Here is an 88,171-nt window from a genome sequence, read left to right as displayed (position 1 = left end):
GACAAAGACCGTGAGACGGGGTATCAACATATTCTGGCGTTGACTTTTGGCACGCTGTTGAGTTCTCAAGGAACGGACGCTTCCTTTGGACCGTCTCCGGCCCTCCGGGCTTTTCCCTTCGGTGTCTCCGACCTTACCAAACCGTTTGCCGTGATCCGAAATCGGCCAACTGGCAGGAACGGGAGCCGAGTTGGAAGCTCGGCCTGGTTCGTCGGGGACTGCCCTTTGCCTCTCGGCGGTGGGCAGGTCGTAGACAGTACAGGGGTGCTGAGAGGCGAGGCAAATCGGCGGCGGGGAAGGGGCGTTCCGGCGCGCCCGCACGCTCGTGCGGAAGGGATCGTTTCTATGTCTTACGCTTCTGAGCGGCGCGCCGTCCGGGACAGGCAGTGACGGCGGCTGATCGTTTTCCCGCCCTTCGGAGGCTTCCCCATGACCACCGTGACCTCGCCACTGGCTGGACGTGCCATTGGCCTTGCGGCCGTTCCCGACCCGGTGTTCTCCGGCGCGATGGTGGGTCCGGGTACCGCCGTCGACCCGGTGCGTGAGCGGACCGAGGCGGTCGCTCCCGTCGACGGCATCATCGTGTCGCTGCATCCGCACGCCTTCGTGGTGGTCGATGCGGACGGGCACGGCGTGCTCACCCACCTCGGCATCGACACGGTGCAGATGAACGGCGAGGGCTTCGAGCTGCTCGCGGCCAAGGGCGACAGCGTGACGCGCGGGCAGTCCATCGTGCGCTGGGACCCCGCGGCGGTCGAGGAGGCGGGCAAGTCCCCGATCTCGCCGGTGATCGCTCTGGAGGCGGGCGCCGAGGCGCTGGCCGATCTCGCCGAGGACGGCGAAGTCGAGGCCGGCGGGGCGCTGTTCACCTGGGAGTGATGGTCTCGGCCCCGTCCCGTGGAACGCGGGGCGGGGCTTGTACGTACGGACGAGGGAGACGTCCGTGCGTCGCGGGCCGGATGCGGCCGTTTAAGAGAACTACCGCGGAGGCCCGGTGCCTCCGTGCAGACCGGAGACGGGTGAGATGGACACAACCCTTCGAGGCGTCGGCGTGAGCCACGGTGTGGCGATCGGCGAGGTGCGGCACATGGGCACCGCGGTGCTCGAGCCGCCGGCCAAGCAGATCGCGGAGGACGACGCTCCGCGGGAGCAGCAGCGGGCGCGGCAGGCCGTGGAGGCCGTGGCCAACGACCTGATGGCGCGCGGCAACCTGGCAGGGGGCGAGGCGCAGGCCGTGCTCGAGGCCCAGGCGATGATGGCCCAGGACCCCGAGCTGATGGCCGACGTGGAGCGCCGGATCGCGGTGGGGAGCACGGCGGAGCGCGGGGTGTACGACGCCTTCGCGGCGTACCGGGCGCTGCTGGCGAATGCCGGGGAGTACCTGGCGGGCCGGGTGGCCGACCTGGACGACGTGCGGAACCGGATCGTGGCGCGGCTGCTGGGCGTGCCGATGCCGGGTGTGCCGGACAGCGACGAGCCGTATGTGCTGATCGCCCGTGATCTGGCGCCCGCCGACACCGCGCTGCTCGACCCGGCGCTGGTCCTCGGCTTCGTGACCGAGGAGGGCGGGCCCACCAGCCACAGCGCGATCCTGGCGCGGGCGCTCGGGGTTCCCGCCGTCGTGGCGCTGCCCGGTGCCGGTGAGCTGGCCGAGGGCACCGTGATCGCGGTGGACGGCAGCACCGGGGACGTCATCGTGGACCCGGGCGAGGAGAAGCGGGACGAGCTGCGGAAGGCGGCGGCCGAGCGGAAGGCCGCGCTGGAGGCGGCGAAGGGTCCCGGGGCGACTTCGGACGGGCACAAGGTGCCGCTGCTGGCGAACGTGGGCGGTCCCGGCGACGTGCCCGCTGCTGTGGAGGCGGGCGCCGAGGGCGTGGGGCTGTTCCGTACGGAGTTCCTGTTCCTGGACGACAGCACCAAGGCGCCGTCGGAGGAGAAGCAGGTCGCGGCCTACCGGGAGGTGCTGGAGGCCTTCCCCGAGGGGCGGGTCGTCGTGCGCGTGCTGGACGCGGGCGCCGACAAGCCGCTGGACTTCCTGACGCCGGGCGACGAGCCGAACCCGGCGCTGGGCGTCCGTGGTCTGCGCACGCTCCTCGACCACCCCGACGTGCTGCGCGGGCAGCTCGCCGCGCTGGCGAAGGCGGCCGAGGGGCTGCCGGTGTACCTCGAGGTCATGGCGCCGATGGTGGCGGACCGGGCGGACGCGAAGGCGTTCGCCGACGCGTGCCGTGAGGCGGGGCTGCAGGCCAAGTTCGGCGCCATGGTGGAGATTCCGGCCGCGGCTCTGCGGGCGCGGTCGGTACTGCAGGAGGTGGAATTCCTGTCGCTGGGGACGAACGACCTCGCGCAGTACACCTTCGCGGCGGACCGGCAGGTCGGGGCCGTGTCCCGGCTTCAGGACCCGTGGCAGCCCGCTCTGCTCGACCTCGTGTCGCTGTCCGCCGAGGCGGCGAAGGCCGAGGGCAAGAGCTGCGGCGTGTGCGGCGAGGCGGCGGCCGATCCGCTGCTGGCCTGTGTGCTGACGGGTCTGGGGGTCACCAGCCTTTCCATGGGTGCGGCCTCGATTCCGTACGTGCGGGCGACGCTGGCCAAGCACACGCTGGCGCAGTGCGAGCGTGCCGCCGCTGCCGCGCGGGCGGCGGAGAGCGCCGAGGAGGCGCGTGCCGCGGCGCAGGGTGTCCTCTCCGGGGAGTGACGCCGCAGGCGTAGGAGTCCGGTGACGGTGCCGGTCGTGCCGCCCCTCGGGGCGGGGCGGCCGGCACCGTTCTTCGTGTGCGGGGGCGGGACGTCAGGGCAGTGGGCCTCCCGGGCGGCCGTCGCAGTGCAAGTCCTCGCCCGGGTGCGGGAGTTGGTAACCGGGGAGGTGCTCCACACCTGGCTCGGGCGGCACGGGGTCGCCGGTGCCGGGGTCGGTGCAATACGCCGCGAAGACCTGCGCGGCGGTCAGCGGGTGGAGCCAGCAGGGCCCGGGGTCGAGGGTCCAGCCGCGCACCGTCTCGGTGCCGTCCTCGGCGCGGGTGCGCAGCACCAGGCCGCCGGGGCTGCCGGTGGCGAGGCCCGCGGCGAGCACGGCGGTGAGGGCGAGGGCCGCGTCCTCGCTGATGCGCAGGGGGACGCCGTCCGATCCCGCGCGGGCCTCGGCCGCCGCGAGGAGCGGGGTGCCGGGCACGGCGATGCTGCACACCAGGTGGTGGCCGCCGGGTCCTGCTGCCGAGAACAGCTCGGCGAGGGCGCGCGCCGCGCGGGCCATCGCGGCGTGTGCGAGGTCGGTGCCGCAGTCGGGGCACGGCGCGACGCGGTCAAGCACGGCGTCGGCCAGGTGCCGGGCGCGGTCGCGCGCGTGGGTCTCGGCGAGGCGCCGGGCCAGGCGGGGCATGGGCTGTCCCGCATACGCCACGGTGTCGCGGGACGCGGCGATCTCGGCGACATAGCGGGCGCGGCTGGCCGGGGTGTCGGGGTCGAGCCCTTCGCGGCGGCAGTAGAGGCCGTACTCCACCGGGTCGAAGAGGGCGACGCGGGTGTGGATGCCGTCCTCGGTGAGGTGGCGCAGGAGCTGCTCCATGCGCCGGAGGTAGCGGCGGTGGTCGCGGAAGGCGAAGGAGCGGTACGCCCGCATCAGGGCGAAGTCCGGCTCGCGGGCGAGCAGGGCGACGGTGCTCGGGGCCTCCCTGCGCAGCGCCCTGCGGTGGCGGGCCGCGCGGCCGCGGGCGCGGCGGGTGTGGGTGTCGCGGGTGCGTCGGGTGCGTCGGGTGGTGGTGCGGGCCTGAGGCATGGGTCCCCCGTGGAGTGCGTACGGTCAGGTGAAGAGCCGTGCACTCACGGTAGTCGGGGGGTCTGACAACGGGCCCGCGCTTCGGCCGCCGTACATCCGGCGACGAGGAGCGCGGGCCCGTGCAGGGGGCACTGCTCGCGGGTCACTGCTCGCAGGTCACTGCCGGTGGGCCTGTCCCAGGCGCTCGAAGTAGCCGAGCAGGTCCGGGTTGTCGACCGAGCCCGGGTTGACCGCCTTGTCCATCGGGGTGCCCTGGAGGAGGCGCTTGACCGGGACTTCGAGGCGCTTGCCGGTGAGGGTGTGCGGCACGGCGGGGATCTCGGTGATCTCGTCGGGGACGTGCCGGGGCGAGAGCTGTTCGCGGATGGTGCGCTTCACGCGGTCGCGCAGCGCGTCGTCCAGCACGGCGCCCTCGGCGAGGTGGACGAAGAGCGGCATCCAGTAGCCGCCGTCGGGCTGTTCGACGCCCAGGACCAGGGACTCACGGATCTCCGGGAGGCGCTCGACGACCTCGTAGATGTCGGCCGAACCCATGCGCACGCCCTGCCTGTTGAGGGTCGAGTCGGAGCGGCCGTGGATGACGACGGAGCCGCGCGAGGTGACCGTGATCCAGTCGCCGTGCCGCCACACGCCGGGGTACATGTCGAAGTAGCTGTCGTGGTAGCGGCTGCCGTCGGGGTCGTTCCAGAAGCGGACCGGCATGGAGGGCATGGGGTTGGTGACCACGAGTTCGCCGACCTCGTCGACGAGCGGCTTGCCGTGCGGGTCCCAGGACTGCAGGTCGGTGCCGAGGGTGGCGGCCTGGAGCTCGCCGATGTGCACCGGGAGGGTGGGCACCGCGCCGGCGAAGCAGCTGCACACGTCCGTGCCGCCGCTGACCGAGGCGGTCCACATGCCCGCGGAGACCGCGTCGTGGATCCACTGGAAGCCGTCGGGCGGCAGCGGGGAGCCCGTGGTCGCCACGCACTTGAGGCGGGAGAGGTCGAGCTCGCGGCCGGGGTGGACGTCGGCCTTGCGGCAGGCCATCACGTACGCGGCCGAGGTGCCGTAGAAGGTGGTGCCGGTTGCGGCGGCGACCTGCCACTGCGCGTCGACGGACGGATAGCCGGGGCTGCCGTCGTACGTGACCACGGTGGAGCCCACCAGGAGGCCGGAGACGAGGAAGTTCCACATCATCCAGCCGGTGGAGGTGTACCAGAAGAAGCGGTCGCCCGGGCCGAGGTCGCTGTGCAGGCCGAGCTGCTTGAGGTGTTCGAGGAGGATGCCGCCCTGGGACTGCACGATGGCCTTGGGCAGGCCGGTCGTCCCCGAGGAGTAGAGGACCCACAGCGGGTGGTCGAAGGGGACCTGCTCGAAGTGGAGGTCCTGCCGGTCGCCGGACTCGGTCAGGTCCGCCCAGGAGAGCGCGCCCTCGGGGGCCTCCGTGCCGAGCAGCGGTACGTGGACGACGGCGCGCAGCGTGGGAAGTTCGCGGCGCAGCTCGGCGACGGTGTCGCGGCGGTCGTGTTCCTTGCCGCCGTACCGGTAGCCGTCGACGGTGAACAGGACGGTGGGCTCGACCTGCTGGAAGCGGTCGAGGACGCTGCGCGCGCCGAAGTCGGGGGCGCAGGAGGTCCAGACGGCGCCGACGGCCGCGGTGGCCAGGAGCGCGATGGCGGCCTCGGGGATGTTGGGCAGGTAGGCGCTCACGCGGTCGCCGGGGCGCACGCCGAGGCGGCGCAGCTCGGCGGCGAGCGAGGCGACGCGGTCGCGGAGCTCGGCCCAGGTGACCGTGGAGTACGGGGTGCCCGCCTCGCCCGTGGTGTGCCGCTCGTCGACGTGCAGCAGCGCGGGCTCGTCCGCGCGCTCGGGGTCGTCGGCGGTGCGCAGGGCGTGCTCGGCGTAGTTGAGGGTGGCGCCGGGGAACCACTGCGCGCCGGGCATCGAGGCGTCGGCGAGCACGCTCTCGTACGGGGTGGAGAAGTGCACGCCGAACCATTCGGCGACGGCCTTCCAGAAGGCGGACAGCTCGGTGACCGACCAGCGGTGCAGCGCGGCGTAGTTCGGCGCGGGGTCGCCGGGCGCGGGGTGCGGGGCGCCGTGGTGTGCGGCGGCCCAGTGGTGGAAGCGGGTGAGCTGCGCCTGCTCGACCTGGTCGGCGGCGGGCTGCCAGAGGGGCGCGGGAGTCGCGGCGTGCTCTGCGGGGTGGGGCGGGGTGGGCATGGCGGCTCCCGGGGCGGACGGCGGTGTCTGCGGTGCCGCCTGCCGGCGGATGGGGCGGTGCGGGGCGCGGGGCCGAGCGGCGTGTGCCCTAGTGGCTGTGCCGGGCGGTATGCCCGGGTGCCGGTCCGTCGGTGGCGGTCGGTCGCGACGATGCCACCTGATCAACTGTTGCGCCAGGGTGCGGGGCACATGGTGTGGGCGGCGTGTGTGTGGTGGGGGCACGTGGGTGCCTCGTTGGGTGCGTGGTGAGGCGGGTGCGAGGGTGCGGTCCGCTGTGCCCGCCCGTTCCGCCCCTCGGGCGGACCGACCGCCCACAGCTCGTGGAGGGGGGAGGGAGGAGGGCCCCGCCGCTCGTCGACGTGTGGGCGGTCAGATGAACGTGAGCTGAACGGCGGTGACTTGGGTGCTGGCGTAATGGGAGGCTGAGCAGCATGGATGCGCGTGCTCTCGGGTGGGTTGCGCGGACCGGAGGGTCCGTGCGTACGGCTTGGCGGAGGAGGCGGACGGACGCCGACGGGCTGCCGCGGCAGCGGGCCGAGCGGGCCAGGACACCGGGACTGGCGTGCGGGGCCGAGCAGCGCCCCGGCGGCGGCGTGATCCGCTTCGAGCGGTCCTCGCTGTGGGTGCGGGTGGCGACCGGCGGCGGGGTGTTCCTCGGCTGGGACGGCGCGGGTCCCGAGCCCTCGTACGCGCTGGCCGGTGCCTGCCCCGCGCCGGACACGCGGGCCGGGCTCGAACCGGACAAGGACGGCGGCTGGCGGGTGGTCTCCGAGCGGGTGCTGGTGCAGGTGTCCCGGCACGGCGCCGTCGAGGTGTGCACCCCCGGCGGTGTGCTGCTGCGCAGGGACCTGCCGCCGCGCTGGTGGGAGACGGCGGACGGCACGGGCGGCGAGGCGCGGTGGATGGTGCGCTCCGAAGTGGCCGCCGACGCGCGCTTCTTCGGGCTGGGCGGCAGGCCGGGCGGGCCGCGGCTGCGGGAGGGCTGCTACCGGCTGTGGAACACCGATCCGGGCGCCTTCGGACCCGGGGACGGCCCGCTGTACGTGACCGTGCCCGTGCAGATGGTGGTCGCCGACGCGGGCACGCACCTGGTCTTCCACGACAATCCGTGGGACGCGCGCGTCTCGCTGCGGGAGGGCGTCGAGGGACACGGTTCGGGGCACGACAGGCCGGGTCGGTGCGAGGTGCGCTTCGGCGGCGGTCCCCTGCGGTACTGGGTGCTGACCGGCGCACCGGCCCGCGTGCTGTACGGCTGGGCGGCGCTGACCGGCGCACCAGCGCTGCCCCCGCGCTGGGCGCTCGGGCACCAGCACGCGCGCTCAGGCGCCGAGGGCGCCGACGGGGTGCGCCGCCTGGTCGCCGGCTACCGGGAGCGCGGCCTTCCGCTGCGGGCGCTGCACCTGGGCACGGAGCACCTGGACGGGCAGCGGGTGTTCACGGTGGACCGGGAGCGGTACCCGGATCTGCCGGGCCTGGCAGCGGAGTTGCGCGGAGGCGGCGAGGACGAGGGCGTGCGGCTCGTGTCCGCCATGGACCCCGCCGTCCGCGCCGAGCCGGGCAACGCGGTGTACGACAGCGGAGCGGCCGCCGACGCCTACGTACGGGATGCGAAGGGCCGCGAGGTGCGCGGGGTGCTGCAGCGCGGCGAGGCGGTGTTCCCCGACTTCACCGATCCGCGTGCGCGCAAATGGTGGGGCGGGCTGTACGCGGAGCGGCTGGCGCAGGGCTTCGCCGGGGTGTGGCACGGCATGAACGAGCCGACCTCGCGCGCGGCCTTCGGCGATCCCACGCTGCCGCTCTCCTCGCGGCACGCGCTGGAGGGCCGCGGCGGCGACCACCGCGAGGCGCACAACGTGTACGCGCTCACCATGGCCGAGGCCGGATACGGCGGACTGCGCGAACTGCGGCCGGCCGAGCGCCCGTTCCTGCTGTCCCGTTCGGGGTGGGCGGGGATGCAGCGGTACGGGGGCTCCTGGTCCGGCGAGGTGGCGACGGGCTGGGAGGGGCTGCGGGCCTCGCTGTCGCTGGTGCTGGGCATGGGGCTGAGCGGCATCCCGTATTCGGGCCCCGACATCGGAGGGTTCACCTCCTCTCCCCCGCCGGAGCTGTATCTGCGGTGGTTCCAGCTCGGCGCGTACCTGCCGCTGTTCCGCACCAACGGCGGGCGGCGTGCAGGGCGGCGCGAGCCCTGGGAGTTCGGGCCCGAAGTGCTGGAGCACTGCGCGGCCGCGCTGGCCGAACGCGAGCGGCTGCTGCCGTACTTCGTGACCCTCTCCCACCTGGCGCACCGCTACGGCGCCCCGTATGTGCGGCCGCTGTGGTGGCAGCATCCGGCGGACCGGGCGCTGCGCGACTGCGAGGACGCCTTCCTGCTGGGCGACGCGCTGCTGGTGGCGCCGGTGCTGGGCGAGGGGGTGCGGGAGCGCTCCGTACGGCTGCCGCGCGGGCGCTGGTACGACACCGCGACCGGCGTGGCGTACGAGGGCCCGGGCGAGGTGCGGGTGCCGGCGCCGCTGTCCCGCGTTCCGGTGCTGGCCAGGGCAGGGGCGGCGATTCCGGTGGCGGGCCGGGACGGGGAGACCGAGCTGGACGTGTGGTCCCCGGCGAAGGGACGCACCGGCAGCGGGCTGGTGATAGGGCACGGCGGCGACGGCTGGGAGCACCCCGAGCCGCAGCGCTTCCAGGTCAGGCTGCGGGGCGGCGGCCCGGTGGTGGAGCGGGAGGACGGCGGCGCGGTGGAGTTCCGCGTGCGGGTGCGGGCCTGAGCCTTTGCTGGTAGATGAGGGGGATGGCATACAGACGTTCCCTTGCTGCATGTGGCGCCGCGCTGGCGGGCGTTGGGCTGGCCGCCTCGCTCGCCGCCCCGGCGCCCGCGGCCCCGGCCGGCCCGCACTCCCCCGCGTCCGCCTCCGCCGCGCGTCCGGGCCAGGAGCCGCGCGCGCCGCGGGAGTTCGTGGCGCTGGACCGGGTGGCGCCGGGCATCCTCCAGGAGATCCGCTACTTCACGCCGCACAACTTCACCGGCGTCCCCGTCGACGGCTACCGGGAGCCCACCTGCCTGCTGACCCGCCCCGCGGCGAAGGCGCTCAAGAGGGTGCAGCACCGGATGCTGCGCAGCGGCTACACGCTCAAGGTGTACGACTGCTACCGGCCGCAGCGCGCGGTCGACCACTTCGTGCGCTGGGCCAAGGACCTGGAAGACCAGCGCATGAAGGGCGAGTTCTACCCGGAGGTCGACAAGACGCGGCTGTTCGCGGACGGGTACATCGCGGAGAAGTCCGGGCACAGCCGGGGCAGCACCATGGACCTGACGATGGTGAAGCTGCCAGCGAAGCCGACCAGGCCGTACGTGCCGGGCGAGAAGCTCACGAAGTGCTACGCGCCGAAGGCCGAGCGCTTCCCCGACAACTCCCTCGACATGGGCACGGGCTTCGACTGCTTCGACACCCGCAGCCACACCGCCGACCCGCGCACGACGCCGGAGCAGAAGGCGAACCGGCTGCGGCTCAAGAGCGCGATGGAGCGGGAGGGGTTCACCAACCTCCCTGAGGAGTGGTGGCACTTCACGTACAAGAAGGAGCCCTTCCCCGACCGCTATTTCGACTTCCCCGTGACGCACCGCTCCGTGCGGCACTGAGAGATACGTCCGCAGCCGGATGCACCGCGCGTCCGCGGGTACGGCGGCTCGGGACCACCCCCGTCGGTCCCGTGCCGCCGTACGTGTCGAGAGTGACGTCCGGTGTCAGGAAACGGTTCTCCGGCGGCTCGGCGCGTAGCGGCGTGTACTCGTCCGGTGACTCGCCCGTGACACTCGGGGCTCTCCGTGCCACACTCCCTGACGGTGCGTCAGAAACTCCGGGAGGGGCCGTGTCACCTACCTGTACGCCCGTCGTGGCGGGATGGTTCAAGGGCGAGGGAGAGGACTTCGCGCTCCTGGGCACACGCTGCCGGGACTGCGCCGCGGTGTTCTTCCCCCGCGAGGACGCCTTCTGCCGCAACCCGCGCTGCGCGGGCACCGCGCTGGAGGAGGTCCCGCTCTCGCGGCGCGGGCGCGTCTGGTCCTACACGGACGGGCGGTACCAGCCGCCGCACCCCTACGCCTGGCCCGAGGGCAGGGAGTGGGAGCCGTACGTCCTGCTCGCCGTCGAACTGGAGGCGGAGCGGATGGTGGTGCTGGGCCAGGCGCCGCCCGGCACCACGGTGGACGAGGTCGAGGTCGGCATGGAGGCGGAGCTCGTGCCGGGCGTGCTGAGCGATCCCGGCGGGGACGCCGATCAGCTCTGGACGACCTGGAATTGGCGTCCTGTGGCGGGCGCCGCGACGGGCGGGGGCGCGGCATGAGCGGGCGGCTGGACGACATCGCGGTGCTCGGCGCGGGCATGCACCCGTGGGGCAAGTGGGGGCGGCCCTTCACCGAGTACGGGGTGCGGGCCGCGCGCGACGCGCTGGCCGACGCGGGCCTGGAGTGGGAGCGCGTCGACTCGGTGGTCGGCGCCGACACGGTACGCGGCGGATACCCCGGCTACGTGGCGGGCTCCACCTTCGCGCAGGCACTGGGCTGGCAGGGCGCGCGGGTCAGCAGCGTGTACGCCGCGTGCGCCTCGGGCGCGCAGGCCCTCAACACGGCGCGGGCGCAGATCCTTTCGGGGATGGCGGACGCGGTGCTGGTGGTGGGCGCGGACGCCGCGCCCAAGGGCTTCTTCAAGCCGGCGGGCGGCGAACGCCCCGAGGACCCGGACTGGCTGCGCTTCCGCCTGATGGGGGCCACCAACCCCGCGTACTTCGCGCTGTACGCGCGGCGGCGGATGGCGGTGTACGGGGACACACCCGAGGACTTCGCCCGGGTCAAGGTCAAGAACGCGGCGGCGGGCGCCCTCAACCCCCTCGCCCGCTACCGCAAGGAGGTCGGCCCCGGCGACGTGGCCGCCTCGCCCGTGGTCGCCGACCCGCTGCGGCTGCTCGACGTGTGCGCCACCTCGGACGGGGGCGCCGCACTGGTGCTGACCAGCGTGGACTTCGCGCGCCGGCACGGGTGCGCCGACCCGGTGCGGATCAGGGCGGTGTCGACGGGGACGCCGGAATACCCGAACACGCTGCTCGACCTCCCCTACCTGGCGACCGACTCGGCCGCCGCCGTGCCCGAGCCCGAGCGCGGCTTCCGCGCCTCGATCGCCCGGCGCGCGTACGAGGAGGCCGGGATCGGTCCAGGGGATCTGTCGGTGGCGGAGGTCTACGACCTGTCCACCGCGCTGGAGCTGGAGTGGTACGAGGACCTGGGCCTCGCGGCGCCGGGCGAGGGCGCGGCGCTGCTGCGGGAGGGGGCGACCGCGCTGGGCGGGCGGCTGCCGGTCAACGCCAGCGGCGGCCTGGCCTCCTTCGGCGAGGCGGTCCCGGCCCAGGCGATCGCCCAGGTCTGCGAGCTGACCTGGCAGTTGAGGGGCCAGGCCGGGCCACGCCAGGTGCCGGACGCGCGCGTGGGCATCACCGCGAACCAGGGACTGTTCGGACACGGGTCCTCGGTGATCGCGGTGCGCTGAGCCTCGGTGGGCGCGGTCCGGTGATCCTTGATGACCGGGGTCCGGTGACGTAAGCCGTGGCGTGGGCTTCGCGGCCCGGCGCGGAATGCCCCGCGCCGGGCTCCGTACACACGTTCTCGTACTCTCCGGAAAGCCCCGTGAACTCTGCGTGAATCCGGTGCCGTTGTGATGCGGGGCACGCCAAAATGCTGCCGTGCCTTCCTGGACCGATCCCGTGCGCTTCGCCTTCCAGCCGGTCGTCAGCCTCACGACCGGCTCCGCCACCGCACTGGAGATCCTCGCCAGGCCGGAGACCGGGGACGTGCTGGCCGCCGCACGCCGCACCCCCGACCTCGACGCCGAACTCGCCGCGCTGGGCGTGCAGTCGGCGGCCCGCCAGGACCCGCTGCTGCCGCTGCACGTCAACGTCTTCGCCGGGACCCTCGCCGACCTCGGCGACCTGCCGCAGCTCCGGAAGGCCGTACGGGACGCGGGCCGCCGCCCCAGCGAGGTCACCGTCGACGTGGCGCCGCCCTTCACCCACGTACCCCGCGCGGCCCTGCTGGAGGGGGTGGCGGCGCTGCGCGAGGACGGGTTCAGGATCAGCGCGGACGGGGTCGGCGAAGGCGACCTGCCCCTGGTGCTGCTCGCCGACCTGCGCCCCGACCTCGTGAAGCTGGACGCGGCCCTCACCGCCCCGCTGCCCGAGGACCGCGCGCGGCGTGCCGTGGTGCGCGCCGCCAGGGAGCTGTGCGACGGCCTCGGCGCGCTGCTGGCCGTCGAAGGGGTGGAGACGGAGCGGCAGTTGGCGGCGGCGCGCGAGGCGGGGGCGCAGCTCGCGCAGGGCTTCCTGTTCGCGCCGCCCTCCCGCCGGGCCGCGGCCGTGGTGCACTTCCCCGAGGAGGACGCGGCGCCCTCGCCCGCACCCCGTACGGCGGCTCCCTCAGGACCGCCGCTCGCCGAATTCCTGCGCCCCGCCGCGCTGTTGCCGCTCTCGGCCTCGGCCGGCGAGGTGCGCGCGCTGCTCACCGGCTCGCCCGACGTGTCCGGTGTCCTGCTCACGGACGAGCAGGGCCGCCCCGTACGGGCCATCGACCGTGACCGCTTCCTGCTGTCGCTGTCCAGCCGCTACGGGCACGCGCTGTACGCGGACCGGCCGGCGGCACGCTTGGCCGACGATGCGCGCACCGTGCCCGCGGGCTCGACCGCGTGGACGGTGCTGGAGGTCGTCGCGGCGGACGAGCGCGACCGTACGGCGGACGACGTGGCGGTCACCGACGACGCCGGGCGCTGCGTGGGCGTGGTGCGCCTCGCCGACCTCGTACGGGCGCTGGCCGAGTCGCGGGTGGAGGAGGCGGCGGCGCTGAACCCGCTGACCAGGCTGCCCGGTTCGGACACGGTGAACGCCGAGGTGGCGCGGCAGGTCGCACAAGGCCGGGCCTTCGCGCTGAGCTGGCTGGACGTGGACGGCTTCAAGGCGGTCAACGACGGCGCGGGCTTCGCGGCGGGCGACGAGCTGATCCGCTCGGTGGGCCGGGAGCTGAGCGCGGCGGCCGCCGGGCGCGAGGGCTGCCGGGTCGGCCACATCGGCGGCGACGACTTCCTGCTGCTGTGCGCGCCCGAGGAGCTGGAGGCGCTGGCGGCCGCCGTACTGGACGTGCCCTGGAGCGCGGGCGGCATGCCCGTCACCCTCTCGCTGGCCACCGTGCTGTGCGAGCCGGGCGCCGTGCGCGGGCACCCGGAGGCGGCGGCCCGGCTGGCGCCGCTGAAGAAGGCGGCGAAGGCGCTGGACGGGGCGAGCTGGGTGCTGGGGCACCCCGGCGCCGAGGGCCACGAGGTGCTGCGCGGCGGGGGACGGCCCGCGTCCGCATCCTTGACGGTCCCTCAGCAGCGTTGAACACTGCCGAACACGCTCGTCGCGGAGAACCGCGCATGGCGCGGGGCCCTCGGCCCCGGCCGGACGCCGGTGCCCGGTGCGGACTCCGCCCCCACTGACGCGCGCGGCCTACAGGGGACCGCCGGGGCGCGACGCTCCGGCCGAGGCACGAGGAGCCGTCATGGAACAGTTCTCCAACGGGGACATCTTCGCGGGCGAGGTGATCGGCACCGCGATCCTGATCCTCTTCGGCGCGGGCGTGTGCTGCGCCGTCAACCTGCGCTTCTCCAAGGCCAGGGGAGCTGGCTGGGTCGTCATCGCCTTCGGCTGGGGCTTCGGCGTGCTGGCCGGCGCCTACACCGCGGCGCCGCTCTCCGGCGGACACATCAACCCCGCGGTGACCCTGGGCATCGCCCTCGACACCGGCCACTGGAACAAGGTTCCGCTCTACATCGCGGGCCAGATGGTGGGCGCGGTCATCGGTGCCGTGGCCGCCTGGGCGGCGTACTACGCGCAGTTCGCGGCGAACGTCGATCCCGAGGACACCCAGCACACCCTCGGCAACTTCTCCACCATCCCGGAGGTCCGCAACCCGGCGGCCAACCTCGCCACCGAGATCATCGCGACCTTCGCGCTGGTGCTGCCGATCCTGGCGTTCAACCTGACCAAGGGGCTCGGCCAGTCCGGCACCACGGTGCTGATCGTGGCACTGCTGGTCACCGGCATCGGCCTGTCCCTGGGCGGCCCGACCGGGTATGCCATCAACCCGGCGCGCGACCTGGGCCCGCGCATCGCCCACCAGTTCCTGCCGATCCCCAACAAGGGCTCGTCGGACTGGAGTTACGCGTGGGTGCCGGTCGCCGGACCGCTCATCGGCGGCGCGCTCGCCGCCGGGCTCTACAACCTGGTCTTCTGAAACCCGGTCTTCCGAAAGCTGGTCCACCGGAACCCGGTCTACCGAGCACGTCGGTTCTCCGGGCCCGCACACACCGGGCCCGGCCACCGATCCCGCCTTCCGGGCCCCGCGCCCCGGACGCCTTCCTGAGAGGGACCGACACACCATGACGGACAAGTTCGTAGCCGCGATCGACCAGGGCACCACGTCGAGCCGCTGCATCGTCTTCAACCAGAACGGTGAAATCGTCGCCGTCGACCAGCGCGAGCACCGCCAGATCTTCCCCAAGCCCGGCTGGGTGGAGCACGACGCCACCGAAATCTGGTCCAAGGTGCAGGCCGTGGTGGCCGGGGCGATCGCCAAGGCGGGCCTGCGCGCCGACCAGTTGAGCGCCCTGGGCATCACCAACCAGCGCGAGACCACCGTCCTGTGGGACCGCGCCACGGGCAAGCCCGTGCACAACGCGATCGTCTGGCAGGACACCCGCACCTCTGCGCTGTGCGCCGAACTCGGCGGCACGGACGGCCAGGACCGCTTCCGCGACCGTACGGGGCTGCCGCTGGCCAGCTACTTCTCCGGGCCCAAGGCGGCCTGGCTGCTGGACAACGTGCCGGGCCTGCGGCAGCGCGCAGCGAACGGCGAGATCGCCTTCGGCACCGTCGACTCGTGGCTGATCTGGAACCTCACCGGAGGCACGGACGGCGGCGTGCACGTCACCGACGTCACCAACGCCGGGCGCACCATGCTCATGAACCTGGAGACGCTGGAGTGGGACCAGTCGATCCTGGACGCCATGGACGTGCCGGCCGCCGTGCTGCCCGAGATCAGGTCCTCCGCCGAGGTGTACGGGACGGCCGTCGGGCAGCTCGCCGGGGTGCCGGTGGCCTCGGCGCTCGGTGATCAGCAGGCCGCCGTGTTCGGGCAGACCTGCTACGGCGTGGGCGAGGCCAAGAACACCTACGGCACGGGCTCGTTCCTGCTGCTCAACACCGGCACGCGCCCGGTGCCCAGCAAGAACGGGCTGCTCACCACGATGGGCTACCGGCTCGGCGGCGAGGACGCCGTGTACTGCCTGGAGGGCTCCATCGCGATCACCGGTGCGCTGGTGCAGTGGTTCCGCGACCAGCTCGGCATCATCGGCTCGGCCGAGGAGATCGAGCCGCTCGCCGCGAGCGTGGAGGACAACGGCGGCGCGTACATCGTCCCGGCCTTCTCCGGCCTGTACGCGCCGTACTGGCGCTCCGACGCGCGCGGCGTGGTCACCGGTCTGACCCGCTACGTCACCAAGGCGCACCTGGCGCGCGCCGTCCTGGAGGCCACGAGCTGGCAGACCCGCGAGGTGGTGGACGCGATGTACCAGGACTCCGGGGTGCAGATCACCAGCCTCAAGGTGGACGGCGGCATGACCGCCAACGGGCTGCTGATGCAGCATCAGGCCGACGTGCTGGGCGTCCCGGTGATCCGCCCGGTGGTCGCCGAGACCACCTGCCTCGGGGCCGCGTACGCGGCCGGCCTGGCCACCGGTGTGTGGTCCGACCTGGACGAGCTGCGCGCGCACTGGAAGAAGGACGCCGAGTGGACCCCGGGCATGGCGCCCGAGGCACGCGAGCGCGAGTACGCGAACTGGCGCAAGGCGGTGGAGCGGAGCTTCGGCTGGCACGAGGAGGGCGAGGGCTGAGCGCCCCCGCCCCTCGCACGAGCGGTGTTTACGGGGCGGTGGCGGGCTCCCTGCCGCCGCCCCGCTGCTCGGCGCCGCGCCGCATGGCGTGCTCCACCACGGAGATCAGCACGTCGCGCGCGGACTCGCGGCCCCGCGCGTCGCACAGCATCACCGGCACCGCGGGGTCCAGGTCCAGCGCCTCGCGGACCGCGTCGGGGCCGTACTCCTGGGAGCCCTCGAACACGTTGACCGCGATCGTGAAGGGGATGCCGCGCCGCTCGAAGTAGTCGACGGCGGCGAAGCTGTCCTCCAGCCTGCGGGTGTCCACCAGCACGACGGCGCCGAGGGCGCCCTGTGCCAGCTCGTCCCACAGGAACCAGAACCTGTCCTGGCCCGGTGTGCCGAACAGGTACAGCACCAGGTCCTCGCGCAGGGTGATCCGCCCGAAGTCCATGGCCACCGTGGTCGTGGACTTGCTCTCCACGCCCTGGGTGTCGTCGAACGGGCGGCTCGCCTCGGTCAGTTGCTCCTCGGTGCGCAGCGGCTTGATCTCGCTCACCGCCCCCACCAGGGTGGTCTTGCCCACCCCGAAGCCACCCGCGACCAGGATCTTCAGGGTGACCGGTGCCGCGGGCACCGTCTTTTGTGCTGCTCGCTTAGAGCGCCCGAAGGCCATCGATCACCTCTCGGAGGATGCTCTCGTCCGGCAGTTCGGCCGGCGGAACGGGACGGGTGACGCGGACCCACTCCGCGTCCACGAGGTCGCCGATGAGGACTCGGACGACCCCGACGGGCAGGTCGAGTTCGGCCGCCAGGTCGGCGACCGACTGCGGCGCGGCGCGGCAGAGCAGGACGATGTCGATGTGCTCGGGGCCGAGCGTGCGGTCGGCGTGCAGCGCGCGCTCGAAGGAGTCGTCGTCCGACGGCGCCTCCCGCGCGTCCCGCGCCTCCTGCCCGTCGGCGGCGTTCCCCTCGGGCTCGGACTCCCGCTCCGGGTCCGGCTCCACCTCCTCGGCGACGACCTGTGCGATCAGGTCGAGCCTGTGGTGGCCCGTGCCGGAATGGGTGCGGCCGCGCGTCATGGCGTACGGCCGCACCACCGGGCCCGCGGCGTCGTCGAACCAGCGGTCCTGCATGCCCCCGGCCCCGTCCGTCATCGTCCCCTCATCCGTGCCCTCGACTCACGCCTCGCTGCGGTCGGCCCTGGGCGCCGTGCCCAGATGCGCGCCGACGCGCTTGACCAGCAGCGTCATCTCGTACGCCACCAGCCCCACATCGGACTCGGCGTCCGCGAGCACGGCCAGGCAGCTGCCGTCGCCCGCGGCCGTCACGAACAGGAACGCCTCGTCCAGCTCGACCACCGTCTGGCGCACCGAACCGGCGCGGAAGTGGTTGCCGACGCCCTTGGCGAGGCTGTGGAAGCCGGAGGCCACGGCCGCCAGGTGCTCGCCGTCCTCCCGGCCCAGGTCGCGCGAGGCGCCCCGCGGCAGGCCGTCGCCGGAGAGTACGAGCGCCTTGCGGATGCTGCCGACGCGCTGCACGAGCTCGTCGAGGAGCCAGTCGAGTTCGCCGCCTTTGCCTTCGTGCTGGGCTGCGGCCTGTGGTGCGCTCATCGAGCGTCCCCCTCCGGTGTCGTTCCTTGTGCTGACTCCCCCGACGCTTCCCCCGGTGCGCCGTCCGCGCCGTCCTCGGCCCGTTCGGCGTTGTCCCTGCGACCACGCTGCCATCCGCGCTGGAGCGAGGCCATCCGATTGCGCACCTCATCGGCGTCCCGGTCCCAACCCGCCGCGTCAGAGCGCGAGTCGGCGCCCCGCGCGTCCCGCTCGGCCGCGCCGCCCTCCTCGCGCGCCGAGGCGCCGCCCGGCTCCCGCTTGAGCTGCGGCGCGAGGCTGGCCTGCCGTACGCGGCGGGGCAGCCCGGCGAGGGTGTCGCCGGAGCTGATGCCGGTGTTGGTGCCGGTGCTGCCGGTGCCGGTATTGCTGGTGCCGGTATTGCCGGTGCCGGTATTGCCGGTGCTCGTGTTGCCGGTGCCGGTGTCCGTGTCCGTGGTGGTTCCGGCGCGGGACTCCGTACGGGAATCCTCGCGCTGCTCCACTCCCGGCTCGGTGGCCGCGGCGTCCCCCGAAGTCGCCCCGTCCTCCGACGTCTTGGAGGCCGCGGCGATCGCGTTCCGCTCCGGGTCCTTGCGCTTCTCGCGGCGCGGCAGCCGCCCGGGCGCTGAGACGGTACGGCCGTTCTCCGCGACCAGCACCGGCGCGCCGTGCTGCGGCGTGCGGCGCGGCAGCGGCGCGGGCCCGTCCTCCTCGTCCTGCGCGGACTCGGGTCCCGGCGCGGGCCGCGAGTGCTCGGCCTCGTCGCGCGCCTGCTGGTGCTGCTCCTCGTCGGGGCCCTCGCCGCCCAGCGCCTTGCGGATGGCCGGCGTGTGATCGTGCCCGGAGTGCTCGCGGCCCTGCTCACGACCCTGCTCGCGGCTCTGCGCCCCGGCACGCTGGCGCGCGCTCTCGGTGCGGAACAGGCCGTCGCCCGCTGCCCCTTCCTCCAGCGGCGCCTCCAGCTCGATGGGGCCGTCGAGGGCGCCGCGCCGTGTGCCGATCTCCAGCCTGCGGGCGCGCGCGGTGGGAAGCTGCTCCGACCTGTCGCCGTCCAGCTCCTCCTGCCCGCGCTCGTCGTCGCGGCCCTGGGTCTCGGTGAGGATGGTGCCGGGGATCAGCACGACCGCTGTGGTGCCTCCGTACGGGGAGGTCTGCAGCGACACGCGTACGCCCTGGCGCTGGGCCAGCCGGGAGACCACGAACAGGCCCAGCCTGTCGGTGTCGGAGAGCTCGAACTCCGGGGTCTCGGCGAGCCGCAGGTTGGCGTCGAGCAGCACCTCGGGCGGCATGCCCAGGCCCCGGTCGTGGATCTCCAGCGTGAAGCCGTTGGCCACGCGCTCGCCCAGCACCTGCACGGCGGTGTGCGGGGGCGAGAACACCGTGGCGTTCTCCAGGAGTTCGGCGATCAGGTGGGTCAGGTCGGCGACGGCGCCGCCGTCCACGGCGAGCCGCGGGAGCCTGCGCACCTCGATCCGCTCGTAGTCCTCGACCTCGGCGACCGCGGCCCGTACGACGTCCATGAGCTGCACCGGCTTGCGCCACTGCCGGGAGGGCGCCGAGCCGGAGAGGATGACCAGGCCCTCGGCGTGCCGCCGCATGCGGGTGGTCAGGTGGTCGAGCCGGAAGAGGTCGGCGAGCTCGTCGGAGTTCTCGGTGCGCCGTTCCATCGCGTCCAGCAGGGTGAGCTGGCGGTGCAGCAGAACCTGGTTGCGGCGGGCGAGGTTGACGAACACCTCGGACACGCCGCGGCGCATGTCGGCCTGCTTCACGGCGGCCTCGACAGCGGACCGCTGGAGGGTGTTCAGCGCCTTGCCGACCTGGCCCATCTCGTCCGGGGGATAGACGAGTTCGGGCGCCTCGGTCTGCACGTCCACCTGCTCGCCCGCCGCGAGACGGCGCATCACGCTCGGCAGCCGCACCCCGGCGGACTCGTTGGCCTCCTTGCGCAGGGTGTTGAGGTCGCGCACCAGGCCGCGGCCCACCCGTACGGAGATGATCAGCGAGGCGAGCACGGCGATGCAGCCCAGCACGCCGGCGGCGACGGCGCGCAGGATCACCTGGGTCTCGGAGGGGTCGACGCGCTGCTGGTAGCGCTCGTTGGACTCGTAGGCCAGGCGCTCCAGGTCGGTGAGGACGGTGGAGGTGGCCGACTCCCAGCGGTCCGCGGTGACCGCGCCCTGGGTGCCGCGCGGCCCCGCGGCGATGATCGTGTCCTCGTAGTTGCGCAGGGTGCGCCCGTCGGTGCCGTTCCAGTACTCCTCGTACGCGTCGCGGTCCTCGGCCGGGAGCACCGAGAGGTTCGTGTCGTACGCGAGGTTGCGCTCGGCCACGCGGTCCGAGAAGGCCCGCTGGTCGCCGCGCGTCATCTCGCCCGAGGCGAAGGCCGCTGCCATGAGTGCGTCCTCGCGTGAGAGGTACTCGCGTGCGCGGGTGAGGACGATGAGCGCTCGGCCCTGCTTCTCCAGCTCGACGTCGTTGAGCCCGTTGAGCGAGCCCGCGAACTCGTAGCAGGAGTCCACGAGTTGGTTGTACGCCTGGTAGGCGCCGCCCCGGGTGATGGTGTTCTCACCGACCCTGGCGCGCACCTTGCTCAGCTCGTCCAGGTTGTCCACGAGGGAGGCGAGGGTCTTGCGGGAGCGCGTGGAGAGACCCGAACGCAGCTCCTCGTCGGCCGCGTTGGACCGTATCTCCTGCACCGCGGCGTCCGTCTCGCGCTGCTGCTTGTGCAGCCGGGTGAGCGCGTCGGACTGGCGGGGGTCGGCCAGATACACCAGGATCTGGCGGCGTTCGCGCTGGATCGCCCGCGCGGCCTGCTCGGTCGGCTGGCCCACCTGGTTCATCGCGTCGGACGCGCTGAGGAGTTGGACGGCCTCGCGGCTGGTCAGGTACGTCGCGAAGCCCCAGATCGACACCAGGGACACCAAGGGCACCAGAAGCAGCACCACGATCTTCCGGCGGATGGACTTCCCGCGAAAGCCGCGCATGGCCTCCCCTACGTCAACCCCTCCGCGTGGGGGCGAGTTCCGACAGCAAACGGCGTGAGCCTACTACTGACGCGCCGTCCGCTCGTAGATGTGTCCGCGCGCGGGAACGGGCCGTCCAGGGTGCCTCATCCTGAGTTGTCCGTCGATGCCCCGACACCAGTGCGAGAGGTGTGGTGCAGGACACGCACGTCCGCCGCATGAGGAATGCTGTGCGTACGGGAGCGCGTGAAGGGGGAGTGAAGGATCCATGTACGCGAAACCGCGGCTGCCGGACCCGGTACGGGAGGCGGCCGTACGCGCGGTGCTCACCTGCGCGTTCACCCTCGTTCTCACCACGGCCGCCGTGCTGTGCTCGCTCGCGGAGGTGTGGCTGGCCTTCCCGCTGGTGCTGTGCACCATAGCGAGCACGGTCGCGGCGACCTGGTTGGTGCTGGACGTGTGGGTGACGCGCCAAGTGTGGGTGCAGCGGAACGGGGTGGTCTCCGAACCGAGCAGCGCGGCACGGGACCGGGCGCTCGACCGGGTCCGCGTGCCGCGCGAACGGCGGCCCCCGCTGGGGGACCTGGGGGACGGCGAGGACGCCGGCGGCCGCCGCCCTAGACCGCCCCGTCCCCGGCGGGACCGCTCCGCGGCTGATCAGCGTCCCGACGGTCACGGGCCGTTGGGATTCCGGGGTGATCCGGGGGTTCCGGAGCAGGGTCGTGATCCGGGTGCTGGCCCTGGTCCGGGTCCTGGGCCTGGGCCTGGCCCGGAGTCGGGGCAGGGTCCTGACTCGGCGTCGGGTTCGGGTCCTGTTCCCGGTCAGGGCCCTGGCTCTGCTCAGGAACGGGATCGGGGCCCTGGCTCTGCTCAGGAACCGGGTCGCGGACCTCGGCTGCCGGGTCGGGAACCCGGGGTTCCGCCTGCGCGTCGGGGCGGCGGTACATCCGGGTGACGCTGATCTCGCCGTGCACCGTCTCGCCCTCCGGGTCCTGCTGCGGGAGCCCGGCGCGCAGATGCTCCTCGACGCTGATGTACTTCAGGCCCGCACGCAGGTCCGCGTCGTTCCGCAGCCGTACCACCAGCGGGAACTCGGCGAGTGCCGTGGTGTCGAACAGGCCGGTCGTGTAGAGGAGCTGGACCCCCAGCGCGTCGGCCACGGCACGCTGGAGCTCCAGCAGATAGGTGGCGTTGGCGCGGCCGATGGGATTGTCCAGGAACAGGGTGCCCGCGTGCCGGTGCTTGTCGTGGCCGCGGTCGTTGCTGCGCAGGGCGGCCATCGTGCAGTACAGCGCGATGGCGGCGGTCAGGAGCTGGCCGCCGGAGAAGACGTCGCCCATCTGCCCGACCGGCACGCGCTCGGCGCGCAGCACCGCGTCCGGCTTGAGGATCTCCACGGACACGCCGCGCGGCTGGAGCGCGGCCGCAACGCCCCGCAGCAGCAGGGACATTCCGTCCCTGCGCAGGTCGGAGTTCTTGCGCACGGCCGAGCGCGTGGACTCGTCGATCACCTCGCCGAGCCGCTCGGTCAGCGTGGCCTGGTCGGGGTCCTCGAAGCGGATGCGCAGGAACTCCTGCCCCGACCACTCCCCCAGCCCCTCCGGCAGCCGGGAGAGCCGCTGCGCCGAACGCAGCGTCGCGAGCGAGGACTCCACGAGTCCGCGCAGCCGGTCCACGATGCTGTCCCTGTTGCGCTCCAGCTGCTCCAGCTCGTCGCTCAGCACCCGCAGCCGGGGCGCGAACGCCTCGGCCCAGGACGCCGCGTGCTCCGGCAGCGAGGACGCGGGCAGCTCCCTGATCTGCTGCCGCGCCGGAGTGCGCACCTGCTCGAACTTGGTGGAGTTCGCATGCCGTACGAGCAGGTCGCTGGCCTCCCGCACCGCCTGCTCGGCCGTCGAGAGGTCGGCGGCGCAGCCGCGCAGCGACCTGCGGGACTCGGCGGCGGCCTGCCGCGCCTCGGCGAGCGTGCCCGCATACGGCTCCGGGGTCTCCTGCTCCTCCTGCTCGCCCGCATACGGATCGCGCAGCAGGTCGCGGAGCATCGCGGCGGTCTCGTCGAAGCCGCCGGCCGCGTCCTCGGCGCCGCGGTGCGCCCGCACCAGCTCGGCGTGCGCCGCGCGCGCCGCCTCCAACGCCTCGGTGCGGGTGGCCACTTCGCCCTTCGCGGTGCGCAGCAGCGCCTGCGCCTGCTCCACGCCGTCCGGCACCTGCTCCTCGGGCAGCTCGGTGTGCGCCTCGGCGCCCTCGGGGGCCAGCCGCTCGGCCTCGCCGCGCAGCCTGCCCAGCTGCTCGCTGGACTCCGAGGTGCGCGCCTCCAGCTTCTGCACCAGGGCCTCGGCGCGGGAGGCGGCGGCCTGCCGTGACGGGCCGTCGGCGCCGTCCGGGCCCTCCAGGAGCTGCGCCGCGCGGGTGCGGACCTTGTTGGTCAGCCGGTCAAGCGAGGCGAGGGCCGCCGACTCGTCGCCCTCGGCGCGTGCCTGCTCGGCGCGCAGGTCGGCGCCGACGCCGACCTTCTCGTAGAGCTGGGAGGCCGAGCGGTACGCCTCGCGCAGGTCGGGCAGCGAGCCCTCGGGCGGCGGAGCCGTCCAGTCCACGTCGTCGGGCACGCCCGCGACCTCGGCGCGCTCGGCGCGCAGCGTGCGCGCGGTGCGCCGGGCGTCGTCCGCCGAACGCTGGGCGTTGCGCCGCTCGTCGTCGGCCGTACGCGCGCGCTCCACGCAGGCGTCGGCGCGCTCCTCCGCCGCTGCCGCCTCGTCGGCCAGCTCCCGCAGCCTGCTCTGCCAGGTGGCGCGCTCGCGCAGCCGGAAGGACAGGCCGGAGAGCGCGTCGGCGCTGCGGCGCGCCCGCTGGGCCCGCTCCTGCGCCTCGTCGCGGGCCCGCGCGGTCTCGGCGGCGGCCTCCTCGGCCTCGTCGCGCAGCGCGGCCGCCTCGGCCAGCCGCTGCCGGGCCGCCTCGGCGGCCTGCCGGGACTCGGCGGCTGCGGCGGCGAGTTCGCCGAGCCGACCCTGCGGGCAGCCGGTGCGCCAGGACGCCAGGCTCGCGGACAGCGCGCGGTCGCGGGACAGCCGCGCGGCCAGCGCGCGGATCTCCTCGTCCCGCGCTATGGCGCGCTCGCGCAGCCTCGTACGCTCCCCGTCGGCCGCGTGCTCGTCGTGCATCGCCGGATTCGGCGGTACGAGGAAGACGCCGGACTCCTGCTGCGCGTCCCGCGACGGGGTGGGCGCCAGCAGCGCGGCGGCCGTGCCCACGGCGACCGCGGAACGCGGCAGCAGGGCCGCGTCGGCGAGGACTTCGCGCGCCCTCGCGTGGCTGTCGGGGTCCGTGATGACCACGCCGTCGACCAGCTCGGGGCGCGCGGCGAGCACGTCGGCGTGGTCGGCGGGGTCGACGGACTGGGCCAGATAGCGCCAGCCGGGCAGCGCGGGGATGCCGTTCTCGCCCAGGAACTCCACCGTGGCGGTCACATCGGGCCCCGGCGGCAGCAGCCCGCCGTCGCCGAGCGAGCCCAGGATGCGCGAGTCGTCGGCCGCGTCGGTGCGCAGCTCGAAGAGCTGCCGCTCGGAGGCCGCGACGGACGCGTCGAGCAGCCGGCGCAGCTCCTCGGCGTTGCGGTCCAGCTCCTCGGCGGTCAGGGGGCCTTCGGCAGCGGGGCGCGGGCCTGCCGTGGTGCGCGGGGTCTCGGCGCCGTCTTCCTGGGCGCTCTCGCCGGACTCCTCGGGCGCGTCCTCGCCTGAGGCGCCCGAGCCCTCGCCCGCCGCCGCGCTCGCCGCCTCGTACGCCGCGTCCGGGAGGCCCAGCAGCTCGGCCAGCCGCTCCTCGGCGCCCAGCGCCTCGGCCGCGCTCGCCTCCGCCGTGTACGCGGCCGAGGCCGACTCGGACGCGTCTATGGCGCGGGCTGCCGCCAGCTCGGCCCGCGCGTGCTCGGCTGAGGCCGAACGCGCCTGCTCGGCGCTGCGGGACGCGGCCTCCTTGGCGCTCTCGAAGGCGGCGGTCGCCTCCTTCTCCGCGTCGCTCGCGGCGAGCGCGGCGCGCGCCGGGTCGGCGTCGGGCGAGGCGTCGTCCAGCCATCCCGAACGCACCGCCTCGGCCGTCTCCTGCTCGACCTCCTCCAGGCGCTGCCGCAGGTGGTCGGCCTCGCTGCGGGCCCGCTGCGCCTCGGTGGCCGCTGTGGTCGCGTCGCGGTGCGCCGACTCGCTCTCGGTCTGCAGCGCGGCGGAGCGCTCCTCCTGCTCGGCGGCGATCCGCTCGCCGTCCTCGGCGGCCGCGTTCAGCGCGCGGACCAGGCCGGATGCCGCCTGCGCGCGGGCGGCCAGCGCCGGGGCGGCGTCCCGCTCGGCCTCCTGGATGGCGGCGGCGACGCGGGCCGAGCGGTCGGCGGCCGTACGGTGCGCGAGCACTGTCTCAGCGGCCTGCCACGCGGAGTGCAGGGTGCGCGCCTCGGTCAGCTCCTTGCGCTGGGCCGCGGCGGCCTTCTCGGCTCCAGCCAGGGCGAACGAGGCGTGCCTGTACGCCAATTCGGCGGCGACCAGGGAGGCGCGCTCGCGTGCCGTGGACGCCTCGGTCACGGCGCGCTCGGCCTGCTCGGTCTGCTCGGCGAGCTCCGCCGCGCGGCCGCGCTCCTGGGTGCCGCGCGCTGACAGCCGGTGCGCGAGGGCCCGTGTGCGGTGCTCGGCCGCACCGTGGATCTCCCGTGCGCGGTCCCGCTGCTCGGCGGTCTCCACGATGCGGTTGAGGTGCTCGAGGGAGCCCGCGGTGAAGTCGCGCTCGGCGGTCAGCTCGGCGCGCCGGCCCAGCTTGTGCGCGAAGCCGTGCACCAGGTCGGCGAGCCCGTCGGTGTCCCGGGTGTCGGTGACGGCGCGCAGCAGCAGGTCGGTGAAGTCGGCGTCGGTCTTGACCGCGAAGAGGCCCGCGGCCTCGCCCTCGTCGGCGTTCATCTCCCGCTGGTAGCGGAAGAGTTCGGGGTCGAGGCCGAGCCCTGTCAGGTGCTCGTTCCACCGCTCGTGCACCTCTTCCCAGTGCACGTCGAGGTTGGGGTACGCCTTGCCGGTCTCGGTCAGTACGTCGCGGAAGCCCTTCATCGTGCGGCGGCGGCCGCGCGCCGAGGAGGCGCCCTCGGAGGAGGGGCGCAGCGCGGTGGACTCGGCCACCGGCAGGGAGTCCAGATTCATCCCGGGGCCCGGGCGGAACGAATACCACGCCTCGGCGAACTTCCGCGGGTCGTTGGAGACCTGGCGGCCGCGCCACTCGCTGACCTTGCCGACCACGATCGACTCGCCGGTCAGCGTGTGCTGCCACTCCAGCGCCACGTGGCCGCAGTCGTCGGCCAGCAGGAACTTGCGGAGCACGCCCGAACTCGCGCCGCCCAGCGTGTTGCGGTGGCCCGGCAGCATCACCGAGAAGATCAGCTTGAGCAGGACCGACTTGCCGCCGCCGTTCTCCAGGAAGAGCACGCCGGCCGGGGCCGGGCGGCGCGGCGGGCCCGCCGGCTCGTCCTCGAAGAAGTCCGCCTGCGCGGGGGCGGGGCTGGGCACGGCCGCGCCGACTCCCCGCAGGTCCAGAACGGTGTCGGCATAGCGCGCACCGGCGGGCCCGATGGAGTAGAGGCGGATCCGGGACAGCTCGTACATGGCGGCTCTCGTTGCTGGTCTGTGGGTCTGCGGGGTGAACGGTCGGGACGCGTGCGAACGGTCAGGAGTGGAAGGGCAGTCCGGCGTCCGGCGCCACCTCTATGCCCTCGCCCTCCTCGGGCGGCAGCAGGCTCGCCGTGCCGTCGGAGACGGGCACGATGCCCAGCTCCAGCAGCTCGCTCATGGCGGCGCTGCCGGCCATGTCGCGCACCTGGAGCTGATAGCGGGCCGTGGTGCGGTACGTGCCGCCCGCGTCGTCGCCCGTGCGCTGGAGGAACCCGGAGTCGGCGAGGAAGGCCACGGCCTTCGCGATGATGCCGGTCGTCGAACCGGCCAGCCGCCGCGCGTCCTTGGTCGCACCGGTGGCGCTGCGCCGTGCGTACACCCGCCAGGCGGACTCCAGGCCGGGCGCGTTGGTGGCGGGGTCGGTGTTCTCCCCTTCCTCCTCTGCGCGTTCCTCCAGCTTGCGGCAGGCCTGGCGCACGAAGGCGTCGACGCCGTTCACCGTGATGCGGCCGATGTACGCGTCGTCCGCGAGGTCCTCGGGGCGCGGGAACGCCATGGCCGCGACGGCGAGATGGGCGAGGCCGTGCAGGAAGCGGTCGGCCGAGTCGGCGGTGGCGCGGCGCGCGTAGTCGCCCATGCGGACGGCGAAGACGGAGTCCTCGTCCGCGGCGAGCGCCATGCCGGCGCGGGTGGAGACCTCCAGCACCACGAGCCCGAGCCCGGTGGCCACGGCATCGGCCAGCCGCGCGAAGGGCTGCTCGTCGCGATAGCGCTTGAGCAGCTCGGTGTACTGCGCGTCGCGGGCCGGCAGCAGCTTGGGGTGCAGCCCGAAGGAGACGAGCCGCGCGGCGTCCGCGGCGTCGGCGGGGGTCACGGCACGGGGGGTGTCCTCCGCGACGTCCTCCCCCACGACGTCAACACCAATGTCACTCACGACAGTCCAACTCCTTCATCAGCAAACCACCACTGAGGTGTGGGCGTGCGTTCCGCTGGGGGCGGAACGGGCGGGCACACCGGAACCGCCAGCCGCGCAGGCATCGCAACCCCGCACCCAGCCCATGCGCTCGGCGCGCGCCACTACGCCGCCTCCGCCCTTTCCGCGCTCATGCCCTCCGCGTCCAGCAGCGCCGTGCCGACGATCAGGTCCGCGCCGCCGAACTCGGGGTCGTCCAGCTCCGTCCCGTCGTCCACGGCGAACAGGAGCCGACTCTCACCCTGCCGATACGCCGTGCCCACCGGCGGACTCGCCGAGTGCACGGCCAACAGCGCGACCAGATAGGCGAGTTCGGGATCGCCGCGGTCGCGCGCCTCCGCGATCAGCCCGGACAGCCGCCGCGGCGCCTCGGCCGGCACGTCCAGCACCTCCATCGCCGCCTCCATCTGCTCCTCGCTGAAGCGGCTGTCGTCCGGCGTGGCCACCAGATCAGGCTCGGACATCTCGGCGCCCAGGTGCTCGCGCGGCGCGGGCGGCGTCAGCAGCAGCTCGGTCAGATCGCCCAGCCGCACCGCGCCCGGCGTCCGCAGCCCCGCGCCGCGCGCGAAGAACGCGTCGGTGACCCGCGTCGCCTGCTCGACGGGGAGCGGGAGCAGGGGGGAGAGCAACTGCCCGTACAGATCGAGCCCCGCGTGCACGGCCGGCGGCGCGAACGCCTGCCGGTCCTGCTCGGCGCGGAACAGCGGCCCCGCCTCCAGTAGCCGGGACTGGAGCTGGGTGTGCCGCCTGATGCAGTCCTTGACGATGTCGACCAGCTCGGCCGCGCGGCGCTTGTGGTCGGGGCCCCGCTCGGAGGCCGCCTCGTCCCTGGCCTTGCGGATGTTGGTGAGGATGGCGTTCTCGTGCCGGTAACGGTCGGCGACGTGGTCCAGGGCCTCGGTGATCATGTCGGGCACCGCGCGCAGCCAGTCCACGGCACGAACGTTCCGCCGGGTGGCGTCCAGGGTGCGGCGCAGCGTCTCGGCGTACTGCACCGTGCGGTATCTGGCCTGCTCGGCGGCGAGCTGCGCGTCGGCGAGGCGGCCGCGGCTGATCAGCACCTCGAGCTTGACCTCGGCGGCGATCTGGGCGCTGGTGACGTCCGTGTCCAGCGCGCCGACGAGGACGTTGACCGCCTCGTCGGTCGTACGGAGATAGACCGCGCCGCCGGGGCCCGGGACCTCCTCGATCAGCTTGAAGTCGTAGTCCCTGCGCACATAGGAGCCGTCCGGCTCGAACGTGCCGTACACCGCGCGGAAGCCGCGGTCCACGCTGCCGACGTTGATCAGATTCTCCAGCACCCAGCGGGCCACCCGCTCGTGCTCGGAGGCGGGCCGCTCGGGCGCCTGGGCCGCGACCCGGGGCAGGAGCCTGGCCACTATCTGCTCGTGGTCGGCGCCGGTGTCGAAGTCCATCTGGAGCGTCACGCAGTCGATGGCGGCGAGGGCGACCTCCGACATGGCATACGTGCCGTACTCCCCCGCGAGATTGGCCTTGCGCACGTCCAGGTCGTGCAGCGGAGCGGTGCACGCGAGCGCGCGCAGCCGCCGGGCCAGTCCCTCGTCGGCTGCGGGGCCAGGGGCCGGGTTCGGCGTGCTGCTCATCGGCTGCGTCGGCACGTGCTCTGTCACGACGGACACACTATGCGGTCGCACTGACAACGGGCGAAACGGCCCAATGTGTGTCGGTTCACCGGGCACGCACGAGTACGGCGTAATACGTCCGTTCCCATGCCGCGTCCCATGCTGCGCTCGCACCGCGCCCGACCTGCACATTCTCGCAAATCCCGCGAAGCGCCCGGCGGCCGGGGGCGGAACGTCGCCGACTCGGCGCGGAGCACGGCCCGTTGGCGGCTCCGCGATCAAGGAACCCTCCGTGATCACGGAGCCGGCGAACCGGCCCCCCGCGCACGCTGGTCGGCGGCCCAGCCCTCCAGCTCGCTCAGCGCGACCGCCTCGGTCTCCGCCAACAGCCGCTCGCGGTCGGCCTCGCCGCGCTCCGCCTCCGGCACGAGGCGGTAGCGCTCGATCGCGATCCGCTGCCGCTGCCACGCCTCGGCGGCCACGACCCAGCGTTCCGCGCGGTTGAAGATCTGGCGCACGCCTCCGATGAAGACGGTCAGCCCCGCGACCCCCGCGGTGACAGCGGCGGGCGCCCGGAGTCCCGCGACGACCACGGTCACCGAGCCGGTCAGCAGCGCGGCCAGCTCGGTGGCCCGGTGCCAGCGCCGGGAGCGGTCCCGCATGCGGGCATACCAGGCCAGGTTGGACAGCGCATACGCCAGGACCGGATCACTGTCGGCGGGGCGCTCAGGGACGTTCTGCCCCGGGATCACCGATCCGCCTCCCCGTAGCCGCCGCCTCCCGGCGTGCGCAACACCAGCACGTCGCCCGGTGACAACTCCGCCACGTCGCGCCCCTCCAGCCGCTCGGCCGTCCCGTCGGCGCGCTCGACCTCGTTGGTGCCCAGCGCCCCCTCGCCGCCCCCGGCCATCCCGTACGGCGGCACCCTGCGGTGGCCCGTGAGCAGGGCGAGGGTCATGGGCTCCAGGAAGCGGAGGCGGCGGACCACCCCGTCGCCGCCGCGCCACCGCCCCGTACCGCCGCTGTCCTCGCGCACGGCGAAGGAGTCCACCCGCACCGGATAGCGGAACTCCAGCACCTCCGGGTCGGTCAGGCGGGAGTTGGTCATATGGGTCTGCACGGCGTCCGCGCCGTCGAAGCCGTCCCCGGCCCCCGAACCGCTGGCCACGGTCTCGTAGTACTGCGCACGGTCGTTGCCGAAGGTCACGTTGTTCATCGTGCCGGAGCCCTCTGCCTGCACGCCGAGCGCGCCGTACAGCGCGCCCGTCACCGCCTGCGAGGTCTCCACGTTGCCCGCGACCGTCGCGGCCGGATAGGCGGGCGCGAGCATCGAGCCCTCGGGAATGCGCACCTCCAGCGGGGTCAGGCAGCCGCTGTTGAGCGGGATGTCGTCGGCGACGAGGGTGCGGAAGACGTACAGGACCGCGGCCATCACGACCGAGCTGGGCGCGTTGAGATTGTCCTCGCGCTGCTCCGACGTACCGGTGAAGTCGATGACCGCGCCGCGCCGTTCGCGGTCCACGGTGACCGCGACGCGGATCACGGCCCCGCTGTCGGTCTCGTACGTGAACGTGCCGTCGTCCAGCTCCGCGACGATCCTGCGCACGGACTCCTCGGCGTTGTCGCGTACGTGGCCCATGTACGCGCGCACCACGTCCAGGCCGAACTGTTCGATCATGCCGTGCAGTTCGGCGATGCCCTTCTCGTTGGCGGCGATCTGGGCGCGCAGGTCGGCGAGGTTGGCGTCCGGGCTGCGCGAGGGGTACGGGGCCCCGGCCAGCAGCGCGCGCGTCTCGTCCTCGCGCAGCCGCCCGTCCCTCACCAGCAGCCAGTTGTCGAAGAGGACGCCTTCCTCGTGCACGGTCGTGCTGAACGCGGGCATCGACCCGGGGGTCAGACCGCCGATCTCGGCGTGGTGCCCGCGCGAGGCGACGAGGAAGAGCAGGTCACGGCCCTCGCGGTCGAAGACCGGGGTGACCACGGTGACGTCCGGGAGGTGCGTGCCGCCGTGGTACGGGTCGTTGATCGCGTACACGTCGCCGGGCCGCATCGAGCCCTCGTTGCGCCGCAGCACCTCCTTGATCGACTCTCCCATCGAGCCGAGGTGCACCGGGATGTGCGGCGCGTTGGCGATCAGGTTGCCCTCCTGGTCGAAGAGGGCGCAGGAGAAGTCCAGGCGCTCCTTGATGTTGACCGAGTGCGCGGTGTTCTCCAGCCGCACGCCCATCTGCTCGGCAACCGCCATGAAGAGGTTGTTGAACACCTCCAGCCTGACCGGGTCGGCCTCGGTACCCAGGGCCGCCGTGCCGGGGCGCGCGGTCACCCGGCTCAGCATCAGGTGCCCCTTGGGCCCCACCTCGGCGCGCCAGCCCGGGTCCACGACCGTGGTGGCGTCGGCTTCGGCGAGGATCGCCGGGCCGTCCACCGCGTCGCCGGTACGCAGGTCCGTACGGCGGTAGAGCGGGACCTCCCGGCGCGCGCCCTCCGTGAACATCCCGACGGTGTCGGCGGGTCGCAGCTCCCCCTCGCGCGCGTCCCCCTTCTCGCCCGCCGTGTCGGCGGTGTGCGGGCCGGCGGCGCCCGTGGCCTCGGCGACGACGGTGGCCGCCACCAGCGGCTTGTCCATCGTGAACCCGTAGCGCGCGCGGTGCAGTTCGGCGAACCGCCCCTCCATCGCCGCGCGCTCGTCCAGCGGCACGGTCAGGGCCGCGTCCGTGCCCTCGTACCTGAGCTGGAGCCGCGCGGCGGTGCTGATCGCCCCGTCCGGGATGCCGTCGGACCGCAGTTCCTCGCGCGTCTGCGCCTCCAGACGCGCGCTCAACTCCCGTACGCCGTCGAGCGTCTCGTCGCTCAGCTCCGCCTCGACCGACTGCTCGCGCAGCGCGGTGGCGTCCGCGACGCCGATGCCGTACGCGGAGAGCACCCCTGCGAGCGGCGGCACGATCACGGTATCCACGCCCAGCTCGTCGGCGACCGCGCAGGCGTGCTGGCCGCCCGCGCCGCCGAAGCTGGCGAGGGCGTAGCGGGTCACGTCGTGGCCGCGCTGCACGGAGATCTTCTTGACGGCGTTCGCCATGTTCAGCACGGCGATCTCCAGGAAGCCCGCGGCGACCTCCTCGGGGCCGCGCCCGTCGGCGGTCTCGGCCGCGAGCGCCGCGAAACGCTCCCGTACGCCCTCCGCGTCCAGCGGCCGGTCGCCCTCCGGGCCGAACACCGCCGGGAAATGCGCCGGTTGGACGCGCCCCAGCATCACGTTGGCGTCGGTCACGGTGAGCGGGCCGCCGCGCCGGTAGCAGGCGGGACCTGGATCGGCGCCGGCGGAGTCAGGGCCGACCCGGTAGCGGGCGCCGTCGTAGTGCAGTACGGAGCCGCCGCCCGCCGCCACGGTGTGGATGTCCATCATGGGCGCCCGCATGCGCACGCCCGCGACCTGCGTACCGAAGACGCGCTCCAGCTCGCCCGCGTAGTGCGACACGTCGGTCGACGTGCCGCCCATGTCGAAGCCGATCACCTTGTCGTGCCCGGCCTCGGCGCACGAGCGCGCCATCCCGACGACGCCGCCGGCGGGCCCGGAGAGCACGGCGTCCTTCCCGCGGAAGTGCCCGGCCTCCCGCAGCCCGCCGTTCGACTGCATGAACATCAGCCGTACGCCGCGGAGTTGGGAGGCCACCTGCTCCACGTAGCGGCGCAGTACGGGTGAGAGGTACGCGTCCACGACCGTCGTGTCGCCGCGGGACACCAGCTTGATCAGCGGGCTGACCTCGTGCGAGCAGCTCACCTGCGGGAAGCCCGCCTCGCGCGCGAGGCGGGCGACTTCGCGCTCGTGCTCGGGGTGGCGGTACGCGTGCATCAGCACGACGGCGGCGCTGCGGAAGCCGTCGCGGTACGCGGCGTCCAGTGCCTCCGACGTGGCCTGCGCGTCGAGGGGCCGTACGGTGTCGCCCTCGGCCCCCACCCGCTCCGGCACCTCGATCACCCGGTCGTACAGGGCCTCGGGGAGGTCGATGCGGCGGTCGAAGATGCGGGGCCTGTTCTGGTACGCGATGCGGAGCGCGTCGCGGAAACCGCTGGTGGTGAGCAGCACGGTGGGCTCGCCCTTGCGCTCCAGGAGCGCGTTGGTGGCGACGGTCGTGCCCATCTTCACGGCGTCCACGCGGTCGGCGGGAACGTCCTCGCCCGGCGCGAGCCCGAGCATCCTGCGTACGCCCTCGACTGCGGCGTCGTCGTACCGGTCCGGGTCGTGCGAGAGCAGCTTCTCCGTGACGAGGCTTCCGTCAGGGCGCTTCCCGACGACGTCGGTGAAGGTGCCGCCCCGGTCGATCCAGAATTCCCAACGCGCGGTCATGGGGGCCATCGTGCCAGTGGGGGTGGGGCCGCAACGCCCAGCACGCACACACCCACCCCATGACGTGTCCGTTCAACGCCTTCGCCCTTCGCCGGTGCCTGGCGGCACCCGCGCCTCCCGCCGGAGACCGCGCCGCCCGGGATCGCCACGCGCTCCGGTCCCGCTCCGACGAGGGGCACGCCGCGCTTCAACCGCCGCCGACCCCCGCTGGGGTGCTCGCCGCTGCGGCGGGACAAGGGTGTGCGGCCACGCAAAGCGTGGTGCGGGGCTGCGCAGCCGCGCACGGCGTGAAGCGAGACGGGTGTGTGGCGCGGCGGGAGCTGGGGTCAGCCCGCCTCGGGGCTCAGGCGGCCCCGTACCGCCGACTGGACGCCCTCTTCCTCCGCGGGGTCCTGCGCCAGGCTGCGGAGGCGTTCGACCACGCGCTCGTCGCCGGTCGCGGCGTGCTGCGCGGCCACCTCGCGGGTGGTCTCCTCGCAGTCCCACAGGCACTCCACCGCGAAGCCCGCGGCGAAGGACGGGTCGGTCGCGGCCAGCGCCCGCGCGGTGCGGCCGCGCAACTGGGAGGAAGCGGTCTCGCGGTACACATGCCGCAGCACCGGCGCCGCGCACGCGATGCCCAGCCGCCCGGCCCCGTCGACCAGCGGCCACAGGGCCTCGCCGTCCGGGCCCTCGCGGCGCACCGTACGGCGCAGCGCGCAGAGTACGGCGTCGGCGTCCTCCTGCGTACCGCGGCAGGCCAGCATCCGCGCCGCGGCGGCCGCCAGCCCGTGCGGCAGCGCGTCCTCGCCGGCCGCGGCCCACCTGCGGGCGCGCTCCAGCGCGCCCGCTCCCCGCATGCGCGAGAAGGAGTCCAGCGCGGAGCGCGCCACCTCGCCGTCCGTACCGGCGACGGCCTCCTCGATCAGGTCGGGCGCCTCGGGGTCCTCGCGCTCCGCGAGGTGCCGCAGCGCCGCCATGCGCGCGCCCTCGCGCAGGCCGCGCGCGGCGGCGAGCAGCTCGGCGCGGTCGCCGGGCCCCGCGACGGCGGCCAGGCAGCGCGCCGCCGGGGCCTCGCGCGAGGGCCGCGGCGCACCGGCGCCCTCGCCGGCCGCTTCCTCCTCGTACGGCTCCCGCTCGTACCCCTCCTGCGCCCAGTCCAGGACCTCGCGCACGCTCCAGCCGGGGCGCGGCCCGGAGCGCATCTGGCGCTGCCAGCGGTCGAAGGAGCCCTGCTCGTGCACGCGGCGCAGGCGTTCCGCCTGGTCGGGGTGGTCGGGGTCCTCGGCCCACAGGCGCCAGGGCCGCGGCTCGAAGGACTCGCGGGCGGCCGCGGTCAGCGCGGCGTCGCCCTCGGCGGTACGGGGGAAGCGCGCGAGGACGGCGGGGCCGAGCGGGCGCAGCCCCTCGTCGTCGTCGCGGACGGCGAGTTCGTCCAGCGCCCATTGCCAGTTGGCCCCGGAGGCCGCATACCTGCGCAGCAGCGCCAGCGCGCCCGGCACGCCGTACGAGGCGAGGTGGCCGAGCACGGAGAGCGCCAGCCCGGTGCGCGCCTCGGCCCGATGGGGACCGCCCAGCCCGTCCTCGGCGTGGAAGAGGTGGTCCGCGATGTCGTCGAGCCCGGCGTCGAGCTCCATGTGCAGGCGGGCGTAATACAGCGAGCGGTGCTCGATGTGCCAGTCGCGCCGGGGATCGTGCAGCACGCAGTGCCGGAGCGCCTGGAGCGCCTCGGTACGCGGTGCGGCGAGCGCGTGCAGCGTCCCGTCGCCGCGGCCCCTCTGGAGGAGGCCGAGCAGGGTGCCGCTGGGCGCTATGTCTGAATCGACGGAATCGACGAACATAAGGTTCAGCATCCGGTGCGGGGTAATGGGCTGGCAACGGGATTTCCCGTTGACCGGCATTCTTGCCGGTGCCGGTGGTTCTACTCCTGGTGGCGGCCCTGCCACAACCGTGGAGCACCGGCGCGGGAGCCTACCGGGAACGACGCGTTCCGCCGAGCCCGGGGTGACGTACCGGAAGAGCGCGCTCCGCGACGCGGAAGGACACCCTCCGCCGCGCCCCGCCGTGCCGCGAGCGCGAAGCCGGAAGAAGGGGAGCGCGGAGGAACGGACGGCGCGCGAATGCCGGCGGGAAGCACGTGGTGCGCCCGGCGTCAACCACCGCGGGACATATGCCGCCAGCACCACCGGATCGTGTATTGCCAAATCCCTTACGGTGCATCGCAGCCTGTGCAAGAGTCGTACCCGGCCCTCATCTCACAGCGGAGAGCGTTATGCCGTCCCAAGTGCCCGCGGACCAGCCCGCAGCAGAAGCGTCCGAGCACGGTGTGCTGGACTCGCTGATCACGCAGACGCACCGGCTGCGCGGCGGCATCGACGCCGTGCGCCGCGGAGCCGACGAGGACTTGGGCGCCGACGACGCCAAGTCGCGCTGGCAGCGCGCGCTGTGCGACCTCGTGGCGCACCACCTCGACGACCTCGACGGCCACCTCGGGCAGTTGCGCGAGGGCGTGCCGGAGGAGACGCCGGGCGCGGCGGCCACCGCGGTCCCCGCCATCCCCGCCGCGGGGGCCACGGGTGCGGCGTACGGCACGGGCGCCGGCACAGCCGGCCCCGGCTCGCTGGTGGCCCGCGTGGGCAGCGCCGAGTGGAATCTGCTCACCGACGAGATCTCCTGGTCCGACGAGCTGTTCACGATCTTCGGCCGCACCGCGTCCGACGGCCCGCTCTCGCTGGACGAGCTCCCCTCGTGGGTGCGCGAGGAGGACCAGCCCGGGCTGGCGGCCGCCGTCACCGACTGCCTCGTCGACGGCAGGCCCATCGACAGGGAGTTCCGCATCATCCGCCCCGACGGCGGCGTGCGCACGGTGCACCTGGTCGGCGAGCCGGTGCTGGACGAGGCGGGCGGCACCGCCTCCATGTGGGCGGTGCTGCGCGACGTCAGCGAACTGCGGCGCAGCGAGCGCGCGTTGTCCGAGTCCCGCGACTCGCTCCGCCGCGAGCAGCACAGGGCGCAGACCGAGCGCCGGGTCGCGGTCGAGCTCCAGGAGGCCGTGCTGCCGCCGTGGCGCGGCTCGCAGCGCTTCTCCCGCGCCGGCGCCGAGACCGGCGAGGGCATGCTCGACCTCGCCTCGCACTATCTGCCCTCCGCCACCGGCGCCCTGATCGGCGGCGACTGGTACGACGCGCTGGAACTCCCGGACGGCCGCACCCTGTTGTCCGCCGGCGACCTCACGGGCCACGGCGTCGCCGCCACCTCCGGCATGGCGATGCTGCTCGGCGCCGTGCGCGGCATGGCCGTCGCCGGAGTGGCCCCGGGCGAGCTCATGGGCCACCTCAACCAGCTCCTGGACTCCGCCGCACAGCCCGCACTGGGCAGCGCACTGTGCTGCCGCTACGACCCCCGCGCCCACACCCTCACCTGGGCGCAGGCGGGCCACCCCGCACCGCTGCTGTTCCGCGACGGTGCGGGGCGGGTGCTCACGCCGCCCGAGGGCGTCCTGCTGGGTGCCACCTCGGGCGCCGCCTACGGACAGCGCACCGAGTCACTGCGGCCCGGCGACGTGCTCGTGCTGCACACCGACGGACTCGCCCCGCGCAGCGCCCAGCTGGACCCGGCGTACGAGGGCCCGGGCGGGGACGGCGCAGCGACCGGCACAGGACGGCTGCTCGCGCTGGCGCCGCGCCTCACCGCGGCCCGCACGGCACAGGAGTGCGTGCGCGCCGTCGTCGAGGAGTTCGGCGACAGGGAGCGCGAGGACGACGCCTGCGTGCTGGTCGCCAGGGTCGGCGACTGACGAGGCCCCGAACTGACGAGGCCGGCGACCGACCACGACCGGCCGACGGCACGACGAGCAGAGCCCCTGCGAGCACAGCCCCGACGGCACGGCAGGCACAGCCGTTGTACGCGTCCCGTAACCGCGGCCCGTAGAGCCGCAGTCCCGCATCCAGCCCGTACGCAGTCGTACGCGGACCCTGTGCGGGCCCCGTGACCGCGTACGGGATCAGACCGAACGGCGGCCGCCCCTGCCCTGGTTGCCCGGGTCGGCCGACCACTCGCCGCCGGGCTTCTTGACCTTGCGGGCCACGCTGCCGCTGCCGGACACGCCACCGCCGCGTGCCGGCTTCGGTGCGCGCGGGAGCACGTGCTGGATCTCCTCGCGCAGCTCCTCGATCCTGGGGTAGCCCGCGTACTGGGCCGTCAGGCGGTACATCTCGCGGAGGCGGTCCCATGTGCGGTGCGAGGAGTTCTCGCCGATGCTCATCAGGGCCAGCCGCGCGTACCTGTCGGCCTGTTCGGGGTCGTCGGCGATGAAGCAGGCCGAGGCCATCGAGATGTAGTCGAAGATCTTCGACCGCTGGCGGCCCTTCTCCCGCAGGTCCAGCGCGAGCCGCGCGTGCCCCTCCGCCGTGTGCGCCGCGGAGGGATCGTGGTCCGCGAGCGTGCGGAACGCCAGGGCCTGCATGCCGTGCAGGTCCGCCTCGTCGAACATCTGCATCCAGCTCGGCGGCGGCACATCGCCCTTGTCCGAGGCGAACAGCTCCTCGGCCTGGCCGAGGGTGCGCCGCATCGCCTGCCCGTGCCCCATCGACGCCTGCGCCCACGCCTCGATGGTGAACAGCATGGCGCGGGTGCGCGGGAGCGTGGCCTCGCCTGAGCCCGACTTGGCGAGCTTCATGAGGTCCAGCGCGTCGTCGGGGCGGCCCAGGTGCACCATCTGGCGCGCCGCGCGGGACAGCGCCTCACCGGCGCGCGGACGGTCGTTGCCCTCGCGGGCCGCGTGCGCGGCGATCACGAAGTACTTCTGCGCCGTGGGCTCCATGCCCACGTCGTGCGACATCCACCCGGCGAGCACCGCCAGGTTGGCCGCCACCCCCCACAGCCGCTGCTGGAGGTGTCCGGGGTGGTGGTAGGCGAGCATGCCGCCCACCTCGTTGAGCTGGCCGACCACGGCCTTGCGCTGGAGCCCGCCGCCGCGGGCCGCGTCCCAGGCGCGGAACACCTCGACCGAGCGCTCCAGCGCCTCGATCTCCTGGGTGCCCACGGGCGCGGCCTCATAGCGGTCCATGGCCGCCTGGTCCATCAGATGAGGGTCGTCGGAGGAGGGGACGGCCGCCGGTACCGGGTCCGTCTTGAGCCAGTCGTGCATGGCACCGCTGAGTGCCGATCCTGCGGTGAGCGCGGCGCCCGCGCCCACCAAGCCGCGTCGGTTGAGCATGAGGTCCATTCCCGTGAATTCGGTGAGGACCGCGGCAGTCCGCTCGGGCGCCCAGGGCAGCTCGTCCGCATCGGACCGCTGCCGCTTCCCCGCGTGCCCCGGCTGGCTGAACCCGAGGTCCTCGATGGTCACGACACGGCCGAGTCGCTCGGTGAACAGGGCGGCCAGCACCTTGGGCACCGGATCGCGCGGGGTCTCCCCCGTGTCGATCCAACGCCGCACGCGCGAAGTGTCGGTCGCCAGCTGCGGATGGCCCATGGCCGCCGCCTGCCGGTTCACGAGACGCGCGAGCTCCCCTTTGGACCAGCCGGCGAGGCCGAAGAGGTCCGCGAGGCGGGTGTTGGGTCCCTTGGTCACGTCAAGCCCCCAGGTTCTCGGCTGAGTTGACACTAGCTTCCCGCGCAACTGCCGCTCCACGGCGAAGCGGGCATTCGCCAGGGTTCGCCAGGGTTCGCCAGATGGTGGGCCACCCGCGCGCGGGTGTCCTGTAGGAACGCGCCTTCCCGGCCCGGTCCCCACACCTCCGGGGGCCGCCCCGAGAGCACTCCCCAGGGATTGTTCAAGGGGCGTTTACAGGCCCCCGGGGGACATTGTGGGGGACGTGCATTCCCCAGGGTGCACAGGTTCCTTCCGGCTCCGGCTCGATGCGGAGTACGCGGAGCGCGGGGGACCGGGCCGGGAGCGCGGCAATCCGTCGGCGCACGAAGGGACCTTGCTCGCCCATGTATCCAGCAACATCCCCCGTGACCGCGCCGCCCCGGCCGCGCCGCCCGCAGCCCTACGGCAGCAGGGGGCAGGCCGTGCCCGCCGAACCGCCGTATCCGGGCCTCGGGCACGGCGGCCCCGGAAGGCCGCGGCGTACGAACGTGCCCGGTGCCCAGCCGCCCAGCGGCAGACTCGACCTGTCGGGACCGCAGGGGGCCCAGCTACGGGCCGCCGTCGACGCCGTGCACCGGGTCTGTCCCGACTTCCATCCGGTGCGGCTGCTGCGCCGGCGCGGGGGCGGCGTGCTGCTGGCGGGCACCGTGGGGCGCAATCAGGTCGTCGCCAAGTGCCTGCTGGACAACTCGCCCGCCTGGGCCGAGCGGTTCGCGCACGAAATAGCGGTGTACCGCGGGTTCGTGCGGCACCGCCCGCCGGTGCGGGTGCCGCGCCTGGTGGCCGCCGACCCGGACTCCTGCACCCTCGTCATCGAGCGCCTGCCCGGGCGCCCCGCGGCGAACCGCAGGCACCCCTTCGAGTCGCCGCCGCGCGCCGACCTGCGCGCCACGATCGGCACCTTCTGCCGGCTCAACACCTGGCAGCCGCCCGCCGGGTCCTTCGAGCGGCCCCTGGACTACCCGGCCAAGCTCGCCCGTTACCACGAGCTCGGGCTGCTCACCGACCGCGATCTGGGCGACCTCCAGAAGCTCCTGCACGGCGTGGCCCACGCCAACAACGGGAGGCCCGGCGCGCCCTGGCAGTTCTGCCACGGCGACGCGCTGCTCACCAACGTGCTGCTCGCGCCCACCGGCCCGGCCCTCGTCGACTGGGAGCACGCGGGCTGGTACCTGCCCGGCTACGACCTCGCCACCCTGTGGTCGGTGCTGGGCGAGGCCCCCGCAGCGCGCCGCCACATCAGCCAGCTCGCCCAGTCCTCGGGGCCCGCTGCCAGGGACGCGTTCCTGGTGAACCTGATGCTGGTGCTCACCCGGGAGATCCGCCGGTACGAGACCGCCGTGCAGCGCACCATGCGGGAGCCCGCCATGCCGCTCACGCCGGGCGCCGCGCTCGCCGAGCGCCCCGGCACCGGGATGGCGGCCGGCGAGGAGCAGCGCCTGCTGCTGCGGCGCTTGCACGACGACTGCGGCCTGGCGCGCCGGGCCGTACGCGCCGCCGTGGGCACGCGCTGAGGAGGCCGTACGGGGGTGAGGAAGCCCCGCCGCTGCTGCGGCGGTGACCGGGCCGCACGGGACAAGGCGGCCCGAGGGGGAGGGGGATACCGGAGGCGGTCCGCGCTGTAGGCGCGCGGGCCGCCACCGGTCTGTCCGTCCCCGGTCTGTCCGCCACCGGTCTGCTCCGGTGACGCCGCGCAGGCCGGGGGCCGCGGCCGCGGCGCCGGGATTCCGCCGTGTTGCCCCGTGTCGAGGGGTGATTGACGAACTGTCGGACAACCGATACCTCTGATGACTGCTCGTGCCCCGCGCGCCCCGGCGTACGCCTGTGGGCGCTCTGTCAGAGGAGGTACGCCCATGCCCGGTTCGCGCTCCGAGCCCCTCAGACGCTCCGAACCCCTCAGACCCGGTCGCCGCCCTTCCGGCCCGCGGGCAGCACGCCGCAGGGCCGCCGCGCGCGGGCTGACCGCCACGGCGGCGGCCGCGCTGCTCCTTCCGCTGATCTCCGCCGCTCCCCCGTCGGCCGGAGCGGCCCCGAAGGACCAACGCGGCGCGCTGCAGCGGGAGTTCGCCGCGGCCGCCAAGGAGTACCGGGTGCCGCAGAGCGTGCTGCTCGGCGTCTCCTACCTCCAGTCGCGCTGGGACGCGCACGAGGGCGCGCCCAGCGTCACCGGCGGCTACGGCCCCCTGCACCTCACCGACGCGCGCACGGCGCTCCGGCGCTCCGCCTCCCGCGGCCATCACGGGAGCGAGGACGCCAGGGGCGACACGCAGCGCCCCGCACGCACCTCGTCGGCCGCCGAGGCCGAGAAGGCCCTGCGCGCGCTCGGCGACACCCGACTGCCCGCCAGGCTCCGGACGTTGCCGCGGGCAGCGCAGCTCACGGGCCTGTCCCCGGAGAGGCTGCGCAGCGACACGGCCGCGAACGTGCGCGGCGGCGCGGCCCTGCTCGCCGACGCGCAGAAGCGCCTCGGCCGCCCGCTGAGCGCCGACCCCGCCGACTGGTACGGCGCGGTGGCGGCGTACCCCGAGGGCGGCACGGAAGCCGGTGCGGGGAAGGCGCGGGCCTCCTCCTTCGCCGACCAGGTGTACGCGGTGCTGCGCCAGGGCGAGCAGCGCACCACCGACGCGGGCCAGCGGGTGACGCTGCCCGCGGCGCCCGGTCTCGCACCGCGCGCCACCGGCAGCCGGGCCGGTGCCGGGGGTCCCGTGGAGTGCCCGCGGAGCGTGTCCTGCGAGTGGGTCCCGGCCCCGTACGAGAAGTTCAAGAACGACCAGGGCGAATGGGACTACGGAAACCACGACACCTCGCGGCGGCCGGTCTCCCAGAAGATCGACTACATCGTGGTGCACGACGTCGAGGGGACCTACGAGAGCGCGCTCAAGCTGATAAAGGATCCGAAGTACGTGTCCTGGCAGTACACGCTGCGCTCCTCCGACGGGCACATCGCGCAGCACGTGCCGCTGAAGGACGTGGCCTGGCACGCGGGCAACTGGTACATCAACTCCAAGTCGGTGGGCCTGGAGCACGAGGGCTTCCTGACCGATCCGGACGCCTGGTACACGGAGGCGATGTACCGCTCATCGGCGCAGCTCGTGCGCTATCTCTCGAAGCGGTACGGGATCCCGCTGGACCGGCAGCACGTGCTCGGCCACGACAACGTGCCGGGCACGACCACCGGGACGATCGCGGGGATGCACACCGACCCGGGCCCGTACTGGGACTGGCAGCGCTACTTCACGCTGCTGGGCAAGCCGTTCCACCCGGAGACCGGGCCGCGCTCCGCGATGGTCACCATCCGTCCTTCGTACGGGGCGAACCGGCCCGTCTACACCGGCTGCAAGAAGGCGGGCGAGCCGTGCGCGCCGCACGGTTCGGGCGCGGTGCGGCTGCACACCGCCCCTGACGCGAAGTCGCCGCTGGTGAACGACATCGGGCTGCGCCCCGACGGCAGCCCGGCCACGACCGGCGTCAACGACACGGGCGCGCGGGCCTCGACGGGCCAGCGGTACGCGGTCGCCGGGCGGCAGGGCGAGTGGACAGCGATCTGGTATCTCGGCGCGAAGGCGTGGTTCCACAACCCGGCGTCCCGGCCCACGGCCGTGCCCGCGCGCGGCCTGACGGTCACGCCGAAGGAGGGGAAGAAGGAGGTGCCGGTCTACGGGCGCGCCTACCCGGAGCCCGAGGCGTATCCGAAGGGGATCCCGGTGCAGAAGCTCTCGCCGCTGCCCTACACGGTGAAGGAGGGCCAGCGCTATGCGGCGGGTCCGCGGGAGCGCGGCGAATACCTCTACGCGGTGGACTTCGACCCCGAGGCGGAGCGCTTCACCGTGGTGCGCGGCAAGCTCACGTACTACCAGGTGCAGTTGGGGCACCGGGTGGGCTATGTGAAGGCCGACGACGTGCGGCTGGTCCGCGCCCGCTGAACTGCGGGAGCGAGGTGGGCCGGCGCCCCTGTGCGGGGCGCCGGCTCACTGCTGGAACATCTCGGCGGGGAGCGGCTTCAGCAGGGCGTACAGATCGCTGGTGATCGGGCGGTCCCAGCTCGCGATGGTGACCAGCACGCCGTCGCTGCGGTCGAACTGCACGCAGGAGATGCGCTCCTCCGAGCACTTGATCCGGCGCACGATGAGCAGGTTGTCCTCGTGCATCACCGGGTCGTCCTCGACGCCTACGACCTCGACGTGCTCCTCGTTCTCCAGCGCGGCCATGAGCTGGGCCACCTCGAAGGGCACCTGCCCCTCAGCGACCTCGCGCGCCGGTGACCCCTCCGGCAGATTGCCGATGATCATCGCGGGGCCGCGGCCGCCGAACAGGTCGTACCGGAGGAAGACCCCCTGGCAGGTGCCGTCGGGCGCGGGCAGCAGCCCTGCGCCGAGATTGCCCGGCCAGTCGCTGGGGTCCATGGCCAGGACGTCGAAGTCCGGACCTGCGGGCACGGCGGCACTGCGGCGGCGGAGGAAGGACATGCCGCCATGGTACGTGGACGCCGCGGCACTCAGTGTCCCGGCACCACCGGCCCGGCGGACGCCCCCACGACCCGGTCCAGCAGCCCCGGCAGGCCCTCCGGGCCCGTGCCCAGCTTGCGGTAGACCCCGGAGAGCAGCCGCACCACCGCCACCTCCTCCAACTCCAGCCCGTGCGCGATGCGTTGGGGATCCTCGCCCTGTGCCGAGCGCACCGCGACGGCCCGTTCGCGGTCGGTGAGCGTGTCGGTCTCGGCCGCGCCGTGGAGCTGGAGCGGGGAAAGCCCGGCCGCGGCGAGCTCGTCCCTGGCGCGTGCGGCCAGCCCGGCCGAACCGCATCCGACCGCGCCCTCCAGGCCGCGGTAGAGGCTGTCGGCCGACTCCTGCGGCAGCCCGCACCTGCGCTGCTCGGCGCCCAGGTCGACGAGGGCGCGGGAGAGTTCGTACGCGGCGGGCGAGCGCTCCAGCCAGCGCACCGCCTCGCGGAGCCGGTCCAGGCGCTGCGGCCCCGAGCCCACCTGGGCCCAGGTGTGCAGGGCCTCGCCGACGGCCGAGGGCGTGCCGAAGCGGCGGGCGCGGGCCAGCGCGTCGCGGGCGCAGGCCTCGGCGCGGTCCGGGTCGCGGCCCGCCAGGGACTCGGCGAGCCGCAGCTTCCAGGGGCACCAGGCGGGGTTGCGCATGCCGCGCGGGTCGAGCCTCCTGCCGACGGCGAGCAGCTCGCGCTCGGCCTCCTCGGCGAGGCCGCGCGCGAGCAGGAGCTCCGCGTAGACGGTGCGGGAGTCGGGGTAGACCACGGCGTTGGGGGTGACCTCGCCGTAGCCGTAGGTCTGGGCGAGCTGCTGGGCCTGCGGGACGGCGCCGCGCGCGAGCAGGATCTCGATCAGGATGCCCAGCGCGAACCACTGCGCCGGCACCCTGCTGCCCACACGGTCGGCGATCCGCAGCCCGCCGCGCACCAGGTCCTCGGCCTCGGAGAGGCTGCCGCGGCGGTACCTGATGTAGCCGAGCAGGGTGAAGCCGAAGGAGAGGTGGGCGCCGCGCCAGCCCTTGCGCTCGCACTCCGCGATGCCGTCGGTGAACAGCTCCTCGGCGCGGCCCGGCTGGTCCGCGTACATCAGGGTCAGCGCGGTGAGCACCGGGACCTCGAAGCCCCACTCCTCGTCGGTCCAGCTCAGGCCGCCGCGCAGGGCCTGCTCGGCGCAGCGCACGGCCACCGTGGCGCGCTCGCCGCGCACCATCGCGTCCCAGCCGCGCAGCCCGAGCACGGAGCGCTCGGCCCTGCCGTCGCCTGGCAGCCGCGCGGCGAACCTGGCCAGCCTGCGGGAGCGGGCGGGCGAGTCCTCCTCGTCGGCGCGGAAGGCGTGGTACATGAACTGCTCGGCCCGCATGCGCACCCGTGTGCGCGGGTCCACCGCGCTGCGGGCCTCCTCCTCCACGACGCGCGCCGCCTCGCCCAGCCGGTCGGTGTGGGCGAGCGCCTGCGCGAGGCGATAGCAGACCTGCTCGCGCAGCGCCGGGTCGAGAGCCGGCTCCTCCAGGGCCGAACGCAGGTGGTTGACGGTGGTGACGGGCGCGGTGAGCAGCGAGGAGCAGCCGAGCTCGAAGAGCACGGCCGGCCGGTCCTCCTGCGAGGGCGGCTCGCGCAGCGCGCGGGACAGGCAGCGGTGCGCGGCGTCCGGGGCGCCGGAGCGCATGTGCCGGCGCGCGGCGGCGCGCAGCCCCTCGACCACGTCGGGGTCGCCGTCCGGGTGCACCTCGATCAGGTGCCGTGCGGCCGCGGTGATGTCGAGGCCGGCCGCGGTCACGGCGGAGGCGGCCTGGCCGTGCAGCGCGGTGCGGAGCGGTCCGGGGATGGCGCGGTAGACGGCGGTGGCGAGCAGCGGGTGGACGAACTCCAGCCGGGTGTCCTCGGGCCCGCCGTCGCGCAGCAGCCGCGCCTCGCGGAGCGCGGCCACGGCGTCCGCCGCCTCCTGCGCGCCGAGCGCCGCCACGTGCGCGGCGGAGTCCAGGGTGGCCTCGGAGCCCAGCACGGCCACGGTCCAGCCCATACGGACGCAGGTGGACCCGAGCTTCTCCAGCCGCTCGACGATGCCGTTGCCCTTGAGCGCCGAGGCGAGCTCGCGCAGCTGGGGCACGGCGTCGTAGCGGGGCTTGACGCCGTGGTCCTGGGTCCTGGCGGCGAGCTCGCACACCTCGTACGGATTGCCGCCGGTGATCGCCCAGCACTCCCTGCAGAAGTCCTCGTCCGCCTCGGGGCCCAGGGCCTGGCGCACGAGGCGGGTGACGGCGCGGGCGGAGAACGGCGCGAGCTCCATCGGCCTGGTGTCGTCCCGCTCGACCAGGCGGCGGAAGGCCGTGGCGCGCGAGGGCACGTCCTCGGGGCGGTATCCGAGCACGAGCAGCAGGGGCAGTTCGGCGACGCGGGCGGCGAACCCGGTGAGCCAGGCCAGCGACTCGGCGTCGGCCCAGTGCGCGTCGTCGAGGATCATCACCACCGGCGCGTGGGCCACGACGTGGCGGGTGACCAGCCAGTCCAGGCCGTCCCGCACTCCTGTGGGGTCGGGCGTGCCGCCGTCGCCGGGTGCGACCAGACCGACGGCGGGGGCGACGATGTCGTACCAACTGCCCAGGATGCGGCGGTGCTCCTTCTCGCCCGCCGCCGCGAGCACCGGCTGCACGAGCTGGCGCACGACGTGGAACGCCGACTCCTGCTCGGGCTCGCCGCCGCGCGCGCCGAGGATGGTGCAGCCGCGGGCGACGGCGCGCATGCGCACCTCGGCGAGCAGCGTGGTCTTGCCCCCGCCCGCGGTCCCCGCGAAGGCGAGCACGCCGCCGGCGAGGCCCCGCGGGGTGACCTGCTGCGTCCCCTGCGGCGGTCCCGGCTGCGCCGTCCCCTCCTGTGTCCCTGTCCCCTGCTGTGTCCCGAGCGGTTTCTCCCTGCGGCCCGTGGGGACCCCGCAGAGGAGCTCCAGGCGCTCGTCCGTTGCGGCCAGTTCGGTCTCGCGCTCCAGCAGGGTGCGGCTCATCGCGCGGCGATGGCCCGGGGACTGCGGCATGACGGGCTCCTTCGGGGGGCATGTGCCGCTGACACTACGCCCGGCGCAGGGTGCCGAAACCCCAAGTTCAGGTGTTTACACCGTAGTTGGTGTGCACGGACCACCGCAGCAGCGCGCAGCCGCCGCCCCGCTCCCCGGCGGGCTTCCGTACCACCGTCCGCTTCGCCGATCCCCTGACAGTGAACAGAGCGTTCCGCTTCACTCCTTCCCCATGAACGGAACTGCCGCGGTACGCCGTACCGCACTTGTCGGAATCCCCTTCCCCTCGGAGGTCAACGCCTCCGTGGAAGCGGCCCGCACGCACACCCTGGACTGGCTGCGGGAGCTCGGACTGCTCCGCGATCCGCAGACCGCCGCCGAGTACGACTCCCTGCACCTGGAGCGGCTGATGGCCCGCTTCTATCCGGGGGCCAGCACCGCCGAACTCTGCCTCGCCTGCGACATCAACGGATGGTTCTTCATCTTCGACGACCAGTTCGACGGGGCGCTCGGGCGGCGCCCCGAGGCGGTCGCGCCCGTCGTCAGCAGCATGGAACGCTGCCTGCGCACCGGGGGCCCCGGGCCCACCGGAGGCGCCGAGTCCCCGCTGACCGCCGCCTTCCACGACGTGTGGGCGCGCGCGACCGACGGGATGCCGCCGTCCTGGCGGCGCCGCTTCGGGCGGCACTGGCGCGCGTACCTGGAGGCGCACCGCTGGGAGGCGAGCGCCAGGACGGCACGCAGAGCGCCCTCACTTGAGCGCTACATGAAGACCAGGCGCCGCACCATCGGCGTGCTGCCCTGCCTGGATCTGGCGGAGCGCTGCGAGGGCCGGGCGGTGCCGGCGGGACTGTACGGGCTGCGGCAGCTCACCGTGCTGCGGGAGCTCGCCGTCGACGTGGTGATCTTCGTGAACGACCTGTGCTCCCTCGACAAGGAGCTGGCGGCCGGCGATGTGCGCGGCAACGGCGCGCTGCTCCTGCGCTCGCGCTCGGGCTGCACCCTGGAGGAGTCGGTGGCCTACCTCAGCGGGCTCACCAACAGCAGGGTGGCCCTCTTCCGCCGGCTCTCCCCCGAGGTGCAGCGCGCCCTCGCCGCGGCCGAGGCGCCCCCGGCGCTGCAACGGGACGCCTCGGGGTGCCTGGACGCCATGCGGCACGTGATGAGCGGCAACCTCGCCTGGTCGCTGGAGACGGCGCGCTACGACGCGTCGGGGGTGGCGGCCGTCAGCGGCGGGCGCAACCGTCCCTGGGCGGGGCGTGAGGCGGTGCCGGAGCGCGACGCCGTACCGGGCCCTGACCCCGCACCGGCCCGTCGCGCCACGGTCACGCGTGACGTCGCGGCGGCACGCGACACGGTGCCGCCGCAGAAGACCGCCTCCGACGCCGACCGCGGGGCGCACGGGCCGCCGGCGCCGCGCCTCAGGTGAGGTCGAACTGCCCGTCCCTCGCGCCGAGGACGAACGCGTTCCACTCGCCAGGGGTGAAGATGACGGCGGGGACCTCGGGGGTGCCCGCGTTGCGCATGGCGATGTAGCCCTCGACGAAGGCGATCTCCACGTCGCCCCGCCCCCTGCTGCCCGACTGCCAGTGGGCGTTGCTCAGATCGAGATCCGGCCTCCCCGTCGACGCCATTGTCATGGGGCTGATGGTGCGCTCGGCCACGTCCGTGCTCCTCCCGGTTCGTCGTCCGTCGGCCAGACTAACCACGGGGCGCAGCGCGGCGACAGGCCACGGAGCACAGCTCTCGAAGTCGGCCGCGCGCGGTGCGCGGAGCGGGCGCTCAGCCCTGCGGCGGCTCGTCCCCCACCAGCCACATCGAGAAGAACTGGGACCCGCCGCCGTAGGCATGGCCGAGCGCCCTGCGGGCACCGTCGACCTGATGGGCCCCCGCCCTCCCGCGCACCTGGAGGGCGGCCTCGGCGAAGCGCAGCATGCCCGAGGCGCCGATGGGGTTGCTGGAGAGCACGCCGCCGGAGGGGTTCACGGGCAGGTCGCCGTCGAGTTCGGTCACGCCGGACTCGGTGAGCTTCCAGCCCGCGCCCTCCTCTGCGAAGCCGAGGTTCTCCAGCCACATCGGCTCGTACCAGGAGAAGGGCACGTACATCTCGACCGCGTCGATCTCCCGGCGCGGGTCGGTGATCCCCGCCTGCCGGTACACGTCCGCCGCGCAGTCGCGTCCGGCGCGCGGGCTCACCGCGTCCTTCCCGGCGAACAGGGTCGGCTCGCTGCGCATCGCCCCGCCGTGCACCCAGGCGGGCGGCGCGGGCGAACGGGCCGCGCCCTCGCGCCCGGTGAGCACCATGGCGCAGGCGCCGTCGGACGAGGGGCAGGTCTCGGAGTAGCGGATGGGGTCCCAGAGCATCGGCGCCGCACGCACCTTCTCCAGGGTCAGATCGTGTTCGTGCAGGTGCGCGTAGGGGTTCTTGAGCGCGTTGCGGCGGTCCTTGTACGCGACGAGGGAGCCGATCGTGTCGGGTGCGCCGGTGCGCCGCATGTACGCGCGCACGTGCGGCGCGAAGAAGCCGCCGGCCCCTGCGAGCAGCGGCTGCTGGAAGGGCACGGGCAGCGACAGGCCCCACATCGCGTTGGACTCGGACTGCTTCTCGAAGGCGAGGGTGAGCACCGTGGAGTGCACCCGCGCCGCGACGAGGTTCGCGGCGACCAGCGCCGTGGAACCGCCGACCGAACCGGCCGTGTGCACGCGCAGGATGGGCTTGCCCACCGCGCCGAGCGCGTCGGCGAGGTAGAGCTCGGGCATCATGACGCCCTCGAAGAAGTCCGGGGCCTTGCCGATGACCACGGCGTCGATGTCCGCCCAGGTCAACTCGGCGTCCTCCAGGGCGCGCAGGGCCGCCTCGCGCACCAGCCCGGCCATCGACACGTCCTTGCGCGCCGCCTTGTGCTCGGTCTGCCCGATGCCTGTGACGGCCACGGGCTCCTTGCCACTGTGCGTACTCAGGCTCTGCGTGCTCATGAGGGCTCTCCTTCCAGCACCGCGACGAGGTTCTGCTGGAGGCAGGGACCCGAGGTCGCATGGGCGAGGGCGCGCGCCGACTCGCCGCGCGAGACCCGCGCGGCGGCCTCGCCGATGCGGACGAGACCCGCGGCCATCAGCGGATTGGCGGCCAGCGCGCCGCCCGAGGGGTTGACCCGTACGTCGTCGCCCAGCTTCAGGGCCTTGCGCAGCACCACCTCCTGGGCGGTGAACGGCGCGTGCAGCTCGGCGGTGTCGCAGGGAGCCGAGCCCGGGTCGAAGTGGCCCGCGCGCTCGGCCGCCAGCCGCGCCGAGGGAGAGTCGGCGAGGTCGCGTACGCCGAGGCTGTGCGCCTCCACGCGGTGGTCGATGCCGCGGATCCAGGCGGGGCGCTCGGTCAGTTCCCGCGCGCGGTCGCCGGCCGCGAGGATCACGGCTGCCGCCCCGTCGCCGATGGGCGGGGCGTCGTGGGTGCGCAGCGGCTGTACGAGGTAGTCGCCCTCCACCAGCCGCTCGGGCGGCGGCGATCCGCGGAGCTGGGCGTGCGGATTGTCCTCGGCTGCCATGCGGTTGCGGGCCGCGATGGCGGCCAGGGCGCGCTCGTCGGTCTCGCCGTTGTCGATGAGGGCCTGCGCCTGGAGCGCGGCGAGCGCCACGGGGTCGGGCCACAGGGGCGCCACGTAGTACGGGTCCAACTGCCGGGTGAGCACTTCCCGCAGGTCGCCGGGCGAGGACTTGCCGTACCCGTAGACCAGGGCCGTGTCGGCCTCGCCGGTCAGGAGCTTCACCCACGCCTCGTACAGCGCCCAGGCGCCGTCCATCTCGACGTGCGACTCGGAGATCGGGGGCCATGCTCCGACGCCGTCCAGCGCCATGGTGAAGGAGAAGGCGCGGCCCGCGAGGTAGTCGCTGGAGCCCGAGCAGGTGAAGCCGATGTCGCCGGTGTGCAGGCCCGTGCTGTCCAGCACCTCGCGCAGCACCGGCATCAGCATCTCGACCTCGGACACCTCGGCCGTGGAGCGCCGGTGGTCGCTCTGCGCGAAGGCGACCACGGCCACCTCGCGCCGCGGCGTCAGTCCCCGTGCGCGGTTTCCCGGTGCGGTCGTCACAGCAGCTCCTTGTAGCTGTCGTAGTCGGCGTCGGGTTCGCCCGTGGGCCGGTAGTGGTCCGGATAGCGCCCGTCCTCGGTCCACACCGGCTCCACCCGCAGACCCATCCGCACCTCGTCGTAGGGGATGCCCGCCAGGCGCCCGTGCAGGGCCAGGCCCGCTCCGTCCAGGGCGATGTGCGCGTAGACGTAGGGCACTTCGATGTCCAGGCCCTTGGCCTTGATGTTGACTACGCAGAAGGTCGTGACGGTGCCCCGCGGTCCGACCTCGACCTGCTCCCCCGTGGGCACCCCGCAGGTCGGGCAGGCGCCGCGCGGCGGCACGTACACCTTCCGGCACTCCGGGCACCGCTCCCCCAGGATGCGGCGCTCGGCGAGCAGGGTCTCCAGATAGCGGGTCTGCGCGCGCCCGGGGCTGTAGGTGTAGTCGAGCCGCGCGGGCACGGTGATGCCGGTGACCTGGTCGTCGAACTCGCCGGTGTGCGCCTGGGGTTGGACGCCGCCCTTCTCCCCCTCGTACGGCTCGAAGCAGGCGATGTCCGTGACCGAGCCGGTGCGCTCCTCGGCCCAGCGCACCCGTACCCGCATCCCGGTGTGCACGGCCTCGGGGCCCGGCGCGTCCAGGACGTGCAGGAAGCCGCTGTCGGCGCCGTCGATCTTCACCATCACCCAGGCGAACGGCCGTCGCAGGGGCTGGTGCCGGGAGGGGTGCGGGTTCCACGCCCAGGTGGTGACGGTGCCCGTGGGCTCCAGCTCCACCAGGTCGCGCAGCTCGTCGGCGGTGACCGGGTCGTACTCGACGGGCGGCACCAGGACCGAGCCGTCCTTCGTGCGCACGCCGAGCAGGGTGCGCTCGCGCAGCCCGGTCAGGAACGCGCTCTGCACGGGCCCGAGGGAGCGGGTGAAGGGGAACTCGACGACCAGGGGCGCGCTCAGCACTTCGGGGGGTGCCGCTGTCATGGGGCCAGACCTCCATTCCCGGGCGCTCAGGCCCGGCGGTAGACGGGAGTGCGCTTCTCCGCGAAGGCCCGGGAGCCCTCCTTGGCGTCCGCTGTGCCGAACACCGGCCAGCCGCGTTCGAGTTCGGCCGCGAGCCCGTCGGTCTCGGTCATCTCCGCGGTCTCGTACACCGATGCCTTGACCGCCTCGACCGCCAGCGGGCCGCACGCGTTGATCTGCTCGGCGATCTCCAGCGCCTTCTCCAGCGCGCCGCCGTCCGGCACGACGTGGCCGATCAGCCCGATGCGCTCGGCCTCGGCCGCGGAGTAGCGGCGGCCGGTGAGCAGCATCTCCAGCGCGTGGGTACGCGGGATCTGGCGCGGCAGCCGTACGGTCGAGCCGCCGATCGGGAACAGCCCGCGGCGCACCTCGAAGAGGCCGAAGGCCGAACTCTCGCCCGCGACGCGGATGTCGGTGCCCTGCAGGATCTCGGTGCCGCCCGCCACGCAGGCGCCCTCGACCGCGGCGATCACCGGCTTGCGCGGCCTGTGGTGCCGGAGCATGGCCTTCCAGTGCAGGTCGGGGTCCTCGCGCATGCGGGCCCTGAGCGGGCCTTCCTCCCCGTTCCTGCTGTCGTCCCCGTTGAGGCCGCCGCTTCCGGCGAGGGACTTGAGGTCCATCCCGGCGCAGAAGGCTCCGCCGGCTCCGGTGAGCACGATGGAGCGGATGTCGTCGTCGGCGTCCGCTTCCAGCCAGCCGTCGTAGAGGCCGACCAGCATCGGGAGCGAGAGCGCGTTCTTGGCCTCCGGGCGGTTCAGGGTGAGCACCATGGTGGCTCCCCTGCGCTCCGTCAGCAGATGTTCCGTACCGCCCACAGCAGTCGCCTCCCCGGTTCTCCGCCCTTGGACTGGAACAGGTTGCAGTCACCGCACGCAGAGTTCAAGGGTTTTCTGACACACAGTCAGAAAACTGTGCGGGGCCCCTTCCGGTCTGCACGGCGCGGTGCTCTCATGACCGCCACGCACGGCCCGTACGAACGAGTTCCTTATGAACGAGACCAGCGGCGCGGGAGGAACACCGTGGAGTACAACCTTGCCGACCTGTTCGAGTCGATAGCCGACGCCGTACCGGACCGCGAGGCGCTGGTCTATGTCGACCACCCCGGCACGGGGTCCGAGCGCCGCCTCACGTACGCGGAACTGGACGCGGCCGCCAACCGCCTCGCGCACCACCTCGCCGGGGACGGCGGCGTGCGGGCCGGACAGCACGTGGGACTGCACCTCTACAACGGCATCGAGTACGTGCAGACGCTGCTCGCGTGCCTGAAGATCCGCGCGGTGCCGGTGAACGTCAACTACCGGTACGTGGAGGAGGAGCTGATCCATCTCTACCGTGACGCGGACCTGGTGGCGCTCGTCTTCGACGCGGAGTTCACCGGGCGCGTGGCGGCGGCGGTGGGGCGGGCGCCGGGGGTGCGGCATCTGGTGAGGGTGGGCGCGGTGGGTGAGGGCGCGGTGGGTGAGGGCGCTTCGGATGAGGGGGCCCGACTTCCGCTCGCGCCCGTGCCGTTCGCCGATGCGGAGTCCTCAGGTTCCGCCGTACGGGACTTCGGGCCGCGGTCCGGGGACGACCAGCTCATCATCTACACCGGGGGCACCACGGGGATGCCGAAGGGCGTCATGTGGCGCGCCGAGGACCTGTTCTTCTCCGGGCTGGGCGGGGGCGCGCCGACGGGGGAACCCGTCTCGCGGCCCGAGGAACTGGCCGAGCGCGCCGCGGCCGGCGGCGAGGGCCTGGTCTTCTTCCCCACGCCTCCGCTGATGCACGGGACGTCCACACTGACCACGTTCATCGGGCTCAACTACGGCCAGAAGATCGTGCTGCACCGGAAGTTCGCGCCCGAGGAGGTGCTGCGCACGGTCGAGCGCGAACGGGTCACGGCCGTCTCGCTGGTCGGCGACGCGATGCTGCGGCCGCTGGTGGACGCGCTGGCCGGGCCGCTCAAGGGCACCGACTGCTCCTCGCTGCTGGCCGTGTCCAGCTCGGGCGCGGTGCTCTCGGAGACGGTGCGCCGGCAGTTCTCCGAGCTGGTGCCGCACGCGATGCTGATCAACAACTTCGGCTCTTCGGAGTCCGGCTTCAACGGCACGGCCACGCAGGACGCGGGGGCCGGGCAGGGGTTCCGGATCACCGTCAACTCCGGTACGGCGGTGGTCGATCCGGCCACGCGGCGGCCCGTCGCGCCCGGCGAGGAGGGGCGCATCGCGCTGCGCGGCCATGTGCCGCTGGGCTACTACAACGACGCGCGCAAGACCGCCGAGACCTTCTTCCAGGACGCGGAGGGCACGCGGTGGGTGCTGCTCGGCGACATGGGGACGGTGGACGCGGACGGGGTGGTCACCGTGCTGGGGCGCGGGTCGCAGTGCATCAACACGGGCGGCGAGAAGGTGTTCCCCGAGGAGGTCGAGGAGGCGCTCAAGGCGCACCCCGACATCTACGACGCGCTGGTGGCGGGGGTGCCGGACGAGCGGTGGGGGAGCCGGGTCGCGGCGGTGGTCCAGCTCCGGGCGGGCGCCTCGGCCTTGACCGCGGACGCGGTGCGCGAGCACTGCCGCACGCGGTTGGCCGGTTACAAGACCCCGCGGACGGTGGTCTTCCGCGAGACACTGCAGCGCTCCCCCAGCGGCAAGGCCGACTACCGCTGGGCGAAGGAGGTCGCGTCGGCAGCGCCGTGAGGCTGCGCCCCGCGACGCTGTGAGGCTGGGGACCCGCCGACTTCTCTACGAGGTTGCGGGCTGCGCCCGGCCGGGGCATTGCCCACCCCACCTCCGTACGAGGTTGTGGGTTGCGGTCAAGCCCGGGGCTCTGCCCACCCCACCCCCCGCACAAGGTTGTGGGCAGTCGTTCCGCAGGGGCGGAACGGGTGGGCACAACCGGACTTGCGCCCCTGCTCCCGCGCAACCACCCACCCAACGGGGCCCGGGGCGCAGCCCCGTGAACGCCCGCGCCGAGCGCGTGAGCTGGGTGCGGGGTTGGGTGGGCCTCGCGGCTGGCGGTTCCGGTGTGCCCGCCCGTTCCGCCCCGAGCGGAACGCACGCCCACACCTGGGTGGGGAGGTCCCGGAGGCGCGCAGCGCCCGCACCTCCGGAGCGGGGCAGGGGCGCAGCCCCCGTGTACGGGCCGGGTCAGAACAAGTCGGTGCCGTTGAACTTGCCGAGGGCCTCGGCGTAGAGCTCCACCGGGACGCCGTTCGGGTCGCGGAGGTAGAGGCTCTCCTCCACGCCGCGGTCCGGACCGGCGTAACCCACACCCGCCGCATCCAGACGCTTGCGCGCCGCCGCGTGCTGCTCACCATCCATCGAGATCGCCAGATGCTGCACACCGCCCAGCGTCTCCGAGAACTCCGGATGCTCGTGCCCGGGGAAGTCGAAGAAGCCCAGCAGATTGCCGTGCCCCAGGTCGAAGAAGAAGTGCGTGGAGCCGCTGTAGTCGCGGTTCTCCACGATCTCGACCAGCGGGAAGCCCAGCAGCTCCTGGTAGAAGCGGATGGTCTCCTCCACGTCCCGGCAGATGAACGCCACGTGGTGCACCCCCCGCGCCGTGGTGGCCGCACGCTCGGGCGCGGGGCGCAGGTAGCGCTCCCGCAGTTCCTCGCGCCTGGCCCGTACGGCCTCCAGTTCGGCTCCCTGCGGCTGCGGCATGGCCCGTCCTCCCATGAAATGGTTCGCTATTCAACTACCACCCTAACGCGATTCCGCCGCGCGGTCTTGTCGCCGCACCGGCGCGCTGCTTGGATGTCGCGTCCCTGCCAGGCGACCGGTCCTGGCGGCCGCACCGGCGGAGGGGGAGGCGCGTGAGATCGCTGCGTACGGCGCTGACGGCGGGAGCGGCGGCCCTGACCCTGCTGCTCACAGCGGTCACGGCGGCCACGGCGGAGGGAACGGCGACACCGGGCGGCACCCCGACCCGCGCCGCACCCCGTACGACGCCCCTCCCCCGCGTCACCGACGACCACGGCCGCGCCCTCACGCTCCGCGGCTGGAACGTGGAGGACAAGATCCACCGCGGCGCGGACGCACTCTCCGCGATCACCGAGCGGCACTTCGCCGACATGGCCGCGCGCGGCTTCACCACCGCGCGGCTCCTGGTGTTCTGGGACGACCTGGAACCCCGGCGCGGCCACTACAGCGCCCGCTATCTGGCCCGCGTCGAGCGCGTACTGGACTGGGCGCGCAAGCACCGCGTGCGGGTCGTGATCGACGCGCACCAGGACGTCTTCGGGCCGCGCTTCGGGCACCGCGGCATCCCGGAGTGGGCGACCCGCACGGACGGGCTGCCCTTCACGCCGCATCCGGACGACTGGTTCGCTGAGTACTTCGAGCCCGCCGTGCAGGCCGCCTTCCAGCACCTGTACGAGGACCCGGATCTGCGCCGCGCGCAGGCCCGCATGTGGCAGGTGCTCGCGCAGCGGTTCCGGCACCACCCCGCCGTACTGGGCTACGACTTCCTGAACGAGCCGATGGGCCGCGTACGGGACGGCGAGAGCCTGCCGCAGGCCGCGGCGCGGATCGAGGCGCGGCAGCTCACCCCGATGTACGGGCGGCTGGCGCGGGCCGTGCGGCGGGTGGACCGGGACGCGTGGCTGTTCATCGAGCCGACGCCGCTCGTCGGCGAGGGCGTGCCGACGGCCCTCGGCGCCGTGGCGGACCCGCGTCCCGGCGGCCGGCGCCTGGTCTACGCGCCGCACTTCTACAACCAGCGCATGGAGGCGGGCGGCGACTACGACCCGGCCGAGGGCTGGCTGGAGCGGTACGAGGCGGCCGTCACGGACTATCCGCGCCGCCACGGCATGCCGGTGTGGGTGGGCGAATGGGGCCCGGCGGACAGCTCACTGCCGAACATGGGCCGCTTCCACGAGGACGCGCTCGCCTCCATGGACCGCTACGCGACCGGGTGGGCGGGCTACGTGTGGTGCTACGGCGGCGGGTACTGCGCTCTGGACGCCGAGGGCCGCTTCCGCCCCAACAAGGGCCGCACGATGCGCCCTTACGCGCCGGCCGTCGCGGGCCGGGTGCTGAGCGACGGCTACGACCCGCGCACCGCCGCCTACCGCCTCGCCTACCTCCCGCGCCCCGGCCGTACGGTGACCGAGCTGTCCCTCCCGCCGTCGGAGAGCGGCTGGCGCATACGGACCGCGGGCCCCGTCCGGGCGCGCACGGACCGCGTACCGCCGGCGGATCACGCACGAACGGTGCGGGTCAGCGCGTACGGCCGGGTCCCCGCGACGGTGACCGTGACACCGCTGGGCCGCTGACCCACCCCTCGTACGCCCGCCTCAGCCCTCGGTCAGGAACGTCAGCACCGCGGTCGTGAACTCCCGCGGCCGCTCCTCGTGCACCATGTGGCCGCCGCCCTCGATGACCACCAGCCGCGCGTGCGGGATGCGCGCGGCCATCGCGGCGAGGCCGTCCCGCGGCTCGGGGCTGGTGTCCCCGCCGCCGACCAGCAGGGTCGGGGCCGTGATCGACTCCAGCCCGTCCCACCAGCGCGGGTCGGGATCGTTGCGCTGGCGTACGTACTGCGCCTCGGCCTCCCAGTCGAACAGCGGCCTGCCGCGCGGCGGTTCGGGCACGTGGCTCGGCGTCGGCGGGGCCACCAGGGCCGCCGTCTCCTCCAGCACCAGCCGCTCCACGCGCTCGGGGTGGGCGGCGGCGAAGAGGGAGGCCACGGCCGCCCCGTACGCGTGCCCGATCAGGATGACCCGGTCCAGGCCCAGTTCGTCGAGCAGGCCCAGCAGGTCGTCGCGGACCGCGTCCAGGCCGTACGCGCCCGGCCAGTCGCTGCTGCCGTGCCCGCGCAGGTCGGGCGCGTACAGCGGGTGTGCGGCGGCCAGTTGGGACACCAGGGGCCCGCGCCAGTCCTCGCCGTCCTCGCCCAGGCAGTGCAGGAGCACCACGGGTGTACCGTCAGCCGTCCCCTCGCCCCAGGTGCGGTAGGCGAGTTTGATCCCGTTCGCCTGCGCGGTGCGCACGTCCTCAGCCATACACCGACCGTACGCGCCGCCCCGGGGGCCATGCGACCAGCAGCGCACCCCGGGTCGGGTGCCGGTCGCACGGCCCGGGCGGCGCGGCGCCCGTCACGGTCCCTCGCGCCCCTCCACGCCCTGCTGCCGCTTCGCGAGCTCCGACCTGCGGTACGAGTACGCGAAGTAGATGACCAGCCCGATCACGAACCACACGGCGAAGCGCACCCAGGTCTGCCAGGCCAGGAAGGTGGTGAGCCACAGCGAGAAGACCACGCCGACCGCGGGCACCCAGGGCATGCCGGGGCAGCGGAAGGAGCGCGGCAGTTCGGGCTGCCGGTAGCGCAGCACGATCACGGCGACGCAGACCACGACGAAGGCCAGCAGGATGCCGATGTTGGTGAGTTCGGCGGCCTCCTCGATGGGCAGGAAGCCCGCGATGAACGCCGAGGCGATGCCGACGATCCAGGTCACCCGGGTGGGCACGTGCCGCTTCGGGTCGGTCTTGGCGAACCACTTGGGCAGCAGCCCGTCCCTGCTCATGGAGAACCACACCCGGGTCACGCCCAGCATGAAGGTGAACATCACGGTGAGGATGCCGATGATCGCGCCGACCGCGATCACGTCCGCGATGCCGCCCAGACCCACCGACTTGAACGCGGAGGAGAAGCCGCTCTCCTTGTCGATCTCGGTGTAGTGCTGCATCCCGGTGAGCACCAGGCAGGCCAGCACGTACAGCACCATCGAGATGGCCAGCGAGTAGACGATCGCCTTCGGCATGTGGCGCTGCGAGTCGCGGGACTCCTCCGCGGCCGTGCTCATCGCGTCGTACCCGAACACGGCGAAGAAGACCGTGGCCGCCCCCGTGAAGGCGCCGCTGATGCCGTGCGGGAAGAACGGCGTCCAGTTGCCGGTCTTGACGTGGAAGAAGCCCACCAGGATGACCAGCAGCACCACCGCCACCTTGAGCACGACCACCACGGTCTCGAAGCGCGCGGCGCTCTTGATGCCCCGGGTGAGGAGGAAGGCGACCAGGAGGCAGAGGAGCACGGCGAAGAGGTTGACCTTGTGCCCCTCTCCTGTGCCTGGCGCGCCGAGCATCCACGTGGGCAGGTCGGCGCCCATCTCCTGCACCAGGAAGGCGAAGTACCCCGAGATGCCGATGGCCACGACCGAGACGATCGCGGTGTACTCCAGCAGCAGGTCCCAGCCGATGAACCAGCCGCCGATCTCGCCGAGCACCGCGTACCCGTAGGTGTAGGCCGAGCCCGCCTTCGGGATGAGCCCGGCGAACTCCGCGTAGGAGAGCGCGGCCGCGGCGCTGGCCAGCCCGGCGATGAGGAAGGAGACCAGCACGGCGGGCCCGGCCGTGCCGTTGGCCACGGTGCCGGCGAGCGTGAAGATGCCGGCGCCGATGATGCCGCCGACGCCGATGGCGGTGAGCTGCCCGAGGCCCAGCGCGCGGCTGAGCTGCTCGCCCGAGCCCTCGGTCTCCTCGATGCGCTCGATGGGTTTGCGCCGCAGTGCGCCCTGCGCGCTCCAGATCCCGGCCATGGGGCCCTTCTTCCTGACGCCGTCGGAACAGGACGTGCCGTACGCGCCGGAGGTGCCCCGCGGCGCGTACGGGAGATCAGCATGGCCGGATCCGTCCGCCGGTGGAAGGGACCGCGCGGCGGAAGCCCCCTGTTAGCCCGCCTGCTCCGTGCGGCCCTCCCAGTAGGGCGCGCGCAGGCGGCGCTTGTAGAGCTTGCCGTTGGGGTCGCGGGGCAGCTCCGCCACGAAGTCCACGGTGCGCGGCCTCTTGTAGCCCGCGAGCTGCCCGGCGCAGTGCTCCAGGATCGCCTCGGCGAGCTGCTCGCTCGCGGTGTACCCGGGCGCGGGCTCCACCACGGCCTTGACCTCCTCGCCCCAGTCGTCGTGCGGGACGCCGAAGGCGGCGGCGTCGGCCACGGCGGGGTGGGTGAGCAGCGCGGACTCGATCTCGGCCGGGTAGATGTTCACGCCGCCCGAGATGATCATGTCGATCTTGCGGTCGCGAAGGAAGAGATAGCCGTCCTCGTCGAGATAGCCCAGGTCGCCGACGGTGAAGAAGTCCCCGATGCGGTTCTTGCGGGTCTTCTCCTTGTCCTTGTGGTAGGCGAATCCGCCGGTGAGCATCTTCATGTAGACGGTGCCGAGTTCGCCCGCGGGGAGCCGGTTGCCGTCGTCGTCGAAGACCGCGAGTTCGCTGATCGGCCACGCGCGCCCGACGGTCCCGGGCTTCTTCAGCCACTCACCGGCCGGCGCGAAGGCCCCGCCGCCCTCGCTCGCCGCGTAGTACTCCTCGACGCAGTGCCCCCACCAGTCGATCATCGCCCGCTTCACGTGCTCGGGGCAGGGCGCGGCGCCGTGGATCGCGTGCCGCATGGACGATACGTCGTACCGCTCCCGCACCTCCTCGGGGAGCGCCAGCAGCCGGTGGAACTGGGTCGGGACCATGTGCGTGTGGGTGCAGCGGTACGCGTCGATGAGCCGCAGCATGTCCTCGGGCCGCCACTTGTCCATCAGCACCAGGGGGTGGCCGATGTGCAGGGCCGCGCCGGCGAATTGGAGCACGGCCGTGTGGTAGAGCGGCGAGCACACCAGGTGCACGTTGTCGTCGAAGGGCCGGATGCCGAAGATGCCCAGGAAGCCGCCGAGCGGCGCGTCCTCGGGCGGCTTGCCCGACAGCGGGCGGCGGATGCCGCGCGGCCTGCCGGTGGTGCCCGAGGTGTAGTTCATGACGCCGCCCGCTGTGCGCCCCTCGGGCGGCGCCGCCGGCTGCCCCTCCAACAGCTCCTCGTAGGGCCGGAATCCGGCCGGCTCCCCCACCGCGTACCGGTGCGTCTCCGGCAGCCCCGCCTCGTCGGCAGCCGCGCGCGCCGCGTCGGCGAAGCGCTCGTGGGTGATGAGCACCTTGGCGCCCGAGTCGCCGACGATCCAGGCGATCTCGGGCCCGACGAGGTGGTGGTTGACCGGTACGAGGTAGAACCCGGCCTGGAAGGCGGCCAGGTACGCGGTGAAGAACTCCGCGCCGTTGGGCAGCACGATGGCGAAGGCGTCGCCGGGCTCCATGCCCGCCGCGCGCAGCCCCGCCGTCAGCTTGTTGCACGCGGCGTGCAGCCGCCCCGCCGTCCACTCGGTGCCGTCCGCGTCCACCAGCATCACGCGGTCCGGGTTCCGCGCGGCCTGCGCCCAGAAGCCGGTGGGCGGCTCCTCGGCGGGTGACTGCCCTTCGGACTGGTCTGACATCTCCGGAGCCTCCTCGGTAGGTGCCGTCCTGAGTACGTGCCGTCAGCAGGTGCCTTCGCCGATCCGCTTCAGCCGCTCGACCGCGCGGTCGAAGCCGCGGGTCAGGTCGTCCACGACCGCCTGCACGCTGCGTTCGGAGTTCATGGAGCCGACGATCTGGCCGACCGGCGTGCCGAGCAGCGGCTCCACCTCGTACCGCTGGATGCGCGAGTTGGCCTCCGCCACGAGCAGTCCCTGGAGCGGCATCGGCAGCGTGCCCGGACCCTGCGGGTCGTCCCACGCGTCGGTCCACTCGGTACGGAGCTGGCGCGCGGGCTTCCCGGTGAGCGCCCGCGAGCGCACGGTGTCGCCCGAGCCGGCGGCGAGCAGCTTCTCGGTGAGCCGGCGCGAGTGCAGCTCGGCCTCCAGCGTGGTCAGCCACACCGAGCCCAGCCAGGCGCCCTGCGCGCCCAGCGCCAGCGCGGCGGCGATCTGCTCGCCGCTGCCGATGCCGCCCGCGCCCAGCACGGGCAGCGGGTCCACGGCGCGCACCACCTCGGGCGTCAGCACCATGGAGCCGATCTCGCCGGTGTGCCCGCCCGCCTCGTACCCCTGGGCCACGACGATGTCGATGCCCGCTTCCTTGTGGTGCAGCGCGTGCCGCGCGCTGCCCGCCAGCGCGGCCACCAGCATGCCGTGCCCGTGCGCCCGCTCGATCACGTCGGCCGGCGGCGAACCCAGCGCGTTGGCCAGCAGCTTGACCGGGTACTCGAAGGCCACGTCGAGCTGCGAGCGCGCGACGTTCTCCATCCACCCGGTGATCCGCCAGCCGCCCCGCTCGCCCTCGGGCAGCTCGGGCACGCCGTGCCGGGCGAGCAGGTCGTCGATGTACTTCCGGTGCCCCTCGGGCAGCATCGCCTCCACGTCGGCCTCGGTCACGCCCTCGACCTTCTTGGCGGGCATCACCACGTCCAGGCCGTAGGGCAGCCCGTCGGTGTGCGCCTCCATCCAGTCCAGGTCGCGGCGCAGTTCGTCGCCGTCCGTGTACCGCACGGCCCCGAGTACGCCGAACCCGCCGGCCCGCGTGATCGCGGCCGCCACGGCGGGAAACGGCGTGAACCCGAACAGCGCGTGCTCCACGCCCAGTCTCCGGCTCAGCTCCGTCCCCATGCTCTGCATGCGCGCAGCATGCCGCAGCGGCCCGGAGGAGGGAAGAGATTTTCTGACGCAGTGTCAGTTCTTTTGTACGGGGCGGGATTTCCGGCTCACGGGCCGGGGTTTCCGGCTCACGGCCCGCTCAGCACGTCCACCCGCCGCTGGAGCTCGGCCGCCTCCTCGTACCGGCCGAGCCGCTCCAGGCAGTGCGCCTCGTCGCTCGCGCTCAGCAGGGTGTGCGCGTGCGAGGGGCCGAGTACGCGGGTGCGGGCCTCGGTCACCTGCCGGTACACCTCCAGGGCCTGGCCCCAGCGCCCCAGCCAGCCCAGCGCGACCGCCACCTCGCGGCGGCTCATGAGCGTGTCGGGGTGCTCGGGCCCCAGCACCTCCTCGCGCAGCGCGCACACCTCGCGGGCCGTGGCCAGCGCCTCGTCCCAGCGGCCCAGGCGGCCGAGGTTGACGCCCAGCCCGTGCCGCGCGCGCAGCGTCTCCGGGTCGGCCGGGCCCTGCGCGCGGGTGCGGGCCGCCGCCAGCTCCTCGTACAGCTCCAGCGCTTCGGCGCTGCGGCCCAGCCGGCCGAGCCCTATGCCGGTCTCGTAGCGCGCGGCCAGGGTGTCGGGGTGCTCGTCGCCCAGTACGCGCGCCCGTGCGGCGGCCACCGCGCGGCAGGTCTCCAGCGCCTCTTCCCAGCGCCCGAGCCTGCCCAGCGCGTACGCCACCTCGTACCGGGTCACCAGCGTGTCCGGGTGCTCCTCGCCCAGCACCCGCGACCGCGCCGCCGCGACCTCCGCGAACACCTGGCAGGAGTCCTCGGCGCGGCCCAGCCTGCTGAGGTTGAACGCGAGGTTGTGGCGGCAGCGCAGGGTGTCGGGGTGCTCGGGCCCCGTCACGCGCTCCCGCACCGCGAGCACCGTCGAGTACACCTGGTGCGCCTCCTGGCAGTGGCCCAACTGGCCCAGCACGAACGCCGACTCCTGGCGCGCCGCGAGGGTGTCGGGGTGCTCGGGCCCCAGCGTGTCGGCGCGGCTCGCCGCGACCCGGCGGTACTCGTGGAGGGCCGCCGCGTACTCGCCCGAGCGGCAGAGCGCGAAGCCCACCTCGTAGCGGCTGGCCAGGGTCTCGGGGTGATCGGCTCCCAGGGTGCGGGCGCGCGCCTCGGCGACCGCGCGGTGCACCTCGGCCGCCTCCGTCCAGCGGCCCTCGCGGCCGAGCTCGATGCCCTCCTGCGAGCGGTCCTCCGGGTCCTCGCCGTACGGGGCCTCTCCGTACCGGCCCTCTCCGTACGGGGCATCGGGCAGCGGCTCCGTCTGGCGCCGCGCCGCCGCCGTGCGCAGGCGCCACTCGCGCTCGTCCACCTCCCGTACGCCGGACGCGTCAGCGCGGTCGGCGCCCTCGTCCTGGTCGGCCCCCGGCGCCCCCCGCCGCGCCGGCGTGCCCGCTCCCGGTGAGAACGGCGCCGCCCTCGGTATCTGCCCCGGCACCCCGCCCGCCCCACGGCCCGCGCCGGCGGGCTCGGCCACCGCCGCCCACTGGCCGGTCAGCGCGGCCACCCCGCCGGTCGGCACGCCGCCTGACGCCGTGTCACCCGGCGGCGGGGCGCCGGTGTCCTCGCCCGCGCTCACCCCGGGCCAGGCGCCGGTCGGGCGCGACGCCTCCGCTTCCCTGCTGCCGCGCACCCGCACCCCCGCGGTCATGCCGCGCGTCCACGCGGGCAGCCGGGGCAGCACGACCGGGATCTCCAGGCCCTCGGCGCCGGTCCCGGCCCCGACTCCCGTGCCGGGGGCTTCACTTGAGGCTGCGCGTGATGATCCGCTCGGCGCGCCGTTCGAGGCTCCGCCGCCGTGGCCGTCGGCGCCGTTTCCTTCGGCGCCCTGCCCATTCCCGTCCCCATTCCCCGCGCCCGCGTGCGCGCCCGCGCCCGCGCCCGGAAGACGTACGGGGATCAGGCCGCCGCCCGGCACGGCCGCCACCCCCACCGCGCCCGTCGCGACGCCGGCCGACTCCCCCGCGGCCGCCACCGCGCGCCACAGTTCGGCCGCGCTCGCGGGGCGCTCCTCGGGGTCCTTGGCGAGCAGCCGGAGTATCGCGCCGTCCAGCTCCTCGGGCAGCCCGGGGCGGTGGGTGCGCGGCGGCTCGGGCGCCGTGTCGCGGTGCCCCATCAGCACGGCCCACGCGTCGCCGTGGTCGAACGGCGGGACCCCGGTGGCGAGTTCGTACAGCACGCAGCCCAGCGAGTACAGGTCGCTGCGGTGGTCGACGGCGGCACTGCCCGCGATCTGCTCGGGCGACATGTAGTGCGGCGTGCCCATGGCGATGCCGCCGCCGGTGAGCTTGGAGGTGAAGCCGATGTCGCGGCCCAGCCTGGCGATGCCGAAGTCGCAGATCTTGACCGCGCCCTCGTCGGTGCGCACCACGTTCGCCGGTTTCAGGTCGCGGTGCACGATGCCCTGGTCGTGGGTGTACGCGAGGGCGGCGGCGACCTGCGCGGCCACGTCCAGCACCTCGGGCACCGGGAGCGGGTGCCGGCCGTTGTCCTCCAGCAGCTGGCTGAGGTTGCGGCCCTCCAGGAGCTCCATCACGAGATAGAGCAGGCCCTCGTACTCCCCGAAGTCGTGCACCACGGTCACGCCCTGGTGCTGGAGCGAGGCGGCGACCCTGGCCTCCCTGCGGAAGCGCTCGCGCAGCACCCGCATGAACCGCCGGTCGCCCTGCTGCCCCGCGGGCTTGAGGCACTTGACGGCCACTCTGCGGCCCAGCGACTCGTCGCGGGCGCGCCACACCTCTCCCATGCCGCCGCGCCCGATCAGATCGAGCAGCCGGTAACGCCCGTGGATCAGCGTGGTCTCCGCCATCGCGCGCACTCGCCCCCGTCGTCGCTCCGGGACTCAGCCGTCTGTCCAGTATGTCTGCCTCGAACCTGACTGTGTATGCCCGAAATTGACGCCGTATGACGAATCGATATCTGCGGCCCGGCTCCGCACGCGCGACGGCGGCGCCCCCTGCCGGCCTCCGCCGCCCGCCTCCCGTCGCCTCCCGCCTACCTCCGTACCCGCGGCATGCCCAGCCCGATCCAGCTGATGATCTCGCGCTGGATCTCGTTGTTGCCGCCGCCGAAGGTGAAGATCACCGCGCTGCGGTAGCCGCGCTCCAGCTCGCCGTGGAGCACCGCGCCGGCCGAGCCCTCCTGGAGCGGTCCCGCCGCCGCTGTCACCTCCATGAGTGCCGCGTACGCGTCGCGGCGCGCCTCGGATCCGTACACCTTCACCGCCGAGGCGTCCTGCGGTGTGAGCGTGCCCTTGTCGAGCGCGTCCACCATCTGCCAGTTGAGCAGCTTCATCGCGTCGAGCTTCGCGTGCGTGCGGGCCAGCCGGGTGCGCACCCAGCCCAGGTCCAGCACGCGCCGCCCGTCGGCGAGCTTGGTCTCCGCCGCCCACCGGCGCACGTCCTCCAGCGCGCGGATCGCCATGGTGCCGTGCGCGGCGAGGGTGACGCGCTCGTGGTTGAGCTGGGTGGTGATGAGGCGCCAGCCCTTGTTCTCCTCGCCCACGCGGCGCGAGGCGGGCACCTTGATGTCCTCGTAGTAGCTGGCCGTGGTGTCGTGCCCGGCCAGGGTGTTGATCACGGTGCACGAGTAGCCCGGCTCGGTCGTGGGCACGAGCAGCATGGTGATGCCCTTGTGCGGGGGCGCGTCGGGGTCGGTGCGCACCGCGAGCCACACCCAGTCGGCGGTGTCGCCGTTGGTCGTCCAGATCTTCTGCCCGTTGACGGTGTACGTACCCGTCTCCAGGTCCCCTTCGCGCACCGCGCGCGTCTTCAGGGCGGCGAGGTCGGTGCCCGCCTCCGGCTCGCTGTAGCCGATGGCGAAGTCGATCTCGCCCGAGAGGATCTTCGGCAGGAAGTATGCCTTCTGCTCCCCGGTGCCGAAGTTCATGATCGTCGGGCCGACGGTGTTGAGCGCCATCAGCGGCAGCGGCACTCCGGCCTGGGCCGCCTCGTCGAAGAAGATGAACTGCTCCACGGCGCTCAGGCCGCGGCCCCCGTACTCCTTCGGCCAGCTCACCCCCAGCCATCCGTCGGCGCCCAGACGGCGCACGGTCTCACGGTAGAACCGCTTCCGCTCTGCTGGATCCGAGAACCGCGCGTACGCGTTCTCCGGCACCAACTGCGCGAAGTAGGCGCGCAGTTCGGCACGCAAGCTCTCCTGCTCCGGGGTGTATGCGAGGTGCACGGGCCCTCCTTGGCTCGGCCGGCTTCTGCGCCTGCTTCCGGCGGCGGCGCACACCGTAGAACGTGTTTCACAAATTGGGAATGGCGAGGGCGCCGTGCACGCCACCCCCTGCTTTTCTCCAGGCCCGGACCCACGTACCTTGCGGGACAACGCGGTTCCCGCCACGCGCGGCGAGAGTGAAAGGGCTGGCCCGGTCATGAAGATGCTGATGAACGTCCCCGAGAGGGTCGTGCCCGACGCGCTGCGGGGCATGGCCGCCGCGCATCCCGGGCTGGCCGTCGACGTGGAGAACAAGGTCGTGGTCCGGGCCGACGCTCCGGTGCCGGACAAGGTCGCGCTGGTCTCCGGCGGCGGCAGCGGGCACGAGCCGCTGCACGGCGGGTTCGTGGGCCACGGGATGCTGGACGCCGCCTGCCCGGGCGAGATCTTCACATCCCCCGTGCCCGACCAGATGCTGCGCGCCGCCGCGGCCGTGGACAGCGGCAGCGGCGTGCTGTTCGTCGTCAAGAACTACACCGGCGACGTGCTCAACTTCGACATGGCCGCCGAGCTCGCCGAGGACGAGGGCGTCCAGGTCGGCAAGGTGCTGGTCCAGGACGACGTGGCGGTCACCGACTCGACGTTCACGGCGGGGCGGCGCGGCACCGGCGGCACCCTGTTCGTGGAGAAGCTGGCCGGCGCGCTGGCCGCCGAGGGCGCGCCGCTGGAGCGCGTGGAGTCGCTGGCCCGCCGGGTCTCCGACTCCTGCCGCAGCTTCGGCGTCGCGCTGGACCCCTGCACCACCCCCGCCAAGGGCTCCCCCACCTTCGACCTGCCGCCCGGCGAACTCGAACTGGGCATCGGCATCCACGGCGAACCGGGCCGCGAGCGGCGCCCCATGATGACCTCGGGCGAGATCGCGGACGCGGCGCTGGACGCCGTACTCACCGACCTCCCCCGGCAGGGACCGGTGTTCGTGCTGGTCAACGGCACCGGGGCGACCCCGCTGATCGAGCTGTACGGATTCTGCGCCGAGGTGCACAGGGTGCTGGAGGAGCACGGCGTGCCCGTGGCCCGCACCCTGGTCGGCAACTACGTGACCTCACTGGACATGGCCGGCACCTCGGTCACCCTGTGCGACGCCGACGAGGAGCTGCTGCGCCTGTGGGACGCGCCGGTGTCCACCCCGGGGCTGCGCTGGGGCATGTGACGCTACGTCACCGAGGCGGGGAACCGGTGGGGAACCGGGCACGGAGGACCGCGGCGCCGTACGGGCGCCGCGTGAGGTGAGAGGACGACGTGAGCGAACAGTACGAGCAAGACGGCACGCTGGACGCGGCGGCCGCGGTGCGCTGGCTGACGGCCGCCGCCGCTGCCGTGGACCGGGAGGCGGACCGGCTCACCGAGCTGGACTCCGCGATCGGCGACGCGGACCACGGCAGCAATCTGCGGCGCGGCTTCCAGGCCGTCGCCGACGCCCTGGAGTCGGACCCCAAGGACTCGCCCGGCGCGGTGCTCCAGCTCGCCGGGCGGCAGCTCGTGTCCACGGTCGGCGGCGCCTCGGGCCCGCTGTACGGCACGCTGCTGCGGCGTACGGGCAAGACCCTGGGCGAGGCGGAGCGCGTGACGGCGCAGGCGCTGACGGCGGCGCTGCGCAGCGGGGTCGACGCGGTGGCCAAGCTGGGCAGTTCGGCGCAGGGCGACAAGACCATGCTGGACGCGCTGTATCCGGCGGTCGAGGCCATGGAGGCCGCCTCAGGCGCCGAGGCCGAGGTGTACGCGGCCGGGGCGCGGGCCGCAGAAGAGGGCGCCCGCTTCACCGTCCCGATGCGCGCCCGCAAGGGCAGGGCCAGCTATCTGGGCGAGCGCAGCGAGGGCCACCAGGACCCCGGCGCGACCTCGTCGGCACTGCTCATGAACGCGCTCGCGGAGGCCGTCGGCGGTGGCCCGGGTGAGTGAGGGAACGGCGGAAGCCCCGCAGCAGGGCGGCGGGAAGCCGCGGGTCGGCATCGTGCTGGTCTCGCACAGCGCGGCGGTGGCCGACGCGGTCGCCGAGCTCGCCGTGGGCCTGGCCGGTACGGGTTCGGCGCAGGTCACCGGCGCGGGCGGAGGCCCCGACGGCGGTCTGGGCACCGACGCGGAGCGGATCACCGAGGCGGCGCACGGCGCGGACTCGGGCGCCGGGGTCGCCGTGCTGGTCGACCTCGGCAGCGCCGTGCTCACCGTGAAGGCCCTGCTGGCCGAGGGCGACGAACTGCCCGAGCACACGCGCCTGGTGGACGCGCCGCTGCTGGAGGGCGCGGTGGCGGCCGCGGTCGCCGCGTCGGGCGGCGCGGGCCTGGAGGAGGTCGCCGCGGCGGCCGAGGAGGCGTACGACTACCGCAAGGTGTGAGCCGCAGGTGTGAGCCGCGACGCGGCACGGCCCGTTCCGGGACCACCCCGGAACGGGCCCCGCACCTCAGGCTGTCCGGCCGTTCAGAACACCGCGTTCAGAACGCCACGTTGTCGTTGACCGAGCCAAGACCCGTACCCGACATCCTGCGGTGCAGGGCGAGCGCCTGGTCCTCGGTCAGTGACGACACGTGGTCGGCGGCGGCGCGCAGCCGGTCGCCGTGCGCCGCCAGCTCCTCGGCGCGCTCCGTGGGCAGCAGCTCGGGCGACTCGTGGGTCCAGCGCAGCAGTTCGGAGACGATGCGGCGCTTGCCGTGCTGCTGGGTGGCGAGCGCGGGCCGGTCGATCACGTAGCACCACACCAGCTCCTTGAGCAGGTCGCAGGCCGCGCGGCGCTCGGCGGGGATCACCAGCCGTGCCCCGTACCGGATCGCCGCCGGACCGCCCACCTCCAGGTGGATGTCCCGGGTGAAGTACTCGATGAGGTCGGACGTGCGCCTGTTGAGCCGCACCACGTCCTCGTGCCGCCCCGTGAAGGGACCGGCGACCGAGAGCCGCTTGCCGATGTCGGCGAGCAGCGCCTCCGCGGCGCCCCGGTCGAAGGGGGCACCGGCCGCCTCCCGCTTGCGCGCCACGTAGCCGAGGAAGCGCTCGGTCTCCCGCTCGGTCTCCGCTCCCCCGCCGCCGTCCGGCGGGAACAGCGCGTGCAGCGGGATCAGTCCGGTGCGGTAGAAGTCCTCCACGTCGTGGCAGGCGTACGTGACGTCGTCCGACCAGTCCATCACCTGCTCCTCGACGGGCACTTCGGTGCCGGTGCGCCCGTTGCGCACCCACGCGAAGGTGTCCCGGTCGGCCGCGTACACGCCCCACTTGACGTGCCGCGCCGGGTCCTCCTCGCGCGAGGCGCGCTCCCACGGGTACTTGGTGGACGCGTCCAGGCAGGCGCGGGTCAGGTGCAGCCCGCGGTGCCCGCTGTACTTGTGCGCGGCGAGATACGTGATCACCCGCAGGGTCTGCGCGTTGCCCTCGAAGCTGTCCAGGCTGCCCGGCCCGCCGGCACCTTCCGGCGAGTCCAACGCGGCCCCGCCCGCGCGCAGTTCGTCCATGGTCGCGCGCAGCGCCGACTCGCCCGCGTGCCCGAAGGGCGGGTGGCCGATGTCGTGCGCCATGCAAGCGGCCTCCACGAGCGCCGGGTTGGGCCCGCCGTACCGCCGCTCCAGGCGCTCCGCCATCCGCCGCCCGAGCTGGGCGACCTTCATGGAGTGGGTGAGGCGTGTGTGGTACGCGCCGAGCTCGCCGCTCGCGACGACCTGGCTCTTGCCGGCCAGGGACCGCCACTGCGTCGAGTACGAGATCCGGTCCACGTCGTGCTCGAACCCCGTGCGCTGCCCGTCGTCGGCAACCCGCCGCCGCAGCGAGTGCTGTTCCAGGTCTTCGTCGCTGTAGTCCGTCGGTCGCATCGCCCGATGCTACGCGCGTTGACCGCCTTGTACGAAACGACCGCGCTGCTTCGGCCACGGCCCCGTGCGTGACGCCGTACGCGACCCCGGGCCCCACCCCGGCGGCCACCTTCGGCGGAGCCCCGAATTGCGGACCCGCCGAGTCGTGCTCAGCGTGGATGAGGAACACCCGATACCCGCAGACACGGGAGCACCATCATGCGTATACGCACCGGAATCGCCGCGATCGCCCTTGCCGCCATGGCCGTACTGGGTGGGGCCGGCATGGCCGCCGCCGACGACGGCAACCAGGCGAACGGCGGAGGTGTGCTGAGCAACCTGCTCAACAACCTGTCCCTGCTCAACAACGACGTCAACACGTAGTAGGCGTCACTACAAAGCAGGGCATACACAGTCTCTGCTGCGAAGGTTCTGCCCGGTCCCTCAGGGGCCGGGCAGAACCACGTCCGGCGGCACTCCGGCCGCCTCGGCCCTCCGGCCCCCTCAGCCCTCCACCGCGGGCGCCTCCGCCGGCTCCCGCTCGAACCACGCGGGCCCGTCGGCGTCCAGCGCCTTCTCGATCCGGAACAGCGCGGAGTCCAGGAGCGGCGGCAGCGCGTCCCGCGCGAACCAGCCGACCTCCAGCGACTCGTCGTCGTTCACCCGCGCCTCGCCGCCGGTCGCGCGGCAGCGGAAGCACAGGTCCATGAACTGGCAGACGTCGCCGTTCGGGTAGGTCACCGGCGGCTCCAGCGTCTGGGCCAGCACCAGCCGCTCCGCCTCGCAGTGCACACCGGTCTCCTCCAGCACCTCGCGCACCGCGCAGACCGCGGGCTGCTCGCCGGGCTCCGGGATGCCGCCGATGATCGACCAGTTACCGGTGTCCGCGCGTCTGCCGAGCAGGACGCGGCCCTCGTCGTCGAAGACGACGGCGCTGACCCCGGGCAGGAAGAGGAGCTGGTTCCCCGCGCTGGCGCGGATGCGCTGGATGAAGTCGGGCGTTGCCATGCCCCGACCCTAAGCGGACCCCCGGCGCCCGCGGCTCACCCGTACGCGCGTGGCTCAGGCTCCCGGAGCCACCCGCGCCGCGCTGAGCAGGCGGCCCTCGGCGTAGGCGCGGGCCACCTCCGGCAGCGCGTCCGCCGGGCGCCCGCTGAGCAGCACCGTCAGGCCGCCGGTCGCCGCGGCGGCGGGGTCGGCCGGGACGCCCGCGCGGCGCAGCGCCTGCGCCGCGACCGCCGAGGCGGAGCCGAAGAGCACGGGGCGGGGCGCGCCGGGGCGCTGCACGGCGGCACGGATGCGCTCGCCGACCAGCTCGTAATGCGTACAGCCGAGCACGACGGAGCGCACGCCGTCCGGGGTGAGGGCCGCGGCAGCGGCGATCGCGGCGTCCACGGCCTCCTCGTCGGCGCGCTCCACGGCGTCGGCGAGGCCGTGGCAGGGCACCTCGGTGATCTCGGCGCCGTTGCCGAAGTCCTCGATCAGGCGCCGCTGGTACGGGCTGCCGGTGGTGGCGGGGGTGGCCCAGATCGCCACGGGCCCGCCGCCGGCCGCGGCCGGCTTGACCGCGGGGACGGTGCCGATCACCGGCACGTCGGGCTCCAGCTCGGCGCGGATCGCGGGGAGCGCGTGCACCGAGGCGGTGTTGCAGGCCACGATCAGCGCATCGGGCTTCTCCCCGGCCGCGGCCCGCGCACAGGCCAGCGCGTGCGCGGTGATGTCCTCGGCGGTACGCGGCCCCCAGGGCATCCCGTCGGGGTCGAGGGAGAGCACCAGCCCCGCGTCGGGGCGCGCCCTGCGCACCGCGGCGGCCGCCGCCAGCATGCCCATTCCGGAATCCACACACGCGATCTTCACGAGGAGCAACCCTAATCGATCGGCCGTCCGGTTACGGGGTCGAAGGCCCCCGGACAGGCCCCGGGCCGGCCCCGTCGGGGGAGCGCGTCCGGCCCGGCGCCGAACCTGCACCGACCGGGCGCGGAACCGCGGCGTCCGCCCTCCCGTGCGGCAGACTGCGCCGCGTGACCGCACTGTTCTGGACCGCCCTCGTCTCGCTCGGCATCTGGCTGTGGCTGCTCCTCGGACAGGGACTCTTCTGGCGCACGGACACCCGGCTGCCGCCCCGCCGCGCACCGGAGCGCTGGCCCTCGGTCGCGGTGGTGGTGCCCGCGCGGGACGAGGCCGGCGTGCTGCCGCTGAGCCTTCCCTCGCTGCTCACCCAGGACTATCCCGGGGAGGCCAGGATCTTCCTGGTGGACGACGGCTCGGCCGACGGCACGGGCGAGCTGGCGCGGCGGCTCGCCGAACGGGTCCGGGACGGCCTGAAACTGACGGTTTCGGAACCGGGCGAGCCCGCGCCCGGCTGGACCGGGAAGCTCTGGGCGGTGCAGCACGGCATCGCCGCCGCCCGCGCGGACGGGGAACCGGAGTTCCTGCTGCTCACCGACGCGGACATCGCCCACGACCCGGACTCGCTGCGGGAGTTGGTGAGCGCGGCCCTGACCTCGGGGCTCGACATGGTCTCGCTGATGGCCCGGCTGCGCGCGGCCGGCCGCTGGGAGCGCCTCGTCGTCCCGGCCTTCGTCTACTTCTTCGCCCAGCTCTATCCGTTCCGCCGGGTCAACAGCCCCGCCTCGCGCACCGCGGCGGCCGCGGGCGGCTGCGTGCTGCTGCGTACGGAGGCGGCGGTGCGGGCCGGGGTGCCCGGGTGCATCAGGGGCGCCCTCATCGACGATGTGACGCTCGCCTCCGCGGTCAAGAAATCGGGCGGCCGCATCTGGCTGGGACTCGCCGACGGAGTGCACAGCATCCGCCCTTACGACCAACTCCCCGATTTGTGGCGCATGGTGGCCCGCAGCGCCTACGCGCAGCTCCGCAACAACCCGTTCCTGCTGGCCGGGACGGTGATCGGGCTCGTGCTCGTCTATCTGGTGCCCCCGGTGGCCACGCTCTTCGGGGTGCTCCCCGGCGCGGCGGCCTGGGCGGTGATGGCCGCGACCTACGCGCCGATGCTGCGCTACTACCGCCAACCCCTGTGGCTGGCACCGACGCTGCCGTTCACGGCGGGGCTCTACACGCTGATGACCGTGGACTCCGCGCGGCGGCACCACGCGGGGCGGGGCGCTGCCTGGAAGGGCCGCACATACGGGTAACTTGGGGGGCGCGTACATCAGTTCCGTACGCTGGCAAGCGCACCGGTTCGGGCGCCCCTCCCCCACGCGTCGACGCGGACCCCGGGTCCTCCGCGCGCAGGGCGTGCCCGGGCCCCTCCCGACCCGCGGAAGGGGTGGTCCTTACACGATCCGAACGCTCGCCCGCGACCCTTTTCCGCAGGTACACCCGCATTGGGGACGTCCCACCTCGCGCACCACGTGAATTGAGCCACTTCCCGGGCTCCCCAACGGCCACAAAATGGGCTTAACTTATGGACATGACCTCCCCGCGCAGTAGCTATGGCGGCGGCTACTACACCGCACCGTCCTACCCCGAAACACCGATCTACGACATGCTCGTCGCCGAGCGGGGCACGCCGCAGATCGCACCCATCAGGGTCCCCGCCGAGTACCAGCCCGGTGGTTCGGGACTCAATTCCGCACCCTCCGCATCCGGCTCCAACCTGCCCGCGCTGCCCGCCCTTCCGTCCGGCGGCCAGCAGCACACCCCGCCGCACGGGTACGCGGCCCCGCACCAGGGCCCCTCCGGTTATGCGCCGGCGCCGCAGCCGGCGGCACCGCAGCCGGCCCCGCTCCAGCAGGCGCCGCAGCCGTACATCCCGCAGCAGGCTCCCGCGCAGCGCGGCTATCAGGACCCGCGGCAGCAGCAACAGCCGCAGCAGCCACCGCAGATGCACCCGGTGGCGCCGAATCCCGCCGCTCCCCGGCCCCAGACGCCGCGCCCCGCGGCCCCGCGCCCCGCGCAGGGGATGTACGAGGATCCGTACGGCGGCCACCAGTACCCCGGCAGAGGCTATTGAGCCGCTGAGGCGGGAGCGCACGGCGCGTCGCCGAGTACCGGGAACGGGGGCCCGGTGCGCGGGATGCGCGTAAGGCGCGACAGCAGCACAAGGCGTGGTGGTAGGGCCCTGCTCCGGCGGGGCCTTTGTCGTACCGCCGGCCGGCCGTGGCCCGATGGGCCCCCGTGGGCTGGCTTGTCAGCGGGGCCCGATTGTCGGTGCCGGGTGGCAGGATGACCGGCATGACGACACCGAAGCTGACGGCGCTGCACATCTACCCGGTGAAGGCACTCGGCGGCACGGCTCCGGACGGCGCGGAGGTCCAGCCGTGGGGGCTGGCCGGTGACCGGCGCTGGCTGCTCGCCGAGCCGGGCGGCAAGCAGCTCACCCAGCGGGAGCTCCCCAGACTCGCGCTCGCCGCCGCCGACCCGCTGCCCGGCGGGGCGATACGCGTGACCGCGCCCGGAATGGACCCGCTGGAGGTCGCGGTGCCCGATGCCGCCGAGGGCACGGTCACCGTGGAGGTGTGGCGGGACAAGGTGGAGGCGGTCCCCGCGGCGGCCGGGGCGAGCGCCTGGTTCTCCGCGTATCTCGGCACCGAGGTGCGGCTGGTGCACCTGGACGCCCCGGAGCGCCGCCGCCCCATCGACCCGGGCTATGCGCACGAGGGCGAGACCGTCTCCTTCGCCGACGGCTTCCCGCTGCTGCTGACCACGGTGGCCTCGCTCAACGCGCTCAACTCCCTGATCGAGCAGGGCGATCACGCCGACGAGGGCCCGCTGCCGATGAACCGCTTCCGGCCCAGCGCGGTCGTGGACGGCACGGCGCCGTGGGCCGAGGACGAGTGGACCCGTGTGCGCATCGGCGAGGTGTCCTTCCGGGTGGTCAAGCCCTGCGGGCGCTGCGTGGTGACCACCACCGACCAGTCATCGGCCGAGCGCGGGAAGGAGCCGCTGCGCACCCTGGCCCGCCACCGTCGCTTCGGCGACCAGCTGGTGTTCGGCCAGAATCTGGTGCCGGAGCATACGGGCAGGGTGCGCAGCGGGGACTCGTTCGAGGTGCTGGCCTGAGCCCGCTCCCCGAGGAGTCGTCGGGGCGTTTCCGGCTTCCCCTGCCGGGCGGCGGCTCCCGTGCCGTACGGAAGTCGCCGTCCCGGGCGGAGGCCGGGCGCCCCCGCGGCCGCTAGTCCTCCAGCAGCCGCGAGCGGATCAGGAAGCGGACCCCTTCGGGCGCCTCCAGGGAGAAGCCGCTGCCGCGGCCCGGCACCACGTCCACCGTCAGATGCGTATGGCTCCAGTATTCGTACTGGCTCGACGACATCCAGAAGGGCACCGGTTCCGCGACGCCCGGGACGGCGAGCTCGCCGAGCAGCACGTCCGAGGCGCCCGTGCGGAACTCGCCGCGCTCGTAGCACATCGGTGAGCTGCCGTCGCAGCATCCGCCGGACTGGTGGAACATCAACGGGCCGTGCTTCTCCGTCAGTTGCCGCAGCAGCTCCTCAGCGGCGGGCGTGAAGGCGACCCGCTCCACCGCCGTGCCGCCCTCGGCGCCGTGTGCCGGGCCCGCCATCAGAACAGCCCGAGCTTCTTCGGCGAGTAGCTGACCAGCAGGTTCTTGGTCTGCTGGTAGTGGTCGAGCATCATCTTGTGGTTCTCCCTGCCGATGCCGGACTGCTTGTAGCCGCCGAATGCGGCGTGCGCCGGGTAGGCGTGGTAGCAGTTCGTCCACACCCGGCCCGCCTTGATCGCGCGGCCCGCGCGGTAGGCGAGGCCGCCGTCCCGCGTCCAGACGCCGGCGCCCAGCCCGTAGAGGGTGTCGTTGGCGGTCTCGATCGCGTCGTCGAAGCCCTCGAAGGAGGTCACCGAGACGACGGGACCGAAGATCTCCTCCTGGAAGACGCGCATCCTGTTCTCGCCCTCCAGGATGGTGGGCTGCACGTAGTAGCCGCCCTCCAGCTCGCCGCCGAGCTCGGCGCGCGCGCCGCCGGTGAGGGTCTTGGCGCCCTCCTGCCGGCCGATGTCCAGGTACGAAAGGATCTTCTCGAGCTGGTCGTTGGAGGCCTGCGCGCCCAGCATCGTGTCGGTGTCCAGCGGATGGCCCTGCACGATCTTCTTCGTGCGCTCGACGCCCGCGTCCAGGAAGTCGCGGTAGTGGCCGCGCTGGATCAGGGCGCGCGAGGGGCAGGTGCACACCTCGCCCTGGTTGAGCGCGAAGAGCGTGAAGCCCTCCAGCGCCTTGTCGTAGAAGTCGTCGCTGCCCGAGGACACGTCGTCGAAGAAGATGTTCGGGCTCTTGCCGCCGAGCTCCAGGGTGACGGGCTTCAGGTTCTCCGACGCGTACTGCATGATCAGGCGGCCGGTCGTGGTCTCCCCGGTGAAGGCCACCTTGGCCACCCGCGGGCTGCTGGCCAGGGGCTTGCCCGCCTCCGCGCCGAAGCCGTTGACGATGTTCACCACGCCGGGCGGCAGCAGGTCGGCGACCAGGCTCATCCAGAAGTGGATGGAGGCCGGGGTCTGTTCGGCGGGCTTGAGGACCGCGGCGTTGCCGGCGGCCAGCGCGGGCGCCAGCTTCCACGAGGCCATCAGGATCGGGAAGTTCCACGGGATGATCTGGGCGACCACGCCCAGCGGCTCGTGGAAGTGGTAGGCGACCGTGTCCTCGTCGATCTCCGAGAGCGAGCCCTCCTGGGAGCGGATCGCGCTCGCGAAGTACCGGAAGTGGTCGATCGCGAGGGGGATGTCAGCGGCCAGCGCCTCGCGCACCGGCTTGCCGTTCTCCCAGCTCTCCGCGACCGCGAGCGCCTCGAGGTTCTCCTCCATGCGGTCCGCGATGCGGCTGAGCACCTGGGCGCGCTCGGCGGCCGGCGTGCGCCCCCAGCCGTCGGCGGCGGAGTGCGCCGCGTCGATGGCGCGCTCCACGTCCTCGGCCGTGCCGCGGGCGATCTCGGTGAAGGACTGCCCGTTCACCGGGGTGGGGTTCTCGAAGTAGCCGCCCTGTTTGGGGGCGACATAGGTGCCGCCGATCCAGTGGTCGTACCGCGACTGGTAGGTCATGACGGCGCCGGAGGTTCCAGGTGCGGCGTAGCGGCTCATTCGGGTCGCCTCCCTCAAATCGACTGCGGCGGACGGTAGGCGCGGGGAGGTTGCCGGAACGTTGCGGAGCGCTCGGGCGGACGCGGCGCGCCCGCCGGGTGCCCCCTACAACACCCCGTACTCCTCCCGCAGTTCGCGGACCCTCGCGGTCAGGGTCGTGTGCAGGGGGTCGGTGGGCGTGCGGGTCTCCAGGAGCGTCTCCCACGCCTCCAGGTCGTTCTCGCCGTGCGGCCTGCGCACCCAGTTCTCCAGCAGCGAGGGGTCGCGGCGCGCCAGCAGGCGGCGGCGCAGCCGGTCCTCCAGCAGCCTGCGCAGCCGCAGCACGCCGGGCGCCTCGGACTGCGGCAGCAGCGGCCCGCGGTACGCGGCGAGCGCGGTCCCCAGATCGGAGGCGGCCAGCGCGTCGTGCACGGTGTCCGCGTCGGTGGCCAGGCGCTGGCGCAGCCGGTAGGGCCTGGACTGGAGCACGGGGCCCAGCAGGTGCCGCAGCCGGGACAGCTCGGCGCGCAGGGTGACCGGTGTGACCTCGCGTTCTCCGTACAGCTCGCAGGCCAGCCGCTCGCCGGTGAAGCCCTCGGGGTGCGCGGCGAGCAGCAGCAGGATCTCGCTGTGCCGCCGTCCCAGGCGCAGCGGCCGGCCCGTGCCGGTGTGCAGCACGGCCTCGTCCCGGCCCAGCGCCTCCAGGACGTACCGGCCCTGGCCGTCGCTCCTGGTCCCGCCGAGCGCGGCGAGCTGGGCCTCCGCTGCGCGCGCGGTGGCCTGCACGAGGGCGAGGCTCTGCGGGGAGGCCAGGTGGTTGCCGCCGGTGATGTCCACGGCGCCCAGCAGCCGCTGGGTCGAGGGGTCGTGCAGCGGGGCCGCCGCGCACGTCCACTCCTGCACGGGGCGGCTGTAGTGCTCGGCGGCGAAGATCTGCACGGCGTGGTCGACGGCGAGGGCGGTGCCCGGCGCGTTCGTGCCGGCCCGCCACTCGGCCCAGCTCGCGCCCGGCACGAAGTTCATGCCCTCGGCGCGGCGCAGCACCTGGGAGTTGCCCTCCACCCACAGCAGCCGCCCGTGCTCGTCGCACACCGACAGCAGGTGCGCGCCGTCGTCGGCGATGGTGCCCAGCAGGTCTCTGATCAGCGGCATGACGCGGGCGAGCGGGTGGCCGTCGCGCCAGTCGGCCAGGTCGCCGTCGGTGAGGTCGACGAAGGCCTCGCCGTCGGGCTCGACGGCGGCACCGGCGCAGCGCCGCCAGGAGTCGGCGACGACGTTGCGCACCGGCGCCCCGATGGGGCTGCCCGCGAGGAAGTCCTCGTGCGCGCGGCGTACTTCGCCGGCCCGCTGCACGGGGTCGGCGCCCGTCTCGAGAGCCAGCCATGGATTCAGCACATCCGACATCGTGCCGCGCACCCGCCCGCCGGACAACGCTCCGCACGCGGCCTGTCACCCTCGGCTCGCCGTACGCGCGGGTAGGGGCGCGCGCAGGCGCGGGCACGGCACTCCGGCAGCGCCCCGGCACACCGCCGCGCCCGTGCCACGTGTCAGCCGCGCCGCCGCTGGTACCCGGTCCGCATGCCGAACGACAGCCGTCCCTCGCCGACCGGAACGGCCCAGCGCCCGCCCGAGCGCCCTGCCGCCCTCGCCGAGGAGGAGACGCTCCAGCTCGACGCGCAGTGGCGCGCCCTCAACTACCTCGCCGCCTGCCAGCTCTACCTGCGCGACAACCCGCTGCTCAGCGAGCCCCTGCGGCCCGAGCACATCAAGCCGCGGCTGCTCGGGCACTGGGGCACCTGCCCCGCGCTCGGGCTCGTCTACACGCACCTCAACCGCGTGATCGGGGAACGGGACCTGGACGCGCTGTGCGTGTGGGGCCCGGGGCACGGCGCGCCCGCTGTGCTGGCCGGCGCCTGGCTGGAGGGCAGCCTCGGGGAGCTCGACCCGGACATGCCGCGGGACGCCGCCGGGATGCGGCGCCTCTTCCGCGACTTCTCGCAGCCGGGCGGCCTGCCCAGCCACACCGCCCCCGAGGTGCCGGGGGCCATTCAGGAGGGCGGCGAGCTGGGCTATTCGCTGGCGCACGCGTACGGGGCCGCCTTCGACAACCCGGAGCTGGTGGTGTGCGCCGTGGTCGGGGACGGCGAGGCGGAGACGGGGCCGCTGGCGACCTCGTGGCACGCGAACAAGTTCCTCGACCCGGTGCACGACGGCGCCGTGCTGCCGGTGCTCCAGCTCAACGGCTACAAGATCGCCAACCCGACGGTGCTCTCCCGCATCCCGCACGAGGAGCTCGACGCGCTGCTGCGCGGCTACGGTCACGAGCCGCTGTACGTGACGGCCGAGCCCGGCAGCGACCCGCTGGAGGTCCACCGCGCGATGGCCGCGGCCCTGGACACGGCCCTCGACAGGATCGCGGAGCACCAGCGCGCGGCCCGCGAGGACAGGGGCGAAGCACAGCGCGAAGGCCGGAACGAAAGGCAGGGCGAAGCCGGGAGCGGCGCCCTGAGCACGGACCGCCCCGCGTGGCCCATGATCGTCCTGCGTACCCCCAAGGGCTGGACGGGCCCGGAGAGCTGGGACGGCGAGCCGGTGGAGAACACCTGGCGCTCCCACCAGATCCCGCTGTCCGGTGTGCGCGAGGACCCGGAGCGGCTGCGGGCGCTGGAGCGGTGGCTGCGCTCGTACGCGCCGGAGGAGCTCTTCGACGGCGAGGGCCGCCCGGCCCCCCGTGTGCTGGAGCGGGTGCCCGGGGGCGACCGCAGGCTGGGCATGAACCCGCACGCCAACGGCGGCCGCCTGCTGCGCGCCCTGCCGCTGCCCGAGCTGGAGCCGTACGCGGTCCGGGTCGACCGGCACGGAGGGGACGCGCACGAACCCACCCGTGCGCTGGGCGGTTACCTGGGCGAGCTGCTCACGGCGACCGCCGGGCGGCGTGACTTCCGGCTCTTCGGCCCGGACGAGACGGACTCCAACCACCTCCAGGACGCGTACGGGGGCTCGCCGCGCGGCTGGCAGGACCGACTGCTGCCCACCGACCGGAACCTGGGCCGGCACGGCCGCGTGCTGGAGGTCCTCTCCGAGCACCTGTGCCAGGGCTGGCTCGAGGGGTACGTGCTGACCGGCAGGCGTGGGGTGTTCGCCACCTACGAGGCGTTCGCGCACCTCGTGGACAGCATGGCGTCACAGCACATCAAGTGGGTGCACAGCGCGCGGCAGGTGGACTGGCGGCGGCCCGTCGGGAGCTTCACCTACCTGTTGAGCTCGCACGCCTGGCGGCAGGACCACAACGGGTTCTCGCACCAGGACCCCGGCTTCATCGACCACGTGCTCAACAAGAGCCCCGAGGTGGTGCGGGTCGCGCTGCCGCCGGACACCAACACCCTGCTGTGCGCGGCGGATCACGCGCTGCGCACCGAGGACACCGTGAACGTGGTCGTGGCGGGCAAGCACCCGTGCCCGGACTGGCTGAGCCTGGAGGAGGCGCGGGCACACTGCGCGCGGGGGCTGGGCATCTGGGACTGGGCCGGCAGCGAGCAGCGGGACCGCGAGCCGGACGCCGTGCTGGCCTGCGCGGGCGACGTACCCACCCAGGAGGCGCTGGCCGCGGCCCAGTTGCTGCGCGAGCGGCTGCCGGAGCTGGCGGTGCGGGTGGTGAACGTGGTGGACCTGACGCGCATGATGCCGCCCTCCGCGCACCCGCACGGGCTGCCGGACGCGGCCTTCGACGCGGTCTTCACCCGGGACCGGCCGGTGATCTTCGCGTACCACGGCTATCCGTGGCTGATCCACCGGCTCGCCTACCGTCGCGCGGTGCACGACCGCCTCCACGTGCGCGGCTACCGCGAGATGGGCTCGACCACCACGCCGTTCGACATGGTGGTGCGCAACGACATGGACCGCTACCGGCTCGTGATGGACGTCATCGACCGCACGCCGCGGCTGGCGGTGCGGGCCGCCGGGGTGCGCCAGGCGATGGCCGACATGCGCACCCGGCACGAGCACTGGACCCGCGAAAACGGCACCGACCTCCCCGAGATCACCGACTGGGAGTGGGACCTCAAGTGACCGGGGGCCGCACATGAGGGGTCCTCACGTGCAGCGCGCGGCCCCGGCACGTGGGTGCCGGGGCCGCGGGGCGTGACGTGCCGTGCGGGTCAGACCTCGACGTCCTCCAGGATGCCGAGCGCGTCCGGCACCAGGACGGCGGCCGAGAAGTACGCGCTGACCAGGTACGAGATCAGGGCCTGCTCGTCGATGCCCATGAAGCGGACGTTCAGGCCCGGTTCGAGCTCGTCGGGGATGCCCGTCTGGTGCAGCCCGACCACGCCCTGGTCCTCCATCCCGAGGCGCATCGCCAGCACGCTGCTGGTGTTGTTCTCGCTGATCGGGATCTTGTTGCAGGGCAGCAGCGGGACGCCGCGCCAGGTGCGCACCCTGCTGCCCTGGAACTCGGTCTCCGGCGGGTAGATGCCGCGCGCGTTGCACTCCCGGCCGATCGCCGCGATGGTCCGCGGGTGGGCCAGCAGCACGCGGGTCTTGCGGCGCCGGGAGATCAGCTCGTCCAGGTCGTCCGGGCTCGGCGGCCCGGAGCGGGTGTGGATGCGCTGCTTGAGGTCGGCGTTGTTCAGCAGCCCGAACTCGCGGTTGTTGATCAGCTCTTGCTCCTGCCGCTCGCGCAGGGCCTCGACCGTGAGCCGCAACTGCTCCTGGGTCTGGTTCATCGGGTCGTTGTAGAGGTCGGCGACCCGGCTGTGCACCCGCAGCACGGTCTGGGCCACGCTCAGCGCGTACTCACGGGGCGTCGTCTCGTAGTCGACGAACGTGCCGGGCAGCAGCGGCTCGCCCTCGTGGCCCGAGGCGAGCTCGATCTCCGCCTCGCCGCGCCTGTTCTGCCGCGGGATGGCGCGCGAGAGGTACGCGTCGCGGTGCTGGCGCAGCGCCGGGGAGCGGTCCGCCACCTCGCCGAACGCGCCGGCGGGCAGGGCCAGCACGGTGCACTTCGTGACCGCGCGCAGCGACAGGCCCCACTCCCCCGGGTCGGGCGTGAGGGCCTGCTCGCCGGTGTGGTCGCCGTCGATGAGGCCGCCGAGGTCGGACTCGGCGTCGTACCGCCCCGCGCCGAGCTTGCGCACCTTGCCGTGCGCGATCAGCAGCAGCTCGTCGGCGGGGGCGCCGCGCTCGACGATCGTGTCGCCCGCCGCGTACTCGCGCTGCTCGAAGCGTCCCGCCAGCGCGGACAGCGCCTCCTGGTCCTCCAGGCCGCGCAGCAGCGGGATCTCGCGCAGCTCGGCGGGGATGACGCTGACCTCGGCGCCGGTCGAGGTGAACTCGATGCGGCCGTCGCCGAGGGTGTGGGTGAGCCGCCGGTTCACCCGGAACGTGCCGCCCGAGGTCTCCGTCCAGGGCAGCACCCGCAGCAGCCAGCGGGTGGAGATGCCCTGCATCTGCGGCGGGGTCTTGGTGGTGGTCGTGAGCTGGCGCGCCGCCCCGGTGGTCAGGCTGAGGTGCTGCGCCTCCTGCTCGCCGGTGATCGGTTCAGTGGTCATCGGGCGTGGGCCTTCCGGTCGTTGGGCTCGGCGGGATGTGCGGGGGCGGGGTGTGCGGGGGCGAGGTGTACGAAGGCGGGGTGTACGGGGCGGAGTTCAGCGTCCGGGCCGTGTGCGGAGCGTGAGCCCGGAGTGGTGCGAGGTTCCTGCAAGGGGCCGTGCTCACCGCCCCGTCTCGACGTCCTCGAGGATTCCCAGCGCATCGGGCACGAGCACCGCGGTCGAGTAATAGGAGCTCACCAGATAGGAAATGATGGCCTGTTCGCTGATTCCCATGAAGCGGACCGAGACGCCCGGCTGAATTTCATCGGGAATTCCCGTCTGGTGCAGCGCGACAACGCCCTGCGCCTTCTGGCCCGTACGCATGGCGATAACCGAGCTGGTGCCGTCGGGGCGCACCGGGATCTTGTCGCAGGGCAGGATCGGCACGCCGCGCCAGGAGGGCACCGACTGGCCGTCGAAGTCGGCGCTCGCGGGATACACCCCGCGGGCCGAGGCCTCCCGCCCGATCGCGGCGATGGCGCGCGGGTGGGCGAGGATGACGCTGGGGTCCTTCCACACGGTGCCCAGCAGCTCGTCCAGGTCGTCGGGCGTGGGCGGGCCCGAGCGGGTGTGGATGCGCTGCTTCAGGCTCGCGTTGTTGAGGAGCCCGAAGTCCCGGTTGTTGACCATCTCGTGCTCCTGGCGCTCGCGCAGGGCCTCGACGGTCAGCCGGAGCTGCTCCTGGGTCTGGTTCATCGGCTCGTTGTAGAGGTCGGCGACCCGGGTGTGGATGCGCAGCACGGTCTGGGCCACGCTCAACTCGTACTCGCGCGGCCTGAGTTCGTAGTCCACGAAGGTGCCGGGCAGCCGGGGCTCGCCCACGTGGCCCGAGGCCAGGCCGATCTCCGCCTCGCCGTCGGCGGTGTGCGGGGCCGCGCCGTCCTGCGGGGCCGCCAGGTGGTCCCGCAGGCTCTGCGACCCGGCCAGCACCTCCTCCACGTCCCGCTTGGCGAGGGTGAGCACGGTGCCGCTGGTCAGCGAGGTGAGGCTGAAGCCCCAGGTGCCGGGCTCGCCCTGGAAGAGCGCCGCGCCCTCGTGGTCCCCCTCGGCGATCACGCCGAGGTCGGTGTCCTCGTCGTACCGCCCAGGGCCCGTCTTGCGCAGCTTCCCGTGCGCGACCAGGACCAGCCTGTCGGCCGGCGACCCCGCCTCGATCAGGCTCTCGCCGGGCCCGAAGTCCCGCTGCTCGCACCGCGAGGCGAGGGCCTGCAGGACCTCCTGGTCGCGGTAGCCGCGCAGCGGCGCGACCTCCGTCAGCTCCAGCGGGATCACCCGCACCTCGGCGCCCGTCGAGGTGAACTCCACCCGTCCGTCGCCGAGGGTGTGGGTCAGCCGCCGGTTCACCCGGAACGTGCCGCCCGGCACGTCCACCCAGGGCAGCACCCGCAGCAGCCAGCGCGAGGTGATCCCCTGCATCTGCGGCGGGGTCTTGGTGGTGGTCGTGAGATTGCGCGCCGCGGCCGTACCGAGACTCAGTGGATTCTGCTGACTCGATTCCTCCGCGGGGCGGCTTTCGGAATTCGGGTCCGTCGCAGTCGTCATGTATCCCGCCCATCGCGATCAACTTGCCTGCGCCCGCGGGGAATTGCGAGCACCGGGCCCGAAGTTAGCCCCGCTATAGGATCATCGGCAATCACACGAAAGAGCGGGCGCTTAGAGGATTGTCGGCGGTTTACGCCGGGTAGCTGCTGCAACCCGCCCGGTATTCCGCCACGGAGGGTGAACACGACTCGGGCGCCATGACCCTCCGTGACCCGCCGCATACGGAGGCGCACACCCGGTGCACGGTCGCACGGCGGCAGCACACCGCGGTGCACCGCTCGCGCACCGCGGGCCCGGCGCCGTGTGCCGCGCGGGCGCCCGGTAAAATCGCGGGGTCACGCGGGGGGAGCCGGCGGGGGACCGAGGGCCGGGCCACGGAGGCGGGGGCCCGGCACTGCGCGGGTCCAGGTGATTTCGCTCTCTTCACGTCCCTCACGTGCATGTACCGCACGGTTCGAGGTACTTCGGACGGGGAGAAGGGGGTGAGTGTCCGTGCGTTCCCTTGTCGGTGTGTGGCGCTGGCGCAGCAATCCGCTCTGCCGCCGCACCGACCGCCGTGAGGCGTGGCTGGCGCTCTGGGTGGCGGTGCTGATCGCCGTCTGCGCGCCGCTGGCCGGATGGCTCGGCGCCCAGGCCGCTCATGGTTCGCTGCACAGGGCTGCGGTGCGGCAGCAGCAGGAGCGGCACCCGGTGTGGGCCGTCGCCAAGGACTACGTGAACAGGCCCCCCTCCGACACCGACCCGGAATCCGCCGCCGACCCCCAGAACCGCCGCCTGGTCCTCGCCCAGTGGACGGGTCCCGAGGGCCACCGGCACACCCGCGCCGTGGACGCGGTGCGCGGCGTGCAGCCCGGTGAGCGCTTCAAGCTGTGGACCGACGACAAGGGGCGGCTGACCGCGCGCCCGATGAGCGAGCAGGCCGCGGCCTCGCACGCGGCGCTGGCCGGCCTCGCCGCGGCCGCCGGCGCGGCCGGGCTGCTGGAGGCGGGGCGCCGGATCACGATGCACCAGCTCATGCGGCGGCGCTTCGCGCGCTGGGAAGCGGAATGGCAGCGCAACGGGCCGGACTGGGGCAGGACGCTGCTCTGAGACGGGACCGCGCGCCGGCTCCGTGAGCGGCTCCCCGAGCGGCTCCACGGGAGGGCGCCCCGACCCCGTACGAGACCCCGTACGGCACCTCCGGAACAAAAGCCGCAGCCCCTGGCGGAACGGGAGTTGGGCGGAACGGGGGCGGCCATACCCCCTCGCCCCACACGCTACGGTGGAACACCGGCGCGGCAGTGCGACAAGCAGACACAAGCCGACGCGCCTTCCGTACGTACGAGGTTGGGGCACGACACTCCATGGCACAGGGCTCGGTCCAGGTGACGCACTCCGGCACGTCGCGGTGGCGGCGACGCACAGGTGAGTACGCCACCCTCACGGCGGCCCTCGCGGCCGCCACGGACGGGGACGTGCTCACCGTCGCCCCCGGCACCTATCGCGAGAACGTGGTCATCGACCGCACCGTCACCGTGCGCGGCCCCGAGCGCGCCTCAGCGGGCCAGGTCCGCATCGCGCCGCCCGAGGGCGTCCCGCTCACCGTCCGCTCCTCCGTCCTCGTGCAGGACCTCCAGATCGAGGGGCAGGACGCGGCGTCGCCCGCGGTGCTCGTGGAGGACTGCGCGCCCGAGCTCAACGCGCTGCGGGTGATGACGCGTTCGGCCGCGGGCATCGAGGTGCGCGGGGGCGCGCGGCCCACCGCCAAGCGCTGCGTGGTGGACAACCCCTCCGGGCTCGGCATCAGCGTCACCGGACGCGCGGGCGGCGTCTACGAGGAGTGCGAGATCGTCGCCGCCGGCCAGTCCGGCATCGCCGTGCGCGACGGCGCGCACCCGCGCCTGGAGAACTGCCGCATCCACCACGCCTCGGGCGCCGGCATCTCGCTGCACGGCGAGGGCAGCGGCGCCGAGGCGGTGGGCTGCGAGGTGTACGAGATCAAGGGCAGCGGCGTGCGCGTGACCTCGCGCGCCTCCGCGCAGCTCACCGGATGTCAGGTGCACCGCACCACGGCCGACGGCGTGACCCTGGACTCCGACGCGGTGCTGACCCTCGCGGACTGCGACATCCACAGCATCCCGGAGAACGCCGTGGACATGCGCTCGCGTTCGGTGCTCACGCTCACCCGCTCCACGGTGCGCCGCTTCGGGCGCAACGGCCTGTCGGTGTGGGACCCGGGCACCCGCGTGGACGCCAACGGCTGCGAGATCCACGAGAGCACGGGCGACTACCCCGCGGTGTGGGTCAGCGACGGCGCGACCGCCGTGCTGGACTCGTGCCGCGTGCACACCGTCCCCGACGCGCTGTTCGTCCTGGACCGCGGCTCGCGCGCCGACGTGGTGGACACCGACCTCACGCAGGTGCGCGGCACCGCCGTGTCGGTGAGCGACGGCGCGACGGTGCAGCTCGACGACTGCCGGATGAGCGAGGTGACCACGGCCGCGTGGTTCCGCGACCACGGCACCGGCGGCACCCTCGCCAACTGCACCGTGGAGGACGCGGCGACCGGCTTCATCGTGACCAAGGGCGCCGACCCCACGATGGAGCGCTGCACCGTCAACTCCCCCACGGACGCCGGGTTCTACGTGTCGGCCGAGGGGCGCGGCACCTTCCACGGCTGCCGGGTGACCGGCTCGCGCGGCTACGGCTTCCACGTGATCGACGGCTGCCGTACGACGCTGCGCCGCTGCCGCACGGAGCGCTGCGCGCGGGGCGGGTTCGAGTTCGCCGAGGAGGGTCCCATGGTCGAGGACTGCACGAGCGACCAGAGCGCCGCCGTACCGACGCCTTCCTCGGCGCCGTCCCCGGCGCCGGGCACCGGGCCTCCGGCTCCCGCGCCCGCACCGGCACATGACCGCGGCGCCGCACCCCGTACGGCCGGCGGCGCGGGCGGCACCACGGGGCTGCTCACCGCGCAGGAGAACGTGCCCACCACGCGGCAGGCGATCCCCGCGCCGCCCGACCGCGCCGCGATAGCGGCGGACGGCGGCGCGCGGGACGACGGCTCGGGCCGCCCCGCGCACCAGGTCCTCGGCGAACTCGACGCGCTGGTCGGCCTGGAGGGCGTGAAGCGCGAGGTGCGGGCCCTGACCGACATGATCGAGGTGGGGCGCAGGCGCCAGCAGGCGGGCCTCAAGGCGGCCTCGGCGCGCCGCCACCTGGTCTTCACCGGCTCCCCCGGCACCGGCAAGACGACGGTGGCCAGGCTGTACGGGGAGGTGCTGCGCTCCCTCGGGGTGCTCCAGCGCGGCCACCTGGTGGAGGTCTCCCGCGTCGACCTGGTCGGCGAGCACATCGGCTCGACGGCGATCCGCACCCAGGAGGCCTTCGACCGGGCGCGCGGCGGGCTGCTCTTCATCGACGAGGCGTACGCGCTCTCGCCCGAGGACGCCGGGCGCGACTTCGGCCGGGAGGCCATCGACACGCTGGTGAAGCTCATGGAGGACCACCGCGACGAGGTCGTGGTGATCGCCGCGGGGTACACGGCCGAGATGGAGCGCTTCCTGGACGCCAACCCCGGCGTCGCCTCCCGCTTCTCGCGCACCATCACCTTCGGCGACTACGCGCCGGAGGAGCTGCTGGAGATCGTCGAGCAGCAGGCGGAGGAGCACGAGTACCGCATCGGCGACCGTGCCTCCGAGGCGCTGCTGAAGTTCTTCACCGCGCTGCCCAAGGGCCCCTCGTTCGGCAACGGGCGCACCGCGCGGCAGACCTTCGAGGCGATGGTGGAACGGCACGCGGGCCGGGTGGCCCAGCTCTCCGACCCCGACACGGAGGCACTGACGCTGCTGTACGCGGAGGACCTGCCGGAACTCCCGTAGGGCTCCGCGCGTGTGCACGGGCCGCGCTGTGACCGCCGGCCCGTTCCGCTCGGCTTCCTTTCCGCTGCGGCGGTGCCGAGGGTTGCGTTGCGCTCAGCGGGGTGCGGACTCCGCAGGCTCCGCCCGCACCCCGCTGTGAACGTCGCGTCGGTCTACTGGTCGCCGGGTCCGTCGCCGGCTTCGGTCTCCGTGCGCTCCGACTGCCGTGGTACGCCGCCGAGTCCCGCGGCCGGTGCGGGGCCCGCGCGGCCCGGGCGTTCGCGGAGGCGGGCCAGGAGCATGTCGCGCTCCTCGGCGAAGGCGGGGTCGGCCTGGTAGTCGCCGTGGCCCTGGATCTGCGCGGGCAGCGGCTGTTCGACGGTGCGGCCGTAGGCGAGCGGATCGCGCAGCGGCCCGCGGTCCACGCCGGGCTCCTTGCCGTTGCCGCCCAGGCGCACGGGGCCGCCGATCGGGTCGGTGAGCCGCCACAGGTTGCGCCAGCAGTCGACCTCGCCGTGCAGGTGGCGCAGTTGCTCGGGCCCGAAGTAGGCGGGGAACCACCTCCCGTACAGCCTCTCCAGCGGCGATCCGTAGGTGAGCAGCGCGA

General features: G+C 73.7%; 61 protein-coding genes (1 of these 61 running past the window's edge). 25 read left to right on the top strand and 36 right to left on the bottom strand.

The window, feature by feature from the left end:
• The first annotated feature begins 429 nt into the window (after positions 1–429).
• A complete protein-coding gene (locus ABEE00_RS10085; RefSeq protein WP_345744964.1) occupies positions 430–879 on the top strand; it encodes a PTS sugar transporter subunit IIA in 450 nt (149 codons plus the stop codon).
• A 145-nt stretch (positions 880–1,024) separates the two neighbouring features.
• Entirely contained in the window at positions 1,025–2,695 is a 1,671-nt protein-coding gene (gene ptsP / locus ABEE00_RS10080) for a phosphoenolpyruvate--protein phosphotransferase (protein ID WP_345744963.1), read from the top strand.
• A gap of 93 nt (positions 2,696–2,788) precedes the next feature.
• Here ptsP and ABEE00_RS10075 read toward each other — a convergent pair whose 3' ends face one another.
• Positions 2,789–3,772: a hypothetical protein gene (locus tag ABEE00_RS10075; RefSeq protein WP_345744962.1), complete on the bottom strand. Its 984-nt coding sequence runs from the start codon at positions 3,770–3,772 to the stop codon at positions 2,789–2,791.
• A 156-nt stretch (positions 3,773–3,928) separates the two neighbouring features.
• Complete coding sequence (locus ABEE00_RS10070) at positions 3,929–5,974, bottom strand: acetoacetate--CoA ligase (protein ID WP_345744961.1); 2,046 nt, start codon at positions 5,972–5,974, stop codon at positions 3,929–3,931.
• Between the two features lie 431 nt (positions 5,975–6,405).
• Here ABEE00_RS10070 and ABEE00_RS10065 point away from each other — a divergent pair, with 431 nt between their 5' ends.
• The 7 genes from ABEE00_RS10065 to glpK all read left to right on the top strand — a co-directional run bounded on the left by ABEE00_RS10065 (position 6,406) and on the right by glpK (position 15,939).
• The gene (locus ABEE00_RS10065) at positions 6,406–8,739 is read left to right on the top strand and encodes a glycoside hydrolase family 31 protein (protein ID WP_345744960.1); all 2,334 of its coding nucleotides are present in this window, start codon (positions 6,406–6,408) and stop codon (positions 8,737–8,739) included.
• 23 nt (positions 8,740–8,762) lie between these two features.
• Positions 8,763–9,611 carry a M15 family metallopeptidase gene (locus ABEE00_RS10060; RefSeq protein ID WP_451918530.1) on the top strand — a complete coding sequence of 283 codons (849 nt, stop codon included), beginning with the start codon at positions 8,763–8,765 and terminating at the stop codon, positions 9,609–9,611.
• A 230-nt stretch (positions 9,612–9,841) separates the two neighbouring features.
• Entirely contained in the window at positions 9,842–10,315 is a 474-nt protein-coding gene (locus ABEE00_RS10055) for a Zn-ribbon domain-containing OB-fold protein (RefSeq protein ID WP_345744958.1), read from the top strand.
• Positions 10,312–11,511, top strand: a complete 1,200-nt coding sequence (locus ABEE00_RS10050) for a lipid-transfer protein (RefSeq protein ID WP_345744957.1) — start codon at positions 10,312–10,314, stop codon at positions 11,509–11,511. The genes ABEE00_RS10055 and ABEE00_RS10050 overlap by 4 nt, the downstream gene beginning before the upstream one ends.
• A 193-nt stretch (positions 11,512–11,704) precedes the next feature.
• Positions 11,705–13,387, top strand: coding sequence for a GGDEF domain-containing protein (locus ABEE00_RS10045; RefSeq protein WP_345744956.1), 1,683 nt, complete (start codon positions 11,705–11,707; stop codon positions 13,385–13,387).
• A 160-nt stretch (positions 13,388–13,547) separates the two neighbouring features.
• The gene (locus ABEE00_RS10040) at positions 13,548–14,282 is read left to right on the top strand and encodes an MIP/aquaporin family protein (RefSeq protein WP_345744955.1); all 735 of its coding nucleotides are present in this window, start codon (positions 13,548–13,550) and stop codon (positions 14,280–14,282) included.
• Between the two features lie 145 nt (positions 14,283–14,427).
• A complete protein-coding gene (gene glpK, locus ABEE00_RS10035; protein ID WP_345744954.1) occupies positions 14,428–15,939 on the top strand; it encodes a glycerol kinase GlpK in 1,512 nt (503 codons plus the stop codon).
• A 28-nt stretch (positions 15,940–15,967) separates the two neighbouring features.
• On the opposite strand, the gene ABEE00_RS10030 is transcribed toward glpK, so the two are convergent.
• From ABEE00_RS10030 to ABEE00_RS09985, 10 genes are all read right to left on the bottom strand, one after another.
• Positions 15,968–16,597 (bottom strand): GTP-binding protein, encoded by a 630-nt coding sequence (locus ABEE00_RS10030; RefSeq protein WP_345744953.1) that lies wholly within the window; start codon positions 16,595–16,597, stop codon positions 15,968–15,970.
• Entirely contained in the window at positions 16,578–17,078 is a 501-nt protein-coding gene (locus ABEE00_RS10025; protein WP_345744952.1) for a DUF742 domain-containing protein, read from the bottom strand. The genes ABEE00_RS10030 and ABEE00_RS10025 overlap by 20 nt, the downstream gene beginning before the upstream one ends.
• Positions 17,079–17,102: 24 nt before the next feature.
• A complete protein-coding gene (locus tag ABEE00_RS10020; RefSeq protein ID WP_345744951.1) occupies positions 17,103–17,534 on the bottom strand; it encodes a roadblock/LC7 domain-containing protein in 432 nt (143 codons plus the stop codon).
• Positions 17,531–20,497: a sensor histidine kinase gene (locus tag ABEE00_RS10015; protein WP_345744950.1), complete on the bottom strand. Its 2,967-nt coding sequence runs from the start codon at positions 20,495–20,497 to the stop codon at positions 17,531–17,533. Before ABEE00_RS10015 ends, ABEE00_RS10020 begins: the two co-directional genes overlap by 4 nt.
• 596 nt (positions 20,498–21,093) lie before the next feature.
• A complete protein-coding gene (locus ABEE00_RS10010) occupies positions 21,094–26,103 on the bottom strand; it encodes a hypothetical protein (RefSeq protein ID WP_345744949.1) in 5,010 nt (1,669 codons plus the stop codon).
• A 61-nt stretch (positions 26,104–26,164) separates the two neighbouring features.
• Entirely contained in the window at positions 26,165–27,043 is an 879-nt protein-coding gene (locus ABEE00_RS10005; RefSeq protein ID WP_345744948.1) for a hypothetical protein, read from the bottom strand.
• 143 nt (positions 27,044–27,186) lie between these two features.
• Positions 27,187–28,686: a hypothetical protein gene (locus tag ABEE00_RS10000; protein WP_345744997.1), complete on the bottom strand. Its 1,500-nt coding sequence runs from the start codon at positions 28,684–28,686 to the stop codon at positions 27,187–27,189.
• A gap of 275 nt (positions 28,687–28,961) precedes the next feature.
• Positions 28,962–29,417 (bottom strand): DUF4231 domain-containing protein, encoded by a 456-nt coding sequence (locus ABEE00_RS09995; protein WP_345744947.1) that lies wholly within the window; start codon positions 29,415–29,417, stop codon positions 28,962–28,964.
• Positions 29,414–33,010, bottom strand: a complete 3,597-nt coding sequence (locus tag ABEE00_RS09990) for a hydantoinase B/oxoprolinase family protein (protein ID WP_345744946.1) — start codon at positions 33,008–33,010, stop codon at positions 29,414–29,416. Before ABEE00_RS09990 ends, ABEE00_RS09995 begins: the two co-directional genes overlap by 4 nt.
• 326 nt (positions 33,011–33,336) lie before the next feature.
• Complete coding sequence (locus ABEE00_RS09985) at positions 33,337–34,830, bottom strand: HEAT repeat domain-containing protein (RefSeq protein WP_345744945.1); 1,494 nt, start codon at positions 34,828–34,830, stop codon at positions 33,337–33,339.
• Between the two features lie 431 nt (positions 34,831–35,261).
• On the opposite strand from ABEE00_RS09985, the gene ABEE00_RS09980 reads away from it, so the two are divergent.
• Entirely contained in the window at positions 35,262–36,785 is a 1,524-nt protein-coding gene (locus tag ABEE00_RS09980) for a PP2C family protein-serine/threonine phosphatase (RefSeq protein ID WP_345744944.1), read from the top strand.
• Positions 36,786–36,992: 207 nt separating this feature from the next.
• Here the strand turns inward: ABEE00_RS09980 and ABEE00_RS09975 are convergent, their stop codons facing one another.
• Entirely contained in the window at positions 36,993–38,564 is a 1,572-nt protein-coding gene (locus ABEE00_RS09975; protein WP_345744943.1) for a DNA-binding protein NsdB, read from the bottom strand.
• Positions 38,565–38,929: 365 nt separating this feature from the next.
• Between ABEE00_RS09975 and ABEE00_RS09970 the strand changes: the two genes are divergently transcribed.
• Positions 38,930–40,099: an aminoglycoside phosphotransferase family protein gene (locus ABEE00_RS09970; RefSeq protein WP_345744942.1), complete on the top strand. Its 1,170-nt coding sequence runs from the start codon at positions 38,930–38,932 to the stop codon at positions 40,097–40,099.
• 339 nt (positions 40,100–40,438) lie between these two features.
• The gene (locus ABEE00_RS09965; protein ID WP_345744941.1) at positions 40,439–42,508 is read left to right on the top strand and encodes an N-acetylmuramoyl-L-alanine amidase; all 2,070 of its coding nucleotides are present in this window, start codon (positions 40,439–40,441) and stop codon (positions 42,506–42,508) included.
• A 45-nt stretch (positions 42,509–42,553) separates the two neighbouring features.
• Here ABEE00_RS09965 and ABEE00_RS09960 read toward each other — a convergent pair whose 3' ends face one another.
• Both ABEE00_RS09960 and ABEE00_RS09955 read right to left on the bottom strand, forming a co-directional pair.
• The gene (locus tag ABEE00_RS09960; RefSeq protein WP_345744940.1) at positions 42,554–43,051 is read right to left on the bottom strand and encodes a hypothetical protein; all 498 of its coding nucleotides are present in this window, start codon (positions 43,049–43,051) and stop codon (positions 42,554–42,556) included.
• A gap of 29 nt (positions 43,052–43,080) precedes the next feature.
• Positions 43,081–46,104: an ATP-binding protein gene (locus ABEE00_RS09955; protein WP_345744939.1), complete on the bottom strand. Its 3,024-nt coding sequence runs from the start codon at positions 46,102–46,104 to the stop codon at positions 43,081–43,083.
• Positions 46,105–46,315: 211 nt separating this feature from the next.
• On the opposite strand from ABEE00_RS09955, the gene ABEE00_RS09950 reads away from it, so the two are divergent.
• Positions 46,316–47,512 carry a terpene synthase family protein gene (locus ABEE00_RS09950; protein ID WP_345744938.1) on the top strand — a complete coding sequence of 399 codons (1,197 nt, stop codon included), beginning with the start codon at positions 46,316–46,318 and terminating at the stop codon, positions 47,510–47,512.
• On the opposite strand, the gene ABEE00_RS09945 is transcribed toward ABEE00_RS09950, so the two are convergent.
• From ABEE00_RS09945 to ABEE00_RS09925, 5 genes are all read right to left on the bottom strand, one after another.
• Positions 47,505–47,747, bottom strand: coding sequence for a DUF397 domain-containing protein (locus ABEE00_RS09945; protein ID WP_451918529.1), 243 nt, complete (start codon positions 47,745–47,747; stop codon positions 47,505–47,507). The genes ABEE00_RS09950 and ABEE00_RS09945 overlap by 8 nt on opposite strands.
• Before the next feature lie 118 nt (positions 47,748–47,865).
• The gene (locus tag ABEE00_RS09940; protein ID WP_345744937.1) at positions 47,866–49,059 is read right to left on the bottom strand and encodes a thiolase domain-containing protein; all 1,194 of its coding nucleotides are present in this window, start codon (positions 49,057–49,059) and stop codon (positions 47,866–47,868) included.
• The gene (locus ABEE00_RS09935; RefSeq protein WP_345744936.1) at positions 49,056–50,168 is read right to left on the bottom strand and encodes a thiolase domain-containing protein; all 1,113 of its coding nucleotides are present in this window, start codon (positions 50,166–50,168) and stop codon (positions 49,056–49,058) included. The genes ABEE00_RS09940 and ABEE00_RS09935 overlap by 4 nt, the downstream gene beginning before the upstream one ends.
• Positions 50,165–51,127, bottom strand: coding sequence for a Zn-ribbon domain-containing OB-fold protein (locus ABEE00_RS09930; protein ID WP_345744935.1), 963 nt, complete (start codon positions 51,125–51,127; stop codon positions 50,165–50,167). Before ABEE00_RS09930 ends, ABEE00_RS09935 begins: the two co-directional genes overlap by 4 nt.
• A gap of 26 nt (positions 51,128–51,153) precedes the next feature.
• Positions 51,154–51,981, bottom strand: a complete 828-nt coding sequence (locus ABEE00_RS09925) for a crotonase/enoyl-CoA hydratase family protein (RefSeq protein ID WP_345744934.1) — start codon at positions 51,979–51,981, stop codon at positions 51,154–51,156.
• Positions 51,982–52,185: 204 nt separating this feature from the next.
• Between ABEE00_RS09925 and ABEE00_RS09920 the strand changes: the two genes are divergently transcribed.
• Positions 52,186–53,841 carry an acyl-CoA synthetase gene (locus ABEE00_RS09920; protein ID WP_345744933.1) on the top strand — a complete coding sequence of 552 codons (1,656 nt, stop codon included), beginning with the start codon at positions 52,186–52,188 and terminating at the stop codon, positions 53,839–53,841.
• A gap of 450 nt (positions 53,842–54,291) precedes the next feature.
• Here ABEE00_RS09920 and ABEE00_RS09915 read toward each other — a convergent pair whose 3' ends face one another.
• Positions 54,292–54,807, bottom strand: a complete 516-nt coding sequence (locus tag ABEE00_RS09915) for a VOC family protein (protein WP_345744932.1) — start codon at positions 54,805–54,807, stop codon at positions 54,292–54,294.
• Positions 54,808–54,959: 152 nt separating this feature from the next.
• On the opposite strand from ABEE00_RS09915, the gene ABEE00_RS09910 reads away from it, so the two are divergent.
• Positions 54,960–56,420, top strand: coding sequence for a cellulase family glycosylhydrolase (locus ABEE00_RS09910; protein ID WP_345744931.1), 1,461 nt, complete (start codon positions 54,960–54,962; stop codon positions 56,418–56,420).
• A 21-nt stretch (positions 56,421–56,441) separates the two neighbouring features.
• Here the strand turns inward: ABEE00_RS09910 and ABEE00_RS09905 are convergent, their stop codons facing one another.
• The 6 genes from ABEE00_RS09905 to ABEE00_RS09880 form a co-directional block, all read right to left on the bottom strand.
• Entirely contained in the window at positions 56,442–57,149 is a 708-nt protein-coding gene (locus ABEE00_RS09905) for an alpha/beta fold hydrolase (protein ID WP_345744930.1), read from the bottom strand.
• A gap of 93 nt (positions 57,150–57,242) precedes the next feature.
• Complete coding sequence (locus tag ABEE00_RS09900; RefSeq protein ID WP_345744929.1) at positions 57,243–58,682, bottom strand: amino acid permease; 1,440 nt, start codon at positions 58,680–58,682, stop codon at positions 57,243–57,245.
• A 132-nt stretch (positions 58,683–58,814) separates the two neighbouring features.
• Positions 58,815–60,398 (bottom strand): acyl-CoA synthetase, encoded by a 1,584-nt coding sequence (locus ABEE00_RS09895; protein WP_345744928.1) that lies wholly within the window; start codon positions 60,396–60,398, stop codon positions 58,815–58,817.
• Between the two features lie 42 nt (positions 60,399–60,440).
• On the bottom strand, positions 60,441–61,547 hold the full coding sequence (locus ABEE00_RS09890) for an NAD(P)H-dependent flavin oxidoreductase (protein ID WP_345744995.1): 1,107 nt from the start codon (positions 61,545–61,547) through the stop codon (positions 60,441–60,443).
• Between the two features lie 116 nt (positions 61,548–61,663).
• Positions 61,664–64,384 carry a serine/threonine-protein kinase gene (locus ABEE00_RS09885; RefSeq protein WP_345744927.1) on the bottom strand — a complete coding sequence of 907 codons (2,721 nt, stop codon included), beginning with the start codon at positions 64,382–64,384 and terminating at the stop codon, positions 61,664–61,666.
• Positions 64,385–64,569: 185 nt separating this feature from the next.
• A complete protein-coding gene (locus ABEE00_RS09880) occupies positions 64,570–65,760 on the bottom strand; it encodes an acyl-CoA dehydrogenase family protein (protein ID WP_345744926.1) in 1,191 nt (396 codons plus the stop codon).
• Positions 65,761–65,956: 196 nt separating this feature from the next.
• On the opposite strand from ABEE00_RS09880, the gene dhaK reads away from it, so the two are divergent.
• From dhaK to dhaM, 3 genes are all read left to right on the top strand, one after another.
• A complete protein-coding gene (gene dhaK, locus ABEE00_RS09875; protein ID WP_345744925.1) occupies positions 65,957–66,949 on the top strand; it encodes a dihydroxyacetone kinase subunit DhaK in 993 nt (330 codons plus the stop codon).
• A gap of 89 nt (positions 66,950–67,038) precedes the next feature.
• On the top strand, positions 67,039–67,698 hold the full coding sequence (dhaL, locus tag ABEE00_RS09870) for a dihydroxyacetone kinase subunit DhaL (protein ID WP_345744924.1): 660 nt from the start codon (positions 67,039–67,041) through the stop codon (positions 67,696–67,698).
• Complete coding sequence (dhaM, locus tag ABEE00_RS09865) at positions 67,691–68,131, top strand: dihydroxyacetone kinase phosphoryl donor subunit DhaM (protein WP_345744923.1); 441 nt, start codon at positions 67,691–67,693, stop codon at positions 68,129–68,131. Before dhaL ends, dhaM begins: the two co-directional genes overlap by 8 nt.
• Before the next feature lie 97 nt (positions 68,132–68,228).
• Here dhaM and dgt read toward each other — a convergent pair whose 3' ends face one another.
• Positions 68,229–69,590: a dGTP triphosphohydrolase gene (gene dgt / locus ABEE00_RS09860; protein ID WP_345744922.1), complete on the bottom strand. Its 1,362-nt coding sequence runs from the start codon at positions 69,588–69,590 to the stop codon at positions 68,229–68,231.
• Between the two features lie 198 nt (positions 69,591–69,788).
• On the opposite strand from dgt, the gene ABEE00_RS09855 reads away from it, so the two are divergent.
• A complete protein-coding gene (locus ABEE00_RS09855) occupies positions 69,789–69,953 on the top strand; it encodes a hypothetical protein (RefSeq protein WP_345744921.1) in 165 nt (54 codons plus the stop codon).
• A 120-nt stretch (positions 69,954–70,073) separates the two neighbouring features.
• Here ABEE00_RS09855 and ABEE00_RS09850 read toward each other — a convergent pair whose 3' ends face one another.
• Positions 70,074–70,577 (bottom strand): NUDIX hydrolase, encoded by a 504-nt coding sequence (locus ABEE00_RS09850; protein WP_345744920.1) that lies wholly within the window; start codon positions 70,575–70,577, stop codon positions 70,074–70,076.
• 54 nt (positions 70,578–70,631) lie between these two features.
• On the bottom strand, positions 70,632–71,426 hold the full coding sequence (locus tag ABEE00_RS09845; protein WP_345744919.1) for a glutamate racemase: 795 nt from the start codon (positions 71,424–71,426) through the stop codon (positions 70,632–70,634).
• A gap of 164 nt (positions 71,427–71,590) precedes the next feature.
• On the opposite strand from ABEE00_RS09845, the gene ABEE00_RS09840 reads away from it, so the two are divergent.
• The 3 genes from ABEE00_RS09840 (at position 71,591) to ABEE00_RS09830 (ending at position 74,591) form a co-directional block, all read left to right on the top strand.
• Complete coding sequence (locus tag ABEE00_RS09840) at positions 71,591–72,721, top strand: glycosyltransferase (protein ID WP_345744918.1); 1,131 nt, start codon at positions 71,591–71,593, stop codon at positions 72,719–72,721.
• 278 nt (positions 72,722–72,999) lie between these two features.
• Positions 73,000–73,542 (top strand): DUF6643 family protein, encoded by a 543-nt coding sequence (locus ABEE00_RS09835; protein WP_345744917.1) that lies wholly within the window; start codon positions 73,000–73,002, stop codon positions 73,540–73,542.
• A gap of 221 nt (positions 73,543–73,763) precedes the next feature.
• Positions 73,764–74,591: an MOSC domain-containing protein gene (locus ABEE00_RS09830; RefSeq protein ID WP_345744916.1), complete on the top strand. Its 828-nt coding sequence runs from the start codon at positions 73,764–73,766 to the stop codon at positions 74,589–74,591.
• 112 nt (positions 74,592–74,703) lie between these two features.
• Here the strand turns inward: ABEE00_RS09830 and ABEE00_RS09825 are convergent, their stop codons facing one another.
• From ABEE00_RS09825 to ABEE00_RS09815, 3 genes are all read right to left on the bottom strand, one after another.
• On the bottom strand, positions 74,704–75,090 hold the full coding sequence (locus tag ABEE00_RS09825; RefSeq protein ID WP_345744915.1) for a DUF779 domain-containing protein: 387 nt from the start codon (positions 75,088–75,090) through the stop codon (positions 74,704–74,706).
• Positions 75,090–76,613, bottom strand: coding sequence for an acetaldehyde dehydrogenase ExaC (exaC, locus tag ABEE00_RS09820; RefSeq protein ID WP_345744914.1), 1,524 nt, complete (start codon positions 76,611–76,613; stop codon positions 75,090–75,092). The genes ABEE00_RS09825 and exaC overlap by 1 nt, the downstream gene beginning before the upstream one ends.
• A 105-nt stretch (positions 76,614–76,718) precedes the next feature.
• Positions 76,719–77,996, bottom strand: coding sequence for a helix-turn-helix domain-containing protein (locus ABEE00_RS09815; protein WP_451918528.1), 1,278 nt, complete (start codon positions 77,994–77,996; stop codon positions 76,719–76,721).
• A 174-nt stretch (positions 77,997–78,170) separates the two neighbouring features.
• Between ABEE00_RS09815 and ABEE00_RS09810 the strand changes: the two genes are divergently transcribed.
• Positions 78,171–80,660 carry a phosphoketolase family protein gene (locus ABEE00_RS09810; protein WP_345744913.1) on the top strand — a complete coding sequence of 830 codons (2,490 nt, stop codon included), beginning with the start codon at positions 78,171–78,173 and terminating at the stop codon, positions 80,658–80,660.
• 89 nt (positions 80,661–80,749) lie between these two features.
• On the opposite strand, the gene ABEE00_RS09805 is transcribed toward ABEE00_RS09810, so the two are convergent.
• Together ABEE00_RS09805 and ABEE00_RS09800 are read right to left on the bottom strand one after the other, a co-directional pair.
• Positions 80,750–82,141, bottom strand: a complete 1,392-nt coding sequence (locus ABEE00_RS09805; RefSeq protein ID WP_345744912.1) for a family 2B encapsulin nanocompartment shell protein — start codon at positions 82,139–82,141, stop codon at positions 80,750–80,752.
• 162 nt (positions 82,142–82,303) lie between these two features.
• Complete coding sequence (locus ABEE00_RS09800; RefSeq protein ID WP_345744911.1) at positions 82,304–83,725, bottom strand: family 2B encapsulin nanocompartment shell protein; 1,422 nt, start codon at positions 83,723–83,725, stop codon at positions 82,304–82,306.
• A 492-nt stretch (positions 83,726–84,217) separates the two neighbouring features.
• Between ABEE00_RS09800 and ABEE00_RS09795 the strand changes: the two genes are divergently transcribed.
• Positions 84,218–84,814: an Rv1733c family protein gene (locus tag ABEE00_RS09795; protein ID WP_345744910.1), complete on the top strand. Its 597-nt coding sequence runs from the start codon at positions 84,218–84,220 to the stop codon at positions 84,812–84,814.
• A gap of 254 nt (positions 84,815–85,068) precedes the next feature.
• Entirely contained in the window at positions 85,069–87,585 is a 2,517-nt protein-coding gene (locus ABEE00_RS09790; RefSeq protein ID WP_345744909.1) for a right-handed parallel beta-helix repeat-containing protein, read from the top strand.
• A 152-nt stretch (positions 87,586–87,737) separates the two neighbouring features.
• Here ABEE00_RS09790 and ABEE00_RS09785 read toward each other — a convergent pair whose 3' ends face one another.
• Positions 87,738–88,171, bottom strand: the 3' portion of a protein-coding gene (locus tag ABEE00_RS09785) for a hypothetical protein (protein ID WP_451918527.1). Its footprint extends 2,125 nt past the window's final position; only the last 434 of its 2,559 coding nucleotides appear in the window; the start codon falls outside the window, past its right edge; its stop codon occupies positions 87,738–87,740.

Origin of the sequence: Streptomyces odontomachicola (genome assembly GCF_039605595.1) — a bacterium.
Lineage (GTDB): Bacteria > Actinomycetota > Actinomycetes > Streptomycetales > Streptomycetaceae > Streptomyces.
The sequence above is the reverse complement of the archived record's forward strand: the minus strand, read 5'-3'. Positions and strand labels throughout refer to the sequence as shown.

Bases quoted from the DNA above. Each gene is read 5' to 3' on its own strand.
- ABEE00_RS10085 (WP_345744964.1), top strand. From the start codon at position 430: ATGACCACCGTGACCTCGCCACTGGCTGGACGTGCCATTGGCCTTGCG.
- ptsP (WP_345744963.1), top strand. From the start codon at position 1,025: ATGGACACAACCCTTCGAGGCGTCGGCGTGAGCCACGGTGTGGCGATC.
- ABEE00_RS10075 (WP_345744962.1), bottom strand. From the start codon at position 3,772: ATGCCTCAGGCCCGCACCACCACCCGACGCACCCGACGCACCCGCGAC.
- ABEE00_RS10070 (WP_345744961.1), bottom strand. From the start codon at position 5,974: ATGCCCACCCCGCCCCACCCCGCAGAGCACGCCGCGACTCCCGCGCCC.
- ABEE00_RS10065 (WP_345744960.1), top strand. From the start codon at position 6,406: ATGGATGCGCGTGCTCTCGGGTGGGTTGCGCGGACCGGAGGGTCCGTG.
- ABEE00_RS10060 (WP_451918530.1), top strand. From the start codon at position 8,763: ATGGCATACAGACGTTCCCTTGCTGCATGTGGCGCCGCGCTGGCGGGC.
- ABEE00_RS10050 (WP_345744957.1), top strand. From the start codon at position 10,312: ATGAGCGGGCGGCTGGACGACATCGCGGTGCTCGGCGCGGGCATGCAC.
- ABEE00_RS10040 (WP_345744955.1), top strand. From the start codon at position 13,548: ATGGAACAGTTCTCCAACGGGGACATCTTCGCGGGCGAGGTGATCGGC.
- glpK (WP_345744954.1), top strand. From the start codon at position 14,428: ATGACGGACAAGTTCGTAGCCGCGATCGACCAGGGCACCACGTCGAGC.
- ABEE00_RS10030 (WP_345744953.1), bottom strand. From the start codon at position 16,597: ATGGCCTTCGGGCGCTCTAAGCGAGCAGCACAAAAGACGGTGCCCGCG.
- ABEE00_RS10025 (WP_345744952.1), bottom strand. From the start codon at position 17,078: ATGACGGACGGGGCCGGGGGCATGCAGGACCGCTGGTTCGACGACGCC.
- ABEE00_RS10020 (WP_345744951.1), bottom strand. From the start codon at position 17,534: ATGAGCGCACCACAGGCCGCAGCCCAGCACGAAGGCAAAGGCGGCGAA.
- ABEE00_RS10015 (WP_345744950.1), bottom strand. From the start codon at position 20,497: ATGCGCGGCTTTCGCGGGAAGTCCATCCGCCGGAAGATCGTGGTGCTG.
- ABEE00_RS10010 (WP_345744949.1), bottom strand. From the start codon at position 26,103: ATGTACGAGCTGTCCCGGATCCGCCTCTACTCCATCGGGCCCGCCGGT.
- ABEE00_RS10000 (WP_345744997.1), bottom strand. From the start codon at position 28,686: ATGAGCAGCACGCCGAACCCGGCCCCTGGCCCCGCAGCCGACGAGGGA.
- ABEE00_RS09990 (WP_345744946.1), bottom strand. From the start codon at position 33,010: ATGACCGCGCGTTGGGAATTCTGGATCGACCGGGGCGGCACCTTCACC.
- ABEE00_RS09985 (WP_345744945.1), bottom strand. From the start codon at position 34,830: ATGTTCGTCGATTCCGTCGATTCAGACATAGCGCCCAGCGGCACCCTG.
- ABEE00_RS09980 (WP_345744944.1), top strand. From the start codon at position 35,262: ATGCCGTCCCAAGTGCCCGCGGACCAGCCCGCAGCAGAAGCGTCCGAG.
- ABEE00_RS09970 (WP_345744942.1), top strand. From the start codon at position 38,930: ATGTATCCAGCAACATCCCCCGTGACCGCGCCGCCCCGGCCGCGCCGC.
- ABEE00_RS09965 (WP_345744941.1), top strand. From the start codon at position 40,439: ATGCCCGGTTCGCGCTCCGAGCCCCTCAGACGCTCCGAACCCCTCAGA.
- ABEE00_RS09960 (WP_345744940.1), bottom strand. From the start codon at position 43,051: ATGTCCTTCCTCCGCCGCCGCAGTGCCGCCGTGCCCGCAGGTCCGGAC.
- ABEE00_RS09955 (WP_345744939.1), bottom strand. From the start codon at position 46,104: ATGCCGCAGTCCCCGGGCCATCGCCGCGCGATGAGCCGCACCCTGCTG.
- ABEE00_RS09950 (WP_345744938.1), top strand. From the start codon at position 46,316: ATGAACGGAACTGCCGCGGTACGCCGTACCGCACTTGTCGGAATCCCC.
- ABEE00_RS09940 (WP_345744937.1), bottom strand. From the start codon at position 49,059: ATGAGCACGCAGAGCCTGAGTACGCACAGTGGCAAGGAGCCCGTGGCC.
- ABEE00_RS09930 (WP_345744935.1), bottom strand. From the start codon at position 51,127: ATGACAGCGGCACCCCCCGAAGTGCTGAGCGCGCCCCTGGTCGTCGAG.
- ABEE00_RS09915 (WP_345744932.1), bottom strand. From the start codon at position 54,807: ATGCCGCAGCCGCAGGGAGCCGAACTGGAGGCCGTACGGGCCAGGCGC.
- ABEE00_RS09905 (WP_345744930.1), bottom strand. From the start codon at position 57,149: ATGGCTGAGGACGTGCGCACCGCGCAGGCGAACGGGATCAAACTCGCC.
- ABEE00_RS09900 (WP_345744929.1), bottom strand. From the start codon at position 58,682: ATGGCCGGGATCTGGAGCGCGCAGGGCGCACTGCGGCGCAAACCCATC.
- ABEE00_RS09895 (WP_345744928.1), bottom strand. From the start codon at position 60,398: ATGTCAGACCAGTCCGAAGGGCAGTCACCCGCCGAGGAGCCGCCCACC.
- ABEE00_RS09890 (WP_345744995.1), bottom strand. From the start codon at position 61,547: ATGGGGACGGAGCTGAGCCGGAGACTGGGCGTGGAGCACGCGCTGTTC.
- ABEE00_RS09885 (WP_345744927.1), bottom strand. From the start codon at position 64,384: ATGGCGGAGACCACGCTGATCCACGGGCGTTACCGGCTGCTCGATCTG.
- dhaK (WP_345744925.1), top strand. From the start codon at position 65,957: ATGAAGATGCTGATGAACGTCCCCGAGAGGGTCGTGCCCGACGCGCTG.
- dgt (WP_345744922.1), bottom strand. From the start codon at position 69,590: ATGCGACCGACGGACTACAGCGACGAAGACCTGGAACAGCACTCGCTG.
- ABEE00_RS09855 (WP_345744921.1), top strand. From the start codon at position 69,789: ATGCGTATACGCACCGGAATCGCCGCGATCGCCCTTGCCGCCATGGCC.
- ABEE00_RS09850 (WP_345744920.1), bottom strand. From the start codon at position 70,577: ATGGCAACGCCCGACTTCATCCAGCGCATCCGCGCCAGCGCGGGGAAC.
- ABEE00_RS09835 (WP_345744917.1), top strand. From the start codon at position 73,000: ATGACCTCCCCGCGCAGTAGCTATGGCGGCGGCTACTACACCGCACCG.
- ABEE00_RS09830 (WP_345744916.1), top strand. From the start codon at position 73,764: ATGACGACACCGAAGCTGACGGCGCTGCACATCTACCCGGTGAAGGCA.
- ABEE00_RS09825 (WP_345744915.1), bottom strand. From the start codon at position 75,090: ATGGCGGGCCCGGCACACGGCGCCGAGGGCGGCACGGCGGTGGAGCGG.
- exaC (WP_345744914.1), bottom strand. From the start codon at position 76,613: ATGAGCCGCTACGCCGCACCTGGAACCTCCGGCGCCGTCATGACCTAC.
- ABEE00_RS09815 (WP_451918528.1), bottom strand. From the start codon at position 77,996: ATGTCGGATGTGCTGAATCCATGGCTGGCTCTCGAGACGGGCGCCGAC.
- ABEE00_RS09810 (WP_345744913.1), top strand. From the start codon at position 78,171: ATGCCGAACGACAGCCGTCCCTCGCCGACCGGAACGGCCCAGCGCCCG.
- ABEE00_RS09805 (WP_345744912.1), bottom strand. From the start codon at position 82,141: ATGACCACTGAACCGATCACCGGCGAGCAGGAGGCGCAGCACCTCAGC.
- ABEE00_RS09800 (WP_345744911.1), bottom strand. From the start codon at position 83,725: ATGACGACTGCGACGGACCCGAATTCCGAAAGCCGCCCCGCGGAGGAA.
- ABEE00_RS09790 (WP_345744909.1), top strand. From the start codon at position 85,069: ATGGCACAGGGCTCGGTCCAGGTGACGCACTCCGGCACGTCGCGGTGG.